This is a genomic window from Algoriphagus lutimaris, assembly GCF_017051705.1.
Taxonomy (GTDB): Bacteria; Bacteroidota; Bacteroidia; order Cytophagales; family Cyclobacteriaceae; genus Algoriphagus; species Algoriphagus lutimaris.
In genome coordinates, this window is record NZ_JAFIDJ010000001.1 from 2,361,212 (window position 1) to 2,476,554 (window position 115,343).

Genomic DNA, 115,343 nt, shown 5'->3' on the forward strand with positions numbered 1-115,343 from the left:
AATCAGGATAAGTATTGACTGCTTGGGTTTTAAAGAAATAATCAGAAAGCGCCACGGCAAAAGAAGCTAGTCCACCAAAACCATTAAACAAGGCGACCATCTCCGGGATTTTGGTCATTTCTACTTTCTTGGAGACATAAAGACCAATCGCTCCACCGATTAGAATACAAATAAAAATCTCTACAAACGAGAGGATATTCACTGTATACAAAGTCGCCGCAATGGCGATCAGCATTCCTACAGCAGAATATACGTTACCTTCTCTTGCACTTTTGGTTTTACCCAATTTTTTGATCCCGAGGACAAAGAGAATCGAGGAGATCAGATAGGCTACTTGGATCAGGATGCTCATTTCTTCTTAAACATTTTTAGCATACGATCAGTCACTGCATAGCCGCCTACCACATTGATGGTGGCAAGAATCAAAGCTATCATTCCAAGCCATTTGCTGATGGTGGTATATCCCATTTCATTACAGGCCAAAAGAGCTCCAACAATGGTGATTCCGGAAATAGCATTTGACCCTGACATGAGGGGAGTGTGCAAAGTAGGGGGGACTTTTGAAATCAGCTCAAATCCCAGAAAACTCGCTAAAACAAGTATATAAATCAGAATAATTAATGCTTCTGAGCTCATAATTTTAAAAGGTTTTTACTATTTATTTAAAATTTTCTTGGTGAATTCATGTACTATTTCACCCTTATAAGTTATCAAAACACCTTTTGTAATTTCTTCTTCCCGATCCAAGTTGAATCCGTCTTTATTAGCAAGATGCAAAAGCAAAGTGCTGATATTCGTCGCATAAAGCTGACTGGCATTGGTGGAAAGTAAGGCAGGGAGATTAGATTCTCCTATAATTGTCACTCCATGTTTTATTACTGTCTTGTCTTTTTCAGAGATCTCACAGTTACCTCCGGATTCTACCGCCATATCAACGATGACCGCCCCTTTTTTCATAGTTTTCACCATTTCTTCCGTCACAAGAATTGGAGATTTTTTACCCATCACAAGAGCGGTGGTGATGACTAGATCAGTTTCTTTGATTTTGCTTTGAATCAATTCCTTCTGTTTTTGCAGAAACTCTTCCGATACTTCAGCCGCATATCCACCTTCTACTTTTACAGTTTCAGCTCCTTCCACAATCAAAAATCTTCCGCCAAGAGATTCTACTTGCTCTTTCGTTTCAGGTCTTACATCACTGACCTCCACAATGGCTCCTAGTCTTTTAGCGGTGGCAATAGCTTGCAAACCTGCCACTCCTGCACCAAAAATCAGAACTTTTGAGGGGGTAATCGTGCCTGATGCGGTCATCATTAATGGGAATATTTTTCCGAGATGATTAGCTCCCAAAATCACTGATTTATATCCTGCCAAGTTTGCCTGCGAACTCAAGGCATCCATTTTTTGGGCTCTGGAAATACGGGGAACAGCATCCATTGAGAATGAAGTGATAGATTTCTTATTCATCTCTGCCAAAATCTCCGGATGGTTATAAGCATACATCAAGGAAATACAAGCGGATCCTTCCTTCATTTGGGATACTTCTTCTTTAGTGAAAATATTCACCTTCAATAAAATATCACAATCAAATACCCCCTTCTTGGCTACCAAGGAAGCGCCTGCTGCTTTATATTCCTCATCAGTAAAATTAGAGCCCTCTCCTGCCCCAGATTCAACAGCTATTTCAAATTCTTTTTTAATCAGTAGCTTGATTACTTCCGGACTGAGAGCAACTCTTCTTTCGTGGTCTTTTGTTTCCTTTAGTACCCCTATTTTCATTTTTACCTTTTAGAATCTATTTATAATAGCTTTTATCATTCAATATATTCAAAGAAAGTCTGAAAATACCGCTTAGCCCACCTGCATTATCCTGATTTCTTCCACTTTTTTGATGTTTTCTTTGGTTTAATAACCTACTCACCAAAGCCTATTTTAAACTAAAAAATCTCTATTCATCAAAAATAAATTCGAAATCAACTAAATTTTAACCTCTAACTTTAAATATTCTATAAAAAGATCTTCAACAATGGCTTTTTTAAAACCCTTATGATAGAAAATCGACAAAGATTTACATGAAAATTTTCTTTACCGTTAATCCTTAAAGTATGGCAGTTTAAAGACAAACAGGATTCAAACTATTAGATAAATTTATATTTTACATAAACTTGTTTAACCTAATCAAAAACCCATGACACAACACAAGAAAGACTCCGAAGGTCAAAGCCGAAGGGATTTTATTAAAAATGCAGCAATTGCATCCTCATTTTTTATTGTACCTAGACACGTTTTGGGAGGGGCTGGATTTACCTCCCCTTCGGACCAACTGAACCTTGCAGCCATTGGAGCAGGAGGAAAAGGTGCAAGTGATATCAGAAACGCATCGGTAAATGGAAGAGAAAGAGTGGTTGCATTATGTGACGTTGATTTCTCTGGCTCTGCGAAGGCTTCTGTTGAAAGATTCCCAGACGCGAAACTTTATGCCGATTTCAGGAAAATGCTTGATACTGAAAAAGATATTGATGCAGTGACTATCTCTACCCCTGACCATGTTCATGGACCAGCTGCAAAATATGCAATGGAAAGAGGTAAGCATGTGTATGTACAAAAGCCTATGACCCACAACATCAAAGAAGCAAGAATGCTTACTGAGATGGCAAGAACTCAAAAAGTAGTTACTCAAATGGGAAACCAAGGAGGGTCAAACCCACTCCTTAACCTGGTTCAAGAATGGATTGATTCGGATAAAATAGGAAAAGTTTCCAAGGTGGAAGTTTGGACCAACCGTCCAGTATGGCCTCAAGGGGGTGCATTCCCAAAACCAGATCCAAGTGCCAAACCAAGTGCCTTGGATTGGGATCTTTGGTTAGGCCCAGCTCCTGAAATTCCTTATACTCCAGGATTGGCTCCATTTAGTTGGAGAGGTTGGTGGAATTATGGTACTGGAGCCCTTGGTGACGTAGGATGTCACTTAATAGATATTCCATTTAGAACCCTTGGACTTCACTATCCTACTGATGCAGAATGTAGCGTAGGGTCAGTATACAGCGGCATGTGGACCCCTGATTACCATCCTGATGGTTGCCCTGCATCCTCCTTCATCTCTTTAAATTTTGCAGCAACCCCAAAAAGCAAGTCTCCAATCAATATGACTTGGATGGATGGAGGAATTCGACCAGCACACCCTGATATTATTCCTGCGGATCACGATATCGGAGGAGCAAACTCCGCCAATGGAGTATTGATCATCGGAGACAAAGGAATTATTTCTACCAATATTAATGATTCCTCACCTCTCATGCCGAAGCTTTACCTCAATGACGGAACCCAAGAATTTGGTCCTCAAACAGAACCGAATGATGAACCAGAATATGGACATCAAAGACTTTGGGTGGATGCTTGTAAAGCTGGTTTTGGAAGTACGGAACATAAAGGCTTAACTTCTTCCTTTGATTATGCAGGCCCAATGACAGAAACTGTTTTAATGGGAAACCTTGCTATCAGAAGTTACATGTTGAGAAGAGAAAACAGCAAAGGTCAAATGGAGTTCTACGGTCGTAAGAAATTGCTTTGGGATGGAGATAATTTGAGAATTACCAATTTCGAGGATGCCAATCAGTTTGTCACTAGAACTTACCGTGAAGGATTTGGGATGGGGTAATTCATTTCCCTTTTAACCTCTACTAATAATCTCAAACCCAGTCATTCTTCTTTTGGCTGGGTTTGTCTTTTTAAAAAGAACTCCAACTCTAACCAACTACCCTTTTTTGAAATGAAGAAAAAACTAGTACAAAACTTAGCCTAAGTCCTGCAGAAAGATAAAATCTCAGAAAAGCCAAAATCAAGATTTCAGAAATTTTGGAAATACCTTTTGATGAATTGGAAAACATTTTTAACGCAAGTTCTGAAAGGGTAAAATCTATTCATGCAATATCAGAATTTCAGGCCGTAACATCCATTGGATTTAAGATAGCAGAGGGTTTGATTTTGATAAGTTATTTCTCTTTAGAAGAAGGAAAAGACAGAGAAAACTGCTCTAGGAGTACGAGCGAAAAAAAAGGATATTGGACGGCCCCATGTGTATAGGATCAGTTTCGGTTGATCCCAGATTATGCTTGGAATTCACAAACCAATAAAATCTGGTGGAATTTTACCAAGGTTATCCTGCTGACTGACCAAACCAGCCTGTTATGAAATGAAGCCTATCAACTGGAAAACAAGGCTTTAATCATTATCCCATAAAGATGAAAGTGATTTTCAAACTCTTGTTTCACTGCCCTCGTAATTGACTTGATCACTTAGCTCATTTTTTGCTATCTTAAAATTTTTCAAACAGGAATATTATGAACCGGATCATTACAGCATGCTTATCACTATTTCTTATCGGCCAACTTTCAGCTCAAGATCGCCTTACCGGAGAAACTTTTACAACCCGTTCAGAAATTCTTGCCAGAAATGGAATGGCTGCAACTAGTCAGCCACTTGCCACACAAGTTGCCTTAGATATTTTAAAAGCAGGAGGTACTGCAATGGATGCTGCGATTGCCGCAAATGCTGTTTTGGGTCTGGTAGAGCCTGCTAGTTGTGGTATCGGAGGAGATATTTTTGCGATTGTTTGGGATGCGAAAGAAAAAAACTCTTTGGTTTCAATGGAAGTGGAAGAGCTCCTAAATCACTCAGTATCGATTATTTTCTAGATCGGGGGATAAAGTATATACCGAATCTTGGTCCCCTCCCAGTATCCGTTCCTGGTGCAGTAGACGGCTGGTTTGCATTGCATGAGAAGTTTGGAAAACTCCCCATGGAAACTCTTTTAAAGCCAGCAATTGATTATGGAAGAGAAGGGTTTCCTGTTTCGGAAGTGATCGCTTTTGAGATGGAAAGTAATTATCGTGGGATGGAGGAATTACCGGGTTTTGCTGAAACCTACATGCCAAATGGGCATACTCCAAGAAAAGGCGAAGTCTTCAAAAACCCTAACCTTTCCGACACCTATGAAAAAATCGCCAAGGAAGGCCGGGACTCATTTTACAAAGGGGATATTGCTAGGATCATTGATACTTATATGAAGAAGCATGGTGGTTTTCTATCCTATGAGGATCTAGCAAGTCATACCTCAAACTGGGTGGAACCCGTAAGCACAAATTATCGAGGATATGATATTTGGGAATTACCTCCCAATGGACAGGGAACTGCAGCTTTGCAAATGCTTAATATTTTAGAAGGATATGATATTGCATCTATGGGGTTTGGAAGCACGGAATATTTACATGTGTTGACGGAAGCAAAAAAACTGGCATATGAAGACCGAGCAAAGTTTTATTCTGATCCAGAATTCAATAAAATTCCTTTGGAAGAACTACTCTCAAAAGAATATGCCGCTAAACGCCGGGCATTAATCGACCCTCAACAAGCAGCCAATAGCTATCCTGCTGGGGACATGGAAATCGAATCTGGAAATACAACCTACCTCACCGTAGCGGATAAGGATGGAAATATGGTTTCTTTGATTCAAAGTATCTATTCTGAGTTTGCATCGGGGATGGTACCCGATGGATTGGGATTTGTACTGCAAAATAGAGGTGGAATGTTCAATGTACAGGATAGAAACCATGCAAATGCATTGGAACCTGGCAAACGACCTTTTCACACCATCATTCCAGCCTTTATCACCAAGGATGGAAAACCTTATGTAAGTTTTGGCTTGATGGGGGGATCTGTTCAACCACAAGGGCATGCTCAAATTGTTGTGAATTTGGTGGATTTTGGAATGAATTTACAAGAGGCTGGAGATGCTCCTCGGATGAGACACTCTGGGAGTTCACAACCTACTGGATCCGTAATGACAAATGGTGGCACCCTCAATCTAGAAAGTGGCTTTGAACCTGAAGTCTTCCGCGAACTTAGAAAGAGGGGGCATAGAATTTCTTTTGCCGTAGGAATCTATGGCGGGTACCAAGCTATTGGAGTAGATTTGGAAAATAAAGTCTACTCAGGAGCTTCAGAATCCCGAAAAGACGGCCAAGCAGCAGGATATTAAAACATAGTATTCTTTCATTATTTTCTCTGAAATCTCATTGGAATCCATGCTTTCATTGCTGAAAGTCTTTTCTAGTAGGAAAAGACTACCTTGCCATGGTAACAACAAATGAAAAATGGATTTCGAAGACGTAAAATATGAAATGAAAAAGGGCTCTTGGAAGCCTATCATTATTGGAGGAATAATTTTAATTCTACTATTTGCCTTTAAACCTTGGGCTCAAGTGGGAGCCGGTGAACGCGGGATCGTTCTGAATTTTGGAGCAGTACAAAACACAGTTTTGGGGGAAGGTATCCACTTTAAAATACCTATTGTGCAGACCGTAGAATTGATGGATGTAAAAATCCAAAAAGCAATTACTGATGCAGCCTCTGCTTCTTCAGACCTTCAGGATGTAGACTTATCTGTCGCTCTTAATTATCATGTGATTCCTGATAAAGCGAATATCGTTTATCAATCTATCGGAGTGGAATTTAAAGCAAGAATCATTGACCCTGCAATTCAGGAGGTGATGAAAGCTGTAACTGCTCGTTATACTGCTGAGGAATTAATCACAAAAAGACCAGCAGTGAGTACAGAAATGAAAGATGCTTTGACTTCTAGATTGCTTGAATCGAACATTGCTGTTGATGCTTTTTCGATCGTTTCCTTTAGTTTCTCAAAAACCTTCACAGATGCAATTGAAGCCAAGCAAACGGCTGAGCAAAATGCGTTGAAAGCAAAGAGGGATCTGGACCGAATCCGGGTAGAAGCTGAGCAAACTATTGCAGCTGCTACAGCAGAAGCGGAGGCTTTGAGGCTTCAGAAAATGAATATCTCACCAGATCTGATCGAGTTGAGAAAAATTGAAGCCAACCTGAAAGCCATTGAAAAATGGAACGGTATACTTCCTGAAGTGACGGGAGCAGGTGCAATTCCTTTCATTGGTGTAGGAGCTGCCAAGAACTAATAAAATTTTAAAAAGGCGTGTTTTTGGATGAAAATTCTGGAAATGCGCTTTTTTTAACTTGATTTTAAAAAGAAAAGCCCAATTCTATCTGCAGTAGGAATAACTTTAAAATTCACTTCTTACAAATTCAAAAATATTGGATTGACAAGTATGAATTTCATTCTGTGAAAACTCATTCGGGAAAAAGCTGGAGGTTATGTAAGAAAATTAGGCAACCCGCCAAATGAATTCTATGGGAAAAGGAGTTAAAAAGAGAAGGCAACAAATTGAATACCACTGATTTTCAAAACATTAACCAGCTTATTGCAGGAATGTACAATCCTGTTAGATAAGTGTAATTTTCACCAGCATATTTAAAGTACTTTCAGATCGATTTTGAAGCCATTTTTTTATTAGGTTTAAATTTCCATGAATTCCTTTAAAGAAGCTTTAAGAAAAATCTACCTCTCTTATCTGAATGACAATGTGGATCATTCAGAATTAAATGCAGCTACTCAATCGTACAAGAAATTACTTTTTGATTGGTACTCTAACCATTTTTCAAATGAACTTGATCCCGAAAACTTAGCATCAGAATATGGCACTGCGATTAGCTCCCTGGGTGCAGCTTCCTGCATTGAGGATGGCTATAGAACAAGACAATTTATTCGAGGTATTTCCAAGGCTTTGGATCAGAAACTAACATATAAAGGTCCCATCCATGTAGTCTATGCAGGTACTGGTCCTTTTGCCAATTTACTACTTCCTATATTCCAAGAATATGCCCAGTTTGACATCCATTATACCTTGGTAGAAATCAATCCGCCAAGTTTTACCATACTAAAAAGATTGATGGAGGAATTTAATCAATCTGAGTTCGAAATAAAGTTAAAATTAGCGGATGCCAGTAAATTAAAAATCCCCTTCGATGAACGCCCGGATATTATCATTAGCGAAACCATGCAAGCGGGTTTACGAGCTGAGCCGCAAGTAGCTATACTTCAAAACTTAATCCCCCAAGCCAAAAATAACGCCTTCATCATTCCTCAAAACATCAAGTTAAGCCTTGGATTAATTGCACAACCAAAAGCTTCCAATCTAACCCAACAAGAAGTTGTATATCGGGAATACCCGGTTTTTGAAACGATCAACTTCTCCTCTACAGTGGATTCTTTTTCTTCAGTCCATACTCAAATTCAGGAAAAAGACCTTTTGATAAACAGTTGCCTAGCACTTCTTACCGAAATCCGGGTTTTTGAGGATGAACTCATCCAAATGAACCAAAGTGGCCTTACGGTTCCGCTGAAATTAATGGATCTACCTGATGAACAAGCAACTAATTATTCTATCATTTCCAGATATCAACTAAAGCCGAAACCCGAATTAATCATTAAAATGATGTAATTTTCATGTAGTGAACACTTTTAAAATCAATCATCATGAAAACACTTCAGGTTCTTTTTATTCTCTCCTTTTCAATTGGAGGTCTTCAACAGGCATTTGGACAAATTGATCGAGAGTTTCTGGTCAAGCAGTTAGAGTATTCCCACAATAATGAAAACTGGTTTGCTCCAATAAATACGTCTATGCATGATTTGAGTGCCGAAAATGCAAATTGGCATGATGACTCTGGAAATCATTCCATTGCTCAATTGGTTTCTCATTTGGTTTTTTGGAATGAGCGGCTATTAAATGCAATGCAAGGAAAAGACGTAGCAGAATTTGATGGAAACAATGATCTCACCTTTAGTGAAATTTCTGAAGAGGACTGGAAGAATATGACTCAGAAATTGGATCAAATTCTTTCTGACATAGAAGAGGAAACAAAAAAAATGAATGAAGAACAATTAGCTGGCTGGAAAGAAACCTTGGCTAATATCGCTGCCCACAATGCCTATCATACGGGCCAAATAGTGTACATCCGAAAACAAAATGGTTGGTGGAGGTAGGCAATCTTCCTGATAAAAATGAAATTTTAACGAATTATCCTTTTAGGCTATTGGTTACTGAACTAGTCAGAAATTAAATTTTCTTTTTCAAACCATCTAAACCAAAAAAAAAAAATGGACTTAGAACTCATCGATAAAAAGGTATTAATAAGTGGATCCACCGCAGGAATTGGTTACGCAATTGCTGAACGATTTTTAAAAGAGGGGGCAGAGGTAATCATCAATGGTCGGACGAAAGAAAGTGTCAACAATTCCATTGAAAGCCTTAAAAATTCCACAGGAAGTGAGAAAATCTCCGGAGTGGCTGCAGACTTTTCCAAAGTGGAAGACGTCAATCGATTAATTGCAAAAGTTCCAGAAATTGACATTTTAATTAACAATGCAGGGATTTTCGAACCTAAAGCTTTTGAGGAAATTCCGGATGAGGATTGGTTCCGTTTCTTTGAATTGAATGTCATGAGTGGCGTCAGGCTCTCCCGACATTACCTTCCAAAAATGCTTCAAAAAAACTGGGGTAGAATAATTTTCATATCAAGTGAATCCGGAGTTTTTATTCCTGAAGAAATGATTCATTATGGCATGACCAAAACAGCTCAAATTAGTATAAGTAGAGGTTTGGCAGAATTAACCAAAGGGACGAATGTGACTGTAAATTCTATTTTACCAGGACCAACCAAATCGAAAGGGGTAGGAATCTTTATAGAGGATTTAGCAAAAAGTAATTATACATCGACTGAGGAGGTAGAAAAAGATTTCTTCAAAAAGATGAGGCCTACTTCATTAATTCAACGGTTTGCAAGTGTGGAGGAAGTTGCCAATACAGTAGTGTATTTCTCCAGTCCTTTGGCTTCTGCCACCAATGGAGCATCCATTCGAGTAGAAGGTGGTTTAGTAAAATCAATCTTATAAAAAGAAAAAAAATAATTAACTGAATGTCAATTCTATACATTCTAAACCTTGTCTTTGAAATGTAACAGATTGTGGAAAACATTCCACACCAAAATAAAAAGGGGTAGACGCTGTATTTCGCGTCTACCCCTTTTTTTTAAGGTCTGGTGGCTTATTGCCCACTAGTTCCGTATTGATCAAAATTGAAGTCTTCAAAGATTGCCCCTACTTTATTCTTAATAGTAGAGAGGTTATTCATGTCCTCTTTTTCAAGAGTACCTGAAGCAAATCCTTGCCATATTTGATACCCTGTATTTGCATCAAGAAAATTGATGATAACAGTTCCTTCTTCTACGGGTACCATTTCAGTCGTTTCAGACCTTGGTCCAAACCCTAAATAATCCTGACCATTAGTCATGACGAACTTCCTCAGTTCGGTATCATTTTCCAAAATGGAGAAATCAACAAGCATATCAGGGCTTAATACATCCTTTTTAAAGCCTCTTGCCTCCATTTGGAGCTCTATGGCGTCTTTAAGCTTCTTTCGGTCAGATTGGTTATTGTATACCAAAACCCCATCAGAAGCAACTATCATTTTATCCTCAGGGATGATTGCATCCCCAAAAATCCAATTATAGGTTTGGTAATCGGTTACATCTGCAGTCTCTTTCTCTTGGGTCACTACTTTCATTCCTGAAGGTGAACAAGCAAATGTTGCAAATGCAAACATGGAAATAATTAAAATATTTAATCGGTTTTTCATGGCTCTTAGTTTTAAATTGAACAATCATGTAAAACCACAAACAGAAGTTTCTCCAATGGAGAATAACTTTTGTTTAGCATCTTTAAGTCGTACTAATACAAAAACAATTTTATTAACAGCTTGATACCGTTTTAATCATTCTGCCTATGGCTGAATAGGTCATATATAGTGCGAATTGAATGCCAAGATCTAAACAATGGTTATTAGAGACAGTAGAATAATGCTTTTTCAACTTGACCCGAAGCCAATAATGGTTACTTTTTATGAAGTAAAAGTGAGGCATACCAAAATAAATAGATGCCATTCATAAAAACAGGCTGAAATCAGGATAGCATAATTCCCAAAATCCATTAATTTCTAGTCTGAATCAATGGACATGTCAAAGACATTAGGCAAACATATCATCTTTAGGCTTCTTTCATTCGCAATGCTAATGATTGTGCTTCCTGTATTTAGCCAAGAAACAGGCCCAACAGAGTCAAGCCCCTTTTGGTTATGGGCATTTTTGGGAAGGCTTCACCCGATGATCGTACACTTTCCAATTGCCCTCCTTGTATTCGCTGCGGTTTTGGAGCTTTTCTCATTGAAAAATTACCAATCCAAATTTAGGCCCGCTATTTCAGCTTTGTTGATAGCTGGAGGAATCAGTGCAATAGTTTCTGCCATCTTTGGACTTCTGCTAGCATCTTCAGAGGGAACAAGTGGAGAAACCTTGGATCTTCACAAACAAGTTGGTTTGGTGACAGCTGGTTTGAGTGCCATTCTCCTATTCTATCTTTACCGAATTCATAAAAGCCGAAGCAAATCCACCGTCCGTATATTAAGAGGGGTATTATTCCTTACTACTATAGGCGTTTCTGTCACGGGTCATTTTGGAGGTTCTCTGACACATGGAGAGGACTTTTTAACGGAAGTAATCCCCAATAATAAAAGCAGTCAAAACATTGAAAAGTTAAACATTAACCTTGCTTCTTATCAATCCGAGCTTTCTCCGGAAAAGGAAATGAAACTGATTGGTGAAGTCCGAATGGTGTTTGCCCACAACTGCTATAAATGTCATAGCGGAGCAAAAATTGAAGGTGAGTTAAGGCTTGATGAAAAAGAATATGTTTTTGAAGGGGGTGAGAATGGAAAAGTGATTATCCCTGGAAGTCCTTCCGAAAGTGAGTTGATTCGAAGAATCAATTTAAAAAAAGGCCATAAAGAGGTCATGCCCGCCAAAGGAAATCTTCTCAATGATCAAGAAAAAGCACTTTTGGAATTATGGATCCAAAAAGGGGCACCTTGGCCAGACGGAGCAGCTCAACAAAGTGTCTATAGAGTAGCAGAGTTGGCTCCCAGATCTCCCAAATTACCCAACCCTTCCAATGGATTAAACAATCCTATTGACCTATGGGTAAATCAATATTTCAACCAACATGGAATCAATTGGCCAGAAGAGGTGTCGGACCGAGTTTACTTAAGGAGGATTTACTTGGATGTTATTGGGCTGATCCCTTCTCAAGTGGAGTTTGAATCATTCGTAAATGATCACCGGCCAAACAAAAGGAGTATTTGGCTTCATGAATTGCTAAATAGAGATCAGGATTATGCTACTCATTGGCTAACCTTTTGGAACGACGCATTAAGAAATGACTATACCGGAACTGGCTACATTACCAATGGTCGATATAACATAACCGATTGGCTGTATAAATCCTTGGAAGAAAACAAAACCTATGACGTGTTTGTCAAAGAGCTGTTAAATCCAAGCGAAAAATCAAAAGGCTTTATTGAGGGAATTAGGTGGAGAGGTACGGTCAATGCAAGCCAACGAACTGAATTACAAGCTGCCCAAAACGTGGGACAAGTTTTGTTAGGACTCAATTTAAAATGTGCTTCTTGTCATGATTCATTTATCAGTGACTGGAAACTGGAAGAGTCTTATGCCTTTGCAAATATTTTTGCAGACTCTACTTTGGAAATCAGTAGGTGTGAGCAGCCTACAGGTAAAATGGCCGACACTAGAATTTTATGGGAAGAACTTGGGGATATTGATTCTGCTGCCAGTCGATCTGAAAAGCTCAAGCAGTTGGCAGAAAACTTAGTACAGCCTGCCAATGGAAGAATGTACCGGACCATAGTAAACAGAATATGGAAACAGATGATGGGAAGAGGAATCGTGGAACCGGTGGACGAGATGGATAATGAACCTTGGAGTCAGGATTTACTGGATTGGCTCGCCACAGATTTTGTGGAAAACGGATACAATATCAAGCGTTTAATAGCTCAAATAGGAAGTTCAAAGATTTACCAAGCAAAATCCACAGGATACGAAACGGCAGATCAGTTACTGGCTGAAGACTTTCAATTTGAAGGGATGGTAAGAAGGAGGCTGACGGCGGAGCAATTCTCCGATGCAGTAAGCACCGTAGTTTACCCACTGTTCAAACCAGAGGAACAAAAATATAAGCCCTATGAACTGACGCCTGAAAGCGGGAGCTCAGTCAATTATGTTAGAGCATCTTTAGTGGCAAACAATGATTTTTTGAAAGCTTTAGGAAGACCCAATAGAGAAATCGTCTCGACCAGCAGAGATTCTCAGGCAAGTTTACTTCAGGCGCTTGAGTTAACCAATGGAATCCTTTTGGATTCTGCATTGATTATGGGGGCAAAAAATTGGGAAGCAAACTATCCTAACACCGATCAACTTACGGAAGCGATCTATGAAAAAACATTAAATCGTAAACCAGAAGAAAAGGAATTAGAAGTGGCAAGAAAAGTCATGGGGAGCACCCCCAAAAAGGAACAAATACAAGATTTTCTATGGGCAGTTTTGTTATTACCAGAATTCCAACTTATCTATTGAGTCTATATGAAAGAAGGATATAATAGGAGAGAATTTTTAAAAAAGACCAGTGCGGCCATGCTTTCTGCTATGGCAGCGGGAGCTCCAGTGAGCGGTTTGCTAAGTTCCTGCGGCAGGCCAACTATGACTGCTACTGCTGACTCTGTGATCTTATTGTTCATGGCAGGAGGAATGGCCCATACGGAAACATTCGATCCTAAAAAATACACTCCTTTCCGAAAAGGAATGGAGTCAAAAGAAGTACTCAGTACATTTCCAAGCATCCCAACAGCTTTGGATGGGATTCATTTTTCAGAGGGTTTGGAATCCATTGCCAAAGTCATAGATAAAGGAACTTTGATTCGTTCTTATGTAGCTGCAGATTTGGGACACATCCTTCACACAAGACATCAATACCATTTCCATACTTGCTACGAACCTCCTCAATCCGTTGTGGTTCCACATTTAGGTTCTTGGATAGCCAAGGAAAAGGGAGCATTAAATCCAGTGATCCCTCCTTTTATCAATATTGGGCAACGATTTACCGTCGGAGAAGGGGAAGAACTCAAAGCCTTTCATAGTGCTGGTTTTTTGGGAAGTGAATTCGGGCCATTCCTAATTCCGGATCCAACTTCAGGATTGGACAGTGTAAGACCACCAGTAGGTATGACCACTAAGCGTTTTGAGGCTAGAAATAAACTCTATGAGGATTTACTTTCTGCTGGACCTATGGGAGATTTTGGCAGTGATTATCAAAAAGAGTCTTTAAAAAGGTCCATGGAGCAGGCTTATATTTTATTAAACTCTCCAGAAGCTCAAGCTTTTGACTTAAGTAAAGAACCTAAGGAAAGTTATGATAAATACAATACCAGTAAGTTTGGGCAAGGTTGCTTATTGGCTCGTAGACTAATCGATCAGGGAGCAAGATATATCACAGTAACGACGGAATACGAACCGTTTTTTGGCTGGGATACCCATGACAATGGTCATACTAGGCTCAAGGACATGAAAAAGATGATTGATTCTCCTATTGCACAATTGATCTCAGATTTGGATGAAAGCGGGAAGCTGGATAGGACTTTGGTGATTGTAGCAAGTGAATTCAGTAGAGATATGCTAACCGAAGGTCGACCGGGTCTAAAGGTAAAAGATCAAGTAGAGGTTCCTGATATCATAGAGGATGTGAAAAATTATGGAATGCATCGGCACTTTACAGATGGCTGTTCCATCTTAATGTTTGGCGGAGGGATTAAGAAGGGACATGTTTTTGGTAAAACTGCAGATGAAAGACCCTGCAAAAGCATAGAAAATCCTATTAAAATCGACAGTATTCATCAGACAATATATCATGCCTTGGGTATTTCTCCGGAAACCAATTACGAGATAGAAAGAAGACCATTTTATACCACACCAGACGGTCACGGAAAAGCTGAATTGGATCTTCTTGTTTAAAAAATAATAGTTGCGCTTAAAATAGTGCAATAATCATTAGATAAAATCAGGATTTTTTCCCATTTTTAGTAACCGCACAAGGTTAAGGGCTGATAATTTTTCATGCCTAATTTTTATTCAATCATTTTTATTTCAAACACTTAACATGAAAACCTTAAAAATTAACCAAAAATGGCATGCAATTCTGATTGTATTTGCATTTGCCTCCTGTGATTTACAAATAGATCAGGTACAGATACCTCAAGATGAGGTCTTATCACAGGTAAATAAACCTTCACTTATACCTGACAAATATATTGTTGTCTTAAAGGAAGAAACCTTAAATTTTAGAAAAACAGGAAGGTATGAAGATGTTCAAGCCGGAATGAGAGTAATTTCAAATGATCTTGCTGCTAGGCATGGCGTTTCATCCAACAAAATTGAAAAAGTATATGGAAACGTGATCAATGGATTTTCCGCTGAATTAACCTCTGAGCAAGCCAGATTATTGGCGGAGGATCCAAAAGTAGCCTATATCGAACAGGATGGTTATGCTTACGGGTCCGATGTGGTACAAACCGGTGCGACATGGGGATTGGATAGAATAAATCAAGCCGAACTCCCACTGGACGGAGAATACTCCTACAACTCTCCTGGCTCAGATATCACAGCCTACATTTTAGACTCAGGAATAAGATATGATCATGAAGAATTTGAAGGTAGAGCAACACCCGGGATCGATTTTTATGGGGGTAATGCATCAGATGTTTTTGGGCACGGTACTCATGTTGCCGGCACAGTAGGTGGCTCTATTTATGGGGTAGCTAAAAAAGTAAAGCTAGTTTCAGTTAAAGTATTAGGTGATAATAATAGAGGCTCTTGGTCAAACATCATAGGAGGAATTGATTGGGTATCTGCCAATAAAACTGGACCTTCAGTGATAAATATGTCTATTCAGGGTTACTCCTTTGGTAATGCGGTATCAAATGCAGTTAAGTCAGCTTTTAATAATGGTATAGTGGTGGTAGTGGCGGCGGGAAATTGGAATGAAAATGCATGTTGGCAAGCCCTTGCATCTGTTCCGGAAGCTATTTCTGTAGGGGCTACGAATGATTCAGACAGTAGAGCTGGTTTTTCCAATTATGGTTCCTGTATTGATATTTTTGCTCCGGGGGTAAATATCACTTCAGCTTCTGTAAGTGGCCCAGATCAATACGTTAATTTTCAGGGAACTAGCATGGCAGCACCTCATGTCGCTGGGGCAGCAGTACTTTATTTAAGTAAGAACCCCACTGCCACACCTCAAGAAGTTACCGATTACCTAATGGAAAATGCTACCGTAGGAGTTGTCACTAATTCAAATTCTGCAAATAACAACCTTCTTTTTAACGGAAAAATCAAACCTAATAAAGGCAAAAAGAAGTAAGTTTTTCTCAAGGAAGAAGGCAAGGTGGAATCACCTTGCCTTCTTTTTTTTGGGAATATTTTTTTAATGCAGTTTATTTAAATTCAATACAATTTTAAATACTTGATGAAAGTGGTCTATTTTAAAAAGTTGTATTGACCGACTTTTGTTTTAAATGAGAAAATGAAAAAAATTCAGGATTCAGAAGTACGATGGGGCGTTCTTGGCGTAGGAAATGTTTGCGAAGTAAAATCTGCTCCGGCTATGAAACTCATTCCTAACAGCAAGTTGGTAGCTGTCATGAGAAGGAATGAGGAGAAAGTCAAAGATTATGCATCAAGACACCAGGTATCTAAATGGTATACTGATGCTCAAGAGCTCATAAATGACCCAGAAGTAAACGCTATTTACATAGCCACTCCACCAAATGCCCATTTAGATTTAGTAAAACTAGCGGCCAAAGCAGGCAAACCCATCTATGTAGAGAAGCCAATGGCCAGAACTTTTGCTGAATGCCAAGAGATGATCCAAATCTGTGAATCGGAAAACGTATCGCTTTTTGTAGCTTATTATAGAAGAGCACTTCCTCATTTTGTAAAAATTAAAGAAATCCTTGAAAAAGGCGGTATTGGAGAAATCCGAACGGTTCACATCAACTTAAAGCAAGTACTAACCCCAACCATAGTAGCCAATTTAGACAATAATTGGAGAATTGACCCAGAGGTAGCTGGGGGTGGTTACTTCTTTGATTTAGCTTCACATCAACTGGATTTAATGGATTTCTTTTTCGGATCAATCACCAAAGCAACTGGTTTTTCTTCCAATCAGGGAGGAGCATATGAAGCTGAAGATATTGTTACAGGAAGCTTTGTTTTTGAATCCGGAATACTTGGAACCGGAAATTGGTGCTTCACGAGTTCTGAAAATTCAGAAATCGATGAAGTAATTATTTATGGAAATAAAGGGACTATCCGTTTTGAAACCTTTGGACAGGGAGAATTCACCCTTCAATTGGACAATCAGCCCATGCAAAAGTTTTATTTTGATTTACCCAAACATATACAACAACCATTGATTGAGACAGTAGTAGGAGATTTATTAGGAACTTCCACATGTCCTAGCACCGGCATAAATGGAGCTAGGACAAATTGGGTTATGGACCAATTGGTCAATAATCGCATATAAATTATTTCCTCTTTTCAATTTCAAACTTATTTTTGTTCAAGGCCTATGGCTCAGTGAGACATTCTTATATTTATCTTAATACATTAAACCTATTTGTTAAAATTCGGTCTAAAGAGTACCTTTTAATACCATTTATACCTTACTATGATCAAAAAAATATCTATTGGAATAATTGTCATCTTGATAGCTATTCAATTTATACCCGTTGAAAAAAACATCAGTAATGATGAAACTTATCATATTTCCAAATCATATGATATTCCCGACAATGTGAACACCATACTTAAAAATGCCTGTAACGATTGTCACTCAAACTTAACCACTTACCCTTGGTACAGTAATATTCAACCGATAGGTTTTTGGTTAAATGACCATGTTAACGATGGGAAGCGACATCTAAATTTTTCAGAATTTATCAATCGCCCGCTAGCCTATCAAAACCATAAATTAGAAGAAACCATTGAGATGGTGGAAGAAAATGAAATGCCACTCCCATCTTACACCTATTTAGGCCTCCATTCAGAAGCAAAATTGACTTCTGAAGAAAGGGAAATTTTAATCGATTGGGCAAAAGATCAAATGGCGATGCTAAAAGCCACTTATCCTGCTGATAGCTTGGTGCGGCGTAGACCAACTCCACCTCCTGCACAATAATGAAACACTTCAAACCAGGAAGCCATAAGCAAAAGTTTATGGCTTTTTTTAATTTTTTTAATATTTCCTCTTTCCCCAATAAATAATATCATCAGGTTTTTTAAGAAAAACTTTTCTAAAACAAAGTATAAAACCATCCCTCGTTTCACTAAAATATTATTTTATTTTCTTAAGGGTTATTTAATTTTTTTAATTAAGTTGAAAAATTTTATCCTATTTTAAAGACTATCTTAAGGAAAAATGAAAAACTTCTAATTAATTTTTTCCGTTTTTTATTCTTAATTAACTTTTTTTTGAAAAAGATTAAAAAATGGAACGATTTTAGATTTAGTATGCATGCATCCTTTTTTACAAAAATTGCATCTACTTAAACAAAGAGCCTATGACTAATTAAACATCAAGTTTTTTCCTGCTAAAAAAACCTACCGACACCATTTCAACAAACTAAACCACAAAGCAATGAAACAGAAAAACTTCAAATTTGGACTCGCAAGCACTTTGGTGCTTTGGTTGGCAATCAGTTTATTTGCTCCCAAACAATCAATAGCAGAAACTCCTTATGGTGTCTCATTTCAGGTTTTCTATGATGAATTAATGCCCTATGGAGACTGGGTAAAAGATGCTAATTATGGATACATCTGGCTTCCTGCCGTGAATCAGAGTTTTCATCCTTATGGCACCAACGGTCATTGGGTCATGACGGAATATGGCAACACCTGGGTCTCCTATTACGATTGGGGCTGGGCTCCTTTTCATTATGGACGTTGGTATTTTGATGACTACTATCAAAGTTGGGCTTGGATTCCTGGTTACGATTGGGGACCTGCTTGGGTTAACTGGAGAACTGGTGGAGGTCATTATGGTTGGGCTCCAATGGGACCTGGCGTTTCTATAAGCGTTCGAGTAAATATCCCTAGCTTTCATTGGGTATTCTTGCCATCCCATAGAATCTACCACCCACATGCTTATAACTACTACGCACCTCGTAGAACCAAAATCAAGATTTATAACAATACTACAGTAATCAACAATACTGTAGTTTATAACAACAATCGATATGTCTCTGGACCTAACAGAAGGGAAATAGAAAGAGTAACCAGAACTTCAGTACCTGTCTATTCTGTAAGAGGAAGTAAAGCACCCGGAAGAACGGCTGTCTCTAGAACTAGTGTAGCATTGTACCAACCAAATTTGAGCACGTCAAGGGGTAGAACTGTAGAAGCAAGACCCAATAGAGTAGCGACAGCTGACCAAGTGAAAACACAAAGAACACAATCTAGAAGCACTTACTCAAATTCGCCTTCTAGGAATGCTCGTAGTGAAAATACTACTGCTACCCGATCTGCTAGCCCTTCAACAAAGCCTAGTTCAGGAAACAGAAGTACCACTGCATCCCCAAGTAGGTCAAATAATGGATCAAGAAGTACTGCCCCATCCACTAGAAATGGATCATTCGAGAACAAATCTTATAACCAAGGCAGAACTACCAAAACTCAACAACCTACTTCTCAAGCTTCAAAAAGTAGAACCGCACCCTCTTCTCCAACAAGAACATCAACAAGAGGTGGGAATGTAGAAAAAAGTACGCAACCAACTAATAGAACCCAACAGGCAAAACCCCAAAACAGCAGAACCAGAACTCAATCCTCTCCAGCTTTGAGAAGTTCTAACGGAGGAAGCTCGAAAGGAAGAGTTTCTCAACCAACTCAAACTAGGAAATCCAGTCCTACTGTTAGATCATCAAGCTCTAATCAAAGAAGTTCAACCAGTAGAAGCTCCTCTCAAGTTAAAAGTAGATCAAACACTTCGAGGAAATCTTCAACTTCAGCTTCTAGTCAGAGAAGCTCTACCAGTAGAAAAAGAGGAAATAACATCTAACCCAAAAACCTTTTTAAAATGCCTTGGAATCCAAGGCATTTTTTTTGACTCTTTTCTACGCTGGTTGAATTAATACTTTTTAAGTACTTTGGAACATCAACCACCAATTCAACCATGAAATTTACCTATACCTTACTCCTGATATTTTCAGGATTTTTCTGCTTTGCACAGGAAATACAAAAGAATAACCTTCCTCTGAAATATCGGAATATCGGCCCATTTCGAGGTGGCCGGTCCGTTACTGCAACTGGCGTAGTAGATGATCCCCTTACCTATTACATGGGCAATACAGGTGGAGGGATCTGGAAGACAACAGATGCAGGCCAAAGATGGGAAAATATTTCCGATGGATTTTTCACCACCTCCTCAGTAGGAGCGATCGCTGTATCAGAAAGTAATTCAAATATTATTTATGTAGGCATGGGTGAGCATGCCCCTAGAGGAGTCATGACCTCCTATGGAGACGGGGTATATAAATCAACGGATGCAGGTAAAACCTGGAAAAAACTTGGACTTGAGGCTACTCAACACATCTCCAGAATTCAAATTCACCCTACCAACCCTGATATTGTATATGTTGCTGCCCAAGGTGCCCTACATGCCCCTAATCCAGAAAGAGGAATTTATAAATCTGTTGATGGAGGAAAATCATGGGAATTAATACTCTTTGTCGATGAGAAAACAGGTGCCGCGGAATTATCTATGGATATGAATTACCCAGAGGTTTTATATGCTGCTATGTGGGAGCATCAGCGAGTGCCTTGGAAAGTAATCAGTGGCGGCCCGGGATCTGGATTATACAAGTCCACCGATGCAGGAAAAACATGGAAAAAAATCCACAAAGGACTTCCAGAAGAGAAAGGAAAAATGGCTATTTCAGTTTCTAGAGCCAATTCAGATAAAGTTTACGCCCTTATTGAGTCTGATACCAATAAAGATCAAGGCGGGCTTTTTGTATCTAATAATGCAGGCGAAAGTTGGAGTATGGTAAGTGGTGACAATAGATTGGTGCAAAGAGCATGGTACTATATTGAAGTTTTTGCAGATCCCAACGATGAACATACGGTTTATGTCATGAGCGCCCCCGCTCTAAGGTCCATTGACGGAGGAAAGACCTGGGAAAATCTTCCTAGCGCGCATGGCGATTACCATGATCTTTGGATCAACCCCAAAAATTCCAAGAACATGGTTCTCGCCGATGATGGCGGAGCAGCCATTACTTTTAATGGAGCAAAAACCTGGTCGACTCAGGAAAACATGCCCACAGCCCAATTCTACAGGGTAAATGTGGACAATCAGTTTCCTTACAGAATATATGGCGGACAGCAAGACAACACTTCTGTTGTGATTAATAGCATTGCTTTGGGAAGAGGAAACATTACTACTGAGCATTGGAATTATTCTGCGGGTGGTGAAAGTGCATTTCTTGCTTTTGACCCGGATGACCCAAGATATGTGTTAGGCGGAAGTTATCTTGGTACGATAGAAGTACTGGACATGAAATCAAACGCGAGTACCAATATCATGATTGAGCCCATCCAATACCTAGGTATGGAAGCTAGAGAGATGAAGTACCTGTTCAATTGGAATGCCCCGATTATCCGATCACAGCATGAGGAAAATACGTTCTACCATGGAGCTCAATACGTTTTGAAAACTCAAGACATGGGCAATAGTTGGGAAGCCATATCCCCAGACCTGACCCGAAATATTGATGAAAAACAAGGAAATGGCGGAGGCCCCTATACCAATGAAGCAGTAGGTGCAGAAAACTATGGTACCCTTTCTTACATCAAAGAGTCCCCCCATGAGGAAGGTTTTATCTGGACGGGCTCAGATGATGGGTTGGTCTATCTAACAAAAGACAATGGAGAAAACTGGGAAAATGTAACTCCAAAAGGACTCGAGGAATGTCTGATCAATGCGATTGAAGTCTCTCCTCACGACCCTGCCACGGCTTATATTGCGACAACCCGATACAAATTCGATGACAAGACTCCCGGACTTTACAAAACCACTAACTACGGGAAATCCTGGACCAATATTAGTTCAAATATTCCTTATGGAGCATTTACAAGAGTAGTAAGAGAAGACACTCAGGTAAAAGATTTACTCTATGCAGGTACTGAAACGGGCATGTACCTATCACGTGATGGGGGCGCAAATTGGGAATCTTTTCAATTGAATCTACCGATTACTCCCATCACAGATCTCATTCAAGCACATGGTGATTTAATTGTGGCTACAGCTGGAAGATCATTTTGGATTTTGGACGACCTAAACTTAGTGAGGGGAGCAAAAGAGAAGGTAGATGCTCCTTTAGTTTATTCACCAGATGAAGTGATTCTAGGCAATTGGTATAGTAGAATGAATGGTAACATAGACAATTTTGATGGCACAGACGCTTTTGCAGGAGTCAATCCAGCCAGTGGAATGGTCATCTATTATCACTTACCCGAAAATGTTACGGATTCCACAGAATTGAAAATGGAAATCCACGACTCTAATGGTGATTTGGTCAGAAGCTTTACATCTAAAAAAGATGAAGATTTTAAGTCCTACGATGGTGGACCATCTGCAGAACCCACACTTTCAGTAAAAAAAGGAATCAATCGATTTGTCTGGAACCTTAATTATCCTACCATGCCAGGCGTAGAGAATGTTTATATAGAAGCTGGATACGGCGGTCACACAGCAATCCCGGGAGAATACACCATTTCAATTACTTCAGAACTAGGCAATACTGAATCCAGAGGGATTATCTCTAAAAATCCACTTTATAAGATCTCTATGGATCAATATGAAGAATACCATGAATTTATGTGGAGCATGGAGCAAGAACTGACTAAAATGCATCAGATGGTCAATAAAGAAATGGACTATCAACTTCAATTAATTTCATTCTTAGAAAAAATAGAAGAGGACCAAACCTATTCCAACCTTTATTCAAAAGGTCAAGAATTATTAAATGAATTGAAAGCCTGGGATGAATCAATGATCCAACGAAAATCTAAAGCTTATGATGACGTGGAAAATTTCCCAAATAAATTCACGGCCAACTATATGTATTTGATTAATCAAACCAATAGCTCAATTCCTAAAGTAAATAATGGCTCTAAGGAAAGAAGGGAAGAATTGGAAGCAGAATGGGAAGGTCTAGAATCAGAGGGAATGAGATTATTGGAAACAGCCATCCCTGCCTTTAACAAACTCGTACAGGAAGCAGGAATAGGAATTTTATTTGTAAACTAAATTGGATTAAGCACATATTAAACTCGCAGTCTTAGCCTGCGAGTTTTTTTTGTTTTAAAAAATCGAGGACTGGATATTCACCAAATAAAATTCGGGTTATTCTTTTTTATCTATCTTTGCATTTCGTTTTCAAACTACCACCTCTTTCCTATCCCAAACCTTAGAAAGAGATACTCAAACCTATTCCATGAAAAAGTATTTCAATTTATTTGATTTCAACCAACGAGTAGATTACAAAACAGAAGTTCTTTCTGGACTTACTGTTGCCATGGCGCTTATTCCAGAAGCCGTTGCATTTGCTTTTATCGCCGGTCTATCTCCATTGACAGGGCTATATGCAGCATTTATGATGGGCTTTGTCACTTCCATCCTAGGAGGAAGACCAGGAATGATTTCTGGAGCCACTGGAGCTGTTGCTGTGGTCATTGTTTCTTTAGCTGCCTCACATGGGGTAGAATATGTATTTGCAGCTGTGGTATTGGCAGGAATTCTTCAAGTAGCTGCAGGAACCTTGAGGCTTGGCAAATTAATGCGTCTGGTACCTCATCCAGTAATATTTGGATTTGTAAACGGTCTTGCCATTATTATTTTCATGTCCCAATTAGACCAATTCAAAGATGCTACTGGCAATTGGTTGACTGGACCTACTCTATACATATTATTGGGGCTTGTTGCTTTAACCATGTTGATCATTTGGGGCCTCCCAAAACTCACTAAAGCGGTGCCTGCTTCATTAACAGCCATTTTGGTAGTATTTGGCTTAGTAACTGCCCTTAATATTGACACGAAGACGGTGGGTGACATGGCTGATATCAAAGGAGGCTTTCCCCCTTTCCATTTGCCGTCAGTACCTTTGACTTTTGAAACCCTACAGATCATTTTCCCTTATGCCGCCATTGTAGCTGGTGTAGGTTTAATTGAGAGCTTACTAACCCTGAACATCATTGATGAAATCACTGAAACCAGAGGTAGAGGAAATAAAGAAGCGGTAGCACAAGGGATTGCAAACATGCTATCCGGGGTGTTCTCAGGAATGGGAGGATGTGCCATGATTGGACAAAGTTTGATCAATATTTCCTCTGGAGCCAGAGCCAGATTGTCAGGGATCGTTGCGTCTGTCATGTTATTAGTATTTATCATGTTTGGTTCAAGCCTTATTGAGCAGGTTCCAATGGCAGCTTTAACTGGCTTGATGATCATGGTATCCATCGGAACTTTTGAATGGGCCAGTTTAAAAACCTGGAATAAAATGCCTAAATCAGACGTATTCTTAATGATTTTGGTCACACTGGTAACCGCTGTTTTACACAACCTAGCCTTGGCTGTTTTAGTAGGAGTGATCTTAGCAGCCCTATTCTTTGCTTGGGATAATGCCAAAAGAATTAGAGCAAGAAAATATATAGATGAAAATGGAGTAAAACATTATGAAATGTTTGGCCCACTATTTTTTGCCTCCACTACTGCTTTTGCAGATAAGTTTGATGTGCAAAATGATCCTGAAGAGGTAATAATTGACTTTGCTGAAAGTAGAGTTGTGGATATGTCAGCAATAGAAGCGCTCAATAAAATCACTGAGAGATATCAAAAAGCAGGAAAGAAGGTTCATTTAAAACACCTAAGCCCGGATTGCAGAAAACTCCTTCAGAATGCAGATACTTTGATTGACATCAATGTCATTGAAGATCCAACTTATAAACTGGCAGTAGATGAAATTTAAAAAAAGGGTAGCAATTGATTGCTACCCTTTTTTATGCCTATTCGATTGCTGAAAAGACCATTTGTCGGAATTTCCAACTTGATTGATCTCCAGTTCCTCCTTGAGTTTGTTTCATTAAAATCCCAATCGTCTTAGTAACAGGATCTGCAAAATATTGGGTATTAAAATATCCTCCCCAATCGAAGGTACCCAAACTACCTATTCCTCCCTTTGCAACACCATTTTGATCCACAAGTCCGAAAGCCAATCCATAATCTTTACCTCCGTCTCCCAACAAATCACCCACCTGGTTAGACATAATTGTTTGGATCGTGGTAGGGCTTAAAATCCTTACTCCATTGTAGGTTCCTCCATTCAAATACATTTGAAGAAATTTAGCATAATCCAATGCTGTGGATGACAACCCTGCTCCTCCTGAAAAAAACGTTTTTGCTCCGGTCTTAGGGTAATCAGGATCATAAAAGGACACAGGATAGGATTCCCATACCCCATTTACTTTACGGTGGACAGTAACCAATCTTTTCCCTTGGGCCTCATTTAGATAAAAACCAGTATCATTCATACCAAGTGGATCAAATATTCTGGTCTTTAAAAATTGGTCAAAAGGCATTCCCGAAACTATTTCAATCAAATAACCCATCACATCCAATCCTTCACTATAGGTATACTTGGTACCCGGATCATGATGAAGAGGAAGTTTTGCCAATTTCTTAATGTTGTCGCTGATTTTTACGGATTCCGTCGTAAACAAATCCACGATTCCTGCTTTGTTATAGATCATTCTCATCTGCTCATTCCCATCAATCACTCCATACCCCAAACCAGAAGTATGTGTTAATAAATCCCGGATTCTGATCTCTCTTGAAGCCGGTCTGGTTGAATAAGTTGTATCACCATAACTAAATCTTGTCAATACCTGTGGGTCTGCAAATTCAGGAATATAGCGAGAAATAGGATCATCCAAGCCAAATTTCCCCTCTTCCCAAAGCATCATAATTGCAGTGGAAGTAATTGCTTTAGATTGTGAGGCAATTCTAAAAATTTGATCTTTCGCCATGGGCGTATTAGAAGGGACATCCGCTAATCCTTTTGCCTCATGGTAGACGATTTTACCATTTTTTACAATCATAGCTACCAACCCAGGAACTTGATTCTTAGAGAGGGTTTCCTCTAACATATGATCAATTCTATCTATTCTCTCTTCAGAGATACCAGAAAGATCTTGGTTTCCTACAGGAGTTAATTCATTCGCTGTTTGAGAAAAGGCGTGAATTGAAATCAATCCTGAAATCAATAGCCCACTTAAGAATGGAATGGTTATTTTCATAAAATTCTGGGTTTAAAGAATCTTTAAAGTAAGAAAATCAAGCCAAAAACTCCTACACACCAATGCTTTAGACAAAAAAAACAGGCCGATTTTCACCGGCCTGTCTTTACTTTCAATCTACAATCAATCTAACTCTACTTCGAAATAATACTCTGTACCGTCTTGGAACATACCCAGAACTACTACATCTTCTCCGGATTTATCATTCAACACTTCTAGCAGCTGTTCAACAGATTTAATTCTCACTCTGCCTTCATCACTGATAATAGAAGTGATGATAAAACCAGGTCTTGCTCCTGCTTCTCTCCATTCTGACTCTCCTACTACGCTAATCATTGCTCCTCCATCTAATCGCAAGCCTTCTTTTAATTGGCTTTTCAATTCTTCGAACACCATTCCACCAAACTCATAGGTTTTAGGAACTTCTTTCTTAATGATCTTCGTATCACCATCGAAGTTCTTCAGAGTAGCCTTGGTTTTATACGTTTTTCCATCTCTCAGATACTCTACTTCTACTTCATCTCCTGGGCGTTTTCTAGCGACCAACTCTTGAAGATTTGAAACGTTATTAGTTTCTCTTCCATCTACACCGATGATAATGTCTCCCTGTTTCAGGCCAGCTTCCGCTCCTCCACTATTTTCATTCACACCACTCACATAGACTCCTTGATCTACACCGAAGTCTTTATCCAGATACTCTGCAAGTTCTGGACTGACACTCTGAATAGTTACTCCTAACAAACCTCTTTGTACCGTACCGTATTTCATCAAATCATCCATTACTTTTTTCACCAAGGTACTTGGCACAGCAAATGAATAACCCGAGAAGGTTCCGGTTCTAGTAGCAATGGCAGTATTAATTCCGATCAGTTCACCAGCAAGATTTACTAATGCACCACCCGAATTACCAGGGTTTACAACTGCATCTGTCTGTAAGAATGATTCAATCTGCATATTGTTTTCATCTTGCAGGATATTGATGTTTCTGGCCTTTGCAGAAATAATACCCGCGGTAACAGTAGAATTCAAGTTAAATGGATTCCCTACCGCTAGAACCCATTCACCGATTTTAGTCTGGTCAGAATCTCCAAACTTCACAAAAGGAAGATTTTCACCTTCTATTTTCAATAATGCCAAATCAGTAGTTGGATCTGTTCCCACCACTTTAGCTAAATATCTCTTATTATTTTCTAATGAAATATCCACTTTGGTTGCATTTTCAACCACATGGTTATTGGTTACGATATATCCATCTGGCGAAATAATGACACCCGACCCAGAACTCATTCCTTGCGGAGATCTTTGATTATCTCTCCCTTCAGGGCTTGGTAAACCAAAGAACTCCTGCAAAGGATCTCTTTGTCCTCTTCCAGGAGATTGCGTATAAGAAACCTGACTAGTAATATGGACTACTGCTGGGGTGACTATTTCTGCTGATGCGACGAAATTGATACCATCTGGTATGGTAAAATCCTCTCCTGACAATAAGTTAACAAAACTAGCTTGTTGCTTTTCATCAAAACTGTTGGCACTCTGGGGCTGCATCAAAAAGCCCACGCCTGCCAAGGCGACAATACCTCCGATTAGTGAGGCAAGGATAATCCCGATAAAGAATTGCTTTTTGCTCATATTGTTTTTCATTTATTATTCCTCCACAACGTTTGGTGTTGAAAATCGATCCAAAAATTGAACCTTAAAAAAAGGTTTTCCACTCAAATTAACAAGAATTAACCGCATTCAGGGCCTTTCTTAATTAAACTAAAAAAAATAAGAGCAGGTTTTCCCCGCTCTAAAATTATTTCACTTCAATCGCTGCTTTAACTACCTTTTTCTCCTTTTTAGGAAGAACCACAGTTAACAATCCGTTCTCATAAGTAGCAGAAACTTCTTCAGCCAAAATATCTTCTGGAACAAAAAAGGATCTGCTAAAACTTCCATAATTTGTTTCTAAACTATGAAAATTTTTTCCTTCCTTCTTCTCCTCCATTTTTCTTTCACCCGAGATAGTCAGTTTCCCATCCAATAACTCTACTTGGAAATCTTTTTTATTTATTCCAGGTACCGAAACTTGGATTTCATAGGACTTATCGTCTTCTGAAATGTCTACTGCTGGGCTGAAATGTTTCAATGAACTTCCCATATTCTCGTTGAAAAACTTGTCCAACATCCCACTAAAGGTAGAGGGGAAATAGGGTTCCGCTTGGTTAAATCTTACTAGTTTCATTTTTTTATTGGTTTAGATGATCAATGTAAATTTTATACACATCTATCAGTAAATTCTATTCCAATTCAAAAAAACCAGTCATTACGGCATAATAACATCGATTTCATCGAGAAAAACTGTCATTCTGACGGGATTTAAAATCCAATTTTCACCATAAATAATTTTGGTTGATCAATCAATAAGCAGGAAATCCATATTATTTCTATATTGGATTTGAAACTTTTCTCTATGAAACGCCTCATTGCTCTAATAGTATTTATAGTAGGTTATCTCCCGATATTACATGCACAACAAAATTCATTGGCTTCAGACAGCATCGGTAATGAAATACTTTCTCAAGAAGTAACATTAGATAGTCTTTTTGTTGCTACGGATTCGATGAAGCTTGGAGTAAAAACCAATCTATCTGTTGGTTCAATTTTAACTCGAGTAATTAATAAGGCACAACAGCACGCTATTTCCTTAAGTGAAATAAAGCTGGAGTTAGGAGACAACCTAGATACGACTGAAATCAGCGAAGAATTACCTAACATCAAAACCTTTGCTGATATGATCAAACAGAATATTTCTGAAAATAAAAATTTTATCAACCTGAGGTATTTAAAAGGATTAGATAATCTGATCCGTACAGTCAACGAGGAAAACCAAAAACATGCAAACAATATCAACGAAAGAGTAAAGGTCTACAATGAAATTGGAAATAAACTAATTGAAATTAAGAGTGATAGCTTATTTAACCTTTCACTCAAAGATACTACCCTAGCACCTATTATTAATTCCGAACTCAATTCGCTGAAAAGATCCCTTAAGAGTATAGATAGTAGTTTCCTTTACTCGGAAATCTCCTTGGTGAAGTTTCAAGCCAGTGCTAGTGAAAATGCCATTCTACTAATGGAAATGAGGCAGTTCATCACAGAAAATCAAAAACGGCTTGAAAAGGAAGCATTAGGGAAAGAAATCAATTTTATTTGGGAACCCTCAAACTTCGAGCAATCCATCACTTTTTTGGAGATTACCAGGCAGTCTTCATTAGTCAATCTGCTCATAATTATCCTCTATTTTGGAAGGCAATATATAACTATTTTTTTAGTTTCTTCAATTATAATTGGGGTCTTCTTAAAGATTAAAAGGATTGTATCAAAAATTTCCAACGAAAATGAATTTGCTTCTTTGATCCTGGATAGGGTAAAATATTTCAGAAAATACCCTTTGGCATCCACGATTATTTTAATCATGCCTTTCAGTTTGATTATTTTTAAAAACCCACCCCTGATTTTTGTTTCCATACTATCCCTTTTGCTTGCAATTGGCTCGACATTTCTAGTTAAACAGCAATTTGGAAGTACGTTTCATCGCTATTGGTTAACTTTTTTCCCAGCATATATCATGATCGCTCTGAGTGGCCTGCAATGGAGAATTGCTTATCAAGAACGATGGTTTATCCTGCTCATTTCAGTTTTATTTATCTTGATGGGAATCCTCACTTTGAAAGACTTAAAACATAAAAACTTCACTGGCTCTGTTTTTCTCAAAAGTGCTTCGATATTTCTGATCGTCTGTCAACTATGTAGCCTATTTCTTAATTTCTTCGGTAGATTTAATCTTTCGAAAACCTTTGCTGTCACAGGGGTAATCAATTTTTATAGGGCAGTTGGCTTATTCCTATTTATCATGGTAACCATGGAGGCCGTTTACCTTATTACAGAATACAATAAAAAAGGATCTAACGGATTCACTTCATTCTTTGATTTTCAAGACCTTCAAAAAAGAATGAAAGGCTTCTTGATCTTTTTCACATCCACCATCTGGTTGTACGGAGTAATATGGCATTTGGGCTACTTTGATCATATCTATGAAGTAGTAAGCAAGTTTTTACTTGAGGATAGGGTTTTGGGCGATACCAATTTCCAATATGGAAGTATTTTACTCTTCATCATCATCATTTATATCTCCGTATTTTTGGCAAACAACATTGCATATTTCGCTACCATGAAAGACCAAAAAACTTCTTTGACAAGAAAGCAGCGGTTGGGTAGCTCAGTACTACTTATAAGACTAGGGGTGCTGTTTGTCGGTTTCTTTATTGGAGCTACAGCTGCCAAAATCCCCCTAGACAGCATCGCGATTGTATTAGGTGCCTTATCTGTGGGTATTGGTTTTGGTTTGCAAACAATCATCAACAATTTGGTGTCTGGAATTATTCTTGCCTTTGAACGACCCATACAAATTGGAGATGAAATTGAAGTAGGTACCAGTGCAGGTACTGTCAAAGATGTGGGGATTAGAGCAAGTAAAATCCAAGCCTATGATGGGTCTGAAATTGTGATTCCTAATGGAGACCTACTATCTCAAAGCCTTATAAACTGGACATTATCTGACAAGAAGAGAAGAATTGAATTGATCATAGGAGTAGGTTATGGCTCTGATATGAAATTGGTAAAATCTGTAATCGAAAAAGTGCTAGAGCGGGATAAGGTCATGAAATTGCCTGCTCCACAAGTACTCATGCAAACCTTCAATGACAACTCCGTAGATTTCCGTGTTCTATTTTGGGTAGAAAGCATGGATATCTGGGTTCAAATGCGCGCTGAAGTCATGTCTGCAATATTTGAATCATTTGCAGAGAACAACATAGAAATTCCATTCCCGCAGCGGGACTTGTACATCAAAAGTCTTCCAGAGATATGGAGAGAAAAAGTATCTAAACCTGGAGATGATTTGGAAAAACCTGATCCGGAGAATCCAGAAGAATAAAAAAGCCCCTGAGAAGAATTCACAGGGGTTTCATAACACTATAATTTCAAAATCAACGATTACGCGATTTTTACATTAATTGCGTTTGGTCCTTTTTTGCCATCCTTGACATCGTAAGTCACTTTGTCGTTTTGAGCTACTTTGTCGATAAGCCCGGTTGCATGAACGAAGATTTCGCTTTGAGTTTCGTCATCAACGATAAATCCGAAACCCTTGGCTTCGTTGTAAAATTTTACTGTTCCGGTAAACATAATAAATTGTGATAAATTGTAATTGAAAGTACGCTAAATGTAAATATTACCTGAAAAAAAACAAAACAATCATTTTTTATTTGAGCAAATGAAGAAAATTATTTTGGTAAGACACGGAAAATCAGCATGGGATAAGCCATTTTTAGCAGATCACAAGAGACCCTTGGCAGAGCGTGGGCTAAGAGATGTACCCGTCATGGCGGAAAGATTAAAGGCCCGAAACATTGAGCCGGACCTGTTTTTAAGCTCCTCCGCTACTCGAGCTTTAACCACTGCAGAGCTTACTGCTGAAGTTTTAGGGTTTCCAAAAAAAAATATACGTGCAGATGAACATCTGTATCATGCCAGTCCCGAAAAAATCCTAAAAATTATCCATCATCAAAAGGACAGCCATCAAACTATCCTCCTTTTTGGGCATAACCCTGGTCTTAACGAATTAATCTATTTGCTAGGAGGAAAGATTGATAACCTTCCCACATCGGGACAATTTGGTTTTACCTTTGATACAGATGAATGGGAAAAAATCTCCAAAAAAAATGCGAAAGTTTGGTTTGTAGACTATCCTAAGAGGAAGGTCAATTGATTTCAAACTTTCGGACATCCTGTATTACATCCTTAAACTTCTCGGTGTGATTGAGTAAATACGCGATTTTTTCAGCTACTTCCTTCGGGCTTACCAGCTTACCTTCTTTTTTAAACGCCTTAAATTTTTCAATTTCAGGAAAGTCAGTCTCATTCGACTCTCTGATCTCTCCTTGCATAGCTGTATCCACAATACCAGGCGCCAAACTATAAAAATGAAAATTCTCCGACTTGTTTTCCTTTGCTGCTACTAGAATAAACATAGCTAATGCAGCTTTAGTGCTGCAATAGCCACTCCACCCTTCCACTGCTCTACTTGCAGCTCCCGAACTGATATTACAAACAATCTTTTCTGAATCCGTCTCCTTATATCTCTTGATAAAAGCATTTGTCAGATACATTGGCCCTAACAAATTAAGGTTTACTTGTATCCTCATCTCTTTTGGACCAAGATTGCCTATTGGTTTGATTTGACCAATCCAGCCAGCATTATTCAAAAGAATGATCTGATCAAATTCCCCTTTAGGAAAAACCTCTGATAATTGCCTTTCTAACACGTCAAGTTCCGAAAGGTCCATACTGATTTGCTGAAGATTAGGAGAATCAATATCCAATTTAGTCCTAGAAATAGCTACTATCTGAAAGGACTGGTTCTCTAAGTAATGATCTAGGATGGCGCGTCCTAACCCATGACTATGGCCTGTAATAATGAGTAATGATTGTGACATAAAAAAAAGGGCACTAAAATGATGCCCTTTTTTTCACTTATAATATGTATTGGGATAAATCTCTGTTTTTCACCAAAGTGGAAAGCCGTTCCTGAACCATCTCCCTCGTGATCATAATTCTTGAGTTGGCCTCGATGGTATCAGGTACATCGAATAAAAAATCATTCAATAAATGACTCATTACCGTATGAAGCCTTCTGGCACCAATATTCTCAACTTCCTGATTGATCAAAAACGCCAACCTTGCAATTTCTTCAATTGACTCATCATTGAATTCCAAAAACACATTTTCTGCCTCAAACAAGGCTTGATATTGCTTGGTCAATGCATTCTTAGGCTCTCTCAGTATTTTAGAGAAATCTTCTTGAGTTAAACTTTGTAATTCTACCCTAATAGGAAATCTTCCCTGAAGTTCCGGAATAAGGTCAGAAGGTTTTGCTACATGAAATGCTCCTGCAGCTATAAAAAGGATATGATCAGTATTGATTACCCCATATTTAGTATTTACAGAAGACCCCTCAACGATGGGCAACAAATCTCTTTGAACACCCTCTCTACTTACATCTGGCCCTCCTCCGTTTTTCCCGGACTTTGAAGCAATCTTATCAATTTCGTCTATGAAAATAATACCATTGTTCTCGGCCAGCTTGATTGCCTCTTCTTTGACCTCATCAAAATCGATCAGTTTAGAAGCTTCTTCTTCCAACAATACTTTTCTTGCCTCAGAAATACTCAATTTTCTTTTTTTGGTCTTCTTTGGCATCATTCCAGAAATCATGTCCTGAAGCCCAGCCATGCTGGCATCATCCATCATTCCATTGCCAATCATTCCTATTCCCACTGGAGAAGATGCTTTCACATTGATCTCAATCTTCCGGTCGTCCAACTCCCCATTTCTAAGTTTCTCACGAAACCGCTCACGGGTCCTTTCATTTAATTCAGCATCATTGGAAGGCTCAGAATCGGTATCGGTAGGAATTGAATTTCTGCTAAACCCAGCACTTTTTACGGGAGGGATCAATATATCCAAGATGAGTTCTTCCACTGCCTCTGCGGCTTTCACCTTCACCGCTTCATTTTTGACTTCCCGTACCAAGGCTACGGACTGTTCTACTAAGTCCCTAACCATACTCTCCACATCGCGTCCTACATAACCTACTTCAGTAAATTTAGAGGCCTCCACTTTGGTAAAAGGAGCATTGGCTACTTTTGCAAGTCTTCTGGCTATTTCTGTTTTACCCACACCAGTAGAACCGATCATGAGAATATTATTAGGCACGATGTCCTTTTGAATTTCAGATTTCACCATCAAGCGACGGATTCTGTTTCTAAGGGCAATCGCTACATTCCTTTTAGCATCGTGCTGCCCTATAATATATTTATCCAACTCAGAGACAATCTGTCTAGGAGTAAGTGAAATGATATGCTCCATTTTCTTTCGTTAAATAACTTGCCCAGAATTTAGCTTGATTTCAAAATCATGATTTGGCAAGTCGTTGGTTTTAGATATGGTTTTAAAAAGAGAAAGCAATGAAATACATGCATTGCCCCTCCTTATTTAAGCTTATTTTTCTGATTCGAGATTGAATTTTATAGCTCTATCAACTTTTGATTTCAATAAAGCAATTTCCAATACCTCATCGACACGCTCTACAAAATGAAATTCAATGCCTTTGACATATTGAGCATCTATTTCTTCAATATCTCTCCTATTCTTTTTACAAAGAATAATCTCTTTAATTCCAGCTCTTTTGGCGGCCAGGATTTTCTCCTTGATTCCACCCACTGGCATCACCTTACCGATCAGGCTTATTTCTCCTGTCATAGCTACCTTAGCCTTCACTTTTCTTTGGGTATAGACAGAAGCCATTGCTGTCAACATAGTAATACCTGCTGAAGGCCCATCTTTAGGAACTGCGCCTGCTGGCACGTGGATATGAAGATCATATTGATCAAAGACCCTGTGATCGATCCCCAAAGTTTCTGCTTGAGATTTCAAGTAAGACAAAGCAGTCATCGCTGACTCTTTCATCACATCACCCAATTGACCAGAAAGCGTCAATTTACCTTTTCCTCTACTCAAGCTGGATTCAATAAATAGAATTTCACCTCCTACACTAGTCCAAGCTAAGCCTGTTACTACTCCTGCAACAGAATTGTCCTGATAAATTTCTTTATCAAAAATTTCTGAACCTAAGATTTTTCTAACGGCCTCCTTGGTAATCTTGGTATCATACTCCTCCTCCATGGCAATGGATTTGGCAACATTTCTAACCACTTTACCGATCGCTCTCTCCAAACCTCTTACCCCTGATTCACGAGTATAATCTTCAATAATTTTCACCAAAGCAGCTTTTTCAAAAGTCACTTGCTTGGACTTCAAGCCATGTTCTTTCCTTTGCTTTGGCACCAAATGGCGTTTCGCTATCTCTACTTTCTCCTCTTGAGTATAACCTGTCACCTCGATGATTTCCATACGGTCTCTCAAGGCAGGCTGAATACTATCCAAAGAATTAGCAGTAGCAATAAACAAAACTTTACTCAAATCATATTCTACTTCCAGGTAGTTATCTAAGAAGGTACTATTTTGCTCCGGATCTAACACTTCCAGAAATGCAGAAGAAGGATCTCCTCTGAAGTCTGAAGAAAGTTTGTCGATTTCATCCAGCACATAGACTGGATTAGAAATTTTCACCTTCTTCATATTTTGGATGATTTTGCCAGGCATCGCTCCAACATAGGTTTTTCTATGTCCACGGATTTCAGCCTCATCATGAAGACCTCCTAGAGACATTCTAACGTATTTTCTACCTAATGCCGCTGCAATGGACTTCCCTAAAGAAGTTTTACCAACCCCTGGAGGGCCATATAAACATAAGATCGGTCCTTTTAAATCATTCTTAAGTTTAAGCACTGCCAAATATTCAATAATTCTTTCTTTGACTTTTTCCAGTCCGAAATGATCATTGTCCAAAATGGCTTTGGCATGTTTTAGGTCGAAGTTATCTTGGGTAAATTCATTCCAAGGTAACTCTACCATGGTCTCAGCATAATTGAGTGCAATCGGATATTCTGCGGCAGAAGGGTTGATTCTTAGGATTTTGTCCAATTCCTTTTCAAAATGCTTTTTCACCTCTTCTGGCCAATTTTTCAAGGCACCTCTAGCACGTAAATCTTCTACTTCCTTTTCAGGTCCTTCTTCTCCCAACTCAGTTTGAAGCACTTTCATCTGCTGACGAAGGAAATAATCCCGCTGCTGTTGGTCAATATCCGTATGAACCTTCTTCTGAATTTCTGATTTCAACTCCAACATCTGGATGTCTTTCATCATAAATTCCAAAAGTAAAGTAGCTCTATCCACCCCATCATTGATTTCTAATAGACGCTGTTTGGACTCAACAGGCGCATTGATATTAGAAGAAAGGAAATGTGTCAAAAACGGGGTATTATCTATATTATCCAAAGCCACCTGAGCCTCTCTAGGGATCTCTGGATTGAGATGAAGAATCCTCGTTGCAGCATCTTTCAGAGACTCTTCCAAGGCTTTGATCTTTTTCGAGCTCTTCGGGAAATTTTCATCCAGGTAATCCACCTTCGCCATGAAGTATGGATCATCTGTAATCTGTTCCTTGATCTTAAATCGCTTCTTACCTTGAATAATAATGGTGGTATTTCCATCAGGAAGCACAATCATTTTGATAATCTTGGCAAGCGTACCCACTTGGTAAATATCATCCCATGACGGATCGTCATTATTTGGATTGATCTGAGCACAGACTCCAATCAATTTGTCTCCTTTCTGGGCTTTTTTTACCAAACGAATAGAACGCTGCCTTCCTACGGTGATGGGTATAACCACGCCAGGAAAGAGCACCGTATTCCGAACGGACAAGATCGGGAGTTCCTCCCCATAAGATTCAGTTCCCTGCTCCTCATTTTCATCTTCGGTAATGAGCTGTATGAGATCTCCCTCACCAGCAAATTCCCCCACCATTAAATTTTGAAACATGGACTTTTCGAATTGGCTCATATAGACATTATGACAGACTGACTGTCAGGATTTAGCTAAAATAAAAGAAGAACCTTCAAATAGCGAAGGTTCTTCCTAAAAGGTCAAGGGGTATGCCAAAGGTTGAAATAGTCAAAATGGCAGGCAGAAAACATCAAATCATCCAAATTACACAAAGCAACCGCGTATCAATTTTTAAACACAAATCCTAAAAAACTAAGACTAAAAATCGATTTACAAGGACAAACTAGCTTTTACAAAGTCATACTTTCCTGATAGCCCTATGTGCGATAACCTCATAACCTACTTTTTTTATAGAATTATTTTCAGGTATAAAAAGCATGTTAATCTTTCCCTTTCACCATAGAATTTGAATAATTCATAAAAAAACCGGGTCAGTTGACCCGGTTCGATTATTCTTTGAAATTGGGAAAATCATCCTCCTGTAAACAATTTCAGCACATCATTTCCTATGGCAAATACCATTAATGCCAAGAGAATAACCATCCCTACTTTTTGGGCATTTTCAAGAAATTTATCAGATGGAGCTCTTCCAGAAATCATTTCATATAATAAGAACATCACGTGTCCACCATCCAAAGCCGGAATTGGCAATAGGTTCATAAAGGCTAACAACATGGAAATCAAGCCAGTAATCGTCCAGAATTTGGTCCAATCCCACGTATCTCCATAAATTTTCGCCATCCCTATCGGGCCACTCACATTTTTGGCAGACACCTCACCCGTAAACATTTTACCCAAGGCTTTGGCATTTACAATTACAACTGTAAACGCACGCTCAGACCCTTTAACAAAAGCCTCCCCTAATCCATAACTTCTTCTTACAGGTTCTATTAAAGGTGTAACCGCTATATCAATGGTCCCTCGTTCTGTTACCGCAACGCTAGTATGGGTAGTATCTCCATTGCGTAATAAAGTGATATCCGCATTTTTACTTTTCGCATCAGCCAATGCAGATTGTAACTCATCAAAATAAGAAACCTGCTTTCCATTGATCTCCAAAATTTTATCCTCAGGGGTAATTCCAGCTTTTTCAGCAGCCCCACCTTTGTCAATCACTGACAATTGGAATGGATACCTGATATCAACAAAATTATCAAGAGCTTCCTTTTTATTGAATGAATTAATGAAACCACGAGGAATCTCAATTTTCAATATTTCACCATCCCTATCTACTGTATAATATCCATTCTCTTCCAAAAGCGCAGAACCGCTACTTAAATCATTGATACTGGTGTAAGGTTGTCCACTTAGATCTAAGATCTTATCCCCTGTTTTTAAACCGATGGATTGTGCAATTTCTCTTGCAACGATCCCATTTTCAACCACTTGATCTCTGGAAAAATAAGTTTCTCCATTATTGTACACCATCACAAAAAATATGAGGACTCCAGTGATTACGTTGACTATAATTCCTCCCAGCATCACAATCAATCGCTGCCAAGCTGGTTTGGACCTAAATTCCCATGGCTGAGGCTCTGCAGCCATTTGTTCTGTGTCCATGGATTCATCTACCATCCCAGAGATTTTCACAAATCCTCCCAATGGAATAGCCCCTATGGAATATTCCGTCTCTCCCCATTGAAATCCAGCAATTTTTGGCGGAAATCCAATTGAAAATTTCTCTACTCTCATACCAAACATTTTGGCAGTGAGCAAGTGCCCCAACTCATGTAAACCTACCAGGATGGATAATCCCAGAACCAGTTGGCCCACCATTATTAATGTATCCATTATACTTTACGCTTAATTAATTGTTTTGTAATTTCTCTAGCCCTGCTGTCAGTCTCTACATAATCTTCAAGATTCGGCTGTAAGATAAACTCTGTTTTGGAAAGTGTCTCCCCTATCAGGTCAGACATTTCCAAAAATCCTACTTCTTCTTTTAAAAATGCATCTACGGCCACCTCGTTTGCTGCATTCAAGATACAAGGAGCATTCCCTCCTTTTGCCAGCGCATCATAGGCCAATTGAAGATTTTTAAAAGTCTCAATATCCGGTTTTTCAAAGGTCAATTGAGGATAATTCATAAAGTTGAATCGCTCAAAATCACTTTTCAACCTTCCCGGAAAACTCAGGGCGAACTGAATGGGAATACGCATATCCGGCAAGCCGAGTTGCGCTTTTAATGATCCGTCTTCAAATTGAACCAAAGAGTGTATGATACTTTGCGGGTGTACGATCACCTCAATCTGATCAGTTCTTAGCCCAAAAAGCCATTTTGCTTCGATCACCTCCAAGCCTTTATTCATTAAAGAAGCAGAATCTATTGTGATTTTAGCCCCCATTTCCCAATTAGGGTGCTTCAAAGCCTGAGCTTTGGTGACTGTTTCCAGAAAGGCTCTGTCTTTTCCTCTAAATGGGCCTCCCGAAGCGGTGAGAATTATTTTCTCAATTGGATTATGAAACTCCCCTACCAAACATTGGAATATTGCAGAATGCTCGGAATCTACAGGATAGATATTTACCCGGTATTCCTTGGCTAAAGCAGTGATAATTTCACCAGCCACCACCATAGTTTCCTTGTTGGCTAAAGCAATCTGTTTCCCCGCTTTGATGGCATGGATCGTAGGAATCAAACCTGAATAGCCTACCAAAGCAGTCAAAACCACATCTATGGTGTCCATTTCCACTACCTGGGCAATTGCATTTTGGCCAGCAAAAACTTTAATATTCTTCGGGATTAATGCGTCTCTTACCTGTGGATACAAAGCTTCATTTCCAATCACCACTGCATTTGGGTTAAATTCCAAAGCCTGCTGGATTAACAAGTCTGCGTTATTTTGAGCGGTAAGAACTTCGACTTGGAAGTCTGAAGAATGTTGGCGGATTACCTCCAAAGTTTGAGTCCCGATACTTCCGGTACTACCTAAGATGGCTACGCGCTTTTGTTCTGTCATTCAATTTGGGATTTTGAGCATTAAACCTTCTGATCTTATCGAAGGTTTTCTCAATTAGCTGACAAAATTACAAGATGCCCAGACTTTTCCTTGTACATATCGTCAGTTTTTATTGGATGGGCTGATTTTTGCTCGATTTCGTTACAACAATCGCACCTTTTCTTAAAATATGTGAAGGCAGATAACTGATTTTTCTTCATCTCGTCAACTTGATAAATGAAATTCTATGAAAAGTCTTATTAAAACAATTAGTTTACCTTTTCTATCCGGATTAGCTGGAGCAGCAATTTGGACAACTTTAAGTTTTTCAGATTCCAAAGATCAGGTACTACCTACCCCATCTCCAAAGATGGAACAAATGAATTTTGCTTCCGATTACTCACGATCACTACCAGATTCCCCTCCTACATCATTTGTTGAGGCTTCCGAAAATAGTACCCAATCGGTAGTCTTCATCAAAAATTTCTCTGGTACAGATCCACGACGTTACAGTATGTTTGATTATTTCTTTGGATCAGGACCATCTCAACAAGTTAGTTCCGGCTCAGGAGTAATTATTTCTGACGATGGATACATTGTTACCAATAACCATGTCATTGACCGAGCAGAAACCATCGAAGTCATCCATCAAAAGAAAACTTATAAAGCCAGACTGGTCGGTACAGATAAAAATACGGACATCGCTGTTTTGAAAATTGATGCGGAAGGGCTTCCAGCTATTAAAAGAGGGAAAAGCCGAGATCTCAAAATTGGAGAATGGGTGTTGGCAGTTGGGAATCCGTTCAACTTAACCTCCACAGTTACCGCTGGAATTGTATCTGCAAAGGAACGTCAAATCAATATTTTAGGAGGTGATTTCCCATTAGAAAGCTTTATCCAAACCGATGCTCCTATTAACCCAGGAAATTCAGGAGGTGCCTTGGTAAACGTCAATGGCGAGCTTGTGGGAATCAATACTGCCATTCTCTCAAGAACGGGATCCTATACCGGGTACGGATTTGCAGTACCAGTTGATATTGCGATGAAAGTGTCCAATGATCTAATTCAATACGGAGAAGTACAAAAAGCAATTCCAGGTATTGAGGCAGTAGAAATAACTCCAGAACTGGCAGAGGAAATGAATATCAAAACCTTGGATGGAGTAATAGTGACTCATGTAGTAAGAAACGGGGCAGCGGAAGAAGCTGGTTTGGAAAGAAGTGATGTGATTACTCAACTAGGAGATCAGGAAATCACCGGTATGGGTAGCTTTGAAGAAGCCCTTTCCTATTATTACCCGGGTCAGAAATTACCTGTCACCTTTTTCCGAAATGGATCGCCAAAAACAGTTCAATTAACACTCCAAAACCTAGAGGGTGGAAATGGCATTATTAAAAGAGAATACTATAGCTCGGCTTTACTTGGTGCTAAACTGGAGGCCGTAAATACCATTGAAAAAGATAAAATGGGTATAGATTATGGTATTAAACTGACCGGAATGACCAGAGGTTATTTAAGGGATTTGGGACTTCGAGAAGGCTTTATCATCACTCAAATCAATCGGGAACCTGCCAGAGATCCAAAAATAGTGGGTAAGTTTTTAGAGGAATATAGCGGAAAACTATTGCTGGAAGGGATAGCTACCAGTGGTCAACCCTTTATGCAGAGTTACACCATCAGATAATAAGCCGCTCTCTAGGGTGAAAAAGATTATTTAAAATTCTCTTTAAGCCTTGGGGAGCATCTCTTAAATTTAGTATCTTAATTAAAAGTAACGCCAATGAAGTCCTTACCTCAAACTTGCGAACAATGCTTAGAGGAATACCAAGTTGCCTTGGAAGACCTTCGCTCCTATATTCAAAGAGCTAGAAAAATCGGGTTAAATGAATTCCAAGCGCGGGAGCTAATTATTAATTTTGAAGTTACCCATGAACTTGCTCTTAAAGTCATGACCAAGTATTTCGAAAAGCAAGGTAAAGGCCCCTTTTCCGGGTCTAGAGACTTGACGGCAGAAGCCTTTCATGCAGATTTGATAGATGATGGAAAAGCCTGGCTAGATATTGTAATAGATAGAATACAGTATAACCCCGTGTATTCGATTGATACACAAGATAAATTCTTACATAACATTCAACATAAATACATCCATATGTTGGAGAGATTTGAAGATGTGATGAGTGAAAAGCTCAATTAAAAAACAAAGGCAGTGAATTCATCACTGCCTTTGTTTTTATATACCTATCCATTAATAAAAAAGGAATCCGGAAGGACCTCTTCCTACTTCAAAAGTCCTGATTTCAGTTCCACCTTCATTATACACAGTTACCGAACCATTTCCCTGAAAACCATTGGAGTTAGAAAGGTATAATTCATCTCTGACTTGATCATATCCTATTCCGTAAAATCCAGACCCAGTAATCCAGTCGATATCTAATTCTGGGCCTAGTACAGAAACTCTGGATACCCCATCCTTATAATCCGGCCATCCTGTGCTGGTAATCAAGTAAAACACATGATCATTTCCAAAGGCAATTCTTCCTGTCGCATTGGCGACTGGCAATGCATTGGTGGTAGCCTTGGTAAAATTATCCATATGAAAAGACTGGAAATAAACCTCATCTGAACCGGTGGAATATAACCAAAGCCTTCCATTAGACTCGAAGAATTGTGCAGGATGTCCATCCACTTCTAAGGTTTTGATCACCTCTTCTTTTTCGGCATCAATGATTTCTACTTTTCCTTCTTCTGAACCTGCCACAAACACATACTTCCCATATGCAAATAGATCCTCAGGCTTATTGGAAACTTCAATTTTTTTGGAAACTACTCCCCCATTTAAACCATCCACTACCGCCACGTATGAATCTGGAGTAGAGTACGAGGCATCATATGGTCCATAATCAGAAATAAAGAGCTTACTCCCAACTACGGCCAAAGAACGAGGTTGGTCCAAATCTCCTGTTACTGCCCCTACACTTTTGAACGTTCCAGCATCAACAATTTCTACTTTTCCTGTATTTGCCACTAAATACAAATTGTCATTTGTAGGAACCATATCTTCCAACAAACCTGCAAATGGCCTAAAATTTTCAGCTTCAAAAATAATAGGAGTCAAGGTTTCTGTACTTGGATCCAAATGGTAAACTTCTCCATCATTGGTCCCAAAATTACCCTCATTCATAATCAAAATACCCTGTTCATAAGCACCTAATGGTTGTTCAGGTTCTGAATCATTACACGCAAAAAGAATCAAACTGAGCGCAAAAGCTCCTACTAGTTGGTTGAGTTTTAACTTCATAAGTTTATTGATAAATTAAATTGAAAAGACCTTCCCGGCATGGCACGGAGATAGAGTACTTGGTACTCAGAATTGAATAAATTATTGATTTGAAAGTTTATAGGCACCGAAATCTCTTTCAATTTGAAATCCTGGTAAGCAAGACCTACATTAAATAACTGGTAAGAGGACATTAGTCGAGGATTATCCGCAGTAATGGATCTCTCTCCCACATAAAAAGTTCCCAAGAAAGCAGAGATCCCATTTTTCAATAAGGTAAACTTTGCATTCGCTTGGTGTCTTGGTGTATAAGGAAGTTGCTTCCCGATAGCAGGGTCAGTCTCTCCTATTCCTTGAGTAGTAATGGCCCTGTTCCAAGTATAGGACCAATTTCCTTTCCATTTCCAGTTAAAAATTTCACCGGAAACTTCTCCCAGATATTCTATTCCCTGGTTGCTGACATGCTTGATATTTTCAGGTGTCCAAACAGCCCCCTGTGGTAACCAGATAATCCAATTATCCACACTCATTCTATAGTAAGTCAAGCCATTTCGCCAGTTTACATTCCCTTCACTATTCCATTCCAAGCCTATTTCTCCACTCCAACTATCTTCGGGCGATAAATCAGGGTTCCCGCCAGGTTCCCAAAATCGATCATTCAGTGTAGGGACCTTGAAGCCTTTACCAATGGATGATTTTATTATGAGTTGTTGATTTTCCTTTTTCCATAGTTCCCAGTCCATTCCGAGGTTTGGAGTAAATGGCGCAAATTGATCTTGATATACTAATTCACGGAGGTTCAGTGAAAAGCTTAATCTGTCATTGAGCTGGTAATTAGCAGATTGATAGGCTTCTATTCTCTGGTCACTGGTACTGTATGAACTCAAATCCGCTTGGATGTAGGAAAATCGAACTCCTGCTTTAATAGTCCATACATCGGACAATGTCCGATCCCAATCTGTTCCCAGAAAGTATTGGCTGGTTTGACTCAGACTTCCATTGAAAAGCAAATCATCTTTCACTAGACCAGATTTGAAATTCCAAACTGATCGATTGCCAAACTTGTAATAATCCAAAACTGCTTTGAAACTTTTATCCTCCTGGAGGTCATGGGAAATGGACCCCATCACCGCTTGAATCTCCCTATTCGTTTGATTATACCAAATTGCGGCTTTGAGTTGGGATTGCTCGGTAACATTCCATGCAAAATCCTGCACCAATCCCACTTGTTCAAATTCTGCATGATCCTGATTTACTTCAGGAGTTCCTATTTGCCCCAAGTCTTTGTAAGGAAAATTATTTTTTGAGTACTCCCGGTATACTCGAGTAGATGAACTGATGTTGGAATTGGAAAAGTCCCCTTTCAAATACGAATTGAATGTTCCAAAGCTTCCAAATTGTTGCGTTAAGCCAAAATGAAATCCATCCGAGAATTTGGGCTTAGTCTGCAAATGCAAACTACCCCCGATGGCCTCATTTCCAAACAGTGCTCCGGCATTCCCAAACTGCAAATTCACCTGATCAAAAGCAGCAACAGGTAAAATAGACCAATCACTTTGCCCTAAGGATGGACTATTGATGGGCAGACCATTCCAAAAAAGGGCCGTATGACCTGCAGATGTTCCCCTGAAAGAAGGAGATGCCAGCATCCCTGCCCCGTATTGCCGCACAAATACGGGTGATTGTTCCTGAAGCAAATCGGCTAAGGCTCTTCCTTGGTAAGTTTCAAGTTGGGACCTATCCCAATTTTGTAATTTTTGTCCATGAGCAAATCGATCAATGGCAGGGGCATAGATTTCTACTTCAGCCAATACCACTGTATCCTGGACAATCGGGTGTACCCCGAAAAATGAAACTACCCACAAAAACAAAATCATGCCTGATCGAAATAAACTGAATGTCTTTCGACTCGGGCTTGAAGAGAAAATAGAAGTAATGAATCTTACCCAAATCAGAATACCTGTTTCGGGAATTGGTGCATCCTTCATTGCTTTTCCTCCGAAAGCACAGAATCATCGAAATGGCAGGTCTCCTGGCTTACCCGATTTTGCCTGCCTTCTCAGTCTTTACAATTGTGACCAATGGCGAGGGTTGACAAAATCCTTTGTAGGGAAATTCCTACGTGGGCTTACAGTTGCGGGGACAGCTCCGGTATTTCACCGGATTCCCTTTTAATCCTAAATCCAACACTGGATTCAGGAACCTATTTCGGCTGTAAACATAGCGGGGTTTCTATTCAAAAAAAAGTAGTCTGAAATTCTTTTTTTTGGAACTAGAAAAATCTGACACTTACTTTGGAGCTTGAATTGCACCAAGTTCCAATGAATAAAATTTTTAAAATCTTCTTTTCAACACTACTGATTATCAATACGTTTTCCTGTCAAAAGACAGAACAAAATCAGGAAATTGAAACTAAAATAATCAGTCCTCGCTATGCCAATGGTTTCTCCCTGGAACAAGGAGATGGATTTTGGATTGTGGAAGTTTTGAAGCCTTGGACAGGTGCTCAAGAAACTTTTTCCTATCTGGTTTTAGAAGAAAATGCATTACCTCCTATTGGGGATTTTGATGCAACCATTCAGCTGCCAATCCAAAAAGTAGTTCTTACTTCTACGACCCAAATCCCACATTTGGATCTGCTAAATGAAACCAAAAAATTGATCGGATTCCCCAACTTGGATTTGATTTCGTCACCAATCACAAGAGACCGGATCAAGGAAGGTAAAATCACAGATTTAGGCGCTGGAGCCTCAGCCAATACAGAACTTATCATTGACACGGATCCAGATTGGATCATGATATCCACGCTTGGGGATGATCTTCGCTATTTGGAGGTTCTGAAATCAGCTGGTATTCCTGTAGCCATCAATGGGGAATATGTGGAGCAACATCCCTTAGGAAGAGCTGAATGGATTAAATTTACTGGAATCCTCCTTGGAAAATATGAGGCCGCAAAAGCTCAATTCGAGCAAGTTGAACAATCCTACTTGGAAGCTGAAAAACTTGCAACATCCATCCCCGAATCAGCAAAACCATCCGTACTAAGTGGAATAATGTACCAAGATATTTGGTATGCACCTGGAAGAGATAGTTGGGGCGCAAAAATCCTTGAAAACGCTGGGGGGAAGTATATTTTTGAAGATCAAGAAGGTACTGGTAGTCTACAACTTAACTATGAATTTGTATTGGATCAGGCCATGAAATGTACGTATTGGATTGGCTCAGCTGATTTCTCATCCATTCAAGCAATGGGGAAAGCTGAACCAAGATACAAGGCCTTTGAAGCATGGAAGTTAGGAAACGTATATTCCTACACTCATAAAAGAGGCGAAACAGGAGGATTGGAATATTTTGAATTGGGTTATATGAGGCCTGATTTAATCTTAAAAGATTTGATTAAAATCCTTCATCCTGAGCTACTTCCTGACTATGAGTTGTATTTTTATGAACAACTCCATGAAAAATAACCGGTCTGTTACATTTATTTTCGGGGCTTTTGCCTTCCTAGTTTGCTGCTTTCTAATGAATGTCAGTCTAGGATCCGTGAACATTCCTGTTTCAGAGATTATTCATGGTTTTTTCACCGGCGAATGGGGAAAGGCATCTTATGAACAGATTATTCTCTACTACAGGCTACCGAAAGCAATCCTAGCCATTTTGGCTGGAATTGGTTTAAGTATCAGCGGACTGCAAATGCAAACTTTTTTTAGAAATCCGTTGGCAGGCCCCTATGTATTAGGAATTAGTTCCGGCGCAGGCTTGGGTGTTGCCATTTTGATTTTGGCAAGTTCTGCTTTTGGATTGGGATTAGGAATAGCGATCAGCCCTTGGGCAACAGTGATTTCTGGCACTCTTGGAGCCGCCTTGGTATTGGTCATCGTAAGTCTTGTTGCCTGGAGAATAAAAGACAGCATGACCCTATTGATCGTAGGATTGATGTTTGGTTCTGCGGTATCAGCGATCATCTCCGTCCTATCCTATTTTTCAGGTGCAGAAGCTTTGAAGCTTTTTACAGTATGGTCTATGGGAAGTCTTGGAGGACTGGTATGGAATCAAATTTTGGTCTTAGGATTGGTGATTATAGTGGGAATGGTCCCCATGGTTATTTCAATCAAATCCTATAATGCCATGCTCTTAGGTGAAAGTTATGCCAAAAGCATGGGAATCAACCCCACTCAACTTCGCTGGTTGATGATCCTTAGCACGGGATTATTGGCTGGAAGTGTGACAGCATTTTGTGGGCCTATTGCTTTTATAGGCATCGCTGTACCTCATGTAGCCAGGATGATTTGGAAAACGGCAGATCACCGGATCTTATTTCCCGCATCTGCCTTGATGGGTGGTATTTTATTATTGATCTGTGATGCAATCGGGCAATTACCTGGGTCTGCCCAGACACTACCTATCAATGCTGTAACCTCCTTAATCGGTGCACCGATCGTCATCAGCTTGGTATTGAGAAAAAACTTCAGTAAAGAATTCTGAGCATGAAAAAAAAGGCAGTCATCGGAAGAAATCTTAGCTTGGGATACCAAAAAGGAGATCTCAAGAAAGAAGTCTTGGAAAAACTGAATTTCGAGCTTTTTTCGGGCCAACTGACCTGTTTATTAGGTCCAAATGGCGTAGGAAAATCCACTTTGGTCAAAGCGATCCTAGGAGAAATTCAACCCTGGAAAGGAAGCATCCAACTTTCTGGTAAAGATGTTCATGAGTATTCCAACTCCGACCTGGCAAAAACACTTTCAGTAGTATTAACTGAACCAGTTTCTCCGGGAAACATGACTGTGGGGCAATTGGTAGCTTTAGGAAGAATCCCTCACACCGGATGGTCCGGAAAGCTCTCCATGCAAGATAAAGAAGTGGTCAAAAAAGCATTGGCGGACACCAAAATCAGCTATTTGGAACATGAACGTTTATCAGAAATCAGCGATGGTCAGCGACAAAAAGCCATGATTGCAAGAGCTTTGGCACAAAATGGCCAAATCATGATCTTAGACGAACCCACCGCTCATTTGGACCTGATCAACCGGTACGAAATCATGCATTTGCTTAGGGAAATCTGCCAAAAACAGGAAAAAGCCATATTGGTGGTGACCCACGATCTGGAGATTGCCATGGAAACTGCGGATCAATTTTGGTTGCTTACCTGCGGTCTCCCCCTTATTTCAGGAATTCCAGAAGAATTGGTGCTTACAGGAGAAATCAACCAGCTATTGCCAGGAGATAAATTTCATTTTGATCCAGAAAAAGGAAGAATTGAAAAAAAAATAGGTTCCAGAAAATGGAAGATTGAAGGTGATCCAATCAGTAGCTTCTGGGTAGAAAAAGCAATGGACAAATCTGGCGTTCCCCCTGTATCTGAAGTCATTTATGTCGAAAAATCCCCTTTCTCTTTGCAATACAAGGGAATTCTGTATTCTTCACTTTCAGATTTCCTCTCTTTTTTATTGGCATAAATAGTCTTTGAAAACTTTTTAAATCCCTCAGATTTAATACTTTTGTCATTTATATCACAAACCCTATATATTTTATAGAGAATAGTTTTTACAATTCAGAAAATTCATATATTTGTCACACTAATTATTTGTATGACACAAGAGCAATTTGCAAAGTATTCATTTCTCCTCGATCGCACTGCGCGAAAGGTGAAACAATATGCGCAGCAACAGTTTAAATCAGGGGATTTCGATGTGACGGTGGACCAGTGGTTGGTATTGAAAAATCTTTCTGAAAATCAATTGCTCAGTCAAACCGAGTTGGCGCAATTGGTATTTAAGGACCACCCTACTTTAACTCGGATCATTGACTTGCTTTGTAAAAAAGGGTATGTGGAGCGAATCCCACATCCTCAAGATAGAAGAAGTTTCCAGTTGCATTTAACTGATGCCGGAGCCTCTAAAGTCATAGCTTTACGTCCACAAATACTTGAAATCCGCGAAAAAGCATGGGAGAACCTCCATGAAACGGATTTTGAGGAGTTTAAAAGAATTTTGAACACCATCTATAAAAACTTAGGCGGTCAAGAAATAGAAGAATAAATAGTTGTTATACTAATTATATTTATACGAACAAAAGCTTTCAATCTAGGGTTTACCCATAAAGTCAATATACCATGATTCACACAGACCTTTGTATCATAGGAGCCGGACCAGTTGGCCTTTTTGCAGTTTTCGAAGCAGGTTTGCTGAAAATGCGTTGCCATCTGATCGATGCATTGCCTCAGGTAGGCGGGCAGCTTTCTGAAATTTATCCTCAAAAACCTATTTATGATATTCCTGGATATCCTGAAGTAAAGGCTCAGGAATTGGTGGATAACTTGATGGAGCAAGCGAAGCCTTTCAAGCCAACCTTTACATTAGGTGAAAGAGTAGACCATTTGGACAAGCAAGAAGATGGTTCTTTCATTGTGACCACTTCAGACAAAACGCATGTGCATGCCAAAGTGATCATCATTGCAGGAGGACTAGGATGTTTTGAACCTAGGAAGCCGGCATTGGAGAATCTGGAAACATTTGAAGGAAAGGGTATTACCTACATGGTAAAAAACCCTGAAACTTTCAGAAATAAGAAAGTGGTACTTGCTGGTGGTGGAGACTCCGCTTTGGATTGGGCTATTTACCTTTCAAATGTTGCCGAAAGAGTGACTTTGGTACATAGAAATGAAACATTCCGTGGAGCTCCTGATTCTGCGGCAAAGGTATTTGACTTAGCCAATCAAGGTAAAATTGATTTGATCCTTTCTGCCAACTTGAAAAATGTAGGTGGAAATGGTGTATTAAATTCTGTAACCCTAGAATCCAAATCAAAAGAAGAAATAAAAATTGATGCTGATTATTTGATCCCTTTATTTGGATTGAGCCCTAAGTTAGGCCCAATAGCAGATTGGGGATTGAGCATTGATAAGAATGCAATCGAAGTGGATACCAGGGATTATTCTACCGGAGTGGAAAGAATCTATGCCATCGGGGATATCAATACCTATCCAGGAAAATTGAAATTGATCCTTTGCGGATTCCACGAGGCAGCAATCATGATGCATTCCGCCTTCAAATACGTGTATCCAGATCAAAAATTGAGCTTCAAATACACCACAGTTAATGGTGTAAATACATTTTAATTGTAATTTCGAGCATGGTTAATTTCACAGTAGAAGATCATGACGGAAACCGTCAAGAAATAGAAGCTCCAGACGACATGGGCTTTAGCCTTATGGAGATCCTAAAGGCATCAGAATACCCTGTATTGGCAACCTGTGGTGGCATGGCACTTTGTGCTACCTGTCATATTGAAGTACTGGAAGGAAAGGACGAATTGGGTGAAGCCACGGACATCGAATTGGATCAGTTGGAAAACTTACCGGAATACTATCCTACCTCTAGACTAGCTTGTCAAATAAGAATTGGGGATATCCTGGAAGGAGCTGTCATCAAACTTAGAGGTGAGGATCAATAAATAGCCCATCCTTAAATATTCTTAAAGCCACTCAGAAATGGGTGGCTTTAATTTTTCGTATTCCAGGAAAAGGGTTTTTGACTCTTAATTTTGCTAAAGAAAATGTAGATTAGATTAAATTCAACTGAAACATCCATGTGCCGAATTATTCTTTTATTCTTTTTGATATCTCTCAGTACTAGCGCTTTCTCACAAAACCACCCTCAATCCAAAGCGACATCACAAGAAATTTTAAATCTGATCAATTCCTACTCCAAATCTCGGGAGACCAAAGACACTGTACTTCTCAAAAAAATCCTAACTAAAGAGATTGATCAATTGGTTTCTTCAGGGGAGTGGAGAACTGGAATCAACGAAGCGATTAAAGGAATGATGGCCAGTTCGACCAATAACCCTGGAACAAGAACGTTACATGTAGAGAGAATTCGATTTTTAGGAGATGAAGTTGCACTTGTAGATGCCCGCTACGAAATCAAAAACCCAGATGAATCTATCCGGAAAATGTGGAGCAGTTTCACCGTGGTAGACAATGGAAAAGGGTGGAAAATCGCAGCCATTCGAAATATGCTTCCAGCAGGAAATTAAAGCAACTTATTGTAGCGGTTGACCCCACATTTTCGTTATTGTCTTTAAAATCATGTTTCTATGAAAGCATTCATCATCCTTTTTCTAATTTTTCTTGGAGGCTGCCAGCTTGCTGATGAACAGCCGACACAAGTCGACTTAAATAACATGGATGAGATTTATGAGAAAATCATTGAGTTATCTGAATCAAAGACGTGTTCCAATTCCTCCAATTGGAAATTTACTGCAATTGGAAGTAAGCCTTGTGGTGGACCTATTGGCTACATTGCCTATTCAAATGAAATCAATGAAAAAGAATTTTTGGATCTAGTCGAGCGATATACCAAACTCCAGGCTGAATACAATCAAAAAAACAATATGGCTTCGGATTGCATGTATGTCGTTTCTCCTACACGAGTGGTCTGTGAAAATGGAAAACCGGTTTTCCAATATGATTAATCTGTGGAGATGGTATTCCTTTTCTCTTCTTCATTGACATTCTCCATACTGATCCCCAGCGTTAATTCCAGTTCGATTGAAGCCCCAATTTTATCTTCAATCTCCTTTCGGATTTCCGCAAAATCAGCATCATTCAATTCCCTCTTTGACAAGATGGTCACCGACAACCTTAAAGGCTGCATATTAACCACTTTCACATTTCGAAGTAATCCATGAGGAATTTCCTGCCCACTTAATTCTTGGATGATTCGATTTTCATTGACCATTTTAGTAAAACTCAAGCCCAAAGGAGTCGCTATAGCAGCCAACATTATCAAACTAATCACCAATCCTTTTTTGGCCAACCGAAAGGGGCTGAAACCCATGGTTAGAAATGTCATAGTTGCAGCCACTACTATTCCTGCCAAGTTAGTACCTAATAACAACATGGCCCCAAAAAACACATTCCAATCTGCCCATCCCAATCCTATTCCTGCTACAGCCAAGGGAGGGACCAAAGCCACAGAAATAGCCACTCCTGCCAAGGTTTTTGCGATTTCTTCCTTACTAAAGGCATAGGCGCCAGCCATTCCAGATGCTACTGCTACTCCTAAATCCAATAAATTAGGTCGAATTCGCGCGAGAATTTGATCATTCAAGATTTGTAATGGGGTCATCCAAGTAATGATCATGGAAAAGAGTAATCCTAACAAAATTCCCCAAAAAATAGTGACCAAACTATTCTTGATCAGCAATCCATCTTGACGAAGCATTCCCATGGACAAGGAAATGATGGGAGCCATCAGGGGTGCTAAGATCATTGCTCCAATGACAACAGGAGCTGAATTTCCAAACAGGCCAAATGTGGCAATCATGGTAGAGAGTACCATCAACACAAGATAATTCCCAGTAGTTTGAGAATTTTCTCTCAGGAGTTTGAACAACTCTTTAAATTCATCCGAGGTAGCATGCCTTACCCAAGGCAAATACCCTCGGGTCAACTCATCTCTCAAACTACCTAAAGGTAAAGTTTCTAGGTTTTCCACCTCTCGCCCATTCCCTTCCTCTTCCTCTCTCACTTGTGCTCCAAGGAGGATCCGAACGGGATTTTCCAGCACTTTGATGTTAATTTCTTTTCCAGACTTTTCTTCTCCATCAATCGCATAAGAAATTTCCTCTTCCGTAGTTAACTTTATTTCTTCTGCTGCTGCGTACCCTACAAACCTTGGGAGCTTATTTCCTTTGATCGGAAAAAATAAATTTTGTAAACCAAAGCGAATCAAGGTGATCAAACTTTTGGGAACCAGAATCAGCACATGAATCAACTGGTCATTTAACCCAGAATCTCTAACAATCCTCTTAAAAATTACATTGCTTTGACAGTTCGCTACTGCCAGGATTCCCATGGCAGCAGTATCTACAGTTTTATTTTCCTCTTTATTTGGGAAATTAATTTGAACTGCCTGAAGCTTCACCCTTCTAAATAGCTTAATAAATTGACCAAGCCTATTTTTCAGCCCTTCAAAAAAGCTATTGGACTTATCTCCATAAAGAATGCTTAACGACTCCCCTACTACCAAAGAGTTTAACACCAATTCATCATTGACTTGCATTAAGTCTAAAGGTCCAACTGTTTCTGTTTCCTGAATTTCCTTGACAGCATCCTCCATGTTTCTATTGATCCCAAACCCTTTCTGACCATGGATCAATTCAGGATGCGGAAGAAGTGCTAAGGCGATATCTGTTTGATTAAGTTGTGGAATAAGTTCCTTAAGCTGCGCATCCGAGATCAACCCCACCAAAACCCCCTCTTTTCCAATAGACTTAACATCCAAGTCTTGAAAACTTATTTGTTTGGAAGGCTGAGGATCAAAAAGCTCTAAACTTTTAGAAACCTCTTCTTTATCCAATTGATTATCAAATACAAAAATCAGTTTATTCATTTTCAAAAAAGGTTTTCACACTTCCAAGCTAGGCTACAATGCTTAAGTTCTGAAAAATATGATGGGTTTTAGATTTTATTTGTAAAAATGATTGCCATAATCTTTCCAATCTCCATCAATATCAAGATAAGAATGCCATTCATCGAAAATATGAAAGGGTTAATAGTCAATCAATTTATATTTATATTCCAACTACCTTAAGCAGACACCTATGAAAAACACACTTTTACTAGTCCAGGCATTTTTAGTCGTGACACTTGGCTTTGCCCAAGAAAAAATCGATTTAAACGCCATAGAAAAAATAAAAAATGAAGGGCTAAACAACTCACATGTAGAAGAAATTGCCTTCGAATTAGTAGACAAAGCAGGGCCTAGACTAAGTAATTCCGTAGGATATAAAAGAGCCACTGAATACGCTGTGGATCAATTAACTGCTTGGGGATTAGAAAATGCCAAAACTGAAGCTTGGGGTGAATTTGGACGTGGTTGGGAAATGGAAAAAAGCTATGTAGCCATGACCAAACCCTACTATATGCCCTTCATTGCCATCCCTAAAGCCTGGACAGAAAGCACCAATGGAGAAGTCAGTGGCAAAGTGGTTTTCCTCGACGCAAAAACAGAGGAGGACTTGGCTCAATACAAAGGAAAATTACAAGGGGCAATCATTGCCATCAAACCCTCTGGAGACCAGTCTCCCACTTTTGAAGCGGATGCAGTACGATTTACAAAAGAGCAATTGGAAGCCATGGCTGCTCCCCCAAGTTCTGGAGGTGGAAGCAGATATACTCCAGAACAAATTCAGGCTTTGAGAGCTTCAAGAGCTTTCTCCATGCGCATCAGCGAATTCCTAAATGAAGAAGGAGCTGCATTGATCATCAAAGGAGTAAACGGTAGACACGGAACCCTTTTTACAAGTAGCCCTAGAGGGTATTTAAAAGACACTCCAGTTGGTGTGCCTGAATTGGAAACAGCTCCAGAAAATGTGAATTTATTGGCAAGGCTGGTAGAAAATGGAGTGGATGTAGAGGTAGAAGCAGAAATCAAATCGAGGTATCTTACAGATGACTTGCAAGGCTACAATGTCATTGCGGAAATTCCTGGAACTGACCCTGCCTTGAAATCAGAATTGGTGATGTTGGGTGGCCATTTGGACTCTTGGCATGGTGCAAACGGAGCAACAGATAACGCAGCAGGTTGTATCGTGATGATGGAAGCTGTAAGAATTTTGAAAGCCACAGGATTACAACCAAGAAGAACCATCCGAATAGCACTTTGGGGAGGGGAAGAACAAGGACTTCATGGATCAAGAAATTATGTTCAAAATCATTTCGCGGATAGGGCTACTATGGAATTAAAGCCCGACCATGAAAAACTTTCTGCTTATTATAATATTGACAATGGTACTGGGAAGATCAGAGGAATCTATTTGCAAGGAAATGAAGCAGTAGGCCCTATTTTCGATCAATGGTTTGAACCAGTAGATGATTTGATTGAAAATAGAACCATCACAATCCGTGATACAGGAGGTACAGACCACCAAAGTTTTGATGGAGTAGGACTACCTGGATTCCAATTTATCCAAGATCCAATTGAATACAGAACCAGGACTCATCATACCAACATGGATAATTTTGAGCGATTAGAGCTGAATGATTTGAAGCAAATGGCGGTCATTGTAGCTTCCTTTGTTTATAATACCGCTCAAAGGGATGAAAAACTTCCTAGAGAAGAACTCCCTAAAGTAGAGTAACCCAAACTCACCAAAGGCTCTGTGAACTATCAGGGCCTTTTATTTTATTACAATTCAAAATTTAAAATACCTTCGTCATAGGTATAAAAAATCACCCCATGTCTCTCAATAAAGCCATTTTCAACTGGAGCGGAGGGAAAGACTCCGCTCTTGCATTGTATAAAATCCTACAGAATAAAGAGTTTGAAGTTCTTACTTTATTGACGAGCATCAGCGAGAAATTTCAGCGTATTTCCATGCACGGTGTCAGAAAAGAGCTCTTGGTACAACAAGCAAACAGTACTGGACTAGCATTGACCATTATGGAAGTTCCTGAAATGCCAACCATGGAAAGTTATGAGACTGCCATGCGAAATACCCTAGAACCTTTGGTAGATCAGGGAGCTGAAGCCAGTATTTTTGGAGATATATTTTTAGAGGACTTACGATCCTATCGAGAAAATAAATTAGCAGAAATCGGCCTTAAAGGAATCTTTCCGATTTGGAAGCAACCTACCCTTGATCTTATCAGAGAATTTATTGATTTAGGGTTCAAAACCGTCACCACCTGCGTCAATGAAAAATACTTAGATCAAAGTTTTGCTGGAAGAGTAATCGATGAGAATTTTTTAAAAGAGCTCCCAAAAAATGTCGACCCATGTGGAGAAAATGGGGAGTTTCACACCTTCGTATTTGATGGTCCCATATTTTCAAATCCCATTTCTTATTCCATCGGAGAAACTGTTTACCGGAAATATGAGGCTCCAAAAAAAGACAATTCCAACGATTGTTTCCAGGACGATCACAAAAAAGAAGACCCCTATGCTTATGGATTTTGGTTTACAGATTTGATTCCAATATAATTATCAAAATCATGCAAATGATTTAATATTGTATCGTTTTGAAACAATGAATATTATCAGTTAATTGGGCAAAGCAATTAACCCAATCAGATGATTTTCACTGCTCAAAAACCATTTGCCTCCGACCTATCTGACCAGAAAATAAAGATGAAAACTTTAAATCTATGTTAGCAGTCTGGGGACTTATCACAATCGTATTACTCTTCCTATTGGTAATTGGGAAGAAAGTATCTCCGGTCATAGCACTTATTCTAATACCGGTTGCCACAGGTATTTTAGCAGGGTATTGGGAAGAATTGCCAAGCCTAATTGCAGATGGGCTTATTAACATAGCTCCAACTGGGCTGATGTTTATTTTTGCCATCTTGTTTTTCGGAATCTTAATGGATGCCGGAACTTTTGACCCCATCATTGATAGACTTCTAAATTTTGCAGGTAATGATCCTGTAAAAATTGCCATAGCCACTGCCATTTTGGCAATGCTCATTCATTTGGATGGTTCAGGCGCCGTAACTTTTTTAATTGCTGTTCCTGCCCTTACCCCCGTTTATGACCGAATGAACATGAGCAGGTTAACCCTTGCCTCCATTGTGGCATTGTCTGCAGGAACTATGAATATTCTTCCTTGGGGAGGTCCCACTTTAAGAGCTGCTACCGCATTAAGTATTCCAGTTACAGATCTATTCAATCCGATTGTAATTCCAGTTCTAGTGGGATTATGCACCGTCTTAGCCATTGCTTATAGGTTCGGCTTACAGGAACGAAAAAAAATCACCCTGACTTCGCAAAACCCCCAAACTGAGAAAGAAACAGAAGGAAAGTCACTCAACCAAATACTTTTCTGGTTCAATATCCTAACTGTAATGGTAGCCATTGGAAGCATTATTTTTAGCCTTGCCCCTCCACATATCGTATTTATGATTGCTTTTGCAATCACATTATTGGTCAACTACCCCAAAGTCAAAGACCAAAGAAAAATAATTGACAATCATGCAAAAGAAGCCATGTTAATGGCCAGCATCCTATTTGCAGCCGGCTGCTTTACTGGAATTTTAAAAGGTACAGGAATGATCGAAGCAATGGCTTCAGAAATAGTACATCTGATTCCATCTCAAGTAGGAAGAGAGATCCCCTTGATCACAGGGATTTTCGCTATGCCTGCAAGCTTACTCTTTGATCCAGACTCCTTTTATTTTGGCATATTACCTTTATTATCCACCACTGCAGAACATTTTCAAGCATCAGGTTTAGAAGTGGGAAGAGCCGCCATATTAGGTCAGATGACTACAGGTTTTGCAGTCAGCCCGCTTACAGGATCGACCTTTTTACTCATTGGTTTGGCAGGAGTGGAATTAGGAGAGCATCAGAAAAAAACAATACCCTGGGCATTTTTAATTACCTTGATCATGGTTTTCGTTTCAGTACTGATAGGTGCTATAAGTATTTAATAATGGAAAAGGAAAAAATAAGAATCGGATGTGGAGCTGGATTTTCAGGAGACCGATTAGAACCTTCAGAAATTCTGGCCGAAAAAGGAAATCTGGATTATCTGGTGTTGGAATGCCTGGCAGAACGAACTATTTCTCTGGCACAGAAAAGAAAAAAAGAAAACCCTTTGCTTGGATATGATCCCTTATTGGAAAGAAGGATCCAACGATTACTCCCGATTCTAATCAAAAAAAAGGTCCGATTGATCACCAATATGGGTGCAGCAAATCCCATAGAAGGAGGTAAAAAAATCATTGAAATCGCTGATCAACTTGGACTAAAGGTAAAAGTGGCCATTGTCCATGGGGATGATGTATTTAACCAATTGGATTTAAATGAAAAAACCTTAGAATCTGGCGCTCCTCTCTCATCCTATCGCAACATCGTTTCCGCAAATGCTTATTTAGGAATTGACTCCATTCTACCAGCTTTGGAAACTGATGCCGACATTGTTCTCACGGGTAGAGTTGCTGACCCTTCTTTATTCCTTGCCCCTATGGTCAAAGAATTAGGTTGGGATAGGATGGATTCAACAATACTTGGCCAAGGGACTGTGTTGGGACATTTGATGGAATGCGCAGGTCAAATCACGGGAGGATACTTTGCCGATCCCGTTTCCAAGCCTGTTCCAGATATGGATATTTTGGGACACCCTATTTTGGAAGTTTCAAAAGATGGAACTGGAATCATCAGCAAGGCACAAGGAACAGGAGGATTGATTTCTACCCAAACTGCAAAGGAACAATTGCTATATGAAGTATTGGATCCATATGCCTATTATACTCCCGATGTAATTGCGAATTTCTCCAAGGTTCAAATTGAAGAAATAGGAACAAACCAAATCAGAATTTCTGGAGGGGATGGGAATCCTGCACCCGAAACCTTAAAGGTATCGGTAGGGTATGAAGCCGGATATTTAAGTGAAGGTGAAATTTCCTATGCAGGAGCCAATGCAAAAGAACGGGCATTTCTTGCTGGAGAAATTATCGAAAAAAGAATTTCAGAAGCATTTGATGAATTTCGAGTGGACTACATAGGATTATCCTCTTTACACGGAACAGCACTTTCTAAGGATTCAGTCCCTTATGAGGTACGCTTGAGGGTTGCAGGAAAAACCCAAGATTCTACGCTATCCACCCTAGTGGGTGAAGAAGTCGAAGCGTTATATACCAATGGTCCAGCAGGCGGCGGAGGAGCAAGAAAAAATACCCATCAATTAATGGGCATTGTTTCAATTCTTATGGACAGAACTTTAATTACTCCCAAACTAACGCTAATTGAATCCAAATAATATGAAAACAAAACTCTCAAAAATCGCTCATGGAAGGGCTGGAGATAAAGGAAATACCTTATTGCTTTCATTGATTCCATATGATCCTCTCAATTTTGAAAAATTGGTCAAGAATGTAACTGCAGAACGTGTAAAAAGTCATTTACATCATCAACTCAAGGGAGAGATCAAACGATTTGTTTTGCCCGAATTAAAGGCCATCCAATTCATTTGTCAGGATTCATTGGGGACTGGAGTAACCACCTCTATAGCAATGGACACCCATGGAAAATCTCTAAGTTATGCCTTGCTGGAAATGGAAATAGAAATCAATTGACTTCAAATTGAGATTCTTCTTATTCATTCATTTCTCTCAAACGAGAAATACAATGATCCAATGATCGATAGTGATGATAAATACCTTTCCAGATATTTCCTTTCCCGACCCTCTTTAATTCAGGTTGCTTATCCAATCCACCTGAATACCAGTCTCCATGTTCATGATCTATTAGGTAGGTATCGGTATATCCCCAGAGGGTTAAGAATTTCTGAAAATAGTCTTGGGGATCTTCCGGATATAATTCTGCCATTAAAAGAAGTGCATTCATCCCCTCTGCCTGTGCCCACCAGTTTTTGGTATCATGAGTAATCCGGAATCCATCGTTGAAATAATATCCCTCATCATAAAAACCTCCAACTTCATTATCCCATCCATTTTCCAAGGCATGATCAATCATCTTCTTGGCAATTAGATGAGTGATTTCATCATGACCCCAGCCCAATTCCTCTGAAGCTTCAATCATTAAAAAGCCCGTTTCCACATCGTGACCAAAAGAAACATGATCGAGGTTATGATGATTCAAAATCACCTCATCTGTAGAATCTCTGAAGGATACGGGCGTCCAATCCGGTAACAAGAATAAGGTCAAATACCCTTTTTCAGTCACTATCTGATCTCGGATCAATAATAACATCTCTTCCAGTCTCCTTTTCAAAATTGGATCTGGCCATACCTGGTACAATTCCGTAAATGCCTCCAAAATATGGATTGAGCTATTTTGGTCCTTATATCCCAAATCAGAGGTTGAAGGAGTAGAACTTGGTCTAGAAATTGGGGTTCCATCTGGGTCTAAATGCTGGTAATATCCTCCATCGATAGAGTCATGGGCATGGAGGTCCAGCCAATGAAAGGCATCCTTAGCCAATTCTAAAGCGGATTCATCCTTGGTAGCATCATAATAGGCAGCTAATGCAAAGATACCAAAGGCATTTCCATAGGCCGTTTTCATTGGGTCCCCAATTTGATTTCCCTGTTTGTCCACTAACCAATAAAACCCTCCATGTTCGGGGTCCCACATTTTATCTCTTAGAAATTCATACCCATGCTTAGCTCCCTTCAAATAATAGGAGGTTTCAGGATACTTTTTGGAAGCTTTCGCATTGGTCCAAACATGCCGGGACTGGGTGACAATCATTTTCTCCTGTTTTTCACCAGGAATAAAATCGTAGGAAAAATTACTAAAGAACCCTCCATCTACAGTATCCATTGATAAGGGGTACCATTTATCCAAAACCTCAGTTTTGAGGTGATGCTCCATTTGATCTGCAATAATTTCATTCGAACTCTTGATGCCATCTTTTTCTTTACAAGAGAATACGATTAGCATCGAAGAAAAAAGTAAGAAAAAGGAGGACTTCATGAGGTCTTGCATCATTGAGTTCGAATTTTCACTCTTCGGACAACTTAGTTAATACTTTGATTGCTGCTTCTGACAATACAGTCCCTGGTCCAAATACTTCTGCTACACCGGCGTCATAAAGAAATTGATAATCTTTGGAAGGAATCACTCCTCCTGCTACCACCATAATATCTGGTCTTCCTAATTCCTTCAAGGCATGAATTAACTGAGGAACCAAGGTCTTATGCCCAGCAGCCAAGGAGGACACGCCTACCACATGAACATCATTTTCAATGGCCTGTTCTGCTACTTCTTCTGGCGTTTGGAACAAAGGTCCAATATCCACATCGAAGCCAAGGTCAGCAAAACCGGTGGCAATGACTTTAGCACCCCGATCATGTCCATCCTGTCCCATTTTCGCGACCATGATTCTTGGTCTTCTTCCTTCCTCTTCCGCAAATTTATCTGAGAGGGCAATGGCCTTTTGAAAAGATTCTTGATTTTTCACTTCTGCTGCATAAACTCCTGAGATCGATTTATTTTGAGCCTGATGTCTTCCATATACCTCTTCCATAGCCATGGAAATTTCCCCCAAGGTTGCTCTGTTTCTGGCCGCATAAATTGCTAACTCCAGTAGATTCCCTTTCCCTGATCTGGCACATTCAGTAATTGCCTTAAGGTCTTTTTCGACTTTCTCTTGATTTCTTTCTGCTTTCACTCGCTTAATTCTCGCTACCTGGGAATCTCTTACAGCCTGATTATCTACATCTCTAACTTCAATCTCCGACTCTTCCTCCACCTGATACCTGTTGACCCCTACAATGATATCCTTCCCACTGTCAATTCTTGCTTGCTTTTTTGCAGCCGCTTCTTCAATTCTCAATTTTGGAAGCCCAGATTCAATCGCTTTAGCCATCCCTCCCAATTTTTCCACTTCTTCGATCAATTCCCAGGCTCTATTCACCAATTGATCTGTCAAATATTCCACATAATAAGACCCTCCCCAAGGATCCACCACATGAGTAATTCCCAATTCTTCCTGCAAGACAAGCTGGGTATTCCGTGCAATTCTCGCTGAAAAATCGGTAGGCAGTGCAATAGCCTCATCCAAAGAATTCGTATGTAAAGATTGGGTATGTCCCATGACTGCACCCATAGCTTCCACCGCGGTTCTGGTCACATTGTTAAAAGGGTCTTGCTCTGTCAAGGACCAACCAGAAGTTTGACAATGAGTTCTTAAAGCCAAGGATTTTGGAGACTTTGGATTGAACTTTTGTACAATTTTAGCCCACAAAAGTCTACCCGCTCTCATTTTGGCTATCTCCATGAAATAATTCATTCCTATGGCCCAAAAAAATGAAAGTCTTGGTGCAAAATCATCTATATCCAAACCTGCTTTTACCCCTGTCTTCAAATATTCCCAGCCATCAGCCAAGGTATAGGCCAACTCTAAATCTGCTGTTGCGCCTGCCTCTTGCATATGGTACCCTGAAATGGATATGGAGTTGAACTTGGGCATATTTTCCGCTGTATATTCAAAAATATCAGCGATGATTTTCATGGAAGGTTGAGGAGGGTAGATATAGGTATTCCGTACCATAAACTCCTTTAAAATATCATTTTGAATCGTTCCACTTAACTGGGAAGGTTTCACCCCCTGCTCCTCGGCAGCTACAATATAAAATGCCAAAATTGGGATTACTGCACCGTTCATCGTCATGGATACTGACATATGATCCAAAGGAATTTGATCAAAAAGGATTTTCATATCCTCCACAGTATCTATAGCTACTCCAGCTTTTCCAACATCTCCCACTACTCTTGGGTGATCAGAATCATATCCTCTATGGGTTGCAAGGTCAAAGGCCACTGAAAGTCCCTTTTGCCCTGCAGCTAAATTTCTTCTGTAAAAAGCATTGGATTCCTCCGCTGTACTAAAGCCTGCGTATTGACGTATGGTCCATGGCCTGATCGCATACATGGTGCTATATGGACCTCTTAAATAGGGAGGGATGCCTGCGCCAAAATGAATATGAGGGAGTTTCTGAATCAATTGAGGATCAAATTCAGAAGGTATTTCAATTTGTTCAGGAGAATCCCAAACCTCTTCTTTTACCTGCGTTTTATCCTCTATGGATGGTTTTCTCTGCCAATTATTAAAATCAGGTCTCATGATTGGTTTAGGGTTTTCTTTTCTAATAAATAAGTAGCTCGAGTAGGCTTCAATTCATGCGATTCCTCAACTATCTTCTCAAAGGATATTTTCTCAGCCCCCCCCCCTTTTTCCTCATATTTATTTGCCCCCACTTTTATTTTCTCATGGGTTAGATAAGATTCTTGAATTGAACTCCTCTCCTTTCTCACGATCTCCTGGATTTGCCGAGATTCAAAATTCTCCAGCCAACCTCCATTCTCTTCAAAATCCCATAATTCCTCCAAGATCTTTGCCCTAAGATTTTCTACCAAAGTATCTATATAATAAGACCCTGCGGCGGGATCCATCACTTTATCCAAATAGCTTTCTTCTTTCAGAATGTTGGAAACATTTCTGGCCATTCTTTTTTCTAATTCGGATGCCTTTTCTCCTAATGCTGGACGAACCCAAAGAGTATCTGCTCCTCCAAAGATGGCAGACATGGCTTCGTAGGTTTGTCTGATTAAGTTTGAATTTTGATCAATCAGGGATTTACTCCAAGTACTACTGGAAATGATAAAATGAAACGAAGAAGAAGATATTTCCTGCCCTAGGTTAAAAGCAAGCTCTTGCAATAAAATTCTTATAGCTTTTAGCTTGGCGATTTCTGGAAAAAACAACTCCCCCACACTACAGAATACTGCCATATTTTCAAAAAGCATGGCTGTTGATACCGCTTCTTTAATGAATGCATCCATCATTTCTACCATCTCAGCCAACCCTAAGAAACTCTGCTGAATGCCATTTGCTCCAGAATCTTCATAAATGGAGAAATCTAAGGTCATGGGGTAAAAATCACGAAAAGCCGAAAGCTTTTTGATCATTTCTACACCTAGTTTTATGTTTTCCTGAAAATCTCCGTTTCGTTTGATTAAATCCGATGTAGGAGACCAAATGATTGCTCCTTGTAGCATTCCGGGCTTCACATGAAGAGATTCTATCCAATCCATAATCTGATTAAATATAATTCTAGGAGAAGAGAGAGGTACAAAATAAAGTTGAATAAACTCTGTCATCACTCCCTTCAAAACCTCATGTAAGTTTTCCGTACCCCTAAGGTGAATAATGATGGCATCTGCCCCTTGCTGTAAAACAGAAAGAATTTCCTTATTACAATCCTTATCATCTATTGGATAAAAAGAAACGGCATTATTCCAGATTCTTGGAGAAATGCCAGGCAATTTAGCTTCTCCATGAAATCTAAAAGCAGGAATAGAATTAGGTATATCCTCGGAACAATAAAATGGGAGTAATTCCACATTATTCCACACTTTATTGATTAAGGTCTGTTTGAAATCCTTTCCTTTCAAGTCTTTTTTAACCTGCTCAACCCACTGCTCTTTTGTAACATCCAAAAAATTGTAAAAAGATTCTTTTGTCATATTGGGTTTATATTTTTTTTATTCTTATCAAAAATAACCAAATGTGGACGAAAGCCATGAATTGTAATTTAAATGAAAAAATAAAGCCTATTTAAAAAGTTTAATTATTTGACTATCAGCTATAAATAAACCCTCAAAATTAAAACAACTCATAACAATTTCATTTTTACCTATAAAATAGATTGAGTTAGGTTCAATTTTAGTAGCAAAATTTCATTTTGCTATTAATATTTCAATGGATAAAAAATCCATTATTTCAAGTCAAATCGAATTTTTTATTTACCTGATTTTTCTCCAAATTTGATGCCCCTGTTATCTCAGGGTCCATCAGATTTTCAGAAATCTTCTCTAATGAGTTCAGAAGCTAGCGCCGTTTGGAATGAATGTTTACGTGTTATTGAACAACACGTCAATGATCAGAGCTTTTCAACTTGGTTTAAGCCAATAAACCCAGTTAAACTCGAAGGAACAAATCTTACGATTCAGGTTCCTAGTCAGTTTTTTTACGAGTGGCTGGAAGATAATTATGTACAAGTTTTAAAGCTTGCCATTAAAACGACTTTAGGCCAAGGTGGAAGGCTGGAATATGCCGTGGTGGTAGACCGTGGAAATTCTGCCAATCAACCCTATGTGGTTTCTTACCCACAGGGAAACAATGGTAAAAAAGGCGCACCAAATCCTCCTGAAGAACAACGTACACCATTTGAGATGAAATCTCTGGATGCAGAGGCCCTGACAAAAAGCAACTTAAACCCGAATTACACTTTCTCTGCTTACATAGAAGGGGATTGTAATAGATTGGCTAGATCTGCAGGGTTTGCAGTAGCTACCAAACCTGGCATAACCTCTTTTAACCCCTTAATGGTTTATGGTGGTGTTGGACTTGGTAAAACCCACCTAGTGCAGGCTATCGGAAACGAAATCAAAAATGGCCCCGAAGATAAGTTTGTGCTGTATGTTTCCTCTGAGAAATTTGTAAACCAATTCATGGACTCCATCAAAGACGGAAATGTGAAGAGTTTTACAAACTTTTACATGCAAGTGGATGTCCTCATCATTGATGATATTCAATTTTTGGCAGGTAAAGACAGAACCCAAGAAATGTTCTTCCATATCTTTAACCACTTACACCAAAACAAGAAGCAAATCATCATGACCTCGGATTGTCCTCCGAGAGATTTGAAAGGACTGGAAGAGCGATTGCTTTCTCGTTTTAAATGGGGACTGACGGCAGATCTTCAAATGCCTGATTTTGAAACAAGGGTAGCAATTATTCGAAGAAAAATGCAGTCTGAAGGAATTTCTATTCCAGATGATGTAGTTGAATACTTGGCCTATACAGTCGATACCAACGTTCGTGAACTGGAGGGAATTCTTATTTCATTGATCGCTCATGCTTCTTTGAGCCGGGTTGAGATTAGCTTAGAGCTTGCCAAGACGGTGATGAAAAACATCATCAAAGACATTGAAACTGAGGTTGGGATTGATTATATCCAAAAAACAGTTTCAGAATATTATGGCATTGCGCTAGACGACCTCAAAGCAAAAACGCGTAAAAAAGAAATTGTGGTGGCGAGACAGGTAGCCATGTATTTTTCTAAAGAATTCACCAACCACTCTTTAAAGTCTATTGGTTATCATTTTGGAGGCAGAGACCATTCCACGGTAATCCATGCTGTACAAACAGTAAATGACTTAATGGAAACGGATAGCTCTTTCCGAAATGCGGTCAATGAATTAAAGAAAAAATTCAAAATGAGATCCTATTAATAAAGAGGATTTCACTTTTTTACAATTTCTTCTAATTCATCCAAATCAAACTCTAACTCTGTGTAGCCTAAGGAATAGGGTCCTATTTCATAAGGGATATAAATAAGCTTCAACTTGTCTCCTTCATACCCAAAGGCATTTGGAATAAAGAATCCAGTATCAGGCAAAAAGAATCGGCCATCATCCTTCAAAGCAACACCCTCTTCCACTTGATGAAATTCTCTAAATGCCTTCTCAGCTAATTCTAGAAACTTTTCTTGATCAAGAATTAATTCCTCCTCAGTCAAAAGTTCCCCAGAAGTCTTATCAAAATTCAAAAAATTCACACTGGAATTTGGATGTGCTCCTCCTGTAAAATTGAATTCAGTAAATTTGATACTGACCAAACTATCCGACTCATACGTTTTCTCTGAGTCAATTTCAATCGTCCATCCCCCTGGAGAATCAGGAAAATCCTGTTTGAACCTATTATAGGAGGTCACAAAGTCCTTAGCAGCTGTTGCCAAATCTGCAAAGACGGTATCTTGTCTAAAATAAGCCAATAAATGGCTAAAAACAGCCTTATTGATGTTAGTCCCTACTTCGGTTCCAAAAGCTTCCTCCCAGGCAATATTTACTTTTGCACAGGGTTCAGCAGAACAAGGTTCTGTGACAAATTCTTTCTTTGAAAAACTTAAACTTTGTCTTTCCTCCTTGGAAGGATGACAGCTTATCAAAGCGAGAAGTATGATTATTGAAAACGCCTTCATGGGAAAAATCATTAATCTTTAAAAAATAAATCCATCAATTCCCTGGCCAAAGACAAGGGGCTTACTTCTCCAGATTGTACTCTCCCTTTTTCCGAGGCTAGTTTTGCTTGAATTTGGGAATTCTCCATAAACCTGTGAATCAACAAAAATTGAAGATTTTCTTCCAACCATTTCATCCTTTGTTCAGATCGATTTTTCTCCTTAAATCCAGATTCCAAGGTAATCGCTTCATAACTTGAAATCATGTCCCAGATCTTATCCAATCCAAAATTGGTAATGGAAGAAGCGATAGAAACAGGAGGTGTCCAACCACTTTCACTTAGAGGAAATAAATGTAAGGCATTTTGATAGGTGGATTTCGCTTTCTTTGCCATCACTAAATTATCTCCATCAGCTTTGTTGATCACGATTCCATCAGCCATTTCCATGATGCCTTTTTTGATTCCCTGCAACTCATCACCTGCACCAGCCAACACTAGCAGGAGAAAAAAATCGACCATGTTTTTGACGGAAGTTTCTGATTGTCCTACACCAACGGTTTCCACCAAAATCACATCATATCCTGCTGCTTCACATAAGAGCATGGCTTCCCTTGTCTTTGCTGCCACTCCTCCTAAGGTATCCCCAGCAGGGCTCGGTCGAATAAACGCATTTTTATTCAGAGACAATTTTTCCATTCTGGTTTTGTCACCAAGGATACTTCCCTTACTTTTTTGACTACTTGGATCGATGGCCAAAACTGCTAGCTTTTTCCCTTTTTCCAGCAAGAGACTTCCAAAAGACTCAATAAACGTGCTCTTTCCTACTCCTGGAACTCCTGTAATCCCGATACGAATGGATTTTCCAGTTGCCGGTAAAATTTCCTGAACCAACTGAGAAGCCAATTTCGCATCTTGGGCCAGACTGCTTTCGACCAAGGTAATCGCGCGGCTTAATACCACCCTATCTCCTTTTAGTATTCCGGATTTAAATGCTTCTAAGCTTAATCTTTTCTTCATTCGGGATATCCATCAATAAATTTCACATCTCCCATTGGACCTTTCTCATAGGTGGCAATGACATAGGGAATATATCCAGAAGAAAAATAGGGAGGAGTTGGAGAGAGACTAATTTCTTGGTCTATTTCCTCAGAGAAAAAAAACACCATGGTTCTTCCGTATTTGGTGTGCGGTTGAAAATCCCCAAATGCCTTCATCCATTCCTGGTCCGTATCCAAAGCTTTTACAGCAATAATCCGAACCACAGGACCCGTGTTATTCTCATTTCGATAATTGGATATTGGAGTATATTTTCCTTCAAACTGTTCCAATCCAGGTTGAGTCAGACTTTCCATCCCTATCCAAAAAACAAGGACAAGGACCAATAAAGTCAATAAATAGAAAATCAATTTTGAGCTTTTCAAGAACTTAAGAGGGTTTACGAGGTTTAGACCTTAATTTAGCCGAAAATTCTGACAATGGGATTCGAGTACATAAAGGCTTTACACATCATTTTCGTAGTCACCTGGTTTGCAGGGCTTTTCTACATCGTTCGATTATTTATTTATCAGACGGAAGCAATGGAGCGACCGGAGGAGGAACGTGCCATTCTAAAGCCTCAGCTTGACTTGATGGCTTCCAGACTCTGGTACATTATTACCTGGCCCTCTGCCATTCTCACTTTAATTTTTGGAACCTGGGTTCTAAGTTACAGAATGGGTTATTTAGAAATGGGCTTCATGCATGCCAAATTGGCCTTCGTCCTTTTACTCTATGGCTATCATTTTGGTTGCCATAAATTATTCAAGGAATTACAGGCTGGCAGAACTAGATGGAGCTCAACTCAGTTGAGGATATGGAATGAGGCATCCACCTTATTGCTATTTGCAATAGTGTTCCTCATTGTTCTTAAAAACCTACTCAGCATGGTCTGGGGCTTATTAGGTCTAATTGGTCTGGGAATCACCTTAATGATTGCCATCAGGATTTATAAAAAATACAGAAACAAAAATTCATGATCTCATGAAATTCAAAGTTAGCATCCCCTTATTCACCATCATTGCCTTCAGTTTTTGGCAATGCAATCCTGCACCTGTGGAAAACGAAGGTCCATTACCTATCCTTGGAAATTTTCATGTTAATGATATAGAAATCGAGGGAAAAATCCTCAAAGACACAGTATATCATACCATTGCAGATTTTGCATTTGTGAATCAGGACGGAGACACTATTACCAATGCAGATGTCAACGGTAAAGTTTATGTAGCTGATTTTTTCTTCACTACCTGCCCTACTATTTGCCCTATTATGAAAAAAGAAATGTTAAGGATCTATGAACAATACAAAGACAACTCAAACTTCAAAATTTTGAGTCATTCCATTGATCCAAGGCACGATACTCAAGATGTGTTGAAGGACTATTCTGTCAAATTGGGCATTCCAGATGCAAGCACTTGGAATTTCCTGACTGGAGATTCCGAAAAGATCTTTGAAATAGGACAAACTAGCTACTTGACTACAGCCATGGAGGACCAAAATGAAGCAGGTGGCTTTTTGCACAGTGGTGCCTTTTTACTCATCGATCAAAAAGGTAGAATCCGAGGGGTGTACGATGGAACCAAAGAAGACCAAGTCACCAAATTAATTAATGATATTCCAAAAATTCTAGGAGAATGAAAGGTTTGATTTTCCTGATGCTTCCAATTTTCTTCTTTGCTTGTGCTCCAAAATCATCCAATGAAGAAAATACGCTAGCAAAAATTTCAGATCCAGAAGTGATGAAATATGCGATTGCAGGCAAAACATTGTATGAAAATCATTGTGGAAACTGCCATCAGAGCAATGGAGAGGGATTAGGAAATTTAATTCCTCCTCTTAAGGATTCCGATTATTTCAAAGCAAGCATCCATAGAAGTGTTTGGATCATGAAATACGGACAAAAAGGAGAAATTACGGTCAATGGTAAAATTTACAATCAGGAGATGCCAGCAAGTCCTAGGTTGACCCCCTTGGAAATTTCTCAGATCAGCACCTATCTCTATAATATCTGGGGATTAGAAGAGGGGAAGATCACTTCATCTGATGTAGAAAAATACTTGAAAGCTAAGCCGGAATTTTAACTGGGAAGCATTTCATCAGCTTTAGTCAGCACCTCTTTAAATTGAGCATTGACATCCGAAATCTTGATCAGTTGTTCATCTAAAAACACCTTTACCTCTTCTGGCGTTCTATCTCCATCAGTTGCCTCATATTGATGCATCCAATCAAACATTCCATCATATGCTGCATTCAAGTCCACTGCTAACACCTTCAATTCTTCAATTCGGGCAGTATCTGGATTTTCTTCTTCCAATCGATCAATTTCCTGATTAGCCTTTTTCTCAAGACTTTTTAATCTGCCCATCATCGGCATTACTTCATCATGAATCTCAATAATTTTTTCACGCATCATCAAATTTTGCTCCTGGATGCTAGGTCCACAGGAAGTAAGCACTACTAATAATACAAAAGTTAAAATAGAAATATATCGAATCATGATTAGAGTAATTACTACACCAAAGGTACTATTTATTCTTTTTTAAATCTAAAAAATTAAGAGGTTTTAAAAAGTTAAAAATATATCAAAGTATCCTGTAATTTTGAAGACCCTTAAAATCTATCCACATGAAACCATTTTGCTTTGCTGACGGCAATATCATCGATTCCACAAAGGCGCAAATTCATCCCATGGACCTGGGATTAATTAGAGGCTATGGAATTTTTGATTTCTTTAGGTCAGTAAATTATACACCTCTTTTTTTAGAGCATTACCTAGATCGATTTATCGGCTCAGCAGAAAAAACATTTTTACCTCTTTCCTATTCCAGAGAAGAGCTCAAGCAGATCATTAAAGAACTGACTGACAAAAACGACATGGAGCAAGGAGGTTTCAGAATGCTTCTAACGGGCGGTTTATCAGAAAACCATTTCTCTCCTGCTGAGGGAAAACTTTTTATCTTCCCTGAATCCCTGATATTTCCAAGTGAAGAAAAATATAATAAAGGAATCAAATTATTAAGCCTCAATTACATCCGACCTATTGCCGAAATCAAAACCACTAACTATGCACTTGCAGTATGGGATAGCATGCGATGGAAAAAAGAAGGAGCTGAAGATGTTTTGTACCATTACAATGGTTATGTGAGTGAAAGCTCCAGAAGTAATTTTTTCATTGTAAAAAATGGCACGGTCATTACTCCTGATAAGGACATTCTTCTTGGGATCACCAGAAAACATGTCCTGCAGTTGGTAGATAAGGCAGAAATCAGGCCTGTTACCCTGGCAGAATCACTGGAGGCGGATGAAGCATTTATTACAAGCACCACCAAAGTTTTATTACCGGTCACCCAAATAGACCAACATACCATTGGGAATGGAAAACCTGGACCGGTATCACTAGAGATTTTGAAAAAATTTAGAGAATTAGAAAAAGAGATTTCCCTGTAAGCAGGGATTTTTCTTTTATTCCGAAATCAATTTAGCATCCTTCAGGATATACATGAGCTTTTCTGGATCATTTCCATTTAAAACCAGCTTCCCCCTAACTTTTACGCGTTTGGAAGTGTATTTTATTGGATCTGTAAGCATCACCTCCATCACTGTTTCAGGGCCTCCTGAGCCACAGAAAAAACATTCTGCCAATGGAAGGCTTGATAAAATTATATGTTCCGGTTTAAACATTCCTTCAAAAGGAATAATATAACCGTCTGCTTCTACTACAGTTCCTTCTAGTTTTTTGGATTCATCTGAAAAAACTGGAACATAAAGCTCTCCAAATTGATCTTCACTTATTTTATAAGAAACTTCGGAAAGACTCCGCCACACATTTTTCTCTTGCGCAAAAGAGGTCAACGAAATACACAAGAATAATCCTACAAAAACAAACCCTAATTTCTTCATCATTTTACCCTTCATTAATAATAATTATGCTAGTTAAGCCTTTGTAAGCTGCTTTGCAATACTTGTTTGATAAGCAGCAATTGCAGGAATAACAGAGGCCAATATACCCACCATTAACGCATAAGCTACTATCCAAAGTTCTGATTTTAAGAAAATCCATGGCTGAATACTCACCATTACCCCTGATTGATTTTGAGAAATCAGAAGAGCTAAGAAGCCATGTCCCATTATAATCCCCAATACCGCTCCTAAAAAAGTTAGGATAAACCCTTCCAAAAAGATCAATGCCAATAATTGTAAACGCGTGGCTCCAATGGCCCTTAAGATCGCTAGATCATATTTTCTTTCTTTAAGTGAATTGTACAAAGCGATGAAAATCCCAAGGCCAGAAATCCCGATTAATACAAAAGCTAATCCTTTAAGCATGTTGATTCCTACGCCTAATAATTCGAAAAGCCGGGACATTTCAAAGGTAGGAGAGGCTGCCTGCATGTTGGTTCGTGAATTAACAAACCTAGGAAGTTGTATGGCTGCCATCGGGTTTCGATATTGAACGAGGAGCGAGGTAATTTCTTTTGAATCATCCCCTGGTATCTTGGGAAGACCATGCAAGGTTACCTTTGTATCTAGCATAGATTCATGACCCTCTTCTTCCTCTTCCTCTTCATGAGTGTACCAAACCGATTCAATACTGGTCAAGATCAATCGATCCATCACATTCCCCTTTGGTTTTAAAATGCCTTTCACTTTGAAATAATTTGCATCATGGTCATGACTCCCTTCACTGATGCCATGGCTTCCCATAAATTCATCCCCAGTTTTCAATCCAAGCTTTAAGGCTGCCTCAGCCCCTATTACTACTTCAAAAGGCTGAGTCCATGAAGTCCCGCTTTCAAAATCCACCTGATAAAGTTCGAGATAGTCCAAATTGGTCCCTACTATTCTAAATCCCTGATAATTATCCCCCAAGGCCAAAGGAATGGTGCTTTTCACCAACCTGTTTCTGGTCAAAGATTGGGCTTCATTTAAAGAAATATTTCCTGTGGGAAAGTCTATGTGGTAGACACTGGAAAGTATAAGTTGAAGTGGGCTTCCCTTTGCTCCTATGACCAAATCAATCCCCTCTGCATCTTGATTCATTTTCTTTTCCAACTGATCTTGCATTAGCAAAAGAACTGCAATAATGGCAAGCCCTAAGGCCAACAACAACACATTTAATCCAGTGGAGAAAGGTCTAAAAGTCAAATATTTCCAACTCAGCTTAAATAAATTCATGAGGCCTTCACTTCCATAAAGTTAGAAATCTGATTTTTTACCCGCTGATCGTGGGTCACGATAATCATAGCTGCTCCGATTTTACTGGATTGCTCTTTCAGGAGTTGAATTACTTTTTCGGTATTTTCATCATCCAAACTGGAAGTGGGTTCATCTGCCAGAATCAATTTTGGTTCATTCGCCAATGCTCTTGCGATGGAAACCCGCTGGGCTTCTCCTTCACTAAGTGTTAATACCGAGGCATTTTTTCTAGCCGAAAGCCCTAATTCATCTAAAAGTTGCTCCAGTCTGTCATTCTTTTTTTTACCAAAAAAATTAGCCATTCGAAGATTATCCAAAACCGAAAGAGGAGCTAATAAATGAGGTTTTTGAAAAACAATTCCAATATTCCGCCCTCTAAATAAGTCTAATTTCTGGCCGGTAAAATCTGAAAAAGGCTGGTTTGCTATTTGAATTTGACCTTGCTCCGGCTTGGCCAGACCAGCTAATAAATTGAGCAAGGTGGTCTTTCCACTACCAGATTTTCCCAGTACCAATAAACTCTCTTTTTCTTTTAATTGAATATCTTCAAAATAGAGTGTTTTTTGACCTGGATAAGTAAAGGATAAATTCTTTGAACTTAAAAGCATATTATTCTACGGGGATGGAAACATAAAATGTCGTCCCCTTATTTTCAACACTCTCAAAGGTAATCTCTCCTTTTAAAACCTCCACACATTTTTTGACAATGGACAAACCAAGGCCTGAACCTTCAATTATTCCCACATTATGTGCCCTAAAGAATCGGTCAAAAAGTTGACCTTGCTCCTTTTTAGGAATCCCTATTCCTTGATCTGTAAAGGATGCCTTCAACTGATTATCTTCAAATTTCAGGGAAAAATTCACTACTTGCCCATCTTTAGAATACTTCACAGAGTTGGACAATAAATTCTCAAACACCTGATATAAAAGATCATAATCAGAAACAATGGTTTTGGGTAGTTCTCCAAGCGTGGTTTTAATAGTAACGCCATTTTCAACACCTGCTTTTACTGTATCCAGCACTTCCTTGACAAAAGCGCCTAAAAACATCTTCTTTGGTTTATACTTCATCTTATCTGCATCCGCTTTGCCAAAGAATAAGACACTTGTAAGCAAATTATTCAATGCCCTTACTGAGTTTTCGATTTTGGAAGCATGCTTACTTATTTTCACTTTGAAAGGATGATCTTTTTCCGCATAAATCTGAAGTAGCTGAGCTGAACTCAAAATAGAAGTAAGCGGGGTTTTGAATCCATGGGATACATTGAGGACAATTCGGGATTTTAATTCATTGATTTCCCGCTCTTTTTCCAATGCTTTGGTCAGTTCCTTGTTTGCCTCATGAAGATCAGCTGTACGTTGCCTTACTTTTTCCTCCAGTTCATTGTTGAGTTTTTGAAGTTCCTTTTCTTTACGATCCTTGAAAATGGCCAATTCGATCACCATATTCAGTTCCCTGATATTAAAAGGCTTAATCACATAGGCACTGGGGTTCGTCCCTACCACCTTGTTTAGTGTTTCGGCATCAGAACTAGCACTTAAATAAACAACGGGTATATCATACTTTTCATTGACAATCTCAGTGGTTTTAATACCGTCCAGCTCACCAGCCAAGTTGATATCCATCATCACGATATCTGCGATATTTTCTTCTAAAATATCCAAGGCCTTTTCACCGGAATCTGCGATTCCAATGATATCGTGATTATTTTTCTCTAGCGCTCTTTTTAGCAATAAAGCAGATACTGAGTCATCTTCAACGATGAGGATTTTTAAACTAAACATTCGAATTAATAGGGGGCGTAAAACTAATCAAGTCTGAAAATACAAAAATTATTAATCTGGCAATGGGATTTCTAGAGTGACGGTAGTTCCAGTGTCCTTTGAACTCTGAATTGAGATTTCTCCATTGAGTAAGGTTACCAAGTTTTTGGTGATGCTTAAACCCAAACCTGTCCCCTCATACAAACGCTGATTTCCCGTACTTTCCTGCTCAAAAGGCTGAAACGCTTTTCTTAGAAACTCTTCAGACATCCCTACTCCTGAGTCCTCAATAGACAAAATCATATTATTTTTTCGCTTATCTACTGTTAATTTGATTTCTCCATGATCCGTATATTTGATGGCATTACTGATCAAATTATTCAAAATCATCTCTATAAATCGCTTATCAATTTTACCTGTGAAAGGACTTTTTAGAAAAGAAGTCTTCAAAACCAAGCCCTTTCTCAAGGCAAGATTTTTCAGAGGTGTGACGATCGTGGCCAAGTAAGAATTAATATCCACTTGGGTATACATCACATTCATCTTATTCGCCTCTATTTTGGCAATGTCCAACAAGGAAGTAATGGTATTTAATAGCCTTTCCCCACTCTGTAGAATGATATCCAATTGAGAAATCAGTTCCGGATCATCCTTTCTCATCATCATAATGTGCTCTGTCCCTCCCAAAATGCCATTGAGTGGAGTACGTATTTCGTGACTAATATTTGAGAGCATACTGGTTTTATACCGATTAGCCTGCTCTGCCTTATCTTTTGCATCACGTAATTTTTGTTCAATGGATTTTTTGGAGGAAACATCCCTAAACACACTCAAAATCAAATTCTTCCCATCAAAATTCTCTTGGATCAAAATGGAAAAGACTTCCATCTCCAGATCACCTGACTTCCAAGGAACCATACTTTCATAGGTAAATCCTTCATTCTTTCTTTTAAGCACCCGCTTTAGAAATGAGCTGATATATTTCGTAAAATACTCTGGGTAACTGAATAGATCTATTACCTGAGTGTTTTCAAGCTCGGAAACTTCCATTTTTACAATTTGGGCAAAACTAGGATTAACAGTTACGATTTTTCTTCCATCAATCGTCAGCATCAACCCATCTTTGGAACTCGTCCATACATTCTTGAATTGAACCTCAGCAATCTGCTTTTCCTTGGATTTCTGATCGAATGCGGATTTCAACACCCCTACTCTCTGAAACTGTCTGAAAAACGTACTGATCAAAACCCCTAGAGCGATCAGAAATAGTACCCAAAGTAAAATAAACCAAGTCTGTAGATAAATTGGTTTTAGAATTGAAAAAGGAGCAGAAGACACCGTTTTGGAGAAATTCTCTCCTTCATAAGATGCTTTCAATTCAAGCTGGTAGTTACCATAAGGTAAATTTGTGAAATATAATGCAGTGGATTTAGGATCTTTGATTATTGACCAATCATCAAGAGGGCTCAGACGATAGTACACCCATAAATCTTTGGTTTGATTAAACCCGATGGCAGAGTAATCCACTTCAAAGGAATTATTATCATAAGGAAACTCAAGTTCTTCATCTGGATCAAAACGCTCCCCATCTAAAACTATTGAGTGGTAAATCACACTTGGTGTTCCCGTGGAATAATAGCTTTCGCCTGAGAAAAATAATGAAATCCCCTTAAGAGTTCCAATCATAACTCTTCCTTGAGATGCTTCTAGCAAAGCTCCCCGGTTGATTTCATTCCCAATAAGTCCATTTTTCTCATTGAAATGATTCAGTGTATTGCCTTCTATTAAAAATACACCATCATCCGTTCCTGCCCATAGTCTATCATAGCTATCTTTAAGCAACACATAGACGGGCCTGGAAATGCTTTGTCCATCTATCTTAAAAGGTTTCAACTCCCCATTTTCGAGAATCTTTAAACCTGATTCAGTGGCAAAAAGGATCCGATTAGGTTCCAGTTCCAAAAAATCATAACCATCACTCACTAACATCCGATCATTTTCATGAAATGATTTTTCATTGGAAGTTTGGCTAGCCTTCATCACCACAATTCTTCCATCAGAAAGCTTCCCGGCTTTTCTCATATAAAAAATCTGGTTATTCAGAAATGCGCTCACCTCCTCACGAATATCATGATCATACATTTTGGAGGGAGGACTATGGATAGAAGAAATGTAGATATTTCCAGGACCAGTGATGATTAGCGTATCTCCTTCTACTTTTACAAAGGAAATATTTACCCCTGGAGGTGGTTGTATCAAGTTTATTTTACCCGACTGGATATCATATTTCCCTACTCCTCCCCAATTGGAAGAAAACCAAACGGTACCCCGACCATCATTATTAAAATTGATGATACGCTGGGTTGGATTTCCATCAGGGTAAGGATCTCTATAGATCGTTTCGACGGAAAGTCTGGAATACTTTTGAATCCCATTATTAAAGCCATATAAATAATCACCGTTTCCAAGATTTCCAATTGCTGTTACTTCTTCTGCCAATAAATCTCCTTGACCTATTCCATAATTCTGAAAAACAAGGCTGTGGAAATTTACCAACCCTCTACTCGTACCTACCCATAATATCCCTTCCCTATCAATCATTCCTTTATGGACCGCATATACTCTCAGCTCATCCCTCAAATCAATCATTAAGGGGTATTTGTATTTCTCAGAGAACTTAAATAATTGGGAATTGAAATGATAAAAAATGGCATCTCGATCAAAAAAAAGATCATAAAAATCCAAGGAGGAATATTCTTGTTCAGAAAAATTCTCGTCCAATATTTTGTCAGGGTTAAGTGGACTTTTTCCTTCGGCCAAATATTCTCTTCCCAGAAAATAATACATTTTTTGGGCCTTATTCCATTTGACCAAAAATGGAGATGATGGTAAAGAAATACCTTCCAGTTCCTTAGAAATCAACTCATCTCCAGAAAGAGCAAAAACTCCCTTTTCAAAAAATAAAAGAATCTCATGCCCAAAAAACAAAATCGAACCTAATTGTCCCTCTTTCTCAAAATTCCTGTCTAACTCAAGGATTACCTTATTGGATGAATCCCAGGAGATCAATTGGTATTTGGTATCTAAAAAATACTGAGTCTCATACCCCTTCCCAATAGAAAAAAGACTAATATTTGAACTAAATTTCTCATTAAACTTTACGGGAAGATCAACAAAATCCCAGCTCCCATACCCCCCTTTTACCAATTTTGGCAAACCATTGGAATTATAAAGCCATATGATCCCATTTTCGTCGATATGAATCGATATTCTATAATTGAATTCTTTTAAAACCGAGTCAGGTAATGAAAAAGTCTCGATCCCATCAGAATAATATATTCCGACTGGAGTTGAAAACCACATCCTACCCAAAGTGTCCTGTTCCATCTGCAAAACATTTTGGACAGGGAGCTCTACGCCCTTTGGTTGAGAGTTGTATTTGAAATTCTGAGCTCTTCCCAGAACAGTCAATCCAAAACAAATAAGAAGAGTGAGGAATAATCTCATTTAATAGGCGTAATTTGGGAGACTAAGATAAAAAAAGAATTGCGTGGTCAAATTCACTAGATAATGTTCTTCATTTCTTTTGTCAGCGAGCCGATTCTTTTATTTTTGTGCCAAACTTTAGAAATCGCATCATGAGTGTACTAGTAAATAAAAATTCCAAGGTGATCGTACAAGGGTTCACCGGGTCGGAAGGCTCTTTTCACGCACAGCAAATGATCGAGTACGGAACAAACGTAGTCGGTGGTGTAACTCCGGGAAAAGGTGGGTCTACCCATTTGGACAAACCTGTTTTTAACTCTGTAGAAGAAGCCGTTCAAAAGACTGGTGCTGATACATCCATCATTTTCGTACCACCAGCTTTTGCAGCTGACGCGATTATGGAAGCTGCTGATGCTGGGATCAAAGTAATCATTGCAATCACGGAAGGTATTCCTGTCGCAGATATGATGAAAGCTAAGCCTTACATCAAAGAAAGAGGAGCTACCCTGATTGGACCAAACTGCCCAGGAGTGATTACTCCAGGAGAAGCTAAAGTGGGTATTATGCCAGGTTTTGTATTCAAAAAAGGTAGAATAGGTATTGTATCCAAGTCAGGTACTTTAACTTATGAAGCTGCTGATCAAGTTGCCAAAGCTGGATTAGGTGTTTCTACTGCTATTGGTATTGGTGGTGACCCTATCATTGGAACTTCTACCAAGCAAGCGGTTCAGTTACTAATGGAAGATCCCGAAACTGACGCAATCGTCATGATCGGAGAGATCGGTGGTAACTACGAAGCGGAAGCTGCAAAGTGGATCCGTGAAACTGGAAACAAAAAGCCTGTAGTAGGATTTATAGCTGGTCAGACAGCGCCTCCAGGAAGAAGAATGGGACACGCTGGTGCCATCATCGGCGGAGCAGATGATACTGCAGCTGCAAAAATGAGAATCATGAAAGAAAATGGAATCCACGTAGCAGAGTCTCCAGCAGAGATCGGTGCTACCATGGCGAAAGCTTTGGGCGTGGATGCTTAAATGATATAAGATATTAGATTTAAGATATATGATTTTGAAAACCGCTTCGATTAAGTTCGGAGCGGTTTTTTTTTAATTAGTTCCCTTATCAGAGATGAAATGGCATCTATTTTTTATATTATTCTCAAATTCACTAATTTTTTTGATTCAAAACTTCAATTTCTTACCCTTATACTCTGATGAAAGATCATCTAATGCAGCGGACCATTCTCTTTTTTGTACTTACTTTTTTCCTGCCCCTGTTGGCTTATTCCCAATCAGAGATTCAAACCCAAAAAATCAATTTTGAAAAAGGAAAATCGGAAATTACAATCGAAGATTCCATTAAGGGAGACCAGATTATTGATTATGTCCTCAATGCCAAAGCGGGTCAGAAAATAACTGTCCATCTTACCACCTCTAATTCTTCCAATTATTTTAACCTAATGGCTCCGGGTGAGAAGTATGTAGCATTTTATAATTCTTCCATGGGAGAAAACAACTATGAGGGTGTTTTGGAAAAAAGTGGGGATCAAAAAATCAGAGTATATCTAATGCGGAGCGCTGCCAGAAGAAAAGAGGTTGCGAACTTTAAAATCCACGTTTCAATTACTCCTTAAGTTTATGTCTCTATAAAACGAAAAGCCTTTCCAGAAATCTAGAAAGGCTTTAGTAACATTAGAAAATCATTTTAATTTTTCTATTCCGCACTCAATAGGGTGTCGATCAAGGAATCTATATCACGAAGATGGTATTGAACAATTCCTGCACGGTATCTGGAACTAGCAGCTCTGGAAGATGCCTGAATCGCTTTCAATTCTGCTCTGGCTGCAGCACTTACATCTGACCTTCTTCTTTCATCCTGTTTCATCAATGCGGCCAGGCGTTCCACATGAGCTCTTTGTAAGTTTCTCCTAAATACATCAATATCCTTTGCTCCTGAAAGTTCAGACCAAAGCCCTTTTCTCAAATCACCCAACATCGCTGTCATCGAATAAGCTTCCGCTCCCTTTAAGGCTTCATTTTCTATCATTCGCTCCAATCGATCTTTTCGAAGTAAACTGCTCAATAATCTTGACTGCATATTTTCAATCGCTTGAATCGCCTTGGTAGGCTCCATGTTATCCAGGATTTCTTTTTGTAATAGCCAATCAGGTGTCGTAAATACATCTTCATTCAGAAACTTTATAGACTCTAATTGCTCTGATTTTGCAATGGGAGTATAAGTCGCCCCAGCTTGATCAGTAGTCTTCAACTCTTCATACACTCCACCTACATTGGTGATCACATGTCCTGCAAATCGAGTCCAAACCCCGATCAATTCCCCATATAACTCTTCCAAATCCGCATAATTCTCTCCGGGAGTTGTGGTCCATTTAGCCAAGTTTGGCGCCACTATTTTCAGGTTCGCTAAACCATATCTGCTCGCTTTGACGGGATCATCTCCTACGGATTCTGTTTGGGAGCTTGGATCAAAAGAATTCCCTCCACCAAAGAGGTATTTAGGATCTCCAGCTTTTTCTCTGATCCAACTATCCAGCGTTGCTTTTTCGTCTTCCGCAGAGTTGGCATTTGGTAAATATCTATAGCCCCAATTAATTGCATATTCATCATAAGGACCTAGCATACGAACCCACCTTACACCCTCGTCCCCTGGCTGAGCCACATAATTGTATCGGGTGTAATCCATGATGGTAGTTGCTAATCCCCATTTCTGAGTAAAAGTAGCTGAACGCAATGAATCTGTAGGATAAGCATAGGAGGCTTTCATATTGTGTGGTAAGCCCAAGGCATGGCCAACTTCATGGGAAATCACTCTTCTCATCATTTCCCCAATCTCTTCTTCAGGAGTATCCAAGGTTCTGGCAGATGGGTTTGCTGCGCCTGTTTCCAGCATATATCGGTTTCGGTACGATCTCAAGTGGTTGTGGTACCAAATAATATCACTTTCAATGATTTCTCCGGAACGTGGATCAGAAACACTAGGTCCTACTGCATTTCTGGTGGTCGATGCCACATACCTGACCGTAGAATACCTGGCGTCCTCTGGACTCCAATCTGGATCTTCTTCCTTGGTGGGAGCATCCTTCGCTATAATTGCATTTTTGAATCCTGCTGCCTCAAAAGCTACTTGCCAATCTTCAATCCCTTGTCGGAAATAAGGTCTCCATTTTTCTGGAGTCGCAGGATCCAGGTAATAAACAATCGGTTTGACCGGTTCTACCAATTCTCCTCTCGCATACGCTTCAAGATCTTTTGGTTCCAATCTCCATCTTCGGATATAACTTTTTACATCTGATTTTAAAGCCTCAGAACCATAATCAATTTGACGAATAGTAAACCAACCCACTCGCTCATCATATAGCCTTGGCTGCATCGGAGTTTTAGGAAGTAGGTACATGGATTGACTCATCTCCATCGAAATGGTACCTGTCCTTGAATTGGAAGGAGGGTCAGTAGCATTATAAGTCATATCATGTCGTACCTCAATATTCTGAGGGAAACTTGCCATCCTGCTAATGAAACTTCTACTTTTATCCAGGTTCCTAACCTTATATGTTTTCCTCAAATTATCCGACAAACCGCTCAAAGCAGGGTTGTCAGAAAGGAACAAATCACTTACTTCAATCAGGGCAGCAGTAGAATCCGGATTAAACCCTTCAATTTTAAAAGCAGCCAAAATCGGATCATAGTTATTTGCCTGAACAGACAATTGAATAGGTAAAGAATCACTGGCAACATTTGTAAAAGAAATCGACCTTAAATGAATGTTGTTTTGAACTCTGGACCATCTTACCACTTGTTCATTGGTTTTGGAGCCAGCATTCATATAACCTCCACCTAATCCGGTAGCAATTTTTGAAATCCTACTGACCAATAACATGTCCGCGTTCAATAGATCAAAGGGAATTTCATAATAATACTTCCCCCCAACAGAATGAACCTGAAACAAACCTTCATCTGAAATGGCCTCCTCGGTAACTAATTCACTATATTTTTTAAATGGACTCTTTTTGGTAGGTTTTGGAGCTGGAGTCTGTTGAACCGAAGTCGCTTGCTCCTTCTTTTTGCTACTTTTCTGGCCATAGGCTGTCACCGCACAGACCATGAGCAAAAAGAATAATAATTTTGAACTATTTTTCATAGGATCGTATATAAAAACAGTGAGGAAATTAGAGTAGGTATGAGTAGAAAACAAGGAGACCTTTATAATCGGTAAATCCATTTTTGAAGACATTTGGCTCCAACCTCAATTTTTAACTTTTCTATTCCTTACCTTTGCCGCTTCAATTCAGATAATTATGATTTCAGTAGATAATGTAGCCGTTGAACATAGCGGGTCTACACTCTTTAGTAATATTTCATTTGCCATCAATGAAACCGATAAAATTGCTTTGATGGGGAAGAATGGGGCAGGGAAATCCACCCTACTCAAAATTATTGCAGGTCAATCTAAACCTACATCAGGATCAGTTTCTGCTCCAAAGGATTTTGTGGTTTCTTATTTACCTCAGCATTTATTGACTTCCGATGATTGTACGGTGATGGAGGAAACTTCCAAAGCTTTCGCCAGCTATCTGAATATGAAAACTGAAATCGATCGGATCAATGAAGAACTGACAGTGAGAACCGATTACGAATCTGAGGAATATTACAAATTGATCGAGCAAGTTTCTGAATTGAGTGAGAAATTCTACGCGATCGAAGAAATCAATTATGAAGCAGAAGTAGAAAAAGTGTTATTGGGGCTTGGGTTTGTAAGGGAAGATTTCACCAGACTAACTTCAGAATTTTCCGGAGGCTGGAGAATGAGAATTGAATTGGCCAAAATCCTTTTACAAAACCCGGACTTAATCCTACTTGATGAGCCGACCAACCATTTGGATATTGAATCCATCCAATGGCTAGAGGATTTCTTGATGAATAAAGCAAAAGCGGTGGTGGTAATTTCCCACGACCGTGCTTTTGTAGACAACATCACCACGAGAACTATTGAGGTGACCATGGGACGTATTTACGATTACAAAGCGAAATACAGCCATTACCTTGAACTCCGAAAAGAGCGTCGTGAACAACAGCAGAAGCATTATGAAGAGCAGCAAAGAACCATTGCCGATATCCAAGCATTCATAGATCGCTTTAAAGGCACCTATTCCAAAACTTTACAGGTGCAATCCAGGGTAAAAATGCTGGAGAAAATGGAAATCATTGAAGTGGATGAGGTGGATACCTCTGCTTTGAAACTTCGCTTCCCTCCTTCTCCAAGATCAGGAAAATATCCAGTGATCGTAGACGAAATGAGCAAGTCTTATGGCGATCATGTGGTTTTCAAGAATGCTTCCATGACCATTGAGCAAGGACAAAAGGTAGCATTCGTAGGTAAAAACGGAGAAGGAAAATCCACCATGATCAAAGCAATCATGGGAGAAATAGAATTTGAAGGCAAATGCGAGCTGGGGCACAATGCCATGATTGGCTATTTTGCGCAAAACCAAGCATCACTTTTGGATGAAAGTCTGAGCATTTTCGAAACCATCGATCAGATTGCTGTAGGGGAAGTTAGAACGAAAGTAAAGGACATCTTAGGGGCATTCATGTTCAAAGGAGATGACATCAACAAGAAAGTGAAAGTACTTTCCGGAGGAGAGAAAACACGTTTGGCCATGGTGAAGCTATTGCTCGAACCTGTCAACTTGCTGATTCTCGATGAACCCACCAACCATTTGGACATGAAAACCAAGGACATCATCAAAGATGCCTTAAAAGCCTTTGACGGTACTTTGATTGTGGTTTCTCACGACCGTGATTTCTTGGATGGTTTGGTGACGAAGGTCTTTGAATTCGGAAAAAAGCGTGTAAAAGAACACTTTGAAGACATCAATGGATTCTTAAGAAACAAAAAGATTGAGAACTTGAAAGAAGTCGAGAGATAAAAGATCTTAGATTTTAGATTTCAGTCAAGCGCAATTGACTCTATGTCTATCAGTTTTATTCCATATAATAAAAATGCGGAGATTTAAACCCTCCGCATTTTTAGTTTTCCGTTAATTCAAGTTTTAAAGCCCAAACACCCGGGGTAGCCAAAGTGATATTTCAGGAAATATCATAATCAAGGCCAAGGCTAAGATCATCGCAAAGAAGAACGGAAGTAGGGGCTTGATTACCTTTTGAATTGTAGTTTGGGCAATTCCTACCCCTATAAACAATACTGAGCCTACTGGTGGAGTACAAAGACCGATACAAAGATTTAGTACCATCATAATACCGAAATGAACTGGATCTATGCCCAAAGAGGTAACAACAGGTAAAAAGATAGGTGTGAAAATCAATACTGCAGGAGTCATATCCATAAAAATCCCCACAAACAGAAGCAGCACATTGATCATAATCAAGATCACGAAAATATTATCGCTCAAGGATAATAAGGAATTGGAAATACTTTGAGGAATTTCCTCACTGGACATCACCCAAGACATGGCCATGGATGTAGCGATAAGCAACATCACCACCGCGGTAGTTTCTGCGGATTTCAACAATACCGCAGGTAGATCCTTTACTCCTATTTCCCTATAAATCATGGAAAGTACCAAGCTGTACACTACCGCAATGGCAGAGGCTTCAGTTGCCGTAAAGACCCCGCCGATAATCCCTCCAATTACCACTACCAACAAGAATAAACTTGGAATTGCTTTCCAGAAAGTGCTCAATAAATGCTTGAAAGAACTGGCCTCTCCTGCAGGTAATTTCTTTATTTTAACCATCACCGCTGCAGTGATCATTAACAACAATCCCACTAATAAGCCTGGAAGATATCCTGCCACAAATAGGGCAGCAATGGACACCCCTCCTGAGGCCAAGGAATAGACGATTAAAACATTGGAAGGTGGAATAATCAATCCAGTTGTAGAGGAGGTGATGTTTACAGCGGCCCCCAACTCTTTTGGATATCCTTCTTTTTCCATTCTTTTTCCCAGGATTCCTCCCATAGAAGATGCTGCCGCTACGGCTGAACCTGCAATGGCTCCCATCAGCATGGCTGCAATGACATTCACATGAAGTAATCCTCCGGGGAGTCTTCCTGTAAGGGCTTTGGCAAAATTTATCAACCGATTGGCAATCCCTCCTCGATTCATGAGCTCTCCCGCCAAAATAAAAAATGGAATCGCCAGCAAGGAGAAACTATCCAGTCCAGTCCCCATTCGTTGGGCCACGGTGGTAATGGCAGGCATAGAAGCTACTGTCACCATTAAAGTAAACATGCTCGAAAGTCCTAGACTCCAAGCCACTGGAACACCAATTCCTAAAAAGAAAATAAATGATAACACCAGTACTAAAACGCTAAGAACTTCCATTATTCAGCTGTTTGGATAGAGTGGAACAATTGAATAATAAATACTACCTGGTAGTAGGTGACTAACAACCCACTAAAAGGAATAATGCCATATACATAGGCTAAGGGGATTTGAAGAGTAGCGGACTTTTGACCAAGAATAAAAGTGATGTACACCAAATTAGATCCGCCAATAACCATCACTACGATGGCAAATACCAGAATACACACACTGATCAGGATCATTAATTTATCCTGAGCTTTCTCTTTTAAATTCGTCAGAAGTATATCGATGGCTAAATGCTCGTTTTTACCTGCAACATACGCTGCCCCAAGCATCCCTACCCAGATCATCATGTATCTAGAAAGTTCATCTGTAAAAGAGCTAGGGTCTTTAAAAATATATCTTGAAGTAACTTGCCAAGTCACATTGATCACCATCAAGGCCATCAAGATGACCAACAGATGCGAGATCAGTTTATCAAGTTTGGATTTAGTTTCTAATGAAAACATGTATAAAGAATCTTGGGTTAATTATTTCACATCTCTAATGGCCTGAACGATTTCATAAATTTCAGGCTGATCTATTTTCAATTGGTCATAAACACCTTCCACTGCTTTTCGGAAAGGCTCCTTATCCGGATAGGTAATGGTCACACCAGCGGCTTCCAATTCACGCATGGATTCTGCTGAAGATTCTTCCCAAAGTTTATATTCATAGGTAGCAGATTCGTCCGCTGCCTCCTGTACCCATTGTTGCTCTTCCTCAGTCAAATCTTCCCAGACCTTGGTACTGATAATGACCACATCCGGTAAAGCGGTATGCTCATCCAGACTATAATATTTACAGACTTCATAGTGCTTGGAGGTGTAAAGACTTGGTGGGTTATTTTCCGCAGCATCTACGATCCCTTGTTGCAAAGCCGTATACAATTCACCATAGGAAACCGGTGTAGGTGAACTCCCAAGTGCTTTTACCATATTGGATGCCGTCACACTCTCCATTACCCGTACTTTCAGACCAGCTAAGTCCTCAGGAGTTTCTACAGGTTTATCTTTGGTATAAAAACTTCTTTTCCCTGCATCGTAATAACATAATCCCCGAAGCCAAAACTCTTCTCCATCTAGGAGCAGTTGTTTACCAATGGGCCCTTCTAATACTTTTCGCTGATGCTCGTCATCTCTAAATAAATAGGGCATTCCAAACACTTGCATGGTCGGCGCAAAGCCCTCCAAAGCAGCCGCAGACACTTTGGTCATACCCAAACTTCCAATTTGAAGCAGTTCGAGCAATTCCCTTTCGGAGCCTAATTGCTGGTTAGGGTATACTTTGACCTTGATTTTTCCATTTGATTTTTTCTCAATTTGCTTGGCCATAAACAACATCGCTTCATGTACCGGATGACTAACCACCTGGGCATGACCTAGTTTGATGATTTTAAATTTGAGCGGAGAGGAACAGGAAAACGGAAGAACTCCTAAAAAAATGGTGATCACTAAAATTGAAAGGGTTCTTTTCATGGGTTTATTTGAAATATAGGCATTTAACAATAATAACTTTTTCCTGACTCAGTTGCCCGATGATTTACGGAATCGATTTAAAAACCTGTATACAAGGGTAATTTCTTGTCTAAGCTTAAAAAGATGTCCTTAATTGAAAACTGAATTCTATTCTTTTTAGCCTCTTTCCTTAAAATCCCGGCATACTCTACCACAGAGATAGCAATACAATAATTTTTCATTCTTTTCTTTTACCAAAGAAACCCTATCTTTGCGCAATCGATTGCACAATATAACTAATTAAACCCATGAACCATAGGGTAATACAAATTCATCCCAAGGACAATGTTTTAGTAGCCTTACAGGATTTAGAAGCAGGAGAACCATATTCCATTGCAGGTATAGAAGGAATCTTACAGGCTCCGGTTTCTGCTAAACATAAATTCGCAATGGAGGACCTATGCAAGGGAGATTTAATTTATATGTATGGAGGTATTGTGGGCAAAGCAGTGGTAGATATTCCTTCAGGCTATCCCCTGACCACATCCAATATCAGTCATGAAGCAGAAAGCTTTGGAGAAAAAACAGAAGATTACCACTGGGAAGCTCCTGATGTAAGCAAATTTCAAAACAGGACCTTTCAAGGTTTTCACCGAAGTGACGGACAAGTTGGAACGGATAATTACTGGTTGGTTATTCCCTTGGTATTTTGTGAAAATCGAAATGTAGATACTATCAAGGAAGCTTTTTTGGAAGAATTAGGATTTGCCAAACCTAATCCATACAAGCAACTGGTCAAGGAAATGGCTTTGCACTACCAAGCGGGAGACCAAGCAGCAATCGCCAATCTTTCAGTTTCCACATTTACAGAAAGGAAGGATTCAAAATTATTTCAACATGTAGATGGTATTAAATTTCTAAATCATCAGGGAGGATGTGGTGGAGTAAGACAGGATTCCGAAGCTCTTTGCACCTTACTGGCTGGATACATCAATAATCCTAATACAGCCGGAGCAACGGTCTTAAGCTTGGGATGTCAAAATGCACAAGCTTCCATCTTAGAACAGAAACTGAAAGAGATGAATCCTGATTTCCAAAAACCATTGATCATTTTGGAGCAGCAAAAGGAAGGAACAGAGCAGCAATTATTGACCCATGCCATCAAAGAAACATTCCTTGGATTAGCTGAGGTAAATAAACTACGTAGGCAACCCGCTCCATTGAATAAATTGACGGTGGGATTAGAGTGTGGTGGTTCAGATGGTTTTTCTGGTATTTCAGCCAATCCATCTGTGGGATATGCTGCGGATCTCATCGTCGCTCTTGGAGGAAAAGCAATTCTATCTGAATTCCCTGAACTATGCGGAGTGGAACAAGAACTGATCAACAGATGCGTAACCCATGAAAGTGCAGAGAAATTTTCAGCATTAATGAGATCTTATGCTTCTGCTGCAGAGGCAGTAGGTTCCGGTTTTGACATGAACCCCTCTCCTGGAAATATCAAAGATGGATTGATCACAGATGCAATGAAATCTTCGGGAGCCGCAAAAAAAGGAGGTACCTCTCCAGTCACAGATGTATTGGATTACGGAGAAATTGTCAGAAAACCAGGTCTAAATTTGCTTTGCACCCCTGGGAATGATGTGGAAAGCACCACTGCAATGGCTGGTTCTGGAGCCAATGTGATTCTTTTCACTACAGGTTTAGGCACTCCCACCGGAAATCCAATCACACCAGTTATCAAAGTATCCAGCAACCGCCGTTTGGCGGAAAGGATGCCAGATATCATAGACGTCAACACGGGGCATGTGATTTCCGGAGAGAAATCCATTCAACAAATGGGTGAGGAAATTTTAGAGCAGGTCATTGCTGTCGCAAGTGGAAAAATGACCAAAGCCCAGCAATTGGGGCAAGATGATTTTATCCCTTGGAAAAGAGGAGTATCCCTTTAACCTACTTTGTCTTTGAAAGGGAATTCTACTTTTTGACCAGTTTTGGAGGATTGATACATGGCTCGAATCAACTCTACTGATTTTCGTGCAGTTTTCCCGTCTACTGTAGGAGTTGAGTTATTCTTGATGTCTTTTAAAAACAGTTCCCATTGTTGAAGGTGCAATTGGTAACCAATGGCATTAGGATCTGAAGAACCTGAGCCTGAACCTGGCTCCCCCTTTATTTCTGAAGCTTCTTCTCCCTTGATATTCCAGGCAATGATCTTACCTCCTTCCAGGATTGCACTTCCCTTGGTACCAAAGATCTCTACTCGTTCGGGGTATCCCGGATACAAGGCGGTTGCAGAGGTGACATTCCCCAGGGCCCCATTTTTGAATTGAACTAAGCCCATTCCCAAATCTTCACCTTCTATTGGGTACAGAGTGGTTTGGACTTGCGCGTAGACATGCGCTACATCCCCCATTAAATCCAAAAGTAAATCAATGGTATGGATCCCCTGATTGATAAGGGCTCCTCCCCCATCGGCTTTCAAAGTACCTTTCCACTTACTGGTGGCATAATACGCATCATCCCTAAACCAATTGACATAGGCATTGCCTACCAACAATCTTCCGAAAACCCCTTCAACAACTGCCTTCTTTAGTTTTATGAAATCCTCCGCAAATCTATTTTGAAAAATTACAGCCAGCTGAACCCCACTTTTCTCACATGCTGCAATTAATTGATCTGCTCTCGGCAAGGTGATTTCAATAGGTTTCTCTACCATCACATGTTTTCCAGCCTTGGCTGCAGCCAACCCAGGCTCCAAATGAATTCCGCTCGGAGTACAAATGCATACTACATCTAAATTCGGAAGGCCTAAAAATTCATCTAATTCGGAATACACAGGAGCTGAAAATAACTCCTTTGCCACGTTGGCGCTGGAGGAATTCGGGTTAAAAAGTGCCACCAATTCCGCACCTTTTAACTCTTCAATGGCCTGTGCATGTTTAACCGCGATAGATCCTGTACCTACTATTCCAATTCCGAATTTTTTCATTTTTCTAACTCATTTAAAATTTGACTCCAGACTTCCCTGTTTACAGGAATTCCTTTTTTTCTATTTTTCTCTCTTGTTCTAAGGACATTCTCTCCCGGATACAAGACTTCCTTTCCTTCAAACACCTTGGAACTTTTGAGTTCATTTATAATCTCATTTCCTTTTTGATCGAACCAATCCTCCAATTCCAATTTCTTGGGATCAAAGCATAAAAACACCTGGGAAAGCCCAATTTCTTCACCGGATTGATCTACTTCATGGGTACTATCTCCCCCAGAAAGTAAAGTGGCTAACATATCTAAAATCAAGGACAATCCTGCTCCTTTCCACATACCTGCCGGAATTGCCATCTCATTTTCTATTATGGTTTTCGGATCATTTGTAAGATTCCCCTCCTGATCAAATCCAGCTGCATATGGAGCTTTTTTTCCTGCCATGGAAAACACGGAAAGTTTCCCGTAGGCAAATTGAGACATGGCCATGTCCAACACCACCGGGCCTTCTGATCGGGGTATACCTATCACTAATGGATTGTTCCCAAGCTTAGGTTCACTACCTCCCCAAGCGGGCATATTAGCTTTGGTATTAGTAAAGCAAATCCCAATTTTACCTGCATTTACCGCCTGCCAACCGAAATTCCCTCCGCGCATCCAATGGTTGGTGTTTTTTAAAGCGACACAGCCTATCCCAAATTGCTCGGAAATCTTTATAGCTCTTGCCATGGCAAAATCAGCATTAAGGTTCCCTACCCCCAATTGACCATTCCAACGCTCAAACACCCCAAGATTACTTTCTATTTCAGGCTCCTTTTTTGGATCGACATAACCTTTCCGAATAAAGTTCAGAAGTTTTAAAAATCGATTTACGCCATGAGACCGAACCCCATCTAAATCCGTTTGAGCAAAAAGCAATGCACATTTTTCAGCTCTTTGAGCATCAAAGCCATAGCGCTGCAGCACACTTTCCAATGTATTGGACAGTTTCTCAAAACTTATGTTCAGATCATTCATAGGCATATCAAACAATTCTCCATTCTTAAACTCTACTATGAAATCATGGGAGTGGCCCTTTTACATAATTGCAAACAAATGCCCCAAGGGTCTCTCAGCATAACTAAATGGGAACCATCTGGTAAAATATCATCAGAAAACTCCGTGGCCCCAGCTGCTATTAATCGGTTTTTATCCACTGTCGGATCTTGAGAAACTAAAGCAATATGAACCGCAAGTGGGTGCAATTTTTCAAATTCCAGCGTCTCCCCTTTTGGGTTGTTATAAAGCTCAAGCATGATGGTGCCGCTATCATCTGCCAGAAAAATCATATTTGGAGCTTCCTCCATTTTCTTTTTTACCGTAAGACCTAAATGTTCCTCGTACCAAAAAGCAGTCGCTTTTGCATTGGGAACATTGATGGCGAAGTGTTCAAATTTCATATTCTGGTGTGGTTATTTTCTTATCAAGTTACTCATCGGAAATGAAAAGTTTGGTAGGAACAAACTTTGAATCCCTACTCAATTTATATTAATAGTTTAAAATCTTGCTTAAAAATTCTTCCATCAAATCGACGGTAGGTTGAAACCAAGGCTCATAAAACCAAAATGGGTGTGGACTTTCAGAAAAAGTGTGAACTTCCGAATAAACTCCGGCAACATTTAACTTTTCGATCAATTCATCCCTCCCTGCATGAAACCTTGGGAATTGGGAATTGATAAATAGCATAGGAACATACTCGGGATGCTTTAAATATAAAGGAGATGCATAGGCCCAAACCTCAGGTTTTTGCTCATAAGTACCACCCAACCATTCTGAGGCAACCTGGCCTTCTGCAGATTCAGGATGATGAAAAGCCAAGACCCCATCCATGTCAATGATTGCTTGAACTTTTGAACTAGCTTCCAAAGCGCTTTCACCCTCGTACTCAAAAGACTTGGTCAGACCTACTAAGGCAGCAATTTGTCCTCCGGCAGAACTTCCGGAAATAGCCACTTTGTTGCTGTCCAGACCAAATTCATTTGCATGCACTTTCAGCCATCGAATCGCCTCTTTCACATCATGAATTCCTGCAGGATATTGCGCTTCGGGCGAAAGCCTATATTCCACCACAGCAGTCACAAATCCTCTTCCCGCCAAAGCCATAGCCATTGGAACCTGAAGTTCTTTTTCTCCAGACTTCCAACCTCCCCCATGCACCATTACTATTCCTGGACTTAACGATTCCATGCTTTTTGGAGCAAAAACATCCATTTGCAGTTTTCGATCTCCCAGGCTTTTGTATACTTGATTTCTTAGCTCCAAGACATCTACATTCCTTGTAGCATATACTGGTTTGATTTGAGGAAAATTCTTAACATCCTTTTTCCAAGCACCCTCCAGGTTGAAAGAACTGTCTTTTGCATAGCCAAACCATCTGTTACCATAATAGTCAGCATCGTGATTACTTCCAGAAAAAATAAGGTCATTGCGATACTGTAGCAATTGATCCTCAGAAAGCTGAAAAGTCCATTCTGCTCTGCCTTCTTTAGTTGACCCTGGACCATAACTCCCATATTCTGCATAAAAAACTGTTTTTTCAGCATGTTCCCTTCCCCAATTATGCCAGCCTTCCGGAAGTATAGACTCAGGCATTTCAGTATTGATAAAAACAGTTTTTGCAAAATCTCTCCATGGCCTTCCCAAGTAAACTTTAGAAATATCCGCTGCTGAGGTAATCCTACAATTTTTGAATACATAACCATAATCTACCCAAGCTGGTGTGGAAGCCGCTGTGATATAGGAGTTAGATTTTGCGTGAATTTCACAATTTTCAAACACGGCAGTAGCCGATCCAAAAATAAAATCTACCGTCCCCTCGATATAACAATTCTTATAAAGCTGTCGGGCATTTTCACCTGAGGCAAACATAGTGTCCTGATTGCCTAAAAAACGACAATTTTCAAAAACCAAGCGATCTCCCTCCGCATGTAAGGCTACAGCTTGACCTACTTGCCCAGCCCTGTTTTGAATCGTTAGATTTTTAAAAGTAAGGGAGTTTCCAAGTACCTTGAGCGTATAGGTTTCGAAGGTTCCCATATTATCCTTTGCTGCAAAATCATCATAAGTGATGATGGTGTTTTCAGGATTTTCGCCAACAAAATTCACGTTCGTCACAGGCCCGTGGATGACTAATTTCTCCTTATAAATACCTGGCCTAATGTACACTGTCAAAGGTTTTGGCAAGTAAACACGGATCGCATCCAATGCTTCGCCTATAGTCTTAAAATGACCAGTCCCATCTTGGGCCACCACAATATCATGCTCTATTTTTCCTTTTAACTCTTCCGAATCCAAAGGTTTGGGATCCACCCATTCTCCTTGGGAAAATGATGGCTGAATTAAGGTGGCGCTCAAAAGCAGAATGAAAAACTGAATTCGAATAAAATTCATAAGAACGTATTTTGGGCAAATTTGTAATAGGGCAAAGACCTTTTCCTCAACAACTCAGTCTTTTAAAAACTTAACTAGCTCAGGAAGCTCTCTCTTTAATTCTTCCACCGCTAAATCGCTTACCTTGAAAGCTCCTGATGGAGACAAATGAGTATTATCTTCTTTTCCTTCTGGAAAAACCGAATAATCACCAGGTCGGTAATGAAGGAATAATTCCTTGGATTTTTCTACTCCAAATTGATTGAGGAGCAAGACTGTTTTTGCATGCAAATCAAACAAAGGCACTTCATATTCCTCTGACACCTCTCTTACTACTTCCGAATATCTTCCATGAGTATCAATCAAGACGCCATTTTCATCGAAGCTTCTTCTCGAAATAGGAGTCGCCAAAATGGGATTACCTCCTTTGCCTCTGACATCCTTAATGAATCGAATTAAATTATCCCGATAGGTAGAATCCGCAAAAGCATAGCGATCCTTGGAATTTATTTTCTGATCATTATGACCAAATTCAATGATCACATAATCTCCTTCCTGCAATCTTTCCATCACCACATCCCACCTGCCTTCATCCCTAAAACTTTTGGTACTTCTTCCGTTCTTGGCGTGATTTTCAAAGCGAATCCCCTCTTTGAAATACAAAGGAAATACCTGTCCCCAACCCTTTTCAGGATTACTTCCAGCATATGGCTTATCAGCCATGGTCGAGTCTCCAACCATAAAAAAAGTAATCTCCTTCTCTGATACTTTATCACCAAAAATCACAGCAACACCTAAGAAGAATAGAGAAAGTAGGATCACAAATAACTTCATCCTATTTCAATTTTACAGCAGAGGCTGGTAGATCATTTCCTTTTGAAATCTGATCGGGACTTGAAAAATCTGCCCGATCTAATTCAATTTGATCAGAATTCCCTAAGATGCGAATGGCTGGTTTTCCATTTTTCTCAAATTCAAAACCACTAACAGTGACTCCTTGGCTATTGTAGATTGTCAGTGGTACTTCATCAGTACCCAAGACACGTACATTGATCAACTCTAGACCTGCCGCATCAATGGCCGTAATTCCTTTTTTGGCTTCCAAAACAGCATTTTCCAATCTCACGTTTTCAAGCTTCATCTCAGGCAAACCCATAAAGAAAGCAGCTGTTTCAGAATTGGTCACATGGATATTTTTCATGCTGATATTTCTGAAAATAGGCGTTTCCTCAGTAACCGGCATCTTCTTCTCTTCTCTCGCCTCATCTTCTTCGCTTTGGTCTTCCTCGATTATTGGGCTATTCCCAGTATAAAACATATTAAACCCGATCGCTTCTGTTGGGATACCAATCATATCCACATTGGAAATCCAGATATTTTCTACCACTCCGCCACGTCCACGTGTACTTTTGAATCTCAGTCCTATGTCTGTGCCGATAAAAGTGCAGTTGGAAACATGAACATTTTTCACTCCACTGGACATTTCACTTCCCACTGTCACTCCTCCATGTCCGTGATAAACGATATTATTTTTAATGATCACATTCTCTGTAGGGATCGCTCGGTCTCGACCATCTTTGTCTTTACCGGATTTGATGCAAATGGCATCGTCTCCAACATCAAAGGTATTGTTATAGATCAGTACATTTTTACAAGATTCCAAGTCCAAGCCATCTCCATTTTGAGAATACCAAGGGTTTCGGACATTCAGGTTACGAATAATCACATCCTCACTCATCAAAGGATGAATGTTCCATGCTGGAGAATTCTGAAAAGTAGGGCCATCCAATAAAACCCTTTTACTTTCCCTAATACTGATCATCACTGGACGGAGAAAATCTTTCATTTTTTCCAATTCCTTAAGATCAGTAATATCCGGCACATTGAAGCTGCTGCTGGCATTGTATCCATCTAAAAAAGACTGAGAAGGAAACCAATTTGATCCCTCCACAATCCCCCCTGATTTCACTAAGTTATTCCATTGGCTCTCCGTCATTTTACCTCGCTTCACAAATCTCCAAGCATCTCCGCTTCCATCTATTGTGCCTTTTCCGGTAATTGCAATATTTTCTACCTTATAAGCATTGATGGGTGAAATACATCTAACGGTATTCAGACCTTCAAAACTGGTTTCCACCAATGGATAATCATCCTTATCCTCACTAAAAATAATTAAGGCTCCATCTTCCAAATGCAGATTGATGTTGCTCAATAAGGTAATAGGGCCAGTCAACCAAATCCCCCTAGGTACAATCACTTTTCCTCCTCCCAATCTTGCCACTTCTTCTATAGCAGTTTTGAAGGCATCTGAGTTTTTGGTCAAACCGTCTCCGACCGCTCCAAACTCCACAATGCTTTTCTTCAAATCCGGAAAACTGGTTTCTTTTACTTTAGGCATCTCAAACTCCACTCCTACATAGATCGATTGAATGGACTCCTGGGCAATTAATTCACTTCCGATCATCAGGTGCAGAAGGATCTGAAAGCAAGCAAATTTTAATGGCTTCATATTTTGGGTCTTGATTTTTCTTTTTTTCTAATTCTTGAATTTTTTTGAATCAAAAAACTAAAAGCATAACATCCCAGATTACTTTTTCTGCTTTGAAACTTTATATTTTAAAACAATTCAGAAAAAATGACTGTTGGAGTATTCTCACGCAGGCACATGGCTTTTCATCAAAAACCTGGATCTACAAAATCTTAGAGAAAGCCCCTTTTTAATCCTTTAAATATAAACTCCTAATTATCAATTATTTACAAACATGATTCGGTTAATAGCCATGATAAATCATCATTTGAGCAATCGATTGCATATTATAAACTTTTGATTGGATTTAAAAATCAAAAATTAATTAATCACATAGAAGCGCATTAAATCAATAAGTTATGCAAGCTATTCAACCAATCTACAAAAGTTATTTCACCGAAAAAATCTAAGATTAATTGATTATATTGTGCAAACGATTACATTAATTATCTAAATGAATACTGAAATAACCACTCGATATTCTTCGCACCCAGAGGATTTTAAAACCTATCCAACTTCAGAAATCAGAGATAAATATTTAATCGTAGATTTATTCAAGGTCGATAAAATCTCAGGAGTTTACACCATGGAAGATCGCCTAATTGTGGGAGGTATTCACCCGGTTCATTCCCCTATCCAATTAGAAGCAGTAGATCAATTAAAAGCAGAAAATTTCCTGGATCGAAGAGAAATAGGGATTATAAATGTTGGTACAAAGACCAAAATTGATATAGACGGCGAGTCTGTAGAACTGGATCATAAAGAAGCTTTATACATTGGAAAAGGAGTGAAAGAAGTTATTTTTCACCCTTCCCCAACGGGTGAGACTTATCTGTACTTTAATTCTGCTCCTGCCCATCAAGAGTTCCCAACTCGGAAAATCACCAGAAAAGATGCTGAGGTCGTGACCCTAGGCTCCCTTGAAAATTCCAATCATCGTACGATTTATAAACTGTTGGTAAATTCAGTTCTGGAAACCTGTCAACTTCAAATGGGAATGACAGAATTAAAGCCTGGATCAGTTTGGAATACCATGCCTGCACATACCCATGACAGAAGAATGGAAGCCTACTTCTATTTTGACCTAAGTGAGGAGAATGTAGTATCTCATTTTATGGGGCAAGCAGACGAGACAAGGCATATTTGGTTAAAGAATCATCATGCGATCATTTCACCACCATGGTCAATCCATAGTGGCGCGGGAACTTCCAATTATTCCTTTATCTGGGGGATGGCCGGAGAAAACATGGATTACACAGATATGGATGGAATCAAACCTGTGGATTTAAGATAAGTATGAAACCCAATTTTGATTTAAAAGGAAAAACAGCACTAGTTACTGGAGCCACCCACGGATTGGGAATGGCCATGGCTAAGGCATTGGCACTTAGCGGAGCAAATTTGGTAGTCAATGGCCACACCCCTTCAAAAATGGAAGCTGCCATTGAAAAGTATACAAATGCTGGCATTCGAGTTCATCCTTACCTTTTCAATGTATCCGATGAAATCGCTGTGAATAATTCTATTTCAAAAATAGAATCAGAAGTGGGGCCTATAGACATTTTAATCAATAATGCAGGGTTGATTCAACGAACACCTGCCTTGGAAATGAATCCCGGTGACTTTAGAAAAATCATTGATATTGATTTAGTCTCCCCATTCATCGTTTCCCAAAGAGTAGCAAAATCAATGGTCAAAAGAAAAGAAGGAGGGAAAATCATCAACATTTGTTCGATGATGAGTGAATTGGGTCGAGATACGGTAAGTGCCTATGCTGCAGCAAAAGGCGGTTTAAAGATGCTTACACGTAACCTAGCTACCGAATGGGCAAAATATGACATTCAAGTCAATGGGATTGGACCAGGCTATTTTGCAACGGAACAAACAGCCCCCATTAGAGTCAACGGACATCCTTTCAACGATTTTATTATTGATAGAACACCTGCGGGAAGATGGGGAAATCCTGAAGATCTCGGAGGTGTTGCAGTCTTCTTGGCTAGTGAAGCCAGCAATTTCATCAATGGTCAGGTCATTTATGTTGATGGAGGTATCTTGGCAACAATTGGAAAACCTCATGAAGAATAACCTATCATTTACTATATCAAGAATCAATAAACCCAAAAACCAGAGTTGTAATGAAAAAACAAAAAGCAACGATTCATGATATTGCTGAGAAACTTAACATAACAGCCAGTACTGTATCAAGAGCCCTTAATAATCACCCTAGAATATCTGAGGCTACCAAGAAGAAAGTTCTAAAGGTAGCAAAGCAACTCAATTATCAACCCAATCACATTGCATCCGCACTGAGGAGTGGTAGAAGCAGGCTGATTGGGGTGATCGTACCTACAGCCAACCGGAATTTCTTCTCCTCGGTCATTCGAGGAATTGAAGAAATTGCGAATAATCTGGATTATAAAATTGTGATCTCCCAATCCTACGATGAGTTTGAAAAGGAGGCACAAACAGTAGAAACTTTACTGAACGCAAGAGTAGATGGCGTCATTGCTTCCATTGGCAAGGCCACGGAAAATTTTGAACACTTCGAAAAAATCATTCAAAAAGGAATCCCATTGGTACTTTTCGATCGGGTGTCTAATGATTTGGAGGTGAGTCAGGTAGTCATAGATGATTTTTTGGGAGCCTATCAAACGGTAGAACACTTGATAAAAAATGGTGCTCGAAGGATCGTTCATTTTACCAGCTCACAAAGAATCAATATCTACAAAGAAAGGAAAAGAGGATATGAAGAAGCTCTAAAGGACAATGGAATAGAACTTGATCCTGATTTGATAATAAATAGCAAAATGCAATTGGAAGACGGGAGGCAAATGACAGAGGAGCTGCTTAAAAAAGGAGTCCAATTTGACGCGATCTTTTCATCCTCCGATTATTCAGTCATGGGCGCTATGCAGGTCTTGAAAGAACATGGCTTGAAAATACCCCAAGATGTAAAATTAGCGGGTTTTGGAAATGAACCTTTTACTTCCTTTACTGAACCTGCAATTACTACAGTAGATCAAAAAAGTATTCCAATGGGGAAAATTACTGCAGAAACTTTTTTCGAATTATTGAATAATGACAAACCAAACTCCTTGGCAAAAAGGACCATCTTGAAACCAGAATTGATTATCCGAGGATCTTCTTCTTAACTATTACACTATATATCCAACAGGATAGAACGATAACCCCCTATTCGTAACTTACATTTTACAAATTTTTCCACTTCTCCGAAATCTATTAATACCCATGAAAAAACTTTCAAAATTAGAAATCAACCCCAAAGAAAGACCCGTAAAAATTCTCCAATATGGAAATGGAAACTTTCTCAGGGGCTTTACAGATTTCATGGTAGACGAGGCAAATAAGAAAGGAGTTTTTGATGGAAACATACAGGTGGTTCAAGTACATTCTCCAGTAGCCGACCCCAAAATGATTGCACAAGACTGTTTATTTCATGTCGTCATACGCGGGTTAAAAGATGGAAAAAAGGTAGATGAAGTAAAATTAATCACGTCCATCTCTGGAATCAGTAATCCGAATGAGGACTACAAATCCTATCTCCAATTAGGAGAAAACCCGGATTTACGCTTTATCATTTCAAACACCACCGAGGCAGGAATCCTGTTTGATCCTTACGATGTAGATCCTAGCAAAATTCCAGACTCTTTCCCTGCCAAGGTTGCTGCGCTGTTATACCACAGATTTGAACACTTTAAAGGAGATCCAGACAAGGGTTTGATCTTTATTCCATGTGAACTGATAGAGAACAATGGCGCTAGCCTTAAGGAATGCATTGATCGGTATGCTACACTTTGGAAGCTTCCAAATGATTTTACTGAATGGCTATTCTCTTCTTGCATTTTTTGCAATACGCTGGTGGACAGAATAGTGCCAGGCTTCCCAAAAGACGACATTGACGAAATCCAGAATAAAACAGGATTTAAAGATCAACTAACTGTAATGGCTGAACCATTTCATCTTTGGGTAATTGAAGGCCCTGATCAGGTGAAACAGGAGTTCCCCCTGCACTTGGCTGGTCTCGATGTGAAATATGTCAAGGATTTGACCCCTTACCGAACCAGAAAAGTCAGAATCTTAAATGGCGGACACAGCTCCATGGTTCCGTTTGCATACCTATCGGGAATCAGAACGGTACGTGAGGCAGTAAATGATCCGGCAATGGGCCAATTCATAAAAAATGTAGTATTCAATGAAATCATTCCTTCCTTGGATATGCCTAAAGAGGAATTAGAGCAATTTGCCAATGATGTATTGGAACGATTTGCAAATCCTTTTATCCACCATGAGCTTATTTCAATCGCTCTAAATTCCATCTCAAAATTTAAAGTAAGAGTACTCCCCTCATTATTGGAATATCATGAAAAGCACAAAACTTGGCCTCCCTTGCTAGTAAAATCTCTGGCCGCCTTGCTGGTATTTTATAGGGGAAAAACCCTAGATGGAGAAACCATACCATTGAAAGATGATCCCAGCATTTTAGAGGCATTCAAGTCCGCATGGGAACTTCCCTCCACTGAACAGACCATTTCAAAACTACTTTCTTACGAAGAGTTTTGGGGGCAAACCCTCAATGAATTGAAAGGCTTACCAGAACTTGTAGTAAAGGAATCTAAGGCGCTTCTTACTTCATAATCCAAACCCGGGGATCTTGCCTCAACAAGCGGACAATAGCTCCATATAAATCTGGATTATAGCTGAAAAATTCATGTGGCCTTTCAAAGAAATTCTCAATGGCTACCGCAAAGAATTCATGCTCATTGACTCCCCCCTCTTTCCTGAAAAATGAGGAGGAATCTGTAGCAAGGATTTTAAGCTCCTTTTCAGCTAATTGGGAATATTCAAGATAGGTTTCTGGATTAAAGAAGTCGCTTTCCCCATTACTTTTTATCAAATTTTCAAGTTTTAAGGCGTGGGCGATTTCATGAATCCCCAAATTCACCCCATCCTTTTCATCAGCCATACCTTCAAGGAAACTACTCCAAGAAACGACAATGACACCCAATTTAGGATTCACCTCTCCTTTGTGATAACTCTTGGAAATCGAGCTATAATACACATTGGGATAAATTAATATTCTTTTGAACTGAGGTAGTCTAATTTTCTTCCAGCCAAAAGTTACCATGACAATAGTAGCTCCAATCAAAAGCTCCATTTCCTGACTAACCATATGGATACCTCCCCTGCCTATAAATTCTTTGGTGGTAAGTATCACCTCTAATTTTTCACAAAACTCCTTTTTATGGATAGTAGAAAGCCTTGAATAATAAGGGAATTTACTTTCTAGGATAAAAAGATCAGATGCTTCCAACTTGCGTTTAAAAAAGCTTGTTCTTAAATCCTCGAAAAAACGAATAGTACTACTTAATTTATAGGCAATCATAATCTTAAAAAAAAACGGCAGATACCCAAAGGTAACTGCCATATCATATTTTAGCAACAGTTATTACCTTGCGTAATTCACTGCTCTCATTTCCCTGATCACTGTGATTTTGATCTGTCCAGGATATTGCATTTCCTTCTCTATCTTTTGTGAAATATCAAAAGATAGTTTGCCAGCTGTAGAATCATCCACATTATCGGCATCCACCAACACGCGAAGTTCTCTTCCTGCCTGCATTGCAAAACACTTATTTACCCCATCAAAACTCAAGGCAAGCTCTTCCAAATCTTTTAGACGCTTGATATAGCTATCCATTACTTCACGTCTTGCTCCAGGTCTCGCACCGGAAATAGCATCCGAAGCTTGAACGATTGGAGAGATCATAGAAGTCATCTCAATCTCATCGTGGTGTGCACCTATCGCATTGCAAACCTCAGGATGTTCCTTGTATCTTTTGGCGATTTCCATCCCCAAAACTGCGTGAGGAAGTTCTTGTTCTTCAGGCCATACTTTTCCAATATCATGAAGTAAACCTGCTCGCTTGGCCAGCTTGGCATTGAGCCCCATTTCCGCTGCCATGGTAGCAGATAACTTCGCCACTTCTCTAGAGTGCTGAAGCAAGTTCTGCCCATAGGAGGAACGGAATCTCATTCTTCCGACCATCTTGATCAACTCAGGGTGAAGACCATGCACTCCAAGATCGATACATGTTCTTTCTCCGATTTCAACAATTTCTTCTTCGATGTTTTTCTCAGTCTTAGCAACGACCTCTTCAATTCTTGCTGGGTGGATTCTTCCATCCTGAACCAATCTATGAAGAGACAATCTCGCTACCTCTCTTCTTACCGGATCAAAGCCTGAAATAATGATCGCTTCTGGAGTGTCGTCTACGACAATTTCCACGCCGGTAGCAGATTCCAGTGCACGGATATTTCTACCTTCTCTCCCAATAATCTTACCTTTGATATCATCACTTTCGATATTGAAAACGGATACACAGTTTTCTACCGCATGTTCAGTAGCAGTTCTTTGGATGGTATCCAAAACAATCTTTTTGGCTTGTTTGGTAGCTGACAATTTCGCCTCGTCCAGGATATCCTTGATCTGAGAAGATGCCTTGGTCTGCGCCTCTTCGGTCAGCATGGTTACCAGTTGCTCACGAGCTTCCTCACGAGTCAAAGCTGCCACTTTTTCCAAGTCTGCGATTCGTTGATTAGTTACTTTTTCTAACTCCTCTTTCTTCACTTTCACCGCATGAAGCTGAGCATTCAAATTCTCTTTTTTGCTATCCAGTTCAGCTTCTTTTCTTTTTAATTGCTCCAATTCCTTGGATACTTGTTGCTCTCTTTGCTTGACCTTATTCTCATTGGAAATAATAATATTCTTCTTATTATTTACCTCTTCATCAAACTCAGATTTGAGCTTCAAATACTTTTCTTTGGCTTCAAGAATTCTATCCTTCTTAATGGCTTCGGCATTGATCTCTGCCTCTCTGAGCATGGATTTAACGCGCTCTTTAGTCTCCTCTTCGAGTTTTTGGTTTTTATTTTTAATCAATAAACCCGCTATCGCGGCTCCCGCACCAAGCCCTACCAGGGCGGCTAGGATTATGTATAATATATCTCCCATAGGTTATTTATATATGAAATTCACCTGCGGAGAATCTGAAAATTCCTGAAATAAGTGGGCAACAAATATTTACAAGGCTTTGGTCAGCAAAGCATTCAAATGGGATAAACTCCTGCGAATATGTTCACTATCTTCTGCATTCACTTCATTGGTTTCCAATGACTCTACCATGCAGTCAAAAGCTACCATGGCTAGCAAATCCTGATTATCATCCAATCCAAACTCCTCCTTGTACCTTTTCAATTTTTCATTTATCAACTTGCCTGCATGCCTAATCTTGGCTTCATCCTCGATTTTGACGCGCATAGGATACTCTCTATCCCCAATTTTTACTTTTATGGCAAGTGTCTCCATATCACTCGGATAAGTAGGCGATTAAATGATCGATTTCTTGTATATAATTATTGATTAATTCACTCATTTCGGTGGAATCTCCTGAATTCACCGGTCGGCTATCCACAATGTTACTAATTTTAATCTTATTTTTAAAATATTCGATTTCCTGCTCTTTTCGACTCAATTCTGACTCCATTTTGGTCATTTTTGACCTCAATTGCTCATTTTCTTCAGTTAAATGAATCAATTTCTTACTGGCTTGATGCACCAGTTTTTCCAATTTTTGCAGTTCGTCGTGGATCATTTTCTAAGTACGGATCAATGCACCTACTTCTTTTTCAAAGGCTTGAATCAATTTACTCATTGTTTTATCAATTACCTTATCAGTCAGGGTATTTTCCTGATCTTGTAGATGAAAACTCAATGCGTATGCCTTTTTACCCGCATCGATTTTATCACCTTGGTACACATCAAAAACGCCAATTCTTCTTAATAATTTTCCTCCGAACTTAATTCCTACGGATTTTACTTGATCAAAGGTTACCGATTTATCAATTACCAAAGACAAGTCTCTTCGGACTTCCGGGAATTTTGAGATCTCCTGGTACTTTTTGAGACCACTCGCCTTCTTGCACAACAAGTCCCAATCCAACTCTGCGAAGAACACTTCCTGTCTTACTTCTGCTAGCTTCAGAATTTTGTCATCCAACAGTCCAATGGTACCAATCTCTTTTTGTCCCAGCATCAATTTCAGTCCATAAGCGTAAGGAGCTGATTCCACCATGGAAACATCCCCAACGCTGATGTTCAGTTTTTCAAGGATTTTCTCTACTGTGGAATAAAGATCTGAAAAGCCAAAAGGCTTGGTCGGCTCCAGCCAACTCTCTGAGGATTTATTTCCAGAAAGGAAGATGGATAATTTCCTTCCTTCCTGATATCCCTCTTCTGTTTTATGGTAAACCGTTCCAAATTCAAAAGTTTTTAAATCAGTCTGTCTTCTATTGATATTTCTAGCCAAGACCTCCAAACCAGTAAAGAGCAATGTTTGCCTCATTACCCCTAAATCCTCACTTAACTTGTTGTAGATTTCTACACTTTTGGAAGCATCCAAAAACCCAGACTTCTCGGCATACCCTGGCTTTGTCAAACTATTGGTAATCATTTCAAAATACCCTTGAGATGAGAGAATCTCAGTCATTCGGTATTGAAGTTTATTCAAATCCTTGACGGGATGCTCAGCCAGGTATTCCGTTTTTAAATTTTCGGACAACAAGACCTGATGGAAGCCATGAATTCTTAAGATTTCTTCAATGATATCCGCTTCACGCGTCACATCTACACGGTAAGGCTTTGCAATGGCCGTGAAACCGGTCTCTGTTTCATTCTCTACCTTTATTTCCAGGCTTTCCAAAATAGACCTTACTTCAGATGGTTCAATCTTTTTACCGATCAAACGATTGACATGTCCATACTCCACTTCAATCACAAAATCCTGAATAGGATTAGGATATAGATCAATAATCTCGGAGGCTACTTTGCCTCCTGCTAATTCCTGAAGTAGTTTCACCGCCTGCTTCAACGCATAAACCGGCATATTAGGATCAGTCCCTCTTTCAAACCTGAAAGAAGCATCCGTTTTCAAACCATGGAACTGGCTTCCTTTTCGAACCACATCGGGAGAGAAATAGGCAGACTCCAAGAAAATTGAAGTAGTAGTGTCAGAAACACCCGAACCTTCTCCTCCAAAAATCCCTGCAATACATAAGCCTCCTTTAGGATCCTTGATCATCAACTCCTCACCAGAGAGCTTTCGCTCTTTCTCATCCAAGGTGGTAAACTTGGTGTCTTTTGGAAGTTTGCCTACGATGATTTCACCTTGATCAATTTTCTCCGCATCAAATGCATGCAGCGGTTGACCCAAATCATGCAAAATGAAATTGGTAATATCTACCACGTTATTGATTGGTTCCAAATCAAGGGATTTCAGGAAATCCTGAAGCCATTGCGGAGATGGACCTACTTTTAAATCTGTAATCACCACTCCCGCATAGCGAGGGCAATCTTCATAGTTTTCTACTTTAACCGAAATCTTTGGACCTGAAGCTTCTACAGTTAGCTCAGACTCTTCTGGCAACTGGATTTTCTGCCCCAACAAAGCCTGAAGATCTCTTGCTACCCCTAAATGGGAAGCTGCATCTGCTCTATTTGGTGTCAGCCCAATTTCGAGCACTTGATCCTGCGAGATTTCCAAGTATTCAGATGCTGGAGTTCCATTAGCCAATGACGTTTCCAACACCATGATGCCTGCATGACTGGTACCAATTCCCAATTCATCTTCTGCACAAATCATCCCTTCAGATACCTGTCCTCTGATTTTTGCTTTTCTAAGGGTCAATGGATCCCCAGAAGTGGGGTAAATGGTGGCACCTACTTTGGCTACCAGTACTTTTTGACCTTGGGCCACATTGGGTGCTCCACAAACGATTTGTACCGGATTATCTTCCCCAATATCCACCGTAGTCAAGCTCAACTTGTCCGCATCGGGATGCTTTTCACAGGTGAGGACTTCTCCGATCACTACACCTTCTAAAGCTCCTTTGATGGACTCAAATTCTTCCAGACCTTCCACCTCAAGCCCTGACCTGGTCAACAAAGCCGAAATTTCTTCCGGACTTTCTGTTAGCTGGAGGTAATGCTTAAGTCTATTTATTGAAATTTTCATTGATTTAAAGCAATTGCTAACGAATCAAAGATTCGTTTGGATAAACAAAAAGGGTTCGAAAACCCCAAATTGATTAGAATAAGGTACAAATTTAAGAGAATTGCGGTAGGCAAAAAGGCTATTTATCGTAATTTTTCTCGCCAACAGGAATTGGGATTTCCAGGATATTCTCTTTTGGTGGAATTGGGCAGGCATAATCTGGATTATAAGCACAATAAGGATTGTAAGCCAAATTAAAATCCAAGGTAATACTACTCTTCCCATCTTGACGGGCATTGATATATCGTCCACCTCCATATGTTTCCAGACCACTGGTTTCATCCGCAAATGCCAAAAAGAAGTTACGCTTATCTGGCTCATCCATGGATTGTAAGAGCAATAGTTTTTGAGCTTTCCCTGCCAATTCGAATTCCGCATAAGAATGCTCAATGTATCTTTCCTTGGAACCATCTGTCAATGGCACTTCACGAACCTTTTTGTTTTCTATAGGAACCATTAAGGCTTTCACCTTATAGGCTGGATCGATGGGGTAAAAATTCAGCTCATTAAAATTCCGTTTTTGCTCTTCTGTCAAAGGAGAGTCTATATTGAAGCGGATAAATTTAAATTGACGCTCACGCTCAGCTTCAATTTTTTCAATGTACGCTTCAGGACTTTCTGTCCCAGTCAAGGTATAAGCAATCGCAGCCACAATCACTGCCGCTACAAATAAGAATAAAATATTTTTTGGTTTCATGTGTTTAATTCGGTCTACCCAAGGATGTCCTCGCAATTTGCTTTAGAATTGCCGCATGTCATTTAACCCTTCCAAGAGGGTGACTGTTTCAGCATGCAAGACTTCATTCTTTTAGATCATTCCTTCATCGGCGAAGCTAAAGTAGCCAACATCTGTAAAAATAACATGATCCAATATGGGCAAATCCATTTCCCTTCCCACTTTGACCAATCTTTCCGTCAATCTTTTGTCTTGTTCAGAGGGTTTAAGGTTCCCACTGGGATGGTTATGTACCAGAATCATAGATTGAGCCAGATATTCCAAAGCCGCTTTAAAAACCAATTTGGTATCAACCACCGTTCCAGCAGTTCCTCCCTGAGAAATGAGATGCTTCTTTAACACTTGGTTGGACCGACTTAGCAACACTAAATAAAAATACTCGATCTGCTCATCTTGAAGATCAGGCTTCATCAACTCATAAATATCCTGCGAACAAGTGATTTTAGGCCGCAAAATGGGTTCAGAATCCTTTCTCCTTCTTCCCAATTCTAAGGCGGCAATGATGGAAATGGCCTTTGCCTCCCCTATTCCTTTAAATTTCTTGAGATCCTGAATGGTTAAGCGAGCCAATGAAAAGAGGTCATCATTGACTTTGGATAAAATATGTCTGGATAAATCTACTGCACTCATGGAAGGTGTTCCAGATCCTATTAAAATCGCAATCAACTCTGCATCAGATAAGGCGGACTTCCCTTTTAGAAGTAATTTCTCACGGGGTCGATCTGCTTCAGCTAGTTGGGAAATTTTAATAGAGGAGTAATTTTCCATAATAACGTATAAAAAAGTTCACCTAAAAATACTAACTTAAAGACAATAAAAAAACCCCGACAAGCAGGGTTTTTTTTAAAGATAAATCTTTATGGATTATCCAAGAGCGTTAACCAACTTGGCTAATCTTGATTTCTTATTATTAGCGTTGTTTTTGTGAATCACATTCTTCTTCGCCAATTTATCCAACATAGAAACTACTTTTTTGTAAAGCTCAGTTGCTTCAACTTTATCAGTAGTAGCTTTCAATCTTTTGATGAAAGTTCTAGTCGTTTTGGCTTGGTATCTGTTTCTCAAACGCTTCGCTTCGTTTGCACGAATTCTCTTAAGTGCTGATTTGTGATTTGCCATATCTAGTTATAATAAATAAATTCTTTACGTTCCCCTATTCCGAATTGGAGTGCAAAGTTATCAGAAATTATTTACACTGCCAATTTATTTCTCAGATTACTGTAAATAGAAGCTACCACCAATTGAAAAAACTGGATTAAACGCCTATTCAGGCACAAATATAGGTGTTTTCAAAAGTTTAACACTGGAAAATTTTAAGATTTTTATTTCATGAGGTTACTCTTTTTCCTTCTGATTTTTCCATTACTCTATAATTCCCCTCCTAAAAACTGGGGTTTTTTCGCTCATTCTTTAATCAACCGAATGGCTGTTTTCTCCTTACCACCCGAATTAATACAGTTTTATAAACCTCATATTCAATTCATTAGTGAAAAAGCCGTCAATCCAGATCGAAGAAGGTATGCAGTCGAAGGCGAAGCAGAGAAACACTACATTGATCTCGACCGATTTGGGGACGAGCCACTTAAAAAAATACCAGTATTCTGGTCCGAAGCAGTAGAAAAATTCACCGAAGACACTCTTAGAGCACATGGAATTGGCCCATGGGCAGCTTATTTCACCTTTATTCAGCTCACCCAAGCCTTTGAAAACAAGGACCCAAACGGTATTCTAAGACTCTCAGCCGATTTAGGCCATTATTTAGCGGACTTGAATGTTCCATTACATACCACCCAAAACTATAATGGTCAGCTCTCAGGGCAGGAAGGGATTCATGGGTTTTGGGAAAGCAGGATACCCGAGCTGATGAGCTCTGACTATGCGCTCTGGGTGGGAAAAGCAGAGTATATTTCACAACCTCAACAAGCCATTTGGGAAGCCATCGCTCAAGCTCATGCCCAAGTGGATTCGGTATTAACGTTTGAAAAGACACTTACAGAATCCTTTGACCCCGACCGTAAATATGGATTTGAAGAGCGGAACAGCCTGACTGTAAGAGTGTATTCTAAAGAATTCACCAAGACCTATGCATTGGCCCTGGATCATCAAGTGGAACGGCAAATGAAAAAAGCCATTAAGATGATCGCCGATTTTTGGTATACCGCCTGGATCAATGCAGGGCAACCAGACCTCCGCAAATTAGAAGGCAATGAGTCAGACGAGATAAATTTTTTACCAAACCCAAAAGTCAAGGCAAGAAAGCATGATTTTGAGTAGGTAGGTAGGCAGTGGTCAGTGATCAGTGATCGGTGGTCAGCGATCAGTGGGCAGTATTCAGTGGGCAGTGGGCAGTGGTCAGCTCGCTTTCTGTAGGTAGGTTAACAATAATGAATCAAAATATAATAGAAAAATCCTGACTATGACTTACAAAGATCTTTTAGCATTCAGAAAAAGCTTCGACCTAGCAATGGAAATTTTTCTTGTTTCAAAAAACTTCCCTAAAGAAGAAAAATAATCATTGACAGATCAGATTAGAAGATCCAGTCGATCCGTTTCGGCATGTATTGCTGAATCTTATAGAAAAAGAGCATATACAGCCCATTTTAAATCCAAACTTAGTGATGCTGATATGGAAAATAGTGAAACTGGAGTTTGGTTAGATTTTGCTCTAGCCTGTGAATACATCCAACCTAAAAAACACCAAGAGCTAATCGAACAGTCCGAAGAAGTTGGCAAACTAATCAACTATATGATTTTAAACCCTAACAAATTTGGCTCAATAAAAAGATAATGTGTCGGTGCCTGAGATGTGTTGACCGTTTTTGCCTTCTTAATACCAATCAAAAAATATCAAGACGAGAACAATTTATAATGAGTGAGCCCGAGCGAAGAGTTCGTAGGTTTAGTGACAATTTCAAGAAAGAAAAAGTAAAGGATCTGGAGCTGGGTACAGTAAGTTTCCGGGAAAACACCCTAAGGATCAAATATCACACTAGAATATGAACGATTATTATAAGTAAACAGTAAGGTAAATCGGTCAACGTATTTTAGGCATTGAGAATGAAACACTGATCACTGCTACTGAATACTGATCACTTTTTATAAAAAACCATTAATTGAGAACCAATTTCTCATGACTGACTTTTCAGCCTTCATACTTTAGCCTTCTGAATTCAAATTATGATTGCAAATAACTCCGAATCGCTTTCCCCAGTCTTCTAAAGGTGTCTTTAAACACCTCCTCATTTTCCTCCAACAAAGTCACTCGAAAACCTCGTAAATCCGAACAGAAAGAGGAAATCGGCACCACACAGATTCGTTCCGATACCAATAAATAATACACAAATCGCTTATCCAGCGGCATATCCGGATCGGTCAACCAACCCTCCAACAAAGATTTTAACTTTGGATCTTCTATGGGTAAGGATTGCTGTGGTGTTAATAAGGTCTCATCAAAGACAATGGTATTATAAAAAGCTCCTTGAGTAGGGTTAAATTTAATACCTTGTATATCACCTAATATTTCAGACATCCAATCACTTCTCTTTCCAATCTGAGCGTTGGCCTCCTCTCTATATTTAAAGTATTCCGGATGGGACATGATTTTCGGGATCGCCAATTGGGGTAATATCGTAGAACATACCTCAATCATTTTGGCATTCTCCAAGGTGGTACACAACTTAGAGAATTCCTTGGAAGACTCCCTATTATAAAACTCCATCCAACCACATCTGGAACCAGGCCATGGGAATTCCTTGGAAATTCCTTTCAATGAAATAGCTGGCCGATCTCCAATTACCTCCGCTAAAGAAACCGCTTTGATCCCATTGTAGGTGATGTTTTGATAAATCTCATCGGTGATCAAAAGCAGATTAAACTCATCCGCAATTTTCACGAATGCTTCCAAGACCTCTTTTGGATACACCATACCGGTTGGATTATCCGGATTGATGATCAAAATCCCAACAATGGAAGGATTATACCTCACTTTAAGATATAAGTCTTCCATATCCGGTAACCATTGGTTGTCCGGATCCAATTTATAAGTAATCGGAGCCGCATTAGCATGTGCCGCCTCGGCTGAACTATGTGTGGAATAAGCCGGAGAAGGTCCAATGATCCTCGCAGTTGGAATTAAGAATTGATACAGCTTGGCAATCGCATCTCCCAATCCATTAAAAAATAGGATGTCTTCTGCAGAAATGGTCGTTCCTCCTTTTTCATTGGTCAGATCAGCCAAATAGGTTCGGGTCTCCAGTACTCCTTTGGAATCGGCATATCCATACGATTTATTCTCTTTGACTAAATCAGCCACAATGGATTTCATCCAGTCCGGAACTTGATTACTTTTCTGAATAGGATCCCCGATATTTTCCCAGGTCATGGGATAGCCCAAGGCTTCAATCTGACGGGCTTTTTTAACGATCCCCCGGATTTCATAATTTAATTCTTCTGCTCCGGGTCTGAGGAGTAATTGTCTCATAGTTCAATAGGCTTGATTCGGAATAAATCCGCCACAAAGAAACAAAAAAGGAAAAGAAAATTGCCAAATCGGGTGAAAGAAGAAATTATTTAAAAGAGATGTTTGGAAAGGTAGTTTTACCAGTGGTCAGTAGTCGGTAGGCAGTGTCAGAAGCCAGTATTCAGCATGCCAGAGGTAAATGGTATATCGACGATGGACAGTGGACTGTTAACAAGGAACCCTAATTCAAAAAGCTCCCAAGGCAACCTCCAATTTGCGAAGAAAGAGTAAGCCGAAAAAAGAGCCATCTCGCCATCTCCTTTGAACCTGAATTTGTTCTATCTTCAAATAATTCCCAATTTTCGCAACCAGCCAGGTAATTACCTGCGTATCATGGTTTAACTACATTTCCCCAGTCCAAAAAAAAGGAACGTATTTAGCTCCTTTTCACCACACCCTATTAAAACTAACCCACGTGTTTCCTTTGATTATTCGAATTGCATTTGTCCTAGCCCTCTTCTTCCTGATCGATTGGTATTCCTTCCAAGCGTTCAAAACGGTGTTTCCTAACCAAGTTTGGGTGAAAGTCTTGTTTTGGGTCTTTTCTGTCTCCGTTTACATCTTTGTTACGTATGGTTTTTTATTCTTCGATCGAAGCAGCAATAATAACATCAACCTAGGCAGGATGGTATCCTTACTTGTGCTGTCTCTGATTCCAAAGCTGATCATACTGGGCTTAATGTTCGGAGAGGACATCATCCGTTTTCTTACCGGTACTTTCCAATCGGTTTCCGGAACTAGAGAGGGTGATTTCTTGCCTGATCGACGGAAATTCATCAGTCAAACGGCGCTGGCTCTTTCTGCCATCCCTTTTTTGGGCATCCTGCACGGGGTATTGGTAGGGAAATACCGCTATCGGGTGGTGAACCATACGCTGGAATTTGACGACCTGCCCGAAGAGTTTGACGGATTCACCATCACTCAGATATCGGATATTCACTCAGGCAGCTTTGATGATAAAAAGAAACTAGAATACGGAATAGACTTGATCAACCAGCAGGAATCCGATGTCATCCTATTTACAGGTGATCTGGTCAACAACCATGCTGGGGAGATGGAACCTTGGGTGGACACCTTTAAGAAGCTTCAAGCTCCCATGGGCAAATACTCCATTCTGGGCAACCATGATTACGGAGATTACATGTCCTGGCCTAGTCAAGAAGCCAAAGAGGCGAACTTGAACAGACTGGCAGACATTCAGAAAGAACTGGGATTTCAGCTTCTCCGAAATGAGAACGTAAAACTACAAAAACCTGCTCGAAACGGAGACGAAGGGGCTGTAGCCAGCATCGATCTGATCGGCGTAGAAAACTGGGGAAAGGGATTTGCCCAATATGGAGACCTGGGAAAAGCCGTCTCCAACCTCAGCGAACAAAGTTTTAAAATCCTGATGAGCCATGATCCTTCCCATTTCGATGAGGAGGTGAAGAGCTTCTCTCAGCTGATCCATCTGACCTTGAGTGGACATACCCATGGGATGCAGTTTGGAATCGAGATTCCTGGTTTTATCAAATGGAGTCCTGCCTCCTTCCGCTACCCCAAATGGGCCGGATTATATCAGGAGCTAGGCCGTTACTTGCATGTGAACCGTGGCTTTGGGTTTTTAGCCTTCCCCGGCCGAGTAGGGATCTGGCCAGAGATTACGGTGCTGAAGTTGAAAAGGAAATAGTGGTCAGTAGGCAGTGGTCAGGGATCAGTGGTCAGTGGTCAGTAGGCAGTGGTCACAAAAAAACTAGTTTCAAATCAGTTTTAGGATTGATAATATAGGAAGGTGGGTAGTGTGTGAGAAAGAGATTAAGAGAAGAGAGATTCAAAGAGAGATCGGTAATTTATTTTAAAAAGATAGGCCTGCGGCCAGATAGGAATACTTCTGGTCGATCAGATAATAAAGCTAGGAATCTAGATTATGTCCTTAACTAACCTTTGAGGTTTTGAAAACCTCGAAGGTTTAGTTTTTAAGCCAAGTATTCAAATTCATAACCAAACGATAGAATATTCAATTCTTTTAGATGGAATTGATGGAATGGATATCCAGGGTCCCGGTTTGACCATCAACCCATGGTTGAAACCGTGGGCATTAAGTAAGATCATTTTTACATATAAATTGAACAAACACAGCCCCGAGTTTTACCCCGACAATTGTCGAGGGCGAGGATTTGTTTGAAATCCCCATCACCACCAGAATGGCTTCAGCCATTTCAGCCTACCTTATCAAGGCCGATTTTTTTCAAAAATTCTTCGTATTCCTTCTGGAACGAAATCTTTTGATGATGATTCTTCTGATTTGGAATGTAAATATATACCCTCTCCTTAATGGATTCTGATCGAAATTGTTTGCACTTTTAGATTATTAAAAATACCCAGTATTGGGTATTGTGATTTGGCTTTAGGTTCCCGATCTTCAAAAATTCATTTTTTGGAAGGACCTATTTCCAAAAATAATAACTGATTGAAAAGCGACAACAAACGTTTGTTGTCATTTGTTGTCGAGTGATTTAATTAATCACCTGATTTACATTCTCTTATTAAGAAACCTTTCAAAAAAATTATAAGAGATATATACGCACGGCGTATACACAAATGTTACCTGCAAGGTTAAAAGAACATCCAACATCAATTGAAAATTTTAAACTAAAAAAACTAATCTACATAATATGATTGAAGCCATTTTAGTAAGCATCGCTGCAAATATTGTGACAGGTCTTGGTCAGAAAACTCTGAAGCGAATTATTAAAAATGATAGTCTTGAAGCTGAAATAGAAAAAGCTTTTAACGAAGCTTTGGATAAATGGACTGTTAATTATGGCATTAAGGAAAAGGAAAAAATATTTACAAGTAGAAGGTTTGATACATTAATTGATTGTATAAAAGAACCTGAAAAAATTCACGATTTGGATAAAAGTACATCCGATATTATTGAATATTTCAAACAAGAACTACAAAAAAGCACAACAGCATGGAATTATATTCAAGATGTTCAGTTTCAAGAGGCTCTTAATAGATTCAATTTAATTGAACATCACCTTAATGGATTAAAGAAAGAGCTTCTCGCACAATTAGAGCATATAGAAAAACAATTTGATGATGCCCTTTTATCGTACAAAGATGCTTTTAGTCAGCTTCTAAATCCTGAAAATAAAGACTTGCCGAATCAGTTTCAGAACACGTTTATTGGTCGAGAATCTGATTTAGAAAGTATTGACTACCTATTAAAAGTGTCTGATTACAAAGTAATTTCTATAATATCTGACGGAGGATATGGAAAAACAAGGTTGTGTATTGAATATTTTCAGAAATACGTTGATACAGATGAAAACATTGATGCATGGGTACTAAATACAACCGCATTTAAAAATCTAAATCTTTCATCCAAGCTGAAAGAAGGGAATCAAACAATAATACTAATTGATGACGCGCACAAGTATCCCAAAATTTTAAATGATGTAGTAAATATTACTAATCGAAATAGCAATGTAAAAATACTGATGACAGTTAGAAATGCATTGTACGATGTTACCGTTTCAGAGTTTGCATCACATAACAGAAATATAGCCTCTCATTCAATTGAAAGACTTTCATATGAAGAAACACAAGAACTTTTTAAATCACAATTACCTTGGTTAGGTGGTGTTGAGATTAAAAGACTTGCACAACATTCCAAAGGTATTCCTATCGTCATTCTAGGTCTATGTCAAGTTACGATTAATGGAAAATATAAGTCGGAAATATCGGAGGAAGAAAACTTTAGACTATTTGTACAAGAGCAAAAACAACAAGTAATCAATGATATTAATGCTAAATATTTTATCGACAAAGGCAATGTCAATAAAACGATTGAACTATTAAGTTTCTTTGCACCAATAAAAAACACAGATGAAGAAATTACACAAATCTCTAGTCTAAATGGCATTAATGTAGATGAATCAGCCTTAATATTAGACTATCTAGAAAAGTATGGGTTTATTGTAAGAAACAATGAAATTGTTATAACACCAGACCCATATAGTGATACGATTTTATTAGATTCTTCACCAAGAATAAAATACTTACTTCAGTCCGAAATTTCTGTATTCCTTGATAGACTAATTCGAAATTTAATTGAGGTAGAAAAATCTGAACGCCTTACTATAAATATTGATAATCTGCTTTCAGATTTCATTTCATCATTTAAAAATAAAAGTACTGAATCTACTAGTGACATCTCAAGTTTAGTTTCAAATCTGGAAACTCTAAAATCATTCACTT

Annotated in this window: 95 protein-coding genes, 1 pseudogene and 1 riboswitch (2 of these 97 running past the window's edge); of the genes and pseudogenes, 48 read left to right on the top strand and 48 right to left on the bottom strand. The window is 39.4% G+C overall.

What is annotated here, in order from left to right:
- The 3 genes in view from JYB62_RS09675 to JYB62_RS09685 are tightly spaced (at most 18 nt apart) and all read right to left on the bottom strand, a layout consistent with a single transcriptional unit that may run on beyond the window.
- On the bottom strand, positions 1–352 hold the 5' end (the start) of the coding sequence (locus tag JYB62_RS09675) for an NAD(P)(+) transhydrogenase (Re/Si-specific) subunit beta (RefSeq protein ID WP_205645179.1). Its footprint begins 1,034 nt before the window's first position; the window shows 352 of its 1,386 coding nt (coding positions 1–352); it begins with the start codon at positions 350–352; its stop codon lies off the left edge, out of view.
- Positions 349–636: an NAD(P) transhydrogenase subunit alpha gene (locus JYB62_RS09680; RefSeq protein ID WP_205645180.1), complete on the bottom strand. Its 288-nt coding sequence runs from the start codon at positions 634–636 to the stop codon at positions 349–351. The genes JYB62_RS09675 and JYB62_RS09680 overlap by 4 nt, the downstream gene beginning before the upstream one ends.
- Before the next feature lie 18 nt (positions 637–654).
- Positions 655–1,779: a Re/Si-specific NAD(P)(+) transhydrogenase subunit alpha gene (locus tag JYB62_RS09685; RefSeq protein ID WP_205645181.1), complete on the bottom strand. Its 1,125-nt coding sequence runs from the start codon at positions 1,777–1,779 to the stop codon at positions 655–657.
- A gap of 409 nt (positions 1,780–2,188) precedes the next feature.
- Here JYB62_RS09685 and JYB62_RS09690 point away from each other — a divergent pair, with 409 nt between their 5' ends.
- The 6 genes and pseudogenes from JYB62_RS09690 to JYB62_RS09715 all read left to right on the top strand — a co-directional run bounded on the left by JYB62_RS09690 (position 2,189) and on the right by JYB62_RS09715 (position 9,823).
- Positions 2,189–3,658: a Gfo/Idh/MocA family protein gene (locus tag JYB62_RS09690; RefSeq protein ID WP_205645182.1), complete on the top strand. Its 1,470-nt coding sequence runs from the start codon at positions 2,189–2,191 to the stop codon at positions 3,656–3,658.
- A 682-nt stretch (positions 3,659–4,340) separates the two neighbouring features.
- A pseudogene (gene ggt / locus JYB62_RS09695) lies at positions 4,341–6,037 on the top strand (gamma-glutamyltransferase).
- 115 nt (positions 6,038–6,152) lie between these two features.
- Entirely contained in the window at positions 6,153–6,986 is an 834-nt protein-coding gene (locus JYB62_RS09700) for a prohibitin family protein (RefSeq protein WP_205645183.1), read from the top strand.
- Positions 6,987–7,394: 408 nt separating this feature from the next.
- On the top strand, positions 7,395–8,369 hold the full coding sequence (locus JYB62_RS09705; RefSeq protein ID WP_205645184.1) for an SAM-dependent methyltransferase: 975 nt from the start codon (positions 7,395–7,397) through the stop codon (positions 8,367–8,369).
- A 35-nt stretch (positions 8,370–8,404) separates the two neighbouring features.
- Positions 8,405–8,914, top strand: a complete 510-nt coding sequence (locus JYB62_RS09710; RefSeq protein ID WP_205645185.1) for a DinB family protein — start codon at positions 8,405–8,407, stop codon at positions 8,912–8,914.
- 114 nt (positions 8,915–9,028) lie between these two features.
- Positions 9,029–9,823: an SDR family NAD(P)-dependent oxidoreductase gene (locus JYB62_RS09715; RefSeq protein ID WP_205645186.1), complete on the top strand. Its 795-nt coding sequence runs from the start codon at positions 9,029–9,031 to the stop codon at positions 9,821–9,823.
- A 151-nt stretch (positions 9,824–9,974) separates the two neighbouring features.
- Here JYB62_RS09715 and JYB62_RS09720 read toward each other — a convergent pair whose 3' ends face one another.
- Positions 9,975–10,565: a DUF4136 domain-containing protein gene (locus JYB62_RS09720; protein ID WP_205645187.1), complete on the bottom strand. Its 591-nt coding sequence runs from the start codon at positions 10,563–10,565 to the stop codon at positions 9,975–9,977.
- A gap of 523 nt (positions 10,566–11,088) precedes the next feature.
- Between JYB62_RS09720 and JYB62_RS09725 the strand changes: the two genes are divergently transcribed.
- The 8 genes from JYB62_RS09725 (at position 11,089) to JYB62_RS09760 (ending at position 24,914) form a co-directional block, all read left to right on the top strand.
- Positions 11,089–13,413, top strand: a complete 2,325-nt coding sequence (locus JYB62_RS09725) for a DUF1549 domain-containing protein (RefSeq protein WP_243431535.1) — start codon at positions 11,089–11,091, stop codon at positions 13,411–13,413.
- A gap of 6 nt (positions 13,414–13,419) precedes the next feature.
- On the top strand, positions 13,420–14,844 hold the full coding sequence (locus JYB62_RS09730) for a DUF1501 domain-containing protein (protein WP_205645188.1): 1,425 nt from the start codon (positions 13,420–13,422) through the stop codon (positions 14,842–14,844).
- Between the two features lie 145 nt (positions 14,845–14,989).
- Positions 14,990–16,249 carry a S8 family peptidase gene (locus JYB62_RS09735; RefSeq protein ID WP_205645189.1) on the top strand — a complete coding sequence of 420 codons (1,260 nt, stop codon included), beginning with the start codon at positions 14,990–14,992 and terminating at the stop codon, positions 16,247–16,249.
- A 162-nt stretch (positions 16,250–16,411) separates the two neighbouring features.
- A complete protein-coding gene (locus JYB62_RS09740; protein ID WP_205645190.1) occupies positions 16,412–17,413 on the top strand; it encodes a Gfo/Idh/MocA family protein in 1,002 nt (333 codons plus the stop codon).
- Between the two features lie 144 nt (positions 17,414–17,557).
- Positions 17,558–18,067 (top strand): heme-binding domain-containing protein, encoded by a 510-nt coding sequence (locus JYB62_RS09745; protein ID WP_205645191.1) that lies wholly within the window; start codon positions 17,558–17,560, stop codon positions 18,065–18,067.
- Between the two features lie 459 nt (positions 18,068–18,526).
- Positions 18,527–19,945, top strand: coding sequence for a DUF6600 domain-containing protein (locus tag JYB62_RS09750; protein WP_205645192.1), 1,419 nt, complete (start codon positions 18,527–18,529; stop codon positions 19,943–19,945).
- A 114-nt stretch (positions 19,946–20,059) separates the two neighbouring features.
- Complete coding sequence (locus JYB62_RS09755; protein ID WP_205645193.1) at positions 20,060–23,197, top strand: VPS10 domain-containing protein; 3,138 nt, start codon at positions 20,060–20,062, stop codon at positions 23,195–23,197.
- Positions 23,198–23,384: 187 nt separating this feature from the next.
- Positions 23,385–24,914: a SulP family inorganic anion transporter gene (locus JYB62_RS09760; protein WP_205645194.1), complete on the top strand. Its 1,530-nt coding sequence runs from the start codon at positions 23,385–23,387 to the stop codon at positions 24,912–24,914.
- A 37-nt stretch (positions 24,915–24,951) separates the two neighbouring features.
- On the opposite strand, the gene JYB62_RS09765 is transcribed toward JYB62_RS09760, so the two are convergent.
- The 3 genes from JYB62_RS09765 to JYB62_RS09775 all read right to left on the bottom strand — a co-directional run bounded on the left by JYB62_RS09765 (position 24,952) and on the right by JYB62_RS09775 (position 28,465).
- Entirely contained in the window at positions 24,952–26,241 is a 1,290-nt protein-coding gene (locus tag JYB62_RS09765) for a serine hydrolase domain-containing protein (RefSeq protein ID WP_205645195.1), read from the bottom strand.
- 123 nt (positions 26,242–26,364) lie between these two features.
- On the bottom strand, positions 26,365–27,870 hold the full coding sequence (locus JYB62_RS09770; protein WP_205645196.1) for a S1C family serine protease: 1,506 nt from the start codon (positions 27,868–27,870) through the stop codon (positions 26,365–26,367).
- Between the two features lie 166 nt (positions 27,871–28,036).
- Positions 28,037–28,465, bottom strand: a complete 429-nt coding sequence (locus JYB62_RS09775; RefSeq protein WP_205645197.1) for an Hsp20/alpha crystallin family protein — start codon at positions 28,463–28,465, stop codon at positions 28,037–28,039.
- Positions 28,466–28,693: 228 nt separating this feature from the next.
- Between JYB62_RS09775 and JYB62_RS09780 the strand changes: the two genes are divergently transcribed.
- Positions 28,694–31,219, top strand: a complete 2,526-nt coding sequence (locus JYB62_RS09780; RefSeq protein WP_205645198.1) for a mechanosensitive ion channel family protein — start codon at positions 28,694–28,696, stop codon at positions 31,217–31,219.
- A gap of 59 nt (positions 31,220–31,278) precedes the next feature.
- On the opposite strand, the gene JYB62_RS09785 is transcribed toward JYB62_RS09780, so the two are convergent.
- Complete coding sequence (locus JYB62_RS09785; protein WP_074222999.1) at positions 31,279–31,470, bottom strand: cold-shock protein; 192 nt, start codon at positions 31,468–31,470, stop codon at positions 31,279–31,281.
- Between the two features lie 88 nt (positions 31,471–31,558).
- Between JYB62_RS09785 and JYB62_RS09790 the strand changes: the two genes are divergently transcribed.
- Positions 31,559–32,053 (top strand): SixA phosphatase family protein, encoded by a 495-nt coding sequence (locus JYB62_RS09790; protein WP_205645199.1) that lies wholly within the window; start codon positions 31,559–31,561, stop codon positions 32,051–32,053.
- On the opposite strand, the gene JYB62_RS09795 is transcribed toward JYB62_RS09790, so the two are convergent.
- The 5 genes from JYB62_RS09795 to JYB62_RS09815 form a co-directional block, all read right to left on the bottom strand.
- On the bottom strand, positions 32,046–32,780 hold the full coding sequence (locus JYB62_RS09795; RefSeq protein WP_205645200.1) for an SDR family NAD(P)-dependent oxidoreductase: 735 nt from the start codon (positions 32,778–32,780) through the stop codon (positions 32,046–32,048). The two genes, JYB62_RS09790 and JYB62_RS09795, sit on opposite strands and share 8 nt — an antisense overlap.
- Before the next feature lie 37 nt (positions 32,781–32,817).
- Complete coding sequence (gene hslU / locus JYB62_RS09800) at positions 32,818–34,212, bottom strand: ATP-dependent protease ATPase subunit HslU (protein ID WP_205645201.1); 1,395 nt, start codon at positions 34,210–34,212, stop codon at positions 32,818–32,820.
- A 132-nt stretch (positions 34,213–34,344) separates the two neighbouring features.
- Complete coding sequence (gene lon, locus JYB62_RS09805; RefSeq protein ID WP_394369685.1) at positions 34,345–36,789, bottom strand: endopeptidase La; 2,445 nt, start codon at positions 36,787–36,789, stop codon at positions 34,345–34,347.
- Positions 36,790–37,224: 435 nt separating this feature from the next.
- Positions 37,225–38,544, bottom strand: a complete 1,320-nt coding sequence (gene rseP / locus JYB62_RS09810) for an RIP metalloprotease RseP (protein ID WP_205645203.1) — start codon at positions 38,542–38,544, stop codon at positions 37,225–37,227.
- Positions 38,544–39,710: a 1-deoxy-D-xylulose-5-phosphate reductoisomerase gene (locus tag JYB62_RS09815; protein ID WP_205645204.1), complete on the bottom strand. Its 1,167-nt coding sequence runs from the start codon at positions 39,708–39,710 to the stop codon at positions 38,544–38,546. Before JYB62_RS09815 ends, rseP begins: the two co-directional genes overlap by 1 nt.
- 226 nt (positions 39,711–39,936) lie before the next feature.
- Here JYB62_RS09815 and JYB62_RS09820 point away from each other — a divergent pair, with 226 nt between their 5' ends.
- Both JYB62_RS09820 and JYB62_RS09825 read left to right on the top strand, forming a co-directional pair.
- A complete protein-coding gene (locus JYB62_RS09820; protein WP_205645205.1) occupies positions 39,937–41,373 on the top strand; it encodes a S1C family serine protease in 1,437 nt (478 codons plus the stop codon).
- Positions 41,374–41,469: 96 nt separating this feature from the next.
- Positions 41,470–41,883, top strand: a complete 414-nt coding sequence (locus tag JYB62_RS09825) for a nucleotidyltransferase substrate binding protein (protein ID WP_205645206.1) — start codon at positions 41,470–41,472, stop codon at positions 41,881–41,883.
- 51 nt (positions 41,884–41,934) lie between these two features.
- Here JYB62_RS09825 and JYB62_RS09830 read toward each other — a convergent pair whose 3' ends face one another.
- The gene (locus JYB62_RS09830) at positions 41,935–42,987 is read right to left on the bottom strand and encodes a YncE family protein (RefSeq protein WP_205645207.1); all 1,053 of its coding nucleotides are present in this window, start codon (positions 42,985–42,987) and stop codon (positions 41,935–41,937) included.
- Entirely contained in the window at positions 42,984–44,954 is a 1,971-nt protein-coding gene (locus JYB62_RS09835) for a TonB-dependent receptor (RefSeq protein WP_205645208.1), read from the bottom strand. Before JYB62_RS09835 ends, JYB62_RS09830 begins: the two co-directional genes overlap by 4 nt.
- A gap of 17 nt (positions 44,955–44,971) precedes the next feature.
- A riboswitch (cobalamin riboswitch) is annotated at positions 44,972–45,189 on the bottom strand.
- A 98-nt stretch (positions 45,190–45,287) separates the two neighbouring features.
- On the opposite strand from JYB62_RS09835, the gene JYB62_RS09840 reads away from it, so the two are divergent.
- The 8 genes from JYB62_RS09840 (at position 45,288) to JYB62_RS09875 (ending at position 51,441) form a co-directional block, all read left to right on the top strand.
- Positions 45,288–46,433, top strand: coding sequence for an ABC transporter substrate-binding protein (locus JYB62_RS09840; RefSeq protein WP_205645209.1), 1,146 nt, complete (start codon positions 45,288–45,290; stop codon positions 46,431–46,433).
- Positions 46,423–47,451, top strand: a complete 1,029-nt coding sequence (locus JYB62_RS09845; protein ID WP_205645210.1) for an iron ABC transporter permease — start codon at positions 46,423–46,425, stop codon at positions 47,449–47,451. Before JYB62_RS09840 ends, JYB62_RS09845 begins: the two co-directional genes overlap by 11 nt.
- Before the next feature lie 2 nt (positions 47,452–47,453).
- The gene (locus JYB62_RS09850; protein ID WP_205645211.1) at positions 47,454–48,422 is read left to right on the top strand and encodes an ABC transporter ATP-binding protein; all 969 of its coding nucleotides are present in this window, start codon (positions 47,454–47,456) and stop codon (positions 48,420–48,422) included.
- Positions 48,423–48,554: 132 nt separating this feature from the next.
- Positions 48,555–49,004, top strand: coding sequence for a MarR family winged helix-turn-helix transcriptional regulator (locus tag JYB62_RS09855; RefSeq protein WP_205645212.1), 450 nt, complete (start codon positions 48,555–48,557; stop codon positions 49,002–49,004).
- A gap of 74 nt (positions 49,005–49,078) precedes the next feature.
- Positions 49,079–50,083, top strand: coding sequence for an NAD(P)/FAD-dependent oxidoreductase (locus JYB62_RS09860; RefSeq protein WP_205645213.1), 1,005 nt, complete (start codon positions 49,079–49,081; stop codon positions 50,081–50,083).
- 14 nt (positions 50,084–50,097) lie between these two features.
- Positions 50,098–50,418 (top strand): 2Fe-2S iron-sulfur cluster-binding protein, encoded by a 321-nt coding sequence (locus JYB62_RS09865; RefSeq protein ID WP_205645214.1) that lies wholly within the window; start codon positions 50,098–50,100, stop codon positions 50,416–50,418.
- Positions 50,419–50,553: 135 nt separating this feature from the next.
- The gene (locus JYB62_RS09870; RefSeq protein WP_205645215.1) at positions 50,554–51,003 is read left to right on the top strand and encodes a YybH family protein; all 450 of its coding nucleotides are present in this window, start codon (positions 50,554–50,556) and stop codon (positions 51,001–51,003) included.
- A 60-nt stretch (positions 51,004–51,063) separates the two neighbouring features.
- On the top strand, positions 51,064–51,441 hold the full coding sequence (locus JYB62_RS09875; protein WP_205645216.1) for a hypothetical protein: 378 nt from the start codon (positions 51,064–51,066) through the stop codon (positions 51,439–51,441).
- On the opposite strand, the gene JYB62_RS09880 is transcribed toward JYB62_RS09875, so the two are convergent.
- Positions 51,438–53,363, bottom strand: coding sequence for a TIGR00341 family protein (locus tag JYB62_RS09880; RefSeq protein ID WP_205645217.1), 1,926 nt, complete (start codon positions 53,361–53,363; stop codon positions 51,438–51,440). The two genes, JYB62_RS09875 and JYB62_RS09880, sit on opposite strands and share 4 nt — an antisense overlap.
- 211 nt (positions 53,364–53,574) lie before the next feature.
- On the opposite strand from JYB62_RS09880, the gene JYB62_RS09885 reads away from it, so the two are divergent.
- The 5 genes from JYB62_RS09885 to JYB62_RS09905 all read left to right on the top strand — a co-directional run bounded on the left by JYB62_RS09885 (position 53,575) and on the right by JYB62_RS09905 (position 59,050).
- A complete protein-coding gene (locus tag JYB62_RS09885; RefSeq protein ID WP_205645218.1) occupies positions 53,575–55,113 on the top strand; it encodes a M20/M25/M40 family metallo-hydrolase in 1,539 nt (512 codons plus the stop codon).
- Between the two features lie 98 nt (positions 55,114–55,211).
- A complete protein-coding gene (locus JYB62_RS09890) occupies positions 55,212–55,955 on the top strand; it encodes a Dph6-related ATP pyrophosphatase (RefSeq protein ID WP_205645219.1) in 744 nt (247 codons plus the stop codon).
- A gap of 164 nt (positions 55,956–56,119) precedes the next feature.
- Entirely contained in the window at positions 56,120–57,403 is a 1,284-nt protein-coding gene (locus JYB62_RS09895; protein WP_205645220.1) for a CitMHS family transporter, read from the top strand.
- A gap of 2 nt (positions 57,404–57,405) precedes the next feature.
- On the top strand, positions 57,406–58,734 hold the full coding sequence (locus JYB62_RS09900) for an acyclic terpene utilization AtuA family protein (RefSeq protein ID WP_205645221.1): 1,329 nt from the start codon (positions 57,406–57,408) through the stop codon (positions 58,732–58,734).
- A 1-nt stretch (position 58,735) separates the two neighbouring features.
- Positions 58,736–59,050, top strand: coding sequence for an AtuA-related protein (locus JYB62_RS09905; RefSeq protein WP_205645222.1), 315 nt, complete (start codon positions 58,736–58,738; stop codon positions 59,048–59,050).
- A gap of 19 nt (positions 59,051–59,069) precedes the next feature.
- On the opposite strand, the gene JYB62_RS09910 is transcribed toward JYB62_RS09905, so the two are convergent.
- Genes JYB62_RS09910 through JYB62_RS09920 form a run of 3 tightly spaced genes read right to left on the bottom strand, consistent with a single transcriptional unit; the run spans position 59,070 to position 63,968 of the window.
- Positions 59,070–60,428, bottom strand: coding sequence for an AGE family epimerase/isomerase (locus JYB62_RS09910; RefSeq protein WP_243431496.1), 1,359 nt, complete (start codon positions 60,426–60,428; stop codon positions 59,070–59,072).
- A gap of 13 nt (positions 60,429–60,441) precedes the next feature.
- On the bottom strand, positions 60,442–62,565 hold the full coding sequence (scpA, locus tag JYB62_RS09915; protein WP_205645223.1) for a methylmalonyl-CoA mutase: 2,124 nt from the start codon (positions 62,563–62,565) through the stop codon (positions 60,442–60,444).
- Complete coding sequence (locus JYB62_RS09920) at positions 62,562–63,968, bottom strand: methylmalonyl-CoA mutase family protein (RefSeq protein WP_205645224.1); 1,407 nt, start codon at positions 63,966–63,968, stop codon at positions 62,562–62,564. The genes scpA and JYB62_RS09920 overlap by 4 nt, the downstream gene beginning before the upstream one ends.
- Before the next feature lie 351 nt (positions 63,969–64,319).
- On the opposite strand from JYB62_RS09920, the gene dnaA reads away from it, so the two are divergent.
- Positions 64,320–65,738 carry a chromosomal replication initiator protein DnaA gene (dnaA, locus tag JYB62_RS09925; RefSeq protein ID WP_074225041.1) on the top strand — a complete coding sequence of 473 codons (1,419 nt, stop codon included), beginning with the start codon at positions 64,320–64,322 and terminating at the stop codon, positions 65,736–65,738.
- An 11-nt stretch (positions 65,739–65,749) separates the two neighbouring features.
- Here the strand turns inward: dnaA and JYB62_RS09930 are convergent, their stop codons facing one another.
- Genes JYB62_RS09930 through JYB62_RS09940 form a run of 3 tightly spaced genes read right to left on the bottom strand, consistent with a single transcriptional unit; the run spans position 65,750 to position 67,889 of the window.
- Entirely contained in the window at positions 65,750–66,487 is a 738-nt protein-coding gene (locus JYB62_RS09930) for a PdaC/SigV domain-containing protein (protein ID WP_205645225.1), read from the bottom strand.
- Positions 66,488–66,498: 11 nt separating this feature from the next.
- The gene (gene meaB, locus JYB62_RS09935) at positions 66,499–67,485 is read right to left on the bottom strand and encodes a methylmalonyl Co-A mutase-associated GTPase MeaB (RefSeq protein ID WP_205645226.1); all 987 of its coding nucleotides are present in this window, start codon (positions 67,483–67,485) and stop codon (positions 66,499–66,501) included.
- Positions 67,482–67,889, bottom strand: a complete 408-nt coding sequence (locus JYB62_RS09940; RefSeq protein ID WP_205645227.1) for a hypothetical protein — start codon at positions 67,887–67,889, stop codon at positions 67,482–67,484. The genes meaB and JYB62_RS09940 overlap by 4 nt, the downstream gene beginning before the upstream one ends.
- A 54-nt stretch (positions 67,890–67,943) precedes the next feature.
- On the opposite strand from JYB62_RS09940, the gene JYB62_RS09945 reads away from it, so the two are divergent.
- The 3 genes from JYB62_RS09945 to JYB62_RS09955 are packed head-to-tail and all read left to right on the top strand — an operon-like array spanning position 67,944 to position 69,584.
- Entirely contained in the window at positions 67,944–68,483 is a 540-nt protein-coding gene (locus JYB62_RS09945; protein ID WP_205645228.1) for a CopD family protein, read from the top strand.
- A 4-nt stretch (positions 68,484–68,487) separates the two neighbouring features.
- Positions 68,488–69,141, top strand: coding sequence for an SCO family protein (locus JYB62_RS09950; RefSeq protein ID WP_205645229.1), 654 nt, complete (start codon positions 68,488–68,490; stop codon positions 69,139–69,141).
- Positions 69,138–69,584, top strand: coding sequence for a c-type cytochrome (locus JYB62_RS09955; RefSeq protein ID WP_205645230.1), 447 nt, complete (start codon positions 69,138–69,140; stop codon positions 69,582–69,584). Before JYB62_RS09950 ends, JYB62_RS09955 begins: the two co-directional genes overlap by 4 nt.
- Here JYB62_RS09955 and JYB62_RS09960 read toward each other — a convergent pair.
- Positions 69,581–70,000, bottom strand: coding sequence for a hypothetical protein (locus JYB62_RS09960; protein WP_205645231.1), 420 nt, complete (start codon positions 69,998–70,000; stop codon positions 69,581–69,583). The two genes, JYB62_RS09955 and JYB62_RS09960, sit on opposite strands and share 4 nt — an antisense overlap.
- A 128-nt stretch (positions 70,001–70,128) precedes the next feature.
- Between JYB62_RS09960 and JYB62_RS09965 the strand changes: the two genes are divergently transcribed.
- Positions 70,129–70,950, top strand: coding sequence for an aminotransferase class IV (locus tag JYB62_RS09965; protein WP_205645232.1), 822 nt, complete (start codon positions 70,129–70,131; stop codon positions 70,948–70,950).
- A gap of 15 nt (positions 70,951–70,965) precedes the next feature.
- Here JYB62_RS09965 and JYB62_RS09970 read toward each other — a convergent pair whose 3' ends face one another.
- The 5 genes from JYB62_RS09970 to JYB62_RS09990 are packed head-to-tail and all read right to left on the bottom strand — an operon-like array spanning position 70,966 to position 77,970.
- Positions 70,966–71,406 (bottom strand): hypothetical protein, encoded by a 441-nt coding sequence (locus JYB62_RS09970; RefSeq protein ID WP_394369694.1) that lies wholly within the window; start codon positions 71,404–71,406, stop codon positions 70,966–70,968.
- A gap of 30 nt (positions 71,407–71,436) precedes the next feature.
- Positions 71,437–72,678 carry an ABC transporter permease gene (locus tag JYB62_RS09975; RefSeq protein WP_205645233.1) on the bottom strand — a complete coding sequence of 414 codons (1,242 nt, stop codon included), beginning with the start codon at positions 72,676–72,678 and terminating at the stop codon, positions 71,437–71,439.
- The gene (locus tag JYB62_RS09980; RefSeq protein WP_205645234.1) at positions 72,675–73,307 is read right to left on the bottom strand and encodes an ATP-binding cassette domain-containing protein; all 633 of its coding nucleotides are present in this window, start codon (positions 73,305–73,307) and stop codon (positions 72,675–72,677) included. Before JYB62_RS09980 ends, JYB62_RS09975 begins: the two co-directional genes overlap by 4 nt.
- Before the next feature lies 1 nt (position 73,308).
- Positions 73,309–74,484, bottom strand: coding sequence for a hybrid sensor histidine kinase/response regulator (locus JYB62_RS09985; RefSeq protein WP_205645235.1), 1,176 nt, complete (start codon positions 74,482–74,484; stop codon positions 73,309–73,311).
- A gap of 51 nt (positions 74,485–74,535) precedes the next feature.
- The gene (locus JYB62_RS09990; protein ID WP_205645236.1) at positions 74,536–77,970 is read right to left on the bottom strand and encodes an ATP-binding protein; all 3,435 of its coding nucleotides are present in this window, start codon (positions 77,968–77,970) and stop codon (positions 74,536–74,538) included.
- 131 nt (positions 77,971–78,101) lie between these two features.
- Between JYB62_RS09990 and sucD the strand changes: the two genes are divergently transcribed.
- Positions 78,102–78,983 (top strand): succinate--CoA ligase subunit alpha, encoded by an 882-nt coding sequence (sucD, locus tag JYB62_RS09995; protein WP_074222960.1) that lies wholly within the window; start codon positions 78,102–78,104, stop codon positions 78,981–78,983.
- A 179-nt stretch (positions 78,984–79,162) separates the two neighbouring features.
- The gene (locus JYB62_RS10000; RefSeq protein ID WP_205645237.1) at positions 79,163–79,582 is read left to right on the top strand and encodes a hypothetical protein; all 420 of its coding nucleotides are present in this window, start codon (positions 79,163–79,165) and stop codon (positions 79,580–79,582) included.
- An 80-nt stretch (positions 79,583–79,662) separates the two neighbouring features.
- Here JYB62_RS10000 and JYB62_RS10005 read toward each other — a convergent pair whose 3' ends face one another.
- The gene (locus tag JYB62_RS10005) at positions 79,663–82,107 is read right to left on the bottom strand and encodes a zinc-dependent metalloprotease (protein WP_243431498.1); all 2,445 of its coding nucleotides are present in this window, start codon (positions 82,105–82,107) and stop codon (positions 79,663–79,665) included.
- Positions 82,108–82,264: 157 nt separating this feature from the next.
- Between JYB62_RS10005 and JYB62_RS10010 the strand changes: the two genes are divergently transcribed.
- A complete protein-coding gene (locus JYB62_RS10010; RefSeq protein ID WP_205645238.1) occupies positions 82,265–83,896 on the top strand; it encodes an ABC-F family ATP-binding cassette domain-containing protein in 1,632 nt (543 codons plus the stop codon).
- A gap of 123 nt (positions 83,897–84,019) precedes the next feature.
- Here the strand turns inward: JYB62_RS10010 and JYB62_RS10015 are convergent, their stop codons facing one another.
- From JYB62_RS10015 to JYB62_RS10030, 4 genes are all read right to left on the bottom strand, one after another.
- Entirely contained in the window at positions 84,020–85,315 is a 1,296-nt protein-coding gene (locus JYB62_RS10015) for a TRAP transporter large permease (protein ID WP_205645239.1), read from the bottom strand.
- Positions 85,315–85,806: a TRAP transporter small permease gene (locus tag JYB62_RS10020; protein ID WP_074222955.1), complete on the bottom strand. Its 492-nt coding sequence runs from the start codon at positions 85,804–85,806 to the stop codon at positions 85,315–85,317. The genes JYB62_RS10015 and JYB62_RS10020 overlap by 1 nt, the downstream gene beginning before the upstream one ends.
- A 21-nt stretch (positions 85,807–85,827) precedes the next feature.
- Positions 85,828–86,814 (bottom strand): TRAP transporter substrate-binding protein, encoded by a 987-nt coding sequence (locus JYB62_RS10025; protein WP_074222954.1) that lies wholly within the window; start codon positions 86,812–86,814, stop codon positions 85,828–85,830.
- A gap of 77 nt (positions 86,815–86,891) precedes the next feature.
- Positions 86,892–87,035, bottom strand: coding sequence for a hypothetical protein (locus JYB62_RS10030; protein ID WP_205645240.1), 144 nt, complete (start codon positions 87,033–87,035; stop codon positions 86,892–86,894).
- 66 nt (positions 87,036–87,101) lie between these two features.
- Between JYB62_RS10030 and JYB62_RS10035 the strand changes: the two genes are divergently transcribed.
- Positions 87,102–88,745: a UxaA family hydrolase gene (locus tag JYB62_RS10035; protein WP_205645241.1), complete on the top strand. Its 1,644-nt coding sequence runs from the start codon at positions 87,102–87,104 to the stop codon at positions 88,743–88,745.
- Here JYB62_RS10035 and JYB62_RS10040 read toward each other — a convergent pair.
- The 6 genes from JYB62_RS10040 to JYB62_RS10065 all read right to left on the bottom strand — a co-directional run bounded on the left by JYB62_RS10040 (position 88,742) and on the right by JYB62_RS10065 (position 95,650).
- Entirely contained in the window at positions 88,742–89,785 is a 1,044-nt protein-coding gene (locus JYB62_RS10040; protein WP_205645242.1) for a Gfo/Idh/MocA family protein, read from the bottom strand. The two genes, JYB62_RS10035 and JYB62_RS10040, sit on opposite strands and share 4 nt — an antisense overlap.
- A complete protein-coding gene (yiaK, locus tag JYB62_RS10045; protein ID WP_205645243.1) occupies positions 89,782–90,795 on the bottom strand; it encodes a 3-dehydro-L-gulonate 2-dehydrogenase in 1,014 nt (337 codons plus the stop codon). Before yiaK ends, JYB62_RS10040 begins: the two co-directional genes overlap by 4 nt.
- A 35-nt stretch (positions 90,796–90,830) precedes the next feature.
- Positions 90,831–91,217 carry a VOC family protein gene (locus tag JYB62_RS10050; RefSeq protein ID WP_205645244.1) on the bottom strand — a complete coding sequence of 129 codons (387 nt, stop codon included), beginning with the start codon at positions 91,215–91,217 and terminating at the stop codon, positions 90,831–90,833.
- Positions 91,218–91,305: 88 nt separating this feature from the next.
- Positions 91,306–93,207 carry a pectinesterase family protein gene (locus JYB62_RS10055; RefSeq protein ID WP_205645245.1) on the bottom strand — a complete coding sequence of 634 codons (1,902 nt, stop codon included), beginning with the start codon at positions 93,205–93,207 and terminating at the stop codon, positions 91,306–91,308.
- 54 nt (positions 93,208–93,261) lie between these two features.
- Positions 93,262–94,020 (bottom strand): rhamnogalacturonan acetylesterase, encoded by a 759-nt coding sequence (locus tag JYB62_RS10060; RefSeq protein ID WP_205645246.1) that lies wholly within the window; start codon positions 94,018–94,020, stop codon positions 93,262–93,264.
- 1 nt (position 94,021) lies between these two features.
- A complete protein-coding gene (locus tag JYB62_RS10065; RefSeq protein ID WP_243431536.1) occupies positions 94,022–95,650 on the bottom strand; it encodes a glycoside hydrolase family 28 protein in 1,629 nt (542 codons plus the stop codon).
- 517 nt (positions 95,651–96,167) lie between these two features.
- Here JYB62_RS10065 and kduI point away from each other — a divergent pair.
- The 4 genes from kduI (at position 96,168) to JYB62_RS10085 (ending at position 100,369) form a co-directional block, all read left to right on the top strand.
- Positions 96,168–97,007, top strand: a complete 840-nt coding sequence (gene kduI / locus JYB62_RS10070) for a 5-dehydro-4-deoxy-D-glucuronate isomerase (protein ID WP_205645248.1) — start codon at positions 96,168–96,170, stop codon at positions 97,005–97,007.
- A gap of 2 nt (positions 97,008–97,009) precedes the next feature.
- On the top strand, positions 97,010–97,798 hold the full coding sequence (locus JYB62_RS10075; RefSeq protein ID WP_205645249.1) for a gluconate 5-dehydrogenase: 789 nt from the start codon (positions 97,010–97,012) through the stop codon (positions 97,796–97,798).
- Between the two features lie 50 nt (positions 97,799–97,848).
- Positions 97,849–98,865, top strand: a complete 1,017-nt coding sequence (locus JYB62_RS10080) for a LacI family DNA-binding transcriptional regulator (RefSeq protein WP_205645250.1) — start codon at positions 97,849–97,851, stop codon at positions 98,863–98,865.
- Between the two features lie 97 nt (positions 98,866–98,962).
- Positions 98,963–100,369 (top strand): tagaturonate reductase, encoded by a 1,407-nt coding sequence (locus tag JYB62_RS10085; protein WP_205645251.1) that lies wholly within the window; start codon positions 98,963–98,965, stop codon positions 100,367–100,369.
- Here the strand turns inward: JYB62_RS10085 and JYB62_RS10090 are convergent.
- From JYB62_RS10090 to rpsT, 8 genes are all read right to left on the bottom strand, one after another.
- Positions 100,359–101,159: a zinc-dependent peptidase gene (locus JYB62_RS10090; protein WP_243431499.1), complete on the bottom strand. Its 801-nt coding sequence runs from the start codon at positions 101,157–101,159 to the stop codon at positions 100,359–100,361. The genes JYB62_RS10085 and JYB62_RS10090 overlap by 11 nt on opposite strands.
- Before the next feature lie 21 nt (positions 101,160–101,180).
- Positions 101,181–102,746, bottom strand: a complete 1,566-nt coding sequence (gene rny / locus JYB62_RS10095; protein ID WP_205645252.1) for a ribonuclease Y — start codon at positions 102,744–102,746, stop codon at positions 101,181–101,183.
- Between the two features lie 69 nt (positions 102,747–102,815).
- Entirely contained in the window at positions 102,816–103,100 is a 285-nt protein-coding gene (locus tag JYB62_RS10100) for a cell division protein ZapA (protein WP_205645253.1), read from the bottom strand.
- Position 103,101: 1 nt separating this feature from the next.
- Complete coding sequence (locus JYB62_RS10105) at positions 103,102–103,386, bottom strand: hypothetical protein (protein ID WP_205645254.1); 285 nt, start codon at positions 103,384–103,386, stop codon at positions 103,102–103,104.
- A 3-nt stretch (positions 103,387–103,389) separates the two neighbouring features.
- On the bottom strand, positions 103,390–105,804 hold the full coding sequence (pheT, locus tag JYB62_RS10110) for a phenylalanine--tRNA ligase subunit beta (RefSeq protein ID WP_205645255.1): 2,415 nt from the start codon (positions 105,802–105,804) through the stop codon (positions 103,390–103,392).
- Between the two features lie 118 nt (positions 105,805–105,922).
- Positions 105,923–106,540, bottom strand: coding sequence for a DUF1684 domain-containing protein (locus tag JYB62_RS10115; protein ID WP_205645256.1), 618 nt, complete (start codon positions 106,538–106,540; stop codon positions 105,923–105,925).
- A 111-nt stretch (positions 106,541–106,651) separates the two neighbouring features.
- Complete coding sequence (radC, locus tag JYB62_RS10120; protein ID WP_205645257.1) at positions 106,652–107,347, bottom strand: RadC family protein; 696 nt, start codon at positions 107,345–107,347, stop codon at positions 106,652–106,654.
- A 96-nt stretch (positions 107,348–107,443) separates the two neighbouring features.
- A complete protein-coding gene (rpsT, locus tag JYB62_RS10125) occupies positions 107,444–107,698 on the bottom strand; it encodes a 30S ribosomal protein S20 (RefSeq protein WP_074222937.1) in 255 nt (84 codons plus the stop codon).
- 210 nt (positions 107,699–107,908) lie between these two features.
- Here rpsT and JYB62_RS10130 point away from each other — a divergent pair, with 210 nt between their 5' ends.
- Positions 107,909–108,853, top strand: a complete 945-nt coding sequence (locus JYB62_RS10130) for a zinc dependent phospholipase C family protein (protein ID WP_205645258.1) — start codon at positions 107,909–107,911, stop codon at positions 108,851–108,853.
- A gap of 241 nt (positions 108,854–109,094) precedes the next feature.
- Entirely contained in the window at positions 109,095–109,367 is a 273-nt protein-coding gene (locus JYB62_RS10135) for a four helix bundle protein (RefSeq protein WP_243431501.1), read from the top strand.
- Positions 109,368–109,754: 387 nt separating this feature from the next.
- Here JYB62_RS10135 and JYB62_RS10140 read toward each other — a convergent pair whose 3' ends face one another.
- On the bottom strand, positions 109,755–111,059 hold the full coding sequence (locus JYB62_RS10140) for a pyridoxal phosphate-dependent aminotransferase (RefSeq protein WP_205645259.1): 1,305 nt from the start codon (positions 111,057–111,059) through the stop codon (positions 109,755–109,757).
- 454 nt (positions 111,060–111,513) lie between these two features.
- Between JYB62_RS10140 and JYB62_RS10145 the strand changes: the two genes are divergently transcribed.
- Both JYB62_RS10145 and JYB62_RS10150 read left to right on the top strand, forming a co-directional pair.
- Complete coding sequence (locus tag JYB62_RS10145; protein ID WP_317194652.1) at positions 111,514–112,767, top strand: metallophosphoesterase; 1,254 nt, start codon at positions 111,514–111,516, stop codon at positions 112,765–112,767.
- Between the two features lie 985 nt (positions 112,768–113,752).
- A protein-coding gene (locus JYB62_RS10150; RefSeq protein ID WP_205645260.1) for an NACHT domain-containing protein crosses the window boundary here: on the top strand, positions 113,753–115,343 show its 5' portion. Its footprint extends 2,186 nt past the window's final position; only the first 1,591 of its 3,777 coding nucleotides appear in the window; its start codon is at positions 113,753–113,755; the stop codon falls past the right edge of the window.

Bases quoted from the DNA above. Each gene is read 5' to 3' on its own strand.
- JYB62_RS09680 (WP_205645180.1), bottom strand. From the start codon at position 636: ATGAGCTCAGAAGCATTAATTATTCTGATTTATATACTTGTTTTAGCG.
- JYB62_RS09685 (WP_205645181.1), bottom strand. From the start codon at position 1,779: ATGAAAATAGGGGTACTAAAGGAAACAAAAGACCACGAAAGAAGAGTT.
- JYB62_RS09690 (WP_205645182.1), top strand. From the start codon at position 2,189: ATGACACAACACAAGAAAGACTCCGAAGGTCAAAGCCGAAGGGATTTT.
- JYB62_RS09700 (WP_205645183.1), top strand. From the start codon at position 6,153: ATGGATTTCGAAGACGTAAAATATGAAATGAAAAAGGGCTCTTGGAAG.
- JYB62_RS09705 (WP_205645184.1), top strand. From the start codon at position 7,395: ATGAATTCCTTTAAAGAAGCTTTAAGAAAAATCTACCTCTCTTATCTG.
- JYB62_RS09710 (WP_205645185.1), top strand. From the start codon at position 8,405: ATGAAAACACTTCAGGTTCTTTTTATTCTCTCCTTTTCAATTGGAGGT.
- JYB62_RS09715 (WP_205645186.1), top strand. From the start codon at position 9,029: ATGGACTTAGAACTCATCGATAAAAAGGTATTAATAAGTGGATCCACC.
- JYB62_RS09720 (WP_205645187.1), bottom strand. From the start codon at position 10,565: ATGAAAAACCGATTAAATATTTTAATTATTTCCATGTTTGCATTTGCA.
- JYB62_RS09725 (WP_243431535.1), top strand. From the start codon at position 11,089: ATGATCGTACACTTTCCAATTGCCCTCCTTGTATTCGCTGCGGTTTTG.
- JYB62_RS09730 (WP_205645188.1), top strand. From the start codon at position 13,420: ATGAAAGAAGGATATAATAGGAGAGAATTTTTAAAAAAGACCAGTGCG.
- JYB62_RS09735 (WP_205645189.1), top strand. From the start codon at position 14,990: ATGAAAACCTTAAAAATTAACCAAAAATGGCATGCAATTCTGATTGTA.
- JYB62_RS09740 (WP_205645190.1), top strand. From the start codon at position 16,412: ATGAAAAAAATTCAGGATTCAGAAGTACGATGGGGCGTTCTTGGCGTA.
- JYB62_RS09745 (WP_205645191.1), top strand. From the start codon at position 17,558: ATGATCAAAAAAATATCTATTGGAATAATTGTCATCTTGATAGCTATT.
- JYB62_RS09750 (WP_205645192.1), top strand. From the start codon at position 18,527: ATGAAACAGAAAAACTTCAAATTTGGACTCGCAAGCACTTTGGTGCTT.
- JYB62_RS09755 (WP_205645193.1), top strand. From the start codon at position 20,060: ATGAAATTTACCTATACCTTACTCCTGATATTTTCAGGATTTTTCTGC.
- JYB62_RS09760 (WP_205645194.1), top strand. From the start codon at position 23,385: ATGAAAAAGTATTTCAATTTATTTGATTTCAACCAACGAGTAGATTAC.
- JYB62_RS09765 (WP_205645195.1), bottom strand. From the start codon at position 26,241: ATGAAAATAACCATTCCATTCTTAAGTGGGCTATTGATTTCAGGATTG.
- JYB62_RS09770 (WP_205645196.1), bottom strand. From the start codon at position 27,870: ATGAGCAAAAAGCAATTCTTTATCGGGATTATCCTTGCCTCACTAATC.
- JYB62_RS09775 (WP_205645197.1), bottom strand. From the start codon at position 28,465: ATGAAACTAGTAAGATTTAACCAAGCGGAACCCTATTTCCCCTCTACC.
- JYB62_RS09780 (WP_205645198.1), top strand. From the start codon at position 28,694: ATGAAACGCCTCATTGCTCTAATAGTATTTATAGTAGGTTATCTCCCG.
- JYB62_RS09785 (WP_074222999.1), bottom strand. From the start codon at position 31,470: ATGTTTACCGGAACAGTAAAATTTTACAACGAAGCCAAGGGTTTCGGA.
- JYB62_RS09790 (WP_205645199.1), top strand. From the start codon at position 31,559: ATGAAGAAAATTATTTTGGTAAGACACGGAAAATCAGCATGGGATAAG.
- JYB62_RS09795 (WP_205645200.1), bottom strand. From the start codon at position 32,780: ATGTCACAATCATTACTCATTATTACAGGCCATAGTCATGGGTTAGGA.
- hslU (WP_205645201.1), bottom strand. From the start codon at position 34,212: ATGGAGCATATCATTTCACTTACTCCTAGACAGATTGTCTCTGAGTTG.
- lon (WP_394369685.1), bottom strand. From the start codon at position 36,789: ATGTTTCAAAATTTAATGGTGGGGGAATTTGCTGGTGAGGGAGATCTC.
- rseP (WP_205645203.1), bottom strand. From the start codon at position 38,544: ATGGATACATTAATAATGGTGGGCCAACTGGTTCTGGGATTATCCATC.
- JYB62_RS09815 (WP_205645204.1), bottom strand. From the start codon at position 39,710: ATGACAGAACAAAAGCGCGTAGCCATCTTAGGTAGTACCGGAAGTATC.
- JYB62_RS09820 (WP_205645205.1), top strand. From the start codon at position 39,937: ATGAAAAGTCTTATTAAAACAATTAGTTTACCTTTTCTATCCGGATTA.
- JYB62_RS09825 (WP_205645206.1), top strand. From the start codon at position 41,470: ATGAAGTCCTTACCTCAAACTTGCGAACAATGCTTAGAGGAATACCAA.
- JYB62_RS09830 (WP_205645207.1), bottom strand. From the start codon at position 42,987: ATGAAGTTAAAACTCAACCAACTAGTAGGAGCTTTTGCGCTCAGTTTG.
- JYB62_RS09835 (WP_205645208.1), bottom strand. From the start codon at position 44,954: ATGAAGGATGCACCAATTCCCGAAACAGGTATTCTGATTTGGGTAAGA.
- JYB62_RS09840 (WP_205645209.1), top strand. From the start codon at position 45,288: ATGAATAAAATTTTTAAAATCTTCTTTTCAACACTACTGATTATCAAT.
- JYB62_RS09845 (WP_205645210.1), top strand. From the start codon at position 46,423: ATGAAAAATAACCGGTCTGTTACATTTATTTTCGGGGCTTTTGCCTTC.
- JYB62_RS09850 (WP_205645211.1), top strand. From the start codon at position 47,454: ATGAAAAAAAAGGCAGTCATCGGAAGAAATCTTAGCTTGGGATACCAA.
- JYB62_RS09855 (WP_205645212.1), top strand. From the start codon at position 48,555: ATGACACAAGAGCAATTTGCAAAGTATTCATTTCTCCTCGATCGCACT.
- JYB62_RS09860 (WP_205645213.1), top strand. From the start codon at position 49,079: ATGATTCACACAGACCTTTGTATCATAGGAGCCGGACCAGTTGGCCTT.
- JYB62_RS09865 (WP_205645214.1), top strand. From the start codon at position 50,098: ATGGTTAATTTCACAGTAGAAGATCATGACGGAAACCGTCAAGAAATA.
- JYB62_RS09870 (WP_205645215.1), top strand. From the start codon at position 50,554: ATGTGCCGAATTATTCTTTTATTCTTTTTGATATCTCTCAGTACTAGC.
- JYB62_RS09875 (WP_205645216.1), top strand. From the start codon at position 51,064: ATGAAAGCATTCATCATCCTTTTTCTAATTTTTCTTGGAGGCTGCCAG.
- JYB62_RS09880 (WP_205645217.1), bottom strand. From the start codon at position 53,363: ATGAATAAACTGATTTTTGTATTTGATAATCAATTGGATAAAGAAGAG.
- JYB62_RS09885 (WP_205645218.1), top strand. From the start codon at position 53,575: ATGAAAAACACACTTTTACTAGTCCAGGCATTTTTAGTCGTGACACTT.
- JYB62_RS09890 (WP_205645219.1), top strand. From the start codon at position 55,212: ATGTCTCTCAATAAAGCCATTTTCAACTGGAGCGGAGGGAAAGACTCC.
- JYB62_RS09895 (WP_205645220.1), top strand. From the start codon at position 56,120: ATGTTAGCAGTCTGGGGACTTATCACAATCGTATTACTCTTCCTATTG.
- JYB62_RS09900 (WP_205645221.1), top strand. From the start codon at position 57,406: ATGGAAAAGGAAAAAATAAGAATCGGATGTGGAGCTGGATTTTCAGGA.
- JYB62_RS09905 (WP_205645222.1), top strand. From the start codon at position 58,736: ATGAAAACAAAACTCTCAAAAATCGCTCATGGAAGGGCTGGAGATAAA.
- JYB62_RS09910 (WP_243431496.1), bottom strand. From the start codon at position 60,428: ATGATGCAAGACCTCATGAAGTCCTCCTTTTTCTTACTTTTTTCTTCG.
- scpA (WP_205645223.1), bottom strand. From the start codon at position 62,565: ATGAGACCTGATTTTAATAATTGGCAGAGAAAACCATCCATAGAGGAT.
- JYB62_RS09920 (WP_205645224.1), bottom strand. From the start codon at position 63,968: ATGACAAAAGAATCTTTTTACAATTTTTTGGATGTTACAAAAGAGCAG.
- dnaA (WP_074225041.1), top strand. From the start codon at position 64,320: ATGAGTTCAGAAGCTAGCGCCGTTTGGAATGAATGTTTACGTGTTATT.
- JYB62_RS09930 (WP_205645225.1), bottom strand. From the start codon at position 66,487: ATGAAGGCGTTTTCAATAATCATACTTCTCGCTTTGATAAGCTGTCAT.
- meaB (WP_205645226.1), bottom strand. From the start codon at position 67,485: ATGAAGAAAAGATTAAGCTTAGAAGCATTTAAATCCGGAATACTAAAA.
- JYB62_RS09945 (WP_205645228.1), top strand. From the start codon at position 67,944: ATGGGATTCGAGTACATAAAGGCTTTACACATCATTTTCGTAGTCACC.
- JYB62_RS09950 (WP_205645229.1), top strand. From the start codon at position 68,488: ATGAAATTCAAAGTTAGCATCCCCTTATTCACCATCATTGCCTTCAGT.
- JYB62_RS09955 (WP_205645230.1), top strand. From the start codon at position 69,138: ATGAAAGGTTTGATTTTCCTGATGCTTCCAATTTTCTTCTTTGCTTGT.
- JYB62_RS09960 (WP_205645231.1), bottom strand. From the start codon at position 70,000: ATGATTCGATATATTTCTATTTTAACTTTTGTATTATTAGTAGTGCTT.
- JYB62_RS09965 (WP_205645232.1), top strand. From the start codon at position 70,129: ATGAAACCATTTTGCTTTGCTGACGGCAATATCATCGATTCCACAAAG.
- JYB62_RS09970 (WP_394369694.1), bottom strand. From the start codon at position 71,406: ATGATGAAGAAATTAGGGTTTGTTTTTGTAGGATTATTCTTGTGTATT.
- JYB62_RS09975 (WP_205645233.1), bottom strand. From the start codon at position 72,678: ATGAATTTATTTAAGCTGAGTTGGAAATATTTGACTTTTAGACCTTTC.
- JYB62_RS09980 (WP_205645234.1), bottom strand. From the start codon at position 73,307: ATGCTTTTAAGTTCAAAGAATTTATCCTTTACTTATCCAGGTCAAAAA.
- JYB62_RS09985 (WP_205645235.1), bottom strand. From the start codon at position 74,484: ATGTTTAGTTTAAAAATCCTCATCGTTGAAGATGACTCAGTATCTGCT.
- JYB62_RS09990 (WP_205645236.1), bottom strand. From the start codon at position 77,970: ATGAGATTATTCCTCACTCTTCTTATTTGTTTTGGATTGACTGTTCTG.
- sucD (WP_074222960.1), top strand. From the start codon at position 78,102: ATGAGTGTACTAGTAAATAAAAATTCCAAGGTGATCGTACAAGGGTTC.
- JYB62_RS10000 (WP_205645237.1), top strand. From the start codon at position 79,163: ATGAAAGATCATCTAATGCAGCGGACCATTCTCTTTTTTGTACTTACT.
- JYB62_RS10005 (WP_243431498.1), bottom strand. From the start codon at position 82,107: ATGAAAAATAGTTCAAAATTATTATTCTTTTTGCTCATGGTCTGTGCG.
- JYB62_RS10010 (WP_205645238.1), top strand. From the start codon at position 82,265: ATGATTTCAGTAGATAATGTAGCCGTTGAACATAGCGGGTCTACACTC.
- JYB62_RS10015 (WP_205645239.1), bottom strand. From the start codon at position 85,315: ATGGAAGTTCTTAGCGTTTTAGTACTGGTGTTATCATTTATTTTCTTT.
- JYB62_RS10020 (WP_074222955.1), bottom strand. From the start codon at position 85,806: ATGTTTTCATTAGAAACTAAATCCAAACTTGATAAACTGATCTCGCAT.
- JYB62_RS10025 (WP_074222954.1), bottom strand. From the start codon at position 86,814: ATGAAAAGAACCCTTTCAATTTTAGTGATCACCATTTTTTTAGGAGTT.
- JYB62_RS10030 (WP_205645240.1), bottom strand. From the start codon at position 87,035: ATGAAAAATTATTGTATTGCTATCTCTGTGGTAGAGTATGCCGGGATT.
- JYB62_RS10035 (WP_205645241.1), top strand. From the start codon at position 87,102: ATGAACCATAGGGTAATACAAATTCATCCCAAGGACAATGTTTTAGTA.
- JYB62_RS10040 (WP_205645242.1), bottom strand. From the start codon at position 89,785: ATGAAAAAATTCGGAATTGGAATAGTAGGTACAGGATCTATCGCGGTT.
- yiaK (WP_205645243.1), bottom strand. From the start codon at position 90,795: ATGAATGATCTGAACATAAGTTTTGAGAAACTGTCCAATACATTGGAA.
- JYB62_RS10050 (WP_205645244.1), bottom strand. From the start codon at position 91,217: ATGAAATTTGAACACTTCGCCATCAATGTTCCCAATGCAAAAGCGACT.
- JYB62_RS10055 (WP_205645245.1), bottom strand. From the start codon at position 93,207: ATGAATTTTATTCGAATTCAGTTTTTCATTCTGCTTTTGAGCGCCACC.
- JYB62_RS10060 (WP_205645246.1), bottom strand. From the start codon at position 94,020: ATGAAGTTATTTGTGATCCTACTTTCTCTATTCTTCTTAGGTGTTGCT.
- JYB62_RS10065 (WP_243431536.1), bottom strand. From the start codon at position 95,650: ATGATCGGAAGTGAATTAATTGCCCAGGAGTCCATTCAATCGATCTAT.
- kduI (WP_205645248.1), top strand. From the start codon at position 96,168: ATGAATACTGAAATAACCACTCGATATTCTTCGCACCCAGAGGATTTT.
- JYB62_RS10075 (WP_205645249.1), top strand. From the start codon at position 97,010: ATGAAACCCAATTTTGATTTAAAAGGAAAAACAGCACTAGTTACTGGA.
- JYB62_RS10080 (WP_205645250.1), top strand. From the start codon at position 97,849: ATGAAAAAACAAAAAGCAACGATTCATGATATTGCTGAGAAACTTAAC.
- JYB62_RS10085 (WP_205645251.1), top strand. From the start codon at position 98,963: ATGAAAAAACTTTCAAAATTAGAAATCAACCCCAAAGAAAGACCCGTA.
- JYB62_RS10090 (WP_243431499.1), bottom strand. From the start codon at position 101,159: ATGGCAGTTACCTTTGGGTATCTGCCGTTTTTTTTTAAGATTATGATT.
- rny (WP_205645252.1), bottom strand. From the start codon at position 102,746: ATGGGAGATATATTATACATAATCCTAGCCGCCCTGGTAGGGCTTGGT.
- JYB62_RS10100 (WP_205645253.1), bottom strand. From the start codon at position 103,100: ATGGAGACACTTGCCATAAAAGTAAAAATTGGGGATAGAGAGTATCCT.
- JYB62_RS10105 (WP_205645254.1), bottom strand. From the start codon at position 103,386: ATGATCCACGACGAACTGCAAAAATTGGAAAAACTGGTGCATCAAGCC.
- pheT (WP_205645255.1), bottom strand. From the start codon at position 105,804: ATGAAAATTTCAATAAATAGACTTAAGCATTACCTCCAGCTAACAGAA.
- JYB62_RS10115 (WP_205645256.1), bottom strand. From the start codon at position 106,540: ATGAAACCAAAAAATATTTTATTCTTATTTGTAGCGGCAGTGATTGTG.
- radC (WP_205645257.1), bottom strand. From the start codon at position 107,347: ATGGAAAATTACTCCTCTATTAAAATTTCCCAACTAGCTGAAGCAGAT.
- rpsT (WP_074222937.1), bottom strand. From the start codon at position 107,698: ATGGCAAATCACAAATCAGCACTTAAGAGAATTCGTGCAAACGAAGCG.
- JYB62_RS10130 (WP_205645258.1), top strand. From the start codon at position 107,909: ATGAGGTTACTCTTTTTCCTTCTGATTTTTCCATTACTCTATAATTCC.
- JYB62_RS10140 (WP_205645259.1), bottom strand. From the start codon at position 111,059: ATGAGACAATTACTCCTCAGACCCGGAGCAGAAGAATTAAATTATGAA.